This window comes from Streptomyces sp. NPDC090032 (assembly GCF_044748025.1).
Lineage (GTDB): Bacteria > Actinomycetota > Actinomycetes > Streptomycetales > Streptomycetaceae > Streptomyces.
Genome location: NZ_JBIVFF010000001.1, coordinates 375,092 through 488,545, shown reverse-complemented (window position 1 = coordinate 488,545; position 113,454 = coordinate 375,092). Strand labels below are relative to the sequence as shown.

Sequence of the window (113,454 nt, the reverse complement as noted above, 5' to 3'; positions counted from 1 at the left end):
GAAGAGCGCGCGCCGGAATCCGTACACGGTATGCGATGCGCGGGCCCTTGTCGGCCCATCTTCCATACTGTAGACAATATTCCATCGACAGTCCGACGGTCCTCCGCACTCTCCTCCCGTGAGAGCAGGAGCCCTCGACCGAACGGAGCTCGCCATCGTGAAAGTCGCAGTCCTCGGCGCCGGTGCGATCGGCGCCTACGTCGGAGCCGCGCTGCACCGCGCCGGCGCCGACGTGCATCTCGTAGCCCGTGGACCGCACCTCGCGGCCATGAGGCAGCACGGCGTCCAAGTACGCAGCCCCCGCGGTGACTTCACCGCCCGTGCCCACGCGACCGACGACCCCTCGGGGGTCGGCCCGGTCGACTATGTCTTCCTCGGCCTCAAGGCCAACTCGTACGCGGCGTGCGGGCCGCTCATCGAGCCACTGCTGCACAGCTCGACGGCCGTGATCGCGGCCCAGAACGGTATCCCCTGGTGGTACTTCCACCGGCACGGCGGCCCGCACGACGGGCAGCGCGTGGAGAGCGTGGACCCCGGCGGCGCGGTCAGTGCGGTGCTCGCGCCCGAGCGGGCCATCGGCTGTGTCGTCTACGCGGCGACGGAGCTCGAAGGGCCCGGCGTCGTACGCCATCTCGAAGGGACCAGGTTCTCCGTCGGGGAGCCCGACCGCTCGGTGTCGGACCGCTGCCTCGCGTTCAGTCGGGCGATGCAGGCCGGGGGCCTCAAGTGCCCCGTCGAGCCCGAGCTGCGCAGCGACATCTGGATCAAGCTGCTCGGCAACATCTCGTTCAACCCGATCAGCGCGCTGTCCCGCGCGACCATGCGGCAGATGTGCCTGCACGGCGGCACGCGCCGGGTCATCGAGATCATGATGACCGAGACGCTCGCCGTCGCCGGGGCGCTGGGCTGCCGTCCGGACATCTCCGTCGAGCGGCGTCTGGCCGGCGCCGAGCGCGTCGGCGACCACCGCACCTCCACACTCCAGGACCTGGAGCGCGGCAAACCGCTCGAACTCGACGTGCTGCTCGCGGCCGTCGTGGAACTGGCGGAGATCACCGGAGTCCCGGTCCCGACGCTCCGCACCGTCCACGCCATCTCGGATCTGCTCGCCGACCGCATGAGGAGCGCGGCATGAAGAAGCGGGACCGCACCCCGAAGACGTACACCCGCCTCACCCATCCTCTCGTCCGGGACTCCCGGGACGAGCCCTTCCGCCGCGCCACCTGGGACGAGGCGCTCGCCAGGGCCGCGGACGGGTTCCGGCGCACCAAGGAGGCGCACGGCCCGGACGCGTTCGCGATGCTCTCCTGCGCCCGCGCCACGAACGAGATGAACTACGTCGCGCAGAAGTTCACGCGCGTCGTGATGGGCACCAACAACGTCGACTCGTGCAACCGCACCTGCCACGCCCCGAGCGTCGCGGGCCTGTCCGCGGCCTTCGGCTCGGGCGGCGGCACCTCCTCGTACGAGGAGGTCGAGCACACCGACCTCATCGTGATGTGGGGCTCCAACGCCCGCTTCGCGCACCCGATCTTCTTCCAGCACGTCCTGAAGGGGATCAGGAACGGGGCACGGATGTACGCGGTCGATCCGCGCCGCACCTCGACCGCGGAGTGGGCGGAGAGCTGGCTCGGCATCAACGTCGGCACGGACATCCCGCTCGCCCACGCCGTCGGCCGCGAGATCATCCACGCGGGCCTGCACAACAAGGCGTTCATCGAGCGGGCCACGACCGGCTTCGACGCGTACGCCGAACTGGTCGAGCCGTGGACCCTCTCCCTCGCCGAGAAGGTCACGGGCGTCCCCGCCGCCGCCATCCGCGACCTCGCGTACGCCTACGCCACCGCCGAGCGCGCCCAGCTGTGCTGGACCCTCGGCATCACGGAACACCACAACGGCACCGACAACGTACGGGCGTTGATCAACCTGTCGCTGCTCACCGGGCACGTCGGCCGCTACGGCTCCGGCGTCCAGCCCCTGCGCGGGCAGAACAACGTCCAGGGCGGCGGCGACATGGGCGCCATCCCCAACCGCCTGCCCGGCTTCCAGGACATCCTCGACAGCGCGCACCGCGTCAAGTTCGAGCGCGCGTGGGGCGCGACCATCCAGCCGCGGTACGGGATGACGCTCACCGACATGTTCGAGGCGATGGAGCACGGCGAACTGCACGCCGTGTACTGCATCGGCGAGAACCCCGCCCAGTCCGAGGCCGACAGCGAGCAGGCCGTACGCCGACTCGCGGCCCTCGACCATCTGGTCGTGCAGGACATCTTCCTGACGAAGACCGCCGAGATGGCCGACGTGGTCCTGCCCGCGACCGCCGCCTGGGCGGAGACCGACGGCACAACGACCAACAGCGAGAGGCGAGTTCAGCGTGTACGCGCCGCTCTCACCCCGCCCGGCGAGGCCCGCGAGGACATCGACATCATCTGCGACGTCGCCGCGCGGCTCGGCCACGACTGGAAGTTCGCCGACTCCGAGGCCGTGTGGAACGAGCTGCGCGACCTGTCGCCGGACCACTTCGGCATGACGTACGACCGCCTTGAAGAGCACCAGGGCCTGCAGTGGCCGTGCCCGGACCTGGAGGTCCTGCCGTCGAGCTTCCTGCACGGCAGGCTGTGGGAGCAGGATCCGGCGCTGCGCGGCCGTGCGGCGCCCTTCGGGATCGTCGCGCACGACCCGCCGGTGGACCTGACGGACGAGGCGTTCCCCATCCGCCTGACGACGGGCCGGCGCCTCGACTCGTACAACACCGGTGTGCAGAGCGGGAGTTTCGCCTCTCCGCTGCGGCGCGGCGAGTACGTCGAGCTGTGCCCGGAGGACGCGGAGCGGTACGGCGTCGTGGTGGGCGAGGAGGTGCGGGTGTCGTCGCGGCGCGGCGTGGTGGTGGCTCCCGTGTGGGTCGACCCGGCGCTGCGGCCCGGCCTCGCGTTCATGACCATGCACTTTCCCGACGAGGTGGACACCAACCAGCTGACGATCGAGGCGAACTGCCCGATCGCGGGGACGGCGGAGTTCAAGGCGTCGGCGATCCGTATCGAGAAGCTGCCCGTCGCGGCCGTGAGGAGCTGAGACACGACATGGATCTGCACTTCGGCGACAGCAAGCCCACCGACGAGGAACGCGAGGCGGTCGACGCGCTGCTCGGGCCGCCGGGCTCGGCGTGGGAAGCGCCGTTCGGTGACTCGGCGGTCCGCTCCGACGCGGATCTGCGCTGGGCGCGCGGCGGCCGTGCCGCGCGGGAGCGGCGGGACCTGCTGTTGCCGGGGCTGCACGCGGTCAACGACCGGGTCGGCTGGATCAGCGAGGGCGCCCTCGACTATCTGTGCCGGCGGCTGACGGTGCCGCCGGCGGAGGCGTACGGGGTGGCGACGTTCTACTCGATGTTCTCCGTGAAGCCGCGCCCGGCGACCGTACTGCACGTGTGCACGGACGTGGCGTGCACGGCGGCCGGCTCCGCCGAGCTCTGCGCGGGGGTGGAGGGGCGGCTCGGACTCGGGAGCGGGGTTTCGGTCGAGCGCGGTCCTTGTCTGGGGCTGTGTGAGCGGGCGCCTGCCGCGCTGGTGGTGCGGGCGGGTGCGGGGGCGGGTTCGGCTGCGGAGGCCGGTTCGGGCGCGCCTCATGCACCCGGCGCCGAGAAGCCCTACGCAACAGCCGTCATAGCCCCCGCCACCCCCGAGTCCACCGTCCTGGCCGCCTCCGCCCCCGAGGCCGCCGAACCCGAACCGCCCGCCTCCCTCGCCGTCCCGCAGGCCGGGCAGCCCGGGCTCACCCTGCTGCGCCGCATCGGCGTCGTGGACCCGGCCTCGCTCGACGACTACCGGTCCCACGGCGGATATACCGCCCTGCGCCGGGCGTTCGCGCTCGGGCCCGCCGGGGTGATCCGGGAGGTGACCGACGCGGGCCTCGTCGGGCGCGGCGGGGCCGCCTTCCCCACCGGCGTGAAGTGGAAGGCCACCGCCTCGCAGCCGGACCGTCCGCACTACCTGGTGTGCAACGCCGACGAGTCCGAGCCCGGCACCTTCAAGGACCGGGTCCTGATGGAAGGGGACCCGTACTCCCTCATCGAGGCCATGACGATCGCCGGGTACGCGGTCGGCGCTCACCAGGGGTACCTGTATCTGCGCGGTGAATACCCGCGCGCGCTCAGGCTGTTGAGCAACGCGATCGAGCAGGCGCGCGCCCGCGGGCTCCTCGGGGACGACGTGCTCGGTCAGGGCTACGCCTTCGACATCGAGATCCGGCGGGGCGCGGGCGCGTACATCTGCGGCGAGGAGACCGCGCTCTTCAACTCCATCGAGGGCTACCGCGGCGAGCCGCGCTCCAAGCCGCCCTTCCCCGTGGAGAAGGGCCTGTTCGGGAAGCCGACGGCCGAGAACAACGTCGAGACCCTCGTGAACGTGCTGCCGATCCTGACCATGGGCGCCGAGGCGTACGCGGCGATCGGCACGGAGAAGTCGACCGGGCCGAAGCTGTTCTGCGTGTCCGGGAGCGTCGGGCGGCCCGGGATCTACGAGCTGCCGTTCGGCGCGACGCTCGGCGAACTGCTCGACCTGGCGGGCAAGCCGGACAACCTGCGGGCCGTGCTGCTCGGCGGCGCCGCGGGCGGCTTCGTGCGCGCCGACGAGATGGACATCCCGCTCACGTTCGAGGGGACGCGCGCGGCCGGCACGACACTCGGCTCGGGCGTCGTCCTCGCCGTCGACGACACCGTGCCGCTGCCGCGCGTCCTGCTGCGGATCGCCGAGTTCTTCCGCGACGAGTCGTGCGGGCAGTGCGTGCCGTGCCGGGTGGGCACGGTCCGGCAGGAGGAGGCGCTGCACCGGATCGCCGAGCGGACGGGCGCGGCGGCCGCCGGTGACATCGCGCTGCTCAGGGAGGTGGGGCGGGCCATGCGGGACGCCTCGATCTGCGGTCTGGGGCAGACCGCGTGGAACGCCGTGGAATCCGCCATCGACCGCCTGGGGGCGTACGAATGACCGCCATACCGCTGGGAGTGCCGCGCCGCCTCGTCGAGTTCACGCTGGACGGGCAGGAGGCGCGGGTGCCGGAGGGGTCGACGATCCTGGACGCCTGCCGGGCCGCGGGCAAGGACATCCCGACGCTGTGCCAGGGCGACACTCTCACCCCGAAGAACGCGTGCCGGGTGTGTGTCGTCGAGGTCGAGGGCGCCCGCACCCTCGCCCCGGCGTGCTCACGCAGGGCCGAGGCGGGGATGGAGGTGCGCACGGACACGGAGCGCGCCCGGCACAGCCGCAAGGTCGTCCTCGAACTGCTCGCCTCGTCCGTGAACCTGTCGACGACGCCGCGCGCCGCCGAATGGATCAAGGAGTACGAGGCGGAGCCCGACCGGTTCGGTCCGGACGCGGCACGCGTGGACGAGGAGCCGCGCGTCGACAACGACCTGTACGTCCGGGACTACGACAAGTGCATCCTCTGCTACAAGTGCGTCGACGCGTGCGGTGACCAGTGGCAGAACACGTTCGCCATCTCGGTCGTGGGGCGCGGCTTCGACGCCAGGATCGCCGTCGAGCACGACGCGCCGCTGACGGATTCGGCGTGCGTGTACTGCGGCAACTGCATCGAGGTGTGCCCGACGGGCGCGCTGTCCTTCAAGTCGGAGTTCGACATGCGGGCGGCGGGCACCTGGAACGAGGCGGAGCAGACGGAGACTACGACCGTATGCGCGTACTGCGGCGTGGGCTGCAACCTCACGCTCCATGTGCAGGACAATGAGATCGTCAAGGTCACCTCGCCCCACGACAACCCGGTGACCCACGGCAACCTCTGCATCAAGGGCCGCTTCGGCTATCAGCACGTACAGAACCGGGACTGATCGACACATGGGACGAGTCACGGAACGACGCAAGGTGCTCCGCATCCGCGACGGGCAGGTCTCCAGCAGGCCCGACACGCTCGTGGCGGAGGAGCCTTTGGAGATCCGGCTCAATGGCAAGCCCCTCGCCATCACGATGCGCACTCCGGGCGACGACTTCGCGCTCGCGGCGGGGTTCCTGGTCAGCGAGGGCGTCCTCGGCGCGAGCGACGAGCTGCAGAGCATCGTGTACTGCGCGGGGGCGCTGGAGGACGGGTCGAACACGTACAACGTCGTCGACGTGCGCACCGCTCCCGGTCTGGTGCTGCCCGACATCACGCTCGAACGCAATGTGTACACGACGTCGTCCTGCGGCCTGTGCGGGAAGGCGAGCCTGGACGCGGTCCGTACGACGACCCGGTTCGCGATCGACGACACTCCCCCGGTCCGGATCGAGCCCTCGCTCCTGGCGAGCCTCCCCGACCGGCTGCGCGAGGCCCAGCGGGTCTTCGACCGGACCGGGGGTCTGCACGCCGCGGCGCTGTTCTCGGAAGCCGGGGAACTGCTCGACATCCGCGAGGACGTGGGCCGGCACAACGCGGTGGACAAGATCGTCGGACGCGCCCTCCAGAACGGCACGCTTCCGCTGTCCCGCGCGATCCTGCTCGTCTCGGGCCGCGCCTCCTTCGAGCTCGCGCAGAAGGCGGTGATGGCGGGCATCCCGGTCCTCGCGGCCGTGTCCGCGCCGTCGTCGCTCGCGGTCGACCTGGCCACGGAGAGCGGCCTCACCCTGGTCGGTTTCCTGCGCGGGCCCAACATGAACGTGTACGCGGGCGAACACCGCATAGCCCTGCGGGCCGCCGCGGCCGCCCAGGGCTGAGCGGTTTCCCCGCGGCACGGCGACGGGGCCCGGATCCGGCGGGGAGCGCCCCCTGCGCCGGCCGGGCCCCACGCGCCGGAGTAATCCCGGCCAGGTCTTCCTGATCACCTGATCCCCTGATGCACGGTGCTTGTGGCGTGCCGCGCGTCCCAAGTAGCGTCTGTGGCCCGGACATTGGACGTGGGATGTCTGGATGTCCAGACGCATGAGCCGTGACATCAGCCTTGACATGAGCCGTTGAAGGGTGGCAGCACCATGCCGTCAAGTCTCCGCGTACGTCTGAGATCCCTGGGCACATCCGTCGTCGCGCTGCTCGCCGTGGCCGCGGGAGCCGCGCTGCCCGCGCAGGCCGCCGAACCGGCCGGCGCGACACAAGCGGCCCGAGCAGCCTCGGCGGTACCGCCGTTCGAGCAGCAGGTCCTCTTCAAGGCTTCCCAGGATCCCGGGTACGCCTGCTACCGAATTCCGGCCGTCGTGAAGACGAAGCAGGGGACGCTGCTCGCCTTCGCCGAGGGGCGCACGAACGACTGTTCCGACGCGGGCGACATAGACATCGTCGTCAAGCGGTCCGAGGACGGGGGCCGCACCTGGAGCCCGCTCCAGGTCGTCAACGAGGGCGCCGGTGACACGCACGGCAACCCCGCCCCGGTGGTCGACCTCAGGACGGGCCGCATCCTGCTCGCGGAGACGTACAACACCGGCCGCACGGACGGAAAGAACTGTGACGTGCCGTGCGACCGCACCCCGCACCTCCAGTACAGCGACGACGACGGCCGCACCTGGTCGGCGCCGCGCGACCTGAGCGACGAGATCCTGCCGAAGGACTGGAACTCCTGGTACGCGACCGGGCCCGTGCACGGCCTGCAGCTCACCCAGGGGCGCCACCGCGGCCGGCTCGTCTTCACCGTCAACGCCGAGTCCTGGGACGGCACTCGCGTCACCGCGAACCACGCCGCGCTCATGGTCAGCGACGACGGCGGCGAGCACTGGCGGGTCGGCGCGAAGGACTCGTGGCCGATCGCGGACGACGGCACCTTCCGGCAGAAGCCGTCCGAGATGACGCTGGCCGAACTGCCCGGCGGATACCTGTACGTGTCGGGGCGCGAGCAGGACGGCACCGACCTCGGTCACCGCACGCACACATGGAGTCGGGACGGCGGCGACTCGTTCACGCGGCGCTTCTCGGCGATCCCCGACCTCTACACCCCGCAGGTGCAGGGTTCGGTCCTGCGCACCGGGAACCGGCTGCTCCTTGCCTGCCCCGGCGACCCCGACCGGCGCCGGACGATGACCATCCGTTCCTCGTACGACGGCGGGCGGACCTGGGACAGCTTCGACCGCTCGACCGTGGTGACGACCGACTGGTCCGGCTACTCGGACCTCGTGCAGGCGACCCGCGACCAGGTGGGCCTCATGTACGAGGGCGGCGCGGTCGACGCGCGCGACGAGATCCGCTTCGCGCGCTTCACCCAGGACTGGCTGACGCCGCGCCGGGGCGCCGATCCGACGACACAGGACCGGGCCCGCGACGCGCGGGACGCGGCCGTGCTGGGCGGCGCCTCCCCGACCACCGGCCGCTTCGGCGGGGCGCTCTCCTTCGACGGGACGGACGACGCCGTACGGCTCCCGTACAGCGCCCGGCTGCCGCTCGGGGCGAAGGACTTCACCGCGTCGCTGTGGTTCCGCTACTCCGCCACGACCGGTGAGCAGCCCCTGCTGTGGATGGGCGGGATCGGCACCACGCAGCCGCAGGTGTGGCTGCGCGCCGAGCCCGCGAGCAACCGCATCACGGGCCTGATCACCACGCGGGACGGCGCCGCGGTCCCGCGGTCCGCGTCGGTGCGCACCACGAGCGCCTACAACGACGGCCAGTGGCACCACGCCGTACTGCGACGCGGTGGCGGACAGCTGACGCTCGTCGTCGACGGGACGTCGGTCAGTACGCCCGACGTGCCGGGCTCCGTCAGCCGTAACTCGCCGTTCGGCGTGCACGTGGGCGAACGGATGGACAGCCGGGCGCACTTCACCGGCGCGATCGATGAAGTCCGGGTCCAGGACCGGGCGTTGAACGACACAGGGCTCAACACCCCGGTCACCACTGTGACCCCGGACACCGTCCTGTGGCTGCCCATGGACCGGGTGCGCGGCGGTCGCTAACGTCCGAGCGTGCCTGCGGACAAGGAGGCGGTGCGCCGCGGGAGCCTGGGAGCGGGTCTCGGCCTGCTGCTCGCCCTGGTGTGCGCCGCCGCCCTGCTGACCGCCCTTCCGGACGACGACCGGGAGGGCGGTCGCCCGTGCGCGGCGCGCGGCGTCGCCTCGTGGTCCGCCGACCCCGGTCTCACGGGGGCGTTCGCCCGCTACGGCGACGACGCGTCGCGGGGCGACGACTGGACGGGCGGCGACGGCACGCACTCGGTGCGGCTCCCGGACGGGCGGGTCCTGTGGCTGTTCTCCGACACCTATCTCGGGCAGGTGCACGCACCGCCCAACCCGGCGGGCCAGCCCCACGCCTGGCGCGACCTCTCGGCGCCGTTCGTGCGCAACTCGGCCGTGGTGATGGGCCGTTCGGGCGCGCTGGAGCGCACGCTCCCCGCGCCCCTGTTCCCCGACCCGGCGCCGCAGCAGTGGCGCTGGCCCGTCGCGGCCCGCGTCGAGCCCCGCTCCCCCGGCTCCGCCGAGCGGGTCGTCCGCGTCCTGCTGTGGACCCGTACGACGGGGACGGGCCCCTGGATCTACGGCATGCCCGCCGCCACCGAGGTCGCCACTCTCTCCCTGCCCGGCCTGCGCGTCGAGAGCGTCACCACGGTCCTGGACCAGCGCGGCGTGCCTGACCCGGCGCGGCGCGTCCTGTTCGGCACGACGGCCGTCGACCGGGGCGGGTGGACGTACGTGTTCGGCGGCGACGACGGGCAGGGGGCCACGCGCCGCGCCCATGTCGCCCGCGTGCCGCGCGGCCGGCTCGCCGAGCCGGGGGCGTGGCGGTACTGGGACGGCTCGCGCTGGACGCGCACCGCCCGCCCACGTGCGATCCTCGGCGACGGTGAACGACGCGGGGTCGGCAGCGCGTTCACCGTGGTGCGCGACGGCGGTACGTACGTCCTGTTCACGATGGCCGCCGGGACCGCGGGCCTGACCCGCGTCACCTCTTACTGGGCGTGTGCGCCGACCGGGCCCTGGCACGGTCCCGCGAAGGGTTTCGAGGCGCCGCTGCCTCGGGACGGGGCGCTCGGGCAGGGCACGGCCGCGTACAACCCGCAGGCGCACCCCGCGCTCGGCGGCGGTGACGGGCACCTGCTGCTCAGCTACGACGTCAACTGGCTGGACGCCGCGCCCGCGACCGCGCAGGCGCAGGTCAGCCGGAACGTGTCGTTGTACCGGCCGCGGTTCGTGGCACTGCGGCTCGCTCGTCCGCGCTGACCTGCTCCAGGGGGTCACGCGCCCGGCGCTTGGCGATCACCGCGCACACCATGAGCTGCATCTGGTGGAACAGCATCAGCGGCAGCACGGCGAGGGACGCGTGCGCCCCGAACAGGACGCTCGCCATGGGCAGTCCGGCCGCCAGGGACTTCTTCGATCCGGCGAACTGGATCGCGATGCTGTCCGCGCGCCCGAAGCCGAGCGCCTTGCCGCCGTACCAGGTGGCCGCCAGCATCACGGCGAGCAGCACCGCCTCGACGGCGAGGAGCCCGCCCAGGCGCACGGCGCTGACCTGGTGCCAGATGCCCTGGACCATGCCCTCGCTGAACGCGGTGTAGACGACGAGGAGGATCGAGCCGCGGTCGACGTAGCCCAGGACCTTCTTGTGCCGCGTGATGAAGGAGCCGACCCAGCGGCGCAGGAACTGCCCGGCCAGGAACGGCACGAGCAGCTGGAGCACGATCTTGACAAGGGAGTCGGCGGAGAACCCGCCGCCGCTGTTGCCGAGCAGCCCGGCCGCGAGGAGCGGCGTGATGACGATGCCGGCCAGCGAGGAGAAGGAGCCCGCGCAGATCGCCGCGGGCACGTTGCCCCGGGCCATGGAGGTGAAGGCGATCGACGACTGGATCGTGGAGGGCACGAGGGTGAGGAAGAGCAGGCCGTCGTAGAGGGACGGTGTGAGGACCACGGGGACGAGACCGCGGGCCGCTAGGCCGAGGAGCGGGAAGACGACGAACGTGGCGGCGAGGACGGTCACGTGGAGCCGCCAGTGCCTGAGCCCGTCGAGCGCCTCGCGGGTCGACAGGCGCGCTCCGTAGAGGAAGAAGAGGAACGCGACGGCGGTGGTCGAGGCGCCGGACGCGACGTCGGCCGCACCGCCGCGCGCGGGCAGGAGCGCCGCGAGGCCCACCGTCCCTATGAGCGCCAGGATGTAGGGGTCGACCGGCATCCAGGACGGCCAAGTCAGGCGTTTCACGGGTTCCATGTTCCTTGCTGTCGGTTCAGGTCGTGCCCTCTCCATCGTCCTCTTGATCACCGCGATCGGGAATCCTGCATACCGCACTGACTGTCATCACGTTCGGCGATGAGCGCGGGTAGGGTCGAGGGCATGTACGACCCCTCGCAGCTGCGTACGTTCCTCGCGGTGGCCCAGACGCTGAGCTTCACGCAGGCCGCCCGCCGCCTCGGCCTGCGCCAGTCCACGGTGAGTCAGCACGTGCGGCGCCTGGAGGACGCCACGGGGCGGACACTGTTCACGCGGGACACGCACTCCGTGGAGCTCACGGAGGACGGCGAGGCGATGCTCGGCTTCGCGCACCGGATCCTGGAGGTGCACGAGCAGGCGTCGGCGTTCTTCACGGGCACGCGGCTGCGCGGACGGCTGCGGTTCGGGGCGTCGGAGGACTTCGTCCTGACCCGGCTGACCGAGATCCTGGAGGCGTTCCGGCACGACCACCCCGAGGTGGACCTGGAGCTGACGGTCGAGCTGTCCGGCACGCTGCACGAGCAGCTCGACGCGGGCAAGCTCGACCTGGTCCTCGCCAAGCGGCGGCCCGAGGACCCGCGCGGCGAGTCCGTGTGGCACGACCGGCTGGTGTGGATCGGCGCGGAGCGGCTGCGCCTGGACCTGGACCGTCCGGTGCCGCTCATCGTGTACCCGCCGCCGGGCATCTCGCGCGCCCTGGCCCTCGAAGCCCTGGAGCGGCACGGCCGCGCCTGGCGCGTGGCCTGCACCAGCGGCAGCCTCAACGGCCTGATCGCGGCGGCCAGGGCGGGCCTCGGCGTGATGGCGCACTCGCGCGGCCTGATCCCGCCCGGCCTGGTCCGCGTACCGGAGCGGGCGGGGCTGCCGGAGCTGGGCGAGGTGGACTTCGTGCTGCTGCACGGACCGCGGCACGGCAGCGGGCAGGGCGAGGCGGCGCAGGCGCTGGCCCAGGCGATCCTCGAAGGCGGCGACCGGCTGCACCGCAGCCGTTAGCAGGGGGACGCGCTGCAGAGGCGCTAGCGGATGGGCGGCTGGTACGTCAGCCGCTTGACCCGCCGGATGTACGGCGACGTCTCGACGTGCTGTACCCCTTCGAGCCGGCCGAGCTTGCCGCTGATGTACGCGTACAGGTCGGCGGTGTCCCGGGTCGCGACGGTGGCGACCAGGTTCGAGGGGCCGGCGGTCGCGGCGGCGTAGGTGATCTCCTCGTGCCCGGCGAGGGCGCGGCCGACGGTGTCCAGGGAGGCGGGGGCCGCGGTGATCCAGAGGACGGCGGCATGGGTGAAGCCGAGGCGCATGGTGTCGTACTCGATGTCGATGTAGAGGGAGCCCGCGGCGAGGAGCTGGTCGAGGCGGCGCTTCACGGCCGACTCCGAACGGCCCGTGGCGTGCTGGAGTTCGGGGTATCCGGCGCGGCCGTCGCGTTTGAGTACGGCGGTCAGCGCCGCGTCGTCGGGGGTGATGCGGACGGGGGCCCCGGGGTGGTGCGCGAGGGGGCCGAGCGCCGCGACCTGGTCCGCGGTGAGCGGCCCGTGCTTGACGAGCCAGCCGTCCGGGCCGCCGAAGAAGCGGTGCAGCATCTGCAGGGCGCGGATCTCGACGATGTGCGGGGTGCGCGGCAACTTGCCGAGCAGCAGGTCGTCGTGGTCGCCCTGGGTACGCGGGACGATCATGCACACGACTTCCGTGCCGCCCGAGGTGAGGCTGATCCAGGCGGTGTCGGGCCGGCGGGCCAGGGCGGCGGCGATGGCCTCGGCGCCTTCGGGGGCGCAGCGCAGGCGCAGCATCCAGTGGTCGTGGCCGAGCCGCAGGCTGTCCTGGAGTCCGACGACCCGCAGGCCGCCCTCGGCGACGAGCTTGCGGTAGCGGCGGGCGACGGTCTGGTCGGAGACGCCGAGGACGGCCGCGATCCGGCTGAAGGGGGCGCGGCCGTCGACGTCGAGGGCCTGGAGCAGTTTCAGATCCAGCTCGTCGAAAGGAGGGGATTCCATCGGACTGCGCGCTCCTGATGTCGGATTCCTTCGGTCCCTGGCCTCTGAGCACCGGGATCCGCCGTGCGCGGCCCATCGTACGAGCCTGACATCGGTAAGGCATCGGGCGAGGAGCTGTTGAGGATGCGTACATGGGGACCGCTGACCGCGGTCTGTCTGGGAACGTTCATGCTGCTGCTGGACGTGACGATCGTGGTCGTGGCGCTGCCCGACATGGCGCGCAGCCTGCACGCGTCACTGAGCGATCTGCAGTGGGTGATGGACGGCTATGCGCTGGCGCTCGCCGCGCTGCTGCTCGGCATGGGGGCCGCCGCCGACATACTCGGGCGGCGCCGGGTGCATGTGGCGGGCGTGGCGCTGTTCGCGGTGGCGTCGCTGGGCTGCGGTCTCGCGAGCGGGCCGGGGATGCTCGTGGCGGCGCGGATGGTGCAGGGGGTGGGCGCCGCGGCGATGTTCGCGACGACGCTTCCGCTGCTCGGCTCCGTCTACCAGGGCAAGCGGCGCTCGGCTGCGCTCGGGGTGTGGGGCGCGGTGAGCGGCGGCGCGGCCGCGATCGGCCCCGTGCTCGGCGGCGTGATGACCGAGGGGCCCGGCTGGCGGTGGATCTTCTGGATCAATCTGCCGGTGAGCGTGGTGTCGGTGTGGCTGACGCTGCGGGTGGTGCCCGAGTCGCGAGGGCCGCGCGGGCGGCGGGTCGACTGGGCGGGCACGGCGGCGTTCGCGAGCTTCGCGGGGGCGGCGACGTACGGGGTCGTACGGGCCGGATCGCAGGGGTGGGCGTCGGCCGGGACCACCGCCGCGTTCCTGGTGGCGGCGCTCGCGCTGGTCGCGTTCGTCGTGGTCGAGCGGCGCAGCGCGCATCCGCTGCTCGACCTGACCCTGCTGCGCAAGCCGGCGTTCGTCGGGGTGATGGCGGCGGCACTCGCGTTCAACGGCGCCGCGTTCGGCGTCGTCCCCTACACCTCGATCTGGCTGCAGACCCTGCTCGGCATGAGCCCCGTCCACGGCGGCCTGGTCTTCCTGACGATGTCGGGCGCCTCGGTCGCGGTGGCGGTCACCGGCGGGCGGCTGCTGCACGGGGTGCCGGCCCGGTTCACCATCGGTGGCGGCCTCGTCCTGATCGCGGCCGGCCTGTTCTGCCAGGCGGTCCTCGACCCGGGCTCGACGTGGACGGCGCTCGTGCCCGGCCTCGTACTGGTCGGCGTCGGGACCGGGTTCGTCTCGCCGGGGATCGCGGGCGCCGCGCTCGCGGCGGTGGAGCCGGAGCGTGCGGGCATGGCGGGCGGCGCGGTGAACACGTTCCGCCAGCTCGGCTACGCGCTCGCGGTGGCGGTCCTCGGCACCGTACTGACATCGACGATGCAGCACTCCCTGTCGCACGGCGCCGCGCACACGCTCGCGGGCGGCGGGGCGCGGGCCCTGGACGGGGTGGTTCCGGAACACGCGCTGCGGGTGGCCTTCGCGTCGGGGCTGAACGCGGCGTCCGTGGTCTCGGGCTGTGCGGCGCTCGTCGCCGGCGTGCTGGTCCTTGTGCTGGTGAGGGCGCCGCGGGCGTCCGGCCGTCCGCTCGAACCGGCCACCGCCGGAGCCACCGATGACGGTCGTGGACCCTCCGTGGAGAAATCGGAAGCGACCAGTCCGCCCAAAAAGCCCGCAGCAGACCCCCGGTAAGCGCTCCGTACAGATTCCGTGGAGATTACGCCACCGAAACTTACTGAACCGTAAGAATTCTGTCCCGCCCTTCCCCTTGTGGCCGTATTTCACCGGCTGACCAGTGCATATTCCGCGCGCTCCGGCGCATATGGGCCCCTCCCGCCGGGGCGCGCGGTGGGGTACCGTCACCGGCGCTGTGCGGAGCGCCACAAGGAGCAACATTGCGCGAGTTCACCAATCCCCCTCTGGCGTCGGCGCCGCCGGTGGGCGGCCTGGCCGACGCCGTGTTCGACCATGCCCTCGAAGATCCGCTGCGCGTCGCGCTCGGCCGCAAGGACGACGCGGGCCGCTGGTTCGACGTGAGCGCCGCCGAGTTCCGTGACGAGGTCCTCGGGCTCGCCAAGGGGCTGCTGGCCCAGGGCGTCCGCTTCGGCGACCGCGTCGCGATCATGTCGAGGACCCGCTACGAGTGGACCCTCTTCGACTTCGCGCTGTGGACGATCGGCGCCCAGGTCGTGCCGATCTACCCCACCGCCTCCGCCGAGCAGGTCTTCTGGACCCTGCACGACTCGCAGGTGTCGGCCGCGATGGTGGAGCACGAGGACCACGCGATGACGATCGCCACCGTCATCGACCGCCTTCCCACGCTCAACCGGATGTGGCAGCTGGACTCCGATCCCGTGCCCTACCTCATCGAGGCCGGCGCCCACATCGACGACGAGGTGGTGCACCGCCACCGGCGCGCCGTCACCCCCGACTCCATCGCCACCATCATCTACACCTCGGGCACCACCGGCCGCCCCAAGGGCTGCGTCATCAGCCACGCGAACTTCATGTTCGAGGCGGACACGATGGTCAGCCGCTGGGAGCCCGTCTTCCACTCCAAGCGCGGCGACGAGGCCTCGACCCTGCTGTTCCTGCCGCTCGCGCACGTCTTCGGGCGCATGGTGCAGATCGCCGCGGTCCGCGGCGGTGTGAAGCTCGGCCACCAGCCGCAGCTCAACGCGGCGGCGCTGCTGCCCGATCTGCAGGCGTTCAGACCGACCTTCATCCTCGCCGTGCCGTACATCTTCGAGAAGGTCTTCAACGCGGCCCGCCGCAAGGCCGAGAAGGACGGCAAGTCGGGGCCGTTCGACAAGGCCGTGGAGTGCGCCGTCAAGTACGCGGACGCACAGGAGGCCAAGGCGTTCGGCACCGGCCCCGGGCCGTCCGCGTCGCTGCGCATGCAGCACTCGATCTTCGACAAGCTCGTCTACTCCAAGGTCCGCGAGGCGATGGGCGGCCGCGTGCGGCACGCGATGTCGGGCGGCTCGGGGATGGACCGCCGCCTGGGTCTGTTCTTCGCGGGCGCCGGTGTCACGATCTACGAGGGCTACGGGCTCACCGAGTCCACGGCCGCGGCGACCGCGAACCCGCCGGAGCAGACCCGCTACGGCACGGTCGGCCAGGCCATCCCCGGCACGACGGTCCACATCGCCGACGACGGCGAGGTCTGGCTGTACGGCGGCAACGTGTTCCAGGGGTATCTCAACGACCCGAAGGCCACCGACGCCACCCTGCACGACGGCTGGCTGGCCACCGGCGACCTCGGCGCGCTCGACGACGACGGCTATCTGACGATCACCGGCCGCAAGAAGGAGATCCTGGTGACCTCCGGCGGCAAGAGCGTCTCGCCGCAGCAGCTGGAGGAGCGGGTGCGCGACCATCCGCTGGTCGCGCAGTGCATCGTCGTCGGCAACGACCGGCCGTACATCGCCGCGCTCGTCACGCTGGAGGCCGAGGCCGTCGAGCACTGGCTGAACATGCGGGGCAAGCCGCCGCTGAAGCCCGCCCAGCTCGTCCACGACCCGGACCTGGAGACCGAGGTGCGCAGGGCCGTCGTGGCGGCCAACACCCTGGTCTCGCAGGCCGAGTCGATCCGTACGTTCCGGATACTGGCCTACCAGTTCACCGAGGAGCACGGGCTGCTCACGCCGTCCCTGAAGCTGAAGCGGAAGGCGATCGAGACGGCGTACTCGGAGGAGGTCGAGGCGCTGTACCGGGGCTGATGCCGCGCCGGTACGTTCCCGACGGTAACCCCGCCACCAGGCCCTGACCCGGCCGCGAGCCGTTTCTGACGGTTCATCAATTACCGATGCGTCAGTTATTGACGGTTCATCAGGTCGCACACAGAATCACCCTCACCCGACGGAGGGGGCCCATCGTGTCGCGAACTGTCCGCACCATCACCGCCACTGTGGCGGCACTGCTGCTCGCCACCGCCTGCAACTCCGCGGCCACCAGCAACTCCCCCGACAGCAAGGGGAGTTCGGTGCGCGGAGTGAGTGACGACGCCATCAAGGTCGGTGGCATCGTCTCCATGACGACCGCCAGCGGCTACAGCAAGAAGGACACCGACCTCGGCGCGAAGGCCCGTTTCGCGCGCGCCAACGCGGAGGGCGGGATCAACGGCAGGAAGATCGACTACCTGGGCGCGGAGGACGACGGCCAGGACCCGGCCAAGAACCTCGCCGCGGCCCGCAAACTCGTCCAGCAGGACAAGGTGTTCGCGATCTCCCCGATGAGCTCGGTCACCTTCTCCGGCGCCGACTTCCTCCAGAAGCAGAAGGTCCCCACCTTCGGCTGGGGCACGCTCCCCTCGTTCTGCGGACCCACCTACGTCTACGGCTTCGGCGGCTGCATGGTCCCGATGCCGGGCGGCACCATCTCGCAGACCTGGCCCGAGGGCCTCAAGCAGGTCACGCACGGCGCGAAGGGCAAGACGGTCGCCATCCTCGCCAACGACAACGACGCGGGCACCTTCGCCATCCGCACCTACAAGCAGAGCTTCACGTCCGCCGGATACAAGGTCACCTACGCCAAGTCGTCCGTGCCCGCGACCTCGGTACCGAGCGACTGGTCCGCGTACACCAAGGAGATCCTGCGCAGTGACGGCGGCAAGGCGCCCGACATCGTCGTCTCCGTCATGCAGACCCCGTACAACATCGGCCTGTTCACCGCCGTCAAGCGCGGCGGGTACCACGGCGTCCTCACCGACCCGACCGACTACGACCCGGGCCTGCTCGCCAAGAGCGCGACGAAGGAGGCGCTCGACGGGGTGCACATCCTGCTGACCTTCGAGCCGTTCGAGTCGCGCACGGCGGCGATGAAGCAGTTCAAGGCCGACATCAGGAAAGCGTCGGGCGGGAAGGACGTGCCGCTCAACATGCACATGATGACCGGCTACATGTCCGCCGATCTGTTCCTCTCCATCGCGCAGAAGGCCGGCCGGGACCTGACCGTCGCCTCCTTCCAGAAGGCCGCGGACGGGTTCTCCGACACCGGCACCATGGTCGGCGACCGCGCCCTGCCCAAGGGACAGAAGGAGTCCTTCGGCTGCGGCGCCCTCGTCCAGCTCGAGAACGGCGCGTACCACGTCTCGTCACCCTTCAAGTGCTACGAGCCCATCCCGTTCAAGTAGGGGGCGCCCCGCATGTCCGACCTGCTGGCCTTCGTGCTGAGCGGGCTCGTGTCGGGTGCGCTGTACGCGCTCCTCGCCACCGGCCTCGTCCTGTCCTACTCGGCCTCCGGCCTCTTCAACTTCGCCCACGGCGCCACCGCCTATCTGTGCGCGCTCACCTTCTACGAACTCCACTCCGGCCTCGGCTGGCCCGCCGTACCGACCGCGCTCCTCCTCGTCTGCGTCGTATCTCCCCTGCTGGGATGGGGACTTGACCGGCTGATGTTCCGCAAGCTGGCGCGCGTCGGCGAGACCGCGCAGATCGTCGCGACCATCGGCCTGCTCGTCGCGCTGCCCGCGCTCGGCCTGTGGGTGGTGGAGCTGCTCGACGACGCGGGGGTGTCCGTGAAGCCCGCCGAGAACCAGTTCGGGCTGCCGGGCGTCGGCCCGAGCCCCGCGAAGAACTGGCAGCTGATGGACGGCGTCGGCATCGACTCCGACCAGCTGATCACGTGGGTGGCGACCGCCGCCGTCGCGCTCGGCCTGTGGATCCTGATGCGTCACACCACCCTCGGCCTGCGCCTGCGGGCCGCGGTCGACAACCGCTCGCTCGTCGAACTGCGCGGCATGAGCGCCGACCGGCTGTCCACCGTGGCCTGGATGCTGTCGTCCGGCCTCGCGGGCCTCGCCGGCGTCCTCGCGACACCCCTGCTCGGCCTGTCCGCCCACGACTTCACGCTGTTCCTGTTCGTGTCGGCGACCGCCGCGGTCCTCGGGCGCTTCGCCTCCGTACCCATCGCGTTCGCGGGCGGACTCGGCCTCGGCGTCCTGCAGAATCTCGTCGCCGGGTACGCCTCCTTCGCCGAACGCATCACGGGCTTTCGCACCGCGGTCCCGTTCCTGATCCTCTTCGCCGGACTCCTGCTGCTCACCCGGCGAGCGCGCACAGCGGGCACGGCCGCCGTCGACGCACCGCCCGTCGACTACCTCGCGGGCCGCCCTTGGGCGCGCACATGGGGGCCGTGGGCGGTGGCCGCCGTGCTGCTCGCGGCCTCCTTCTACACGGTGACGACCCCGTTCTGGAGCGGCATCCTCGCCCAGGGTCTCGCCCTCTCCCTCGTCTTCGTCTCCTTCACCGTCGTGACGGGCCTCGGCGCGATGGTGTCGCTCGCGCAGGCCACCTTCGTCACCGGCGCGGCACTCGTGGCCGGGCTCCTGATGAGCCACGGCTGGCCGTTCATCGCGGCGGCGCTCGTCGGCACCTGCGTCGCAGCCGTCCTGGGGGCACTCGTGGCACTGCCCGCGCTGCGCCTCGGCGGCCGCACCCTCGCCCTCGCCACGCTCGCCCTCGCCTTCCTCGCCGACCAAGTCCTCTTCCAGATCGGCTGGTTGAGGAACGGCGACACCGGCTGGGAGATCCCGCGCCCCGTCTTCGGACCCGTCGACCTGAGCGACGACCGGGCGATGGGGGTCGCGATGGTCGTCCTGTGCGCCGCCGCCGTGGCCGCCCTGGCCGCGCTGCGCAACTCCCCCTCGGGCCGCGCGATGCTCGCCGTACGCTCGGCACCCGCCGCCGCGATGGCCTCCGGCGTCTCCGTCATCCGCACCAAACTCCTCCTCTTCACCCTCTCGGCCGGGCTGGCGGGCTTCGGGGGCGTGATGTACGCGTCGTACAACACCCGTGTCACCGCCACCGACTTCACCGCGATGACGGGACTGATCTGGCTCGCGGTGGTCGTCGCGGCAGGGGTGCGGCGCCCGCAGTTCGCGGTCGTCGCCGGTCTCGTCTACGCGATCGTGCCGCACCTCGTCGCGGACTACGTCACGGACTCCGTCCACCTGCCGGTCGTCCTGTTCGGCCTGGCAGGCCTCGCACTCGCCAACGACCCGGACGGGTACTGCGCGGCGATCTCCGTACGACGGCACAGGCGCAGGAGTACGAAGCCGGGGGCGGCGGGCGTCGAAGTGTCCGAGTCGACGGGTCCGGCACCCACTCCCCCTCAGGAAGGCGGCACCCCGCCGGTCCTCGAACTGCGGGGCCTGCACGCCGGATACGACGGCGCTCCCGTCCTGCACGGCGTCGGCATCGCCGTCCACCCCGGCGAGATCGTCGCCCTCCTCGGCCCCAACGGCGCCGGGAAATCCACGACTTGCCGCACCGCGGCCGGACTCCTCACACCCCTTCGGGGTCAGGTCTACGTCTGCGGGCGGGACGTCACGCGCGAGGGCCCCGTCCGAAGGGCGCGGGCCGGCGTGCTCCTCGCCCCCGAAGGGCGCGGCATCTTCCCCGCCCTCACCATCGAGGAGAACCTCACCCTGCACCTCCCCGACCAGCACGCGCGCGACGCCGTGTACGAGCGCTTCGCCGGACTCGCCGCCCGCCGGGGCGTCGCCGCGGGCGCGCTCTCCGGCGGCGAACAGCAGCTGCTCGCCCTCGCCCCGCTCCTTCAGGAGCCGCCCCGCGTCCTCATCGCCGACGAACCGTCCCTCGGCCTCGCGCCGCGCATCGTCGAGGACGTGTTCCGGCTGCTGACCGAACTCCGCGACGCGGGAACGGGGTTGCTCCTCGTGGAGGAGAAGGCCACCGAGATCCTCGGCGTCGCGGACACCGTCGCCTATCTGGACCGGGGCCGCGTCTCGTGGTGCGGCCCGCGCTCCGAGGTGCGCGCCGACCGGCTCACCGAGGCCTACCTGGGCCTCGCCGCGAGCGGACCCGGCACGGCCCAGAACACGGAGGCGGAAGAGGAAGGGGCGGTGCGGCCATGAGCGGGACCACCGAGGGACCCGTACTCGAAGCGACCGGGGTCGGTGTCCGGTTCGGCGGCGTCCGCGCGCTCGACGGGGTCGGCCTGACGCTGCGCCCCGGCGAGGTGTGCGGACTCATCGGCCCGAACGGCGCGGGCAAGACCACGTTCTTCGACGTCGTCTCCGGGATCCGGCGCCCCGACGAGGGCCGTGTCCTCCTCGACGGAGAGGACATCACGCGCCGCTCCCCCGTATGGCGGGCCCGCCACGGGATGCGCCGCACGTTCCAGCGCCAGCAGCTCTTCGGCCAGCTCACGGTCGCGGACAACCTGCTGGTGGCGCAGGAGTGGCGGGGCGGCGGGGGCGGGCTCGCCGCCGACCTGGTGGCGGCGCCGACCAGACGGGCGTACGAGCGCCGGCGCCGCGAGCAGGCGGCGTCGATGCTGCGCGCGTGCGGCCTCGACGCGCTGGCCGGGGAGTACGCGGGCGCGCTCCCCGTGGGCCAGGCACGCATGGTGGAACTGGCCAGGGCGGGGGTGGAGGGGGCGCGGGTCGTGCTGCTCGACGAGCCCGCGTCAGGAATGACGGATGAGGAAATCCGTCAGCTGAAATCTGTCATCCGCCATCTGGCCGACGAACGCGGCTGCGCCGTGCTCCTCGTCGAGCACGACGTCACCTTCGTCATGGACCTCTGCTCCCGCATTGTCGTCCTCGACCTCGGCACCGTGCTGGCCGAGGGAACCCCGGCGGCCGTCCGCGCCGACCCGGCCGTGCGGGACGCCTATCTCGGTTCGGCCGGTTGAGCGTGCGCCGGGGCGGCGCTGTGAACACGCCGTGAACGGGAATGCGTCCTGGGCCGTGATCGTTGACGATGGGAGTACCAACCGACAACGCGAAGGATCGAGAGCTCGTGAGCAAGGTCCCCCCGATCATCCTGAACAACGGCGTCGAGATGCCCCAGCTCGGTTTCGGCGTCTGGCAGGTGCCGGACGCCGAGGCCGAGACGGCCGTCGCGACGGCCCTGGAGGCCGGGTACCGCAGCATCGACACCGCCGCGATCTACGGCAACGAGGAGGGCACCGGCAAGGCCATCGCCGCCTCCGGCATCGCCCGCGACCAGCTCTTCGTCACGACGAAGCTGTGGAACGCCGACCAGGGCTACGACGCGACGCTGCGCGCCTTCGACGCCTCCCTCGACAAGCTGGGCCTCGACTACCTCGATCTGTATCTGATCCACTGGCCGCTGCCCTCGAAGGACAGCTACGTCGACACGTACAAGGCCTTCGAGAAGATCTACGCCGACGGCCGGGCCAAGGCCATCGGTGTCTCCAACTTCCTTCCGGAGCACCTGGAGCGCCTCCTCGGCGAGACGTCGATCATCCCGGCGGTCAACCAGATCGAGCTGCACCCGCACCTCCAGCAGCGCGCCGCGCGTGAGTTCCACGCGGAGCAGGGCATCGCCACCGAGGCCTGGTCGCCGCTGGGCCAGGGCAAGGGCCTTCTGGAGGTCCCCGCGATCGTCGCCATCGCCCAGAAGCACGGGCGTACACCGGCTCAGGTCGTGCTGCGCTGGCACGTCCAGCTCGGCAATGTCGTGATCCCCAAGTCCGTGACGCCGTCGCGGATCGTGGAGAACATCGACGTGTTCGGCTTCGAGCTGGACGTCGAGGACATCGCCGCGATCAGCGCGCTGAACGAGGACCGTCGCCTGGGTCCCGACCCGGCGACCTTCGACATGGCCTGATAGCTCCACGCGTACGGCTTCGTGTGCCCCGCCTCCGTCCGGACGCGGGGCACACGTGTGTGAGGCCGGGGTTCACCGATAGAGGAGGGCGAGGCTTCGACCGTGGCCTGGACGCGGCGCCGCAGTTCGGCGGGTTCCAGTACCTGGATCGGCGCCGAGGCGCAGGGACTCGTCGTGGGCATGGTCGACGGACTCGATGGGGACGACCGCTCTGGCCCAGCCGTCGGGTTCCGGGCGGGCGTGGCGCGGGCCGCTTCGCGCTGGGCGGGGCCCGGCAGCGGGGTCAGCGGGCTCGTCTCGACGCGGCGCACCGATCTCGCGTCAGGCGTGTCGCGTGAAGGCGTGCACGGTGAACTCCGGCTCTGAGCGGGGGAGTTCGGGGTCGGGGAGCGCCGCGAGCCGGTCGGCGAGCGCGGCGCCGCCGCCCGCGTGGATCCTGCCGCGCCGCACGTCGTCGGCGAGGCGCCTCGGGGTGCGGCCCTGGCCGTGTCCGGGGAAGCGGGCCTCGCCGCTCGGCCGCAGTCCGTGGGCGGCGGCGTGGGCGGCGACGCCTGCGGCCGCGCCGGAGCGGAGGCGGCCGCGGCAGGGGGCCACGAGGGTGTCGATGTCGCTGCCCACGTCGTGGGCAGCGGCCTTGTCGACGGTGGTCACGAGGACGCCGCCGGGCCGCAGGACGCGGGCGGCCTCGGCTACGACGGGGCGCGCGTCGGGCAGCAGATGCAGCAGCCAGATCACGGTCACGACGTCCACGGAGGCGCTGCGGAACGGAAGTTGGCGGCCGTCGCCGCGGACGGCGGCACCGTCGAGGCGGGGGGCCGCGGCACGCAGCATGCCGGGCGCGATGTCGATGCCGACGGGGCGCAGGCCCGGCCGGGTGGGGCCCCAAGGCCGGTGCCGCAGGCCAGGTCGAGGAGGGTACGGGCGGTGGGCGGCACGAGGCCGAGCACGGCCTCGGCTGCCGACCGGGCGCGGGGTATGCCGCCGCGGGTCGCGTCGTAGACCACGGCTTCCCTGTCGTAGTCCAGCACCGGCGGTCAGCTCGCGCCGTGGGTGGGGGCGATCTCCTGGACGCGCTGGGCGAGGCCGAAGTCGAGGTGGGTGAGGGCGCCGCCCACGCTGTGGGTGTTCACGGACAGGTCGACCGTGTTGTAGCCGAGGGTGAGGTCGGAGTGGTGGTCGAGCTCGTCCTGGATCTGCGCGATGTGCACGACGAGGGCCGTGGCCGCGAAGTGGTTGGCCAGGCGGTAGGTGCGGGTGAGTCTGTCATCGGCCACGCTCCATCCGGGCAGCTCGGCGAGACGGTCCTCGATCTCCTTCTGGGACAGCGGCTCCAAGGGCATGACCAGGTCCTTTCCCTGTGATGTGCGAGGAGTTCCAGCGTCCCACAGGGGTGGCGCCGCGCGCCCCTCCGCTACGGTCGTGGCATGTCGACTGCCACGCGTTCTCGCCAGTCCGGAATCGGTCCTCTGCTGCGGGAGTGGCGGGAACGGCGGCGGGTGAGCCAGCTGGAGCTCGCCCTGCGCGCCGATTCGTCCGCCCGGCATCTCAGCTTCGTGGAGACGGGCAGGTCGCGGCCGAGCGAGGAGCTCGTCCTGCGGCTCGCGGAGCATCTTGAGGTACCGGTGCGGGAGCGCAACGCGCTGCTGCTGGCGGCGGGTTACGCGCCTCGGTTCGCGGAGACCCCGCTCGACGACCCGTCGATGGGCGCGCTGCGGGAGGGCCTGGACCGGCTGCTGCACGGCTACGAGCCGTATCCGGCCCTGGTGGTGGACGCGACGTACACGGTGGTCGCCGCCAATCGGGGCATCGCGATGCTGATGGAGGGGATTCCCGAGGCGCTGCTGGCTCCGCCGCTCAACGCGATGCGGCTCACCCTGCACCCGGAGGGCCTCGCGCCCAGGATCCGGAACCTGCGCGAGTGGCGCGGGCATCTCCTCGCGCAGATGGAGCGGCAGATCGCCCTGGACCGGTCGGAGGCGCTGCGCGCGGTGTACGACGAGGTCAAGGCGTATCCGGTGACAGACAGGGATGCCGGGGGCCACGAAAAGGACGGCGGGGAGGATGCCGGGGCGGTGCCGTACTTCGCGCTGCCGATGGTGATCGAGCACGACGGGCAGGTCCTGTCGTTCGTGTCGTCGATCTCGACGTTCAACACCCCGATGGACGTGACGGTGGCCGAGCTGGCGATCGAGACGTTCCTGCCGGCGGACCCGGCGACGGTGAAGTATCTGCGGTCGCTGGAGCCGTAGTCGGGGCCTCGTGGCCGGATCGCCGCGGTAGTGGGCAGGTCACTCATCACACTGGTACCGTTCACGCGGCTCGCGCACATGTTCAGTGCGCGCAGTGCCGCGGCCGGGAGCCAATCGGCTCCCGAATCCGCTCGCCGCCCGGCACGTGGGGAGACGTGACGTGAGTGAACGGCGGCCCGCGCCGACCGTGGGTCAGGTGGTCCTGGGCAGACGCCTTCGCGAGCTGCGGGAGTCGGCCGGACTCAACCGCGACGAGGCCGCCCGCGCGCTGCGCGTCACCGGCGCGACGATACGCCGCATGGAGACCGCGGAGGTCGCCCTCAAGATCCCGTACGTACAGATGCTCCTGGAACTGTACGGGGTGCCGGAGCAGGAGGCGGAGGCGTTCGTCGGGCTCGCCGAGGAAGCCAATCTTCCGGGCTGGTGGCAGCGGTTCCACGACATCCTGCCCGACTGGTTCAGCCTGTACGTGAGCCTGGAGAGCGCGGCCGGGATCATCAGGTCGTACGAGCCGCACTTCGTGCCGGGACTGCTGCAGACGGAGGAGTACGCGCGGGCCGTCCTGGACGCGGGCACCGTCGGTCGCACGCACCCCGACGACCTCGAACGCCATGTGACGCTCCGGATGGCCCGGCAGGCGCTGCTGACCCGGGAGGACGCGCCGCATCTGTGGGTCGTGATGGACGAGACGGTGCTGCGAAGGCCGCCGGGCGGTCCGAAGGTGCTGCGCAATCAGCTCGACCGGCTCATAGAGGCGACCGAACTGCCTCAAGTCACGCTCCAGATAGCCGAGTTCGCGGCGGGCCCGCACCCGGGGACGTTCGGCCCGTTCACGCTGTTCCGGTTCCCGGTGCGGGAGCTGCCGGACATGGTCTTCAGCGAGTACGTCACGGGCGCGCTCTATCTGGACGGCCGGGAAGAGGTGGGCACCCATCTGGAGGTGCTCGACCACATCGCGGCGCAGGCGGCGTCCGCGGAGCGCACGGTGGAACTGCTGCGGAAGACGCGCGCCTCGCTCTGACACGCGGCGCGTGGTGACAGCAGTGCCGCGTGGTGACAGCAGTGCCGCGGCCCCGTCGTCGCGGGACCGCGGCACGTGAAGGCTGGGCGTGCGCCGTCAGGCGAGCTTCGACGTGAGGGTGATCGTGGTGCCGGTGAGCGCCTGGCTCACCGGGCAGTTCTTCTTGGCGTCCTCGGCCGCCGCGGTGAATCCGGCCTCGTCGAGTCCGGGCACCGTGCCCTCGACCGTGAGGTGGATGCCGGTGATGCCCTCGCCCGGCTGGAACGTGACGTCCGCCGACGTGACGAGCTTGGTGGGCGGGTTGCCGCCGGTCGTCAGGCCGTTGGACAGGGCCATCGAGAAGCAGCTGGAGTGCGCGGCGGCGATCAGCTCCTCCGGGCTGGTCTTGCCGTTGGCCTGCTCGGCGCGGGAGGCCCAGGACACGGCCTGCTCGCCGATGCCGGAGGAGTCGAAGGTGACGACGCCGCTCCCCTTGAGCAGATCGCCTTCCCACACGGTGTGCGCGGAGCGCGTGGTAGCCACGGTGATTCCCTTCAGTCGGGTGCCCGTCGGGGCGTTGGGCACCATCCGACCACACCCGGACCGCTTATGGCCGCAATGCACACGGGGCACCGATCAGTCGGTGGCGTCCGCGGCGGTGCGCTTCTTGCGGGCCGCGATCCAGGCGTAGACGAGGACTCCGACGAAGAGGAACAGGACGCCCTGGTAGACGGCCGCGTATCCGGCGCCGCCGACCAGCCACAGGGAGAAGCCGAACGCGGCGAGGGCGAGCACCATGTCGCGGGCCAGGCGCGGGCCGCTGACACGGTGGCCCTGCCCGGACAGCAGGAAGTAGATCTGGGCGGCGGTCGCCAGGAGGTAGGGGACGGTCGCCGTGAACGTGGTGACGAGGACGAGCGTCTCGAAGACCCCGGCCGAGCCCGCCGTGTAGTTGTAGACGGTCAGGAGCGAGGCGAGGGTGACGGCGACGAGGACGCCGGCGGTCGGGGTGCCGCGCTTCTTCCTGGTGAACACCGCGGGGAACAGGCCGTCCTTGGCGGCGGCGTACGGCGTCTGGGCGCTCAGGAGTGTCCAGCCGTTCAGGGCGCCGAGCATGGAGACGAGGGCGGCGATGGCTACGGCGGTGCCACCCCAGGTGCCGCCGAACATGGCGTTGACGGCGTCGGAGAAGGGCGCGCTGGAGTCGACGAGCCGGTTGTGGGAGACCGTCCCGAAGACGGCGAGCGTGCACAGCAGGTAGAGGAGGGCGGCGAGGCCCGTGCCGAGGACGGTGGCGCGGCCCACGTTGCGCTCGGGGTCGCGGACCTCGCCGGCGCTGACCGAGGCGGACTCGACGCCGAGGTAGCTGAAGAGCAGGATCGCGGCGGACGCGGAGACGGCGCCGAGCGAGGAGTCGCCGCTCGCCCGGAACGGTCCGAGGTTGTCGGCGTCGAAGAAGAACAGGCCGCCGACGGCGACGAGGAGCAGCGGCGCGAACTTCAGGACGGTCGACACGAGCTGCACCGCGCCGACGTAGCGGGTGCCCGCGAGGTTGGCGAGGGCGGGCAGCCACTGGACGGTGAGCGCGGCGACGATGGTCCAGAACGTGGAGCCGTGGATGGGCAGGAGCACGTCGAGGTAGCCGACGGCGGCCACGGCGAGCGCCGCGTTCGACACCCAGGTGGTGATCCAGTACGACCAGGAGGCCAGGAACCCGGCGAAGTCGCCGAAGGCCTCGCGGGCGTAGACGTACGGTCCACCGGTTTGCGGATGGCGGCGGGCGAGGCGGCCGAAGACGAGTGCGAGGGTGATGGCCCCGACGGTCAGGACACCGAACGCGACGAGGCTGATGGTGCCGAAGGGGGCGACGGAGGCCGGGAGCAGGAAGATGCCGCCGCCGATGATGTTGCCCATCACGAGGGCGGTGGCGACGGGGAGGCCGAAGCGGCGGGCGTGCTTGCTGGGGAGCTCTTCGTGCTGCGGGGCCGGAGCCGGCTTCGTCACGGTTCCGGTGTGGGGCATGGGGTGGTGCGCCTCTCTCGTGCGGGCGCCGACCGGGATCGCCGGGCGACGTCCCATGGTCGGCCCCCGGCACACACCGTTCAAAATCAGGCGGATTCGTCCTGCGGAGTGACCGTCGCGGCCGTAAATGATGCGTCTGGGGCGGGTTCGTGCCGGAATTTGTCCAGCGGGACCTGGGGGCCGCAGCCCTCGCGCAGCCAGCGGCGGAGCACGTGGTGGACCTGCTGCGCGCCCACCAGCTCGGCGCCCTGTGCGACCGGCGGCGAGAACACCGCCGGGGCGAGCAGGAACGGGTGTCCCTGTGCGCCGCCGAGGCCTCCGTGGGAGCCGATCTGCTCCTCGAAGGCGAGCACTTCACCCTCGGCCGGGTCGTACCAGGAGTTCACCATGATGTCGGCGGTGTGCGGGAAGGAGTCGGTGCGGCGGACGGCGTCGGCGGCGTGCGTGCCGAAGTCGGCCAGGGGCCCGGGGCTCTCGTCGAGGTCGGCCAGGGGGATCTCGGCGCCCCGCGCGCCGAGGACGACGGCACCGTGCTCCTCGCTGCGCACCAGCAGGAAGCCGACGCCGGGATGGTTGGCGAGGGTGGTCAGGAGCGCCGGGTGGCGGGCGTCGATCTCCTCCTTGCTCATGCGGTGCGGCACGTCGGGGAAGGAGACCAGACCGAGGTTGCCGGAGGCGAGCACGATCGGCTCGGAGCGGCGCGACGCCAGGCGGTGCTTCTCGCCGCCCTCCTCGACCGGTCTGCGCAGCGCGGCCCTGACGGCGGCGCGGGCCTCGGCGCCGCTGTGCGTGCGCCGGGCCTTGCGCGGCACGGGCAGTCCGCAGCCCGCCCGGACGAGGTCCTGGAGACCGAGCCCGTAGCGGGCGCGGAACGTCTCGCCGGGGCTCTGCCCGTGATCGGACAGGACGACGATCCGGTACCGGCGCGGGGCGTGCTCGGCGACCTTCGCGATCAGCGCGAGCGAGCGGTCGAGACGTGCGAGGACCTTCTCGGCGTCGCGGCTGACGGGTCCGGAGTGGTGGGCGACCTCGTCGTACGCGACCAGGTCCGCGTAGACCGCGCTGCGGCCCGCGAGCATGTCGCCGACGACCGCGGCGACGACGACGTCCCGCTCCACGACGGTCGCGAAGGCGCGGATGAGCGGGTACAGCCCGCCGCGGCCGACGCGGGGGCGCTGCCGGGTCAGGCGGGCCCGGGTGGACTGGCCGATCTCGCGGGTGACCTCGGCGACGAAGGACAGGGCGGTGCGGACGGCGTTCGCCGGGTCGCTGAAGTACGCGAAGTAGCCCGCCCGCGAGCGGTTCTCCTTGCCGCGGCGGGCCGCGACGGACAGCACGAGGGCGACCTGTTCGGCGCCTCCGCTGAAGAGGTTGCCGCGGCTGGCGCCGTCCAGGGTGAGCAGGCCGCCGTCGCCGGTGTGCTCGATGGCGCGGCGCTGGAGTTCGGCGGCGCTGCTGGGCCGGTTGGAGACCTGGATCTCGCGGGTGTCCTTCTCGTACCAGCGGAACGCGGGCACGTCGTAGTTGCTGCCGTGCAGGATGCCGAGCTGGCTGGCGCCCGTCTGGCTGGACCAGTCGGTGCGCCAGGCGGTGAGGCGGTGGGTTCCGGCAGCGAGCCAGGCGCCGACGGTGGGCATCACGTCCTGGTTCACGGCGTCGCGCAGGACGTCGTGGCCGACGCCGTCGAGCTGGAGGAAGACCGTGCCGGGGGTGGACGGTCCCGCTCCGGTGCTCCCTCTGCGGCGGCGCCGGTCGGCGAGGCGGTACAGGCGGCGGCGGTAGGCGTCGTCGTCGCGTACGGCGAGGGCTCCCCCGGTGGCCGACGCGACCGCGGACATCACCGCGGCGACGACGACGGCGGTCTCGGGGGCGACCTCGCCCCGGCCGTCGGGAACGAGGGCCAGGGCGAAGAGCAGCAGGCCGCCGTTGAGGAAGAACACGACGAGGCCGAGGACGAGCGCGGGCACCAGGAGCAGGGCGCGTACGAGGAGGGGCCACACCAGCGCGGACAGGATGCCGAAGGCGCCCGCGCCGAGCGCGGCGGTGACGGCGATGCGGGTGGCGCTGTCGCCGTTGTCGGACTGGAGCTGGAAGTCCGGCAGGATCCCGGCGAGCACGAGCATCGTGACGGTGCTGACCGCCCACACGGCGATCGGCCGCCACCACATGCCGGCGAACCTCCGCCAACGCCCCTCGCCCACGCCTCGCTCACCCTCTCGTCGCCCGGTCGCCTCGCCGTCTCGTCGCCTCGTCGAGCCCGCACCAAGCGTGTCATATGAGCGTGATACGTCCGGGTTTTCCCCTGACCGCGAACGCAAGTGCCCGGAGCGGGGCGGGGCGGGACGACCGGGGTGCCGGCTCAGCAGCCGTCGTAACCGGCCGTCGGCATCGACATGCGGCGGTGGACGCGCTTCTTCATCTCCGCGTCGTACGAGGGCTCCGCGAGACCCGCGGTCTCCAGACGGACGCCGCGGCGCTCGCACTCGGCCGTGAACTCGTCGACGGAGCGCAGCGCGGCCCGCAGGACCCGGTCGCTCGGGGCGACGAACAGGTCGACGAGGCCCGCGTCGACGTCCGCCCACAGCACGTCGTGGTCGGAGCGCAGTGAGTGGACGAGGAGTTCTCTGGTCACCACGTAGCCCCGGTCGGCGGCCCAGCGGGCGCACATCGCGTGCTGGCTGCGCGAGTCCACGAGGAAGGGGTCGGCGTCCAGCTCCTCGAGCGGCGTCAGGCTGGCGATCGCCATGACGCGGACCGCGCCGGCCGCGCTCTCTTCCGCCGGTTCACCCATGGTGTCCCCCTCACCTCCGGTTTCCCCGACGACCATACTCCTGCCCGTAGGCTCGGGGGGAGTCGCACGGAGGAGGTCCTGGAGGTGCCGGTGGAGATCACCTGGTGGGGTCACGCCACCTGCACGGTCGAGGACTCGGGGATCCGCGTGCTGACCGACCCGCTCTTCACGCGCCGCCTCGCCCATCTGCGCCGGCGCCGCGGGGCTCCCCCGCCGCCCGAGGCCGCCATCGCCGACCTCGTCCTCGTCTCGCATCTGCACGCCGACCATCTGCACGTCCCGTCCCTGGCCCGGCTCGCCCCCGGCACCCGGGTCCTGCTCCCGCGAGGGGCCCGGCGAGCGGTGCCCGGCCTGCGCAAGCTCGCGCATCTGCGGCTCACCGAGGTCGAGCCGGGCACCAGCATGAAGGTGGGCGGCCTCGTCGTACGCGCCGTGCCCGCGTCGCACGACGGGCGGCGCATCCCGGTGGGACCGCACCGCTCCCCCGCGCTCGGGTTCGTGGTGAGCGGCGAGGCCCGTACGTATTTCGCCGGTGACACCGGGCTCTTCGACTCGATGGCGGAGGAGGTGGGCGACGTGGATGTGGCGCTGCTGCCCGTCGGGGGGTGGGGGCCCTATTTGGGGCCGCACCATCTGGACGCGGGCCGGGCCGCCGAGGCGCTCGCCCGGATCGCGCCGCGCAGCGCCGTGCCCGTGCACTTCGGGACGTACTGGCCGATCGGCATGGACGCGGTGCGACCGCATGAATTCCACACGCCGGGCGAGGAGTTCGTGCGGCGCTCCGCCCAGCTGGCGCCCGAGGTGGCGGTGCATCTGCTCGGTCACGGCGAGTGCGTGCGGCCTGAGGTCGCCAGGTGAATCCGGTCAGTGGCGCGGGCCACGAACTGCTCGCCGCCGCGGTGACGCACGCGCCGCCGGAGTCCACCCAGCAGGCCGTCGGATACCCGTCGCTGTTCCTGCTGATCGTGATCGGCGCGCTCGTGCCGGTCGTGCCCACGGGGGCGCTCGTCAGCTCGGCGGCCGTGGTCGCCTTCCATCAGACGGCGCCGTTCTCGCTGCTCCTCGTGTTCGGTGTCTCCGCGTTCGCGGCGTTCCTCGGCGATGTGGCGCTGTACTGGCTGGGGCAGCGCGGGATGGGGTCCAAGTTGGGGTCTCCCCTGCTCGAGCGCAGTCGAGGGCTTGGGGAAGGTTCCAAGTGGCTGGCCGCGATCCGTGAGCGGGCGCCCGAGGAGCGGCTCGCGCACGCGCAGGACAAGCTCGCCGATCACGGGGTGATGGTGCTCGTCCTGTCCCGGCTGGTGCCCGCCGGGCGCATCCCCGTGATGCTGGCGTGCCTGATGGCGAAGATGCCGCTGCGTCAGTTCGCGCGCGGCGACGTGCCGGCGTGCCTGGCCTGGGCCGCGACGTATCAGCTCATCGGCATCCTCGGCGGCTCCCTGTTCAGCGAGCCGTGGGAGGGCGTCGTGGCGGCGGTCGGCCTGACGCTGGTGATCAGCGCGGCGCCCGCCGCCTGGCGGCGGCTGCGCGGGGACAGGGCGGACGGCTCAGACGGTCAGCACGCGTGAGGCGCCCACCGGCAGGTCCCACAGGTCCTTGCGCGCAAGGCCCGCCTTCTGCCAGGCGGCCCGTACGCGCGTGAGAGGTTCGAGGACGGGCTCGGCCGAGAGCAGGAACGTGGCCCAGTGCATGGGCGCCATGCGGCGCGCGCCCACGTCCTGCGCGGCCTGCACCGCTTCCTCCGGGTCGCAGTGGACGTCCTTGAGCCACCAGCGCGGCTCGTAGGCGCCGATGGGCAGGAGCGCCAGGTCGATGCCGGGGTAGCGGCGGCCGATCTCCGAGAACCAGTGGCCGTATCCGGTGTCCCCCGCGAAGTAGACCCGCTGCCCTTCCAGGTCGGTGAGGACCCAGCCGCCCCACAGGGTGCGGCAGGTGTCGACGAGGCTGCGCTTGGACCAGTGGTGCGCCGGGACGAAGTCGAAGCGCACGCCGTCCAGTTCGGCCGCCTCCCACCAGTCGAGCTCCGTGACGCGGGTGAAGCGGCGGCGGGTGAACCAGCGGCCGAGTCCGGCGGGGACGAAGACGGGTGTGTCCCTCGGGAGCCTTTTGAGGGTGGGGGCGTCCAGGTGGTCGTAGTGGTTGTGGCTGATGACGACGGCGTCGACGCGCGGCAGGGCGCTCCAGGCGACGCCGGCCGGGGTGACGCGGGCCGGGGTGCCGAGGATCTTGCGGGACCAGACCGGGTCGGTGAGCACGGTGAGGCCGCCTATGCGCAGCACCCAACTGGCGTGCCCCGCCCAGCTGACGGCGACGGTGCGGGCGTCCACGGACGGCAGCGGACCCGGCTCGAACGGCAGGGCGGCGATCTCGGTCAGGACCTCGGGCGGCGGACGCAGCGCGCCCTCCCTGGCGAACCGGGCGAAGGCGCGCAGTCCGGGCAGCGGCGCCGTCAGGCGGTCGGCGAACGACTTGGGCCAGGTGCGTCCCCCGCCGAGCGGCCTCGGCTCGACGAGGGGCACGAAGGACGCGGGGGCATCAGCTCGCTGTGCCGTCGACTCGGACTGCTGCGTCATCGAGGACTCTCCCATCCCTTGACGTCGGCCCTGAGATCGTCGAGTGCCGACTCCAACATGCTCAACGCCCGCTGCACGTGCGGCAATTCCAGAGGTTCCGGTGTGGTGAGAGACGTCATGCGCTCCTGCGGGGTTGAGCCGAGGAAAGGGCCGGTGGACAGGCGTACCCGCAGCGCGGCGAGGCCGTCGCCGAAGCGGTGGCCGCCGGGGGTGGGCATGCCGAGCCGCTCGGAGAGGCGGTCCTCCAGGTCCTGGGCGTCGCCGACGCCGCGGGCCGCGAGCGCGGGGCGCAGGCGGCCCAGGTCCGCGTACAGCTGACGGCCGGCTTCGGGCGGCCGGGCGAGTCCGCCGGAGAGGAGCACCGCGCGGTGCACGGCGGCGGCCACGCGCGCGTGGAGGGCGGTCGTGGCGCGCAGGCGGGCGGTGATCCCGGCGGGCTCGCCGAGCGCGTACGTCGCGGCGGCCGCGGCGGGGGCCGAAAGGACGGCGCCGAGCGCGGTGAGGATGTCCAGGACGCGGGCGCGCAGCGCGGCTCCGCGCGCGGTGGCGGGGAGGCGGGCGACGGCCGCGGGCAGGCCGGGCGGCAGGTAGGCGCCGGTGAGGTCGGTGACGACGGTGACGTGCTCGGGCAGCATCTCGGCGGGGCCGATGAGGACGGTGGCGCGGGCCGGGTCGTGGTGCAGGGTGTCGCGCCAGGTCTCGTCGCTGACGATGTGCAGCCCCTCCTGCGCGGCGGCCTCGACCGCCTCGTGCAGGATCTCGGGCGGCGGCACGGTCCCCGTCGGGTCGTCGGCGACGGACAGGACGAGGAGCCGCGGGTCGCCGCCCTCGGCGCGGACCCGGCGCACGGTTTCGAGGAGGGCGTACGGATCGGGGACGCCGCCGCACTCGGCGGGCGTCGCCACGTGGAAGACGGACCGGCCGAGCAGCCGCGCCTGGGGCTCCCACCAGGCCGGGCAGGGCCGGGGCAGCAGGACGTCGCCGCCGATCGCGGCGGTCAGGGCGAGGAGCAGGGGGGCACCGCCCGGCGCGGCGGCGGTGTTGTCCGGCTCGGTGGGAAGACCGCGGCGCAGCCAGTATCCGCAGGCGGCGTCGAGGAGGGAGGGGGAGCCGCCGGGTGGTTCCGGGGCCGCCGGATCCGCGGCGGCGGCCGCGGCTGCCAGCTCGGGGAGCACGGGGAGGCCGTCGTCCGGCAGCGGCGGCCCGTACCGGAGGGGCCCGTGCCCCTCCAGGATCCCGTGGTCGTTCCGCCGCATGTGCCACCTCCACGCGCTGCCGGTCCGCACTCCCGGGACCTCACGGGCACCTCATACCCTCCACAGCCTCTCCCGAGCCGCACACTCCCGCGCGGCCTGTACGGGAGGGACGGCGCCCACTGCCCGGGAGCGGGCGCACGTGGGAATGCGGTGCGGGGAGGATGTCGCCGGGCTGCGCCGAGCGGGTGACGGGGCGGCAGCGGGGCGGCGCCGGGCCGTCCCGCGCGCGTCCGTCACCCCCGCGCCCGCTCCACCCTGCGTTCGTCCCAGACGGGTTCGTCGGACTCGCGCAGGCGGCCGTCGCTGCCGAAGACGAGGTAGCGGTCGAAGGAGCGGGCGAACCAGCGGTCGTGCGTGACGGCGAGGACCGTGCCGTCGAACGCCTCGAGGCCCTCCTGGAGCGCCTCGGCGGACTCCAGGTCGAGGTTGTCCGTCGGCTCGTCGAGGAGGAGCGCCGTCACTCCGGCCAGTTCGAGCAGCAGGATCTGGAAGCGGGCCTGCTGGCCACCCGACAGCCGCTCGAACTTCTGCTCGGCCTGGGCCGTCAGCTCGTAGCGCCGCAGCCGTCCCATCGCCGCGCCGCGGTCCTTGGCGTGGTCGAGCCAGAGGATGTCGAGCAGGGTGCGGCCCTGGAGCTCGGGGTGGGCGTGGGTCTGGGCGAAGTGGCCGGGCACGACGCGCGCGCCGAGCCTCCACTCCCCCGTGTGCGCGACCGTGTCGTCGGGGTTCCCGGCGAGCAGGCGCAGGAAGTGCGACTTGCCCGAGCCGTTCGAACCGAGGACCGCGACCCGCTCGCCGTAGAAGACCTCCAGGTCGAAGGGCTGCATCAGGCCGGTCAGCTCCAGGCCCTTGCAGGTGATGGCCCGCACCCCGGTGCGGCCGCCGTGCAGGCGCATGGTGATGTCCTGCTCGCGCGGCGGCTCGGGCGGGGGTCCCGCCTCCTCGAACTTGCGCAGGCGGGTCTGCGCCGCCGCGTAGCGGGACGCCATCTCGTGGCTGACCGCGGCCGCCTGCCGCAGGTTGAGGACGAGCTTCTTCAGCTGGGCGTGCTTCTCGTCCCAGCGCCTGCGCAGCTCCTCGAAGCGCGCGAACCGCTCGCGCCTGGCCTCGTGGTACGTCGCGAAGCCGGCGCCGTGCACCCACGCGTCGGCGCCGGCGGGACCCGGCTCGACGCTGACGATCTTCTCGGCGGAGCGGGCGAGCAGCTCCCGGTCGTGGGAGACGAACAGGACCGTCTTGCGGGTCTCGCGCAGCTTCTCCTCCAGCCAGCGCTTGCCGGGCACGTCGAGATAGTTGTCCGGCTCGTCGAGGAGGAGGACCTCGTCGGTGCCGCGCAGCAGCGCTTCGAGGACGAGTCGTTTCTGCTCGCCGCCGGACAGCGTGCGCACCTCGCGGAACTGGGCCGTGTCGTACGGGATGCCGAGGGCGGCCGTGGTGCACATGTCCCAGACCGTCTCGGCCTCGTAGCCGCGCGCCTCGGCCCAGTCGGACAGGGCCTGCGCGTATGCGAGCTGCGCCGCCTCGTCGTCGACGGTCATGATCAGGTGCTCGGCCTTGTCGACGGCCTTCGCCACTTCCCTGATCCTCGGGGTCGCGACGGATACGAGCAGGTCGCGCACGGTCGTCTCGTCGCGCACCGAGCCGACGAACTGCGACATCACGCCGAGTCCGCCGCCGACGGTGACGGTCCCGCCGTGCGGCTTCAGCTCGCCGGAGATCAGCTTGAGGAGGGTCGTCTTTCCCGCGCCGTTCGGCCCGACGAGGGCGACCACGGAGCCCTCCCCGACCCGGAAGGAGACATCACCGAGCAGCGCCCGCCCGTCCGGCAAGTAGTACTCGAGGTGCGCGGCTTCCAGATGTCCCATGGTCCGCATTGTGGGCGCCCGGCCGGGTGAGGAGCAAAACGATTTCGGCACGCCCTGTGGGTGCGGGCTCCCACGACGGGTACACGTGCGCAATGTGCGCTGATTTGGACCATCTGACGACCTGGCGGACCGCGCCCCCTGCCGGGCCCGGCCTGCGCGGCCGGCTCGCCGCCCTTGACCTGCGCGTTTTCGAGTACGCGGCGCGCCGGCACTGGCCGGGCGGCGATCGTGTCCTGCCCCGGCTGAGCCGCAGCGCGAACCATGGGGTGCTGTGGTTCGCGGTGGCGGGGGCGCTGGCGGTGGGCGGTTCGCCGAAGGCCCGCCGCGCGGCTGTGCGCGGGGTCGCCTCGCTCGCCGTGGCGTCCGCGACGATCAACACGCTCGGCAAGCGTTCGGTCCGCAGGCCCCGGCCCGCGCTCGACCCGGTGCCGCTGGTGCGGCGCCTGAAGCGGCAGCCGGTCACGACGTCGTTCCCGTCCGGGCACGCGGCTTCGGCGGCCGCGTTCGCCGCCGGAGTAGCGCTGGAGTCCCGCCCGCTGGGCGCGCTGGTGGCGCCCCTCGCGTTCTCCGTCGCCGCGTCCCGCGTCTATACGGGCGCGCACTTCCCCGGCGACGTCCTCGCGGGCGCCGCGCTCGGGGCGGGCGCCGCCTTCGCGGTACGGGGCCTCGTGCCGACCCGCGACCAGATGCCCTCGCCGGGCCGCCCCCTGGTGGACGACGTGCCGGCGCTGCCCGGCGGGGCGGGCCTGGTGATGGTGGTCAACAGCGGCGCGGGCAGTCCGGACCAGGCGCGGGCGCTGCGCGGTCTGCTGCCGCACGCCGAGATCGTCGAGGCCTCGGGGTCCGATCTGCCGGCCGCGCTGGAGAAGGCGGCGACCGGGGCCCGGGCGCTCGGGGTGTGCGGCGGGGACGGCACGGTGAACACCGCGGCGGGCGTCGCCCTGCGCCACGGTCTGCCGCTGGCCGTGCTCCCCGGCGGCACCCTGAACCACTTCGCGTACGACCTGGGGATCGAGGAGCCGGGCGATCTGTCGCGGGCCGTCGAGGCGGGCGAAGCCGTGGCCGTCGACGTCGGCCGCTTCCGGTCGTCCGCCACCTCCGGGATCTTCCTCAACACCTTCAGCCTGGGTGTGTACCCGGAGCTGGTGAAGGAACGCGAGCGCTGGTCGCGGCGGGTCGGCGGGCGGCTCGCCGACGTGGTGGCCGCCACACACGTGCTGCGCCGCGACCACCCCTTGCAGGCCGAACTGGACGGCAGGCAGCGGCCGTTGTGGATGGTCTTCGCCGGGAACTGCATGTACCGCCGCATGGGTTTCGCGGCGGGCCGGCGGGGGGATCTCGCGGACGGCCTGCTCGACGTACGCGTGGTGCACGGAGGCCGGCTGCCGGGCGTACGCCTCTTGGCCGCGGCGTTCGCGGGGCCGCTGTCCCGCTCCCCCTTCCATGCCGCGGTCCGGCGCACGCGGCTGCGCATGGACCGCATCAGCCCCGGCACCCAGCTGGCCTACGACGGTGAAGTGGGCCCTTGTGGACGGGAGTTGACCATCGACAAGCAGCACGAGGCGCTGCGCGTGTACCGGCCGCTGACCATGATGTGACGGCACGAGCCAGTCCACATCGCGAGATGGCCATCTCAATATTCGGCATGGCGGCGTACGGTGATCTCGCTGGGGTCGACCGTTCACGGTTCACCGTTCACCGTTTTCCTGCGAAGGGGTCCACCATGCCGAAGGAGACCGCTGTCTACACGCACGGCCATCACGAGTCCGTGCTGCGCTCCCACACCTGGCGCACCGCCGCCAACTCGGCGGCGTATCTGCTCGGTTCGCTGAAGCCGCACATGAAGATCCTGGACATCGGGTGCGGCCCGGGGACCATCACCGCCGACCTGGCGGCGCTGGTCCCCGAGGGGCATGTCACCGGCGTGGACCAGGCCGCGGGGATCCTCGACCAGGCCAGGGCGACGGCGGCCGAACGCGGCCTGACCAACGTCGACTTCGCGACGGCGGACGTCCACGCGCTGGACTACCCGGACGACACGTTCTGCGTCGTGCACGCCCACCAGGTGCTCCAGCACGTCGGCGACCCGGTGCAGGCCCTGCGCGAGATGCGCCGGGTCACCAAGCCCACCGGGTTCATCGCCGTCCGCGATTCGGACTACGCGGCCATGACCTGGTACCCGCCGTCGCCGGGCATGGACGACTGGCTGGACCTGTACCGGCGGGTCGCCCGCGCCAACGGCGGCGAGCCGGACGCGGGCCGGCGTCTCAAGTCCTGGGCGCTGGAGGCCGGTTTCGACGCGGCCGACATCAACTCGTCCTCCTCCACCTGGTGTTACTCCACACCCGAGGAGATCGGCTGGTGGAGCGGCCTGTGGGCCGACCGCACCCGCGCCTCCGCGTACGCCGAGCGCGCGACGGGGAGCGGCCACGCGAGGCCCGGACAGCTGGAGGAGATCTCCGAGGCGTGGCGGGGGTGGGGGAAGCAGCCGGACGCCTGGTTCTCGGTGCTGCACGGCGAAATCCTGTGCCGCAAGACGGATCGCGAGGACACCGCGAGCTGAGCGATGGGGGGCCTGCGCCCCGGCGCCCGCCGATCACTCGGTGACCCCGCCGGCCGGCCCGCCGGTGGCGCGGGCCCCGCCACCCGTTCCTGCCCGATCCCCGGAAACGATCACGCGTACGCGCGGGTCCAACTACCCTTCCCGCTATGGAGATCCTGGGAACCACGCTGCGTATCTGCGTCGAGGACCTGGAGTCCTCGGTCGCGTTCTACGAACGGCTCGCGGGCAGCCGGGCCCTGCGTTTCGAGCGCGGCGGGGTCTCCGTCGCGGCGGTCGGCTGCTTCCTCCTGATGAGCGGGCCGAAGGAGGAGATCGACGTCCTGCGCAAGGTCTCGGCGACGATCGCCGTCCCGGACGTCGACGAGGCCCACGCCGTCCTCAGCGCGTCCGGCGCCCACGTCCTCGCGGGGCCGGTCCCGACGCCCGCGGGCCGCAACCTGATCGCGATGCACCCGGACGGCTCGGTCTTCGAGTACGCCGACCGGCAGGGCCAGGCCCAGGCCTAGCGCGAGGCCGCGGGCCCGCCCCGTATCCTCGCCGGGGCACGCGGGAGCGAGGACGGTGGACATGGCGGGCAGCGACGGCGGCGCCGGGGAGACCCGGGAGGCCGGGGAATCCGCGAAGCGCGGCGGGGCCCGGCCACCGCTCGGCTCGCGCGCGCGGGACGCGATCCGCGAGCGCATCGTCGACCGGCGCTACCCGCAGGGCTCCCGGCTCGTGGAACGCGAGATCGCCGCGGAGCTCCAGATGTCACGCGTCCCCGTGCGGGAGGCGTTGCGCTCGCTCGTCACCGAGGGCCTGCTCGAACTCCTGCCGCACAGCGGGGTGCGCGTGCGGCGGCTGGAGCGGGCGGACGTGGAGCATCTCTACGAGGTGTGGGAACCGCTGGCCGTGCAGGCGTCCCGGCTCGCGGCCCGGCGGGTGGCGCGGGCGGCGCCGCGGGAGCCGGAGGGGCTCGGCGCGCTGCGCGGGACGCTGGACGTGGCGGAACGCGCGGCCGCGGCGGACGAGGGAGCCAGTGAAGTGGCCGCGCACACCGCGTTCCACGAGGGCATCGTGGCCCTGTCAGGGAACCCGCTTCTCGCGCGCACCATGGAGCAGCTCGGCTGGCAGCTCCAGCTCCTGTTCGGCCTGCGCGAGGAGCCCGCCCATATGCGGGCGCAGCACGCGGTGATCTTCCGGCACATCGTCGCGGGCGACGAGGAGACCGCCGCGGCGAGCACGCTGCTGCACGTGCGCGACAGCCGGTCGGTGGCACTGCGCTCGCTCTTCGGCGACGAGAGCGATCACGGTGGCGGTGGCGGTGGCGCCAACTTGTATACCAGCCTCGCGTAGGCCCCGCTCGACCGGCAATGGCCGACCGGACGCCCGTCGGATCTCCCGACAAATGCCCAGGTCATACGCGACCGGAACCATCCCCTCCTTGCCCGCTCCTCCTTCTTGGTATACAAAATGTCGGACCAACCGATCCCTCCCGCCGTCCGCCGAGGAGCCCCCGTATGTGCGTCGAGAACTGCCCCCCGCCGTCGAACCGGCTGACCCGCCGAGGCGTGCTCGCGGGTGCCGCCGCGCTGGCGGGCACCACGGCCGCCCTCGCCGCCGCGCCCGCCGCGTCCGCCGCCCCGATGACCCGCACGTCCGCCGCCCACTCCGGCAGCGCCCCCCGCGGCGGTGACCTCGTCATCGACGGCGGCACGCTCCTCGACCCCGCGACGGGCGAGGTCACCGAGGACGCGGTCGTCGTCATCCGCGACGGCGTCGTCCGCGCGGCCGGCCGCCGGTCCCGCGTCGACGTCCCCAAGGGCGCCGCCGTCCTCGACGCGCGCGGCCAGTGGGTCCTGCCCGGACTCGTCGACTCGCACATCCACCTGAACACCGCCGCCGAGGCGAAGACGGCCGTCCGGCTCGGCGCCACCAGCGCGCGCAGCGGCTCGACGAACTTCTACCAGGACATCGCCGTACGGGAGTTGGCCCGCCAGGCGCCGAACCTCGCCCCGCGGCTGCGGGCGGCCGGCATCTTCGTCACGCCCGACCTCGGCGACACGGTGCTCGGCGACCCGGACCTCACCCCGCTCGCCCGCCTCAGTGAGGGCGTGCGCTCGCCCGAGGCGCTGCGCCGGGTCGTCCAGGTCAACCTGGCCCGCGGCGCCGACGTCATCAAGACGCGCGTGAACGAGCGCGCCGGCCTGCCCGAGCAGGACCCGCTCGCCCAGGTCTACAGCCACGAGCAGCTGTCCGAGGTGGTCGCGGCCGCCAAGCGCGGCGGCAAGGGCGTGCTGTGCCACAGCTACAGCGAGAAGGGCTGCCACGACGCGGTGACGGCCGGCATCATGTCGCTGGAGCACGGCGCGTTCGTCGGTGAGCGCACCCTGCACGAAATGCGCCGCAGGGGCACGTACTTCACGCCGACGATGATCGCCATCGCGGGGATGATCGGGTCCAGCAACCCGGTGCTCGACGAGCGCGGCCGCACCTACCTGCCCAAGCTCAAGGCCGCCGCGCTCGCCGCGCACGAGCTGGGCGTGCCCCTCGTGTCCGGCACGGACTCGTCGGGCGGCGAGGTCGAGCCGATCGGCAGCGAGATCGAACTGATGCACTCGGCGGGCCTGTCCGCGCTCGACGCGATCCGCACGGCCACCGTCAACGCGGCCCGCCTCCTCGGCCTGGACGGCACGGTGGGGCGTCTCGCGCGCGGCTTCGCGGGCGACGCGATCCTCGTGTCCGGCGACCCGCTGGCCGACATCTCCGTGCTGAAGAAGCCGGTGCGCGTGGTGCGCGCGGGGGTCGCCGTATGAGCGCCGTCGTCTTCGGGAACGTACGCCCGCTCGGAGCGGCGGAAGCCGTGGACCTCACGGTCGTCGACGGGGTGATCGTCGACGGTCCGGCGCCCGAGGATGCCGAGGTCGTCGACTGCGGCGGCCGGATCGCGCTGCCCACCCTCGTGGACGCGCACATCCACCCGGACAAGACCGCGTGGGGCGAGCCCTGGGTGTCACGCAAGCCCGCGTCGGGGATCGCCGAATTCGCGGCCGCGGACGCCGAGTTGTACCGCTCGCAGACCACGCCGCTCAAGGACCGCGCGCAGCGTCTGATGGCGCACGCGGTCACCCGGGGCACGCGGGCGATGCGGGCCCACGTCGATGTCGCGCCCGCTTTCGGCCTCGCCGGGGTCGAGGGTGTCGGCGCCGCGCGGGAGGCGCTGCGGGACGCTCTGGACGTGCAGATCGTCGCGTTCCCGCAGCACGGGGTCCTGCGGGCGCCCGGCACCGCGGAGCTCCTCGAGGAGGCGGCCCGCACCGGTGGCATCGACATCGTGGGCGGCATCGACCCGATCGGCTTCGACGAGGCGCTCGACGCGCAGCTCGACCTGGTCTTCGGCATCGCCGACCGGCACGGCGTGGGTGTCGACATCCACCTCCACGACCAGGACGGGCCCGGCCTGACGGCGGTCCGCGCGATCGTCGACCGGACCAGGGCACTGTCCCTCCAGGGCAAGGTCAGCATCAGTCACGCGTTCTGCGTGCCGGGCCTCGAAGGGGCCGAACTCGACCGGATGGGCGCCGAGCTGGCGGACGCGGGGATCTCCCTGACGACCGTCGCGCCGTCCCGCCCGCTGGTCCTGCCGACGCGCCGGCTGCGCGAGCTCGGGGTGCGGGTCGGGCTCGGCTCGGACGGGGTGCGCGACTCGTGGAGCCCGTTCGGCAACGCGGACATGCTGCACCGGGCGCACCTGCTCGCGCAGGCCCAAGGGGCGCGCCTGGACGAGGAGTTGGCCGACGCCTTCCGTGTGGCCGCCGACGACGGCGCCCGCGTCGTCGGCCTCCCCCACCTGGATCTGTCCCCCGGCTCACCGGCCGACTTCTTCCTGGTGCGCGGCGAATGCCTGCCCCAGGTCGTGGTGGACCTGCCCGCGCGTGACCTGGTGGTCAGGGCGGGCCGGGTGGTGGCCAGGGACGGCGAGCTGCTGCCCTGACCGGCCGCTCCGTCGCGCCCCGGTCAGGATTCCCGGGGCCGCATGCTGAAGTCGTACTGGGCAGGCAGCCGTTCGCCCGGTGCGGCGAGGTGCGCCCACAGTTCGGCGATGGTCTCTGAGCCCTCGCGCAGGTCGGCGACCTCGAAGCCCTCGTCGAACACGGCCCGTGCCGCCTCCTTGTCGCCCTCGGCGATCAGGAGCCGGGCCTCGACGAGCCGGAAGCGGCCTCGGGCGCGGGTCGCGGCGTGCAGCCGGTCCCAGACGGCGCGGGCCGGTCCCGGGCGGCGGGCCGCGAGCAGCGCGTCGATGGCCTCGCGGCCCAGCGCCGCGGTGGCCGCCGTCCAGGCCTCGCCGTCGTCACGCCGCTCCTGGCACAGGTCGTCGAAGGCTTCGGCGTAGCGGTCGGCGGCGCGTTCACGATGGCCGGCCTCCTGGTCGGCGACGGCGAGGCAGCGCAGCAACGGCCAGAGGGACGGGGCGAGTTCGAGGCCCCGCTCCCAGCTGCGTACAGCCTGGGCCAGGTCGCCCGCGTGCCATTGGGCGACGCCGAGGTGGTACTCGGTGAGCGGCTGTGCGGGCGCCGTCTCCAGCATGTCCCGCCAGTGCGGCGCGACGAGCGTGGGGCCGGGCGGTCCGACACGGCGCGGCTCGGGGATGGAGCCGGTGCGCAGGAGGTCGAGCCACGGTGCCTGCGCGGGGCCGAGGGTCGACTCGGCGAAGGGGGTGCCCGGCAGCTTGAAGTCGCCGCGCAGCACTTCGAGGGCGCCCCAGCCGGAGCCCTCCGCGAGCGACTCCTCCGGTTCCGCGTCGGCGTGCCGTCGCCAGGCCTCGTACGCGGCGTCGACGTCCGCCCTCGGCAGCGCCGCTTCGAGGCACTCCTCGACCTCGCCGCGCGCGGCCGCCCAGTCCTCGGCGGAGTGCACGGCGTCGGGCGCCGCGGAAAGCGGTCCGTACGACTCCAGCCACGCGAACTCGCCCTCGGCGTCGAGGCGTACGTGCTCCAGCTGGGTGCGGGCGAGGCCCGCCTGGATCTCGGCGTAGCCGCCCGTGTCCGGCTCGGTCAGCCACTCCTGCCAGCGCCGTCCGCCCGCGCCGTGGCCCCACAGGAACAGCTTGCGGCCGCGCAACAGGTCGGTCGAGGTCTGTACGAGCCCGTGGCCGTCGTCGTCGAGGGCGGCGATCCAGCGGCGCTGCCCGTCGGGGACCTCGTAGAAGTAGTCGGCCGGGTATTCGCCGCTCAGGGGGTAGGTGCGGTCCACGCCGTCGGACTCCGGGACGGGGACGCGGCGCAGGGTGCGCTCGTAGCCGAAGTGCCAGGCCTCGTCGGCGGGGGCGAGGACGCGGTGTTCCTCGGGGACAGCGATGTTCGACCACCAGTAGACGGGCGCGGGCCGTTCGTGGGGGTTGCGTATCCGCACCCCTACGTGGAGGAAGTCGGATCCGGCGGGCAGCCACAGGTCCACCTGGAACGGCAGGTCGCGCAGCCGCTCCCACTCCCAAAGGCGCAGCATGTCGCCGCCGTCGGGCGCGGTGACGCGGGCGGCGTGCAGGGGTGCGCAGGACAGGGTGGTGTGCCCGGTCGCGCCGATGTTCCACTCGATGCCGCCGGAGAACCAGGCGCCGTTGAGCGCGAAGTCGGCGGGCTGGAACACCGGGTTGCGGTAGAGGAGTTCGCGCCCGGTGGGCTTGTGGAACATCGAGTGGATACGGCCGCCGAGCCCCGGCAGGACCGTGACGCGCAGCCGGTCGTTCTCGATCACGAGCGTGTCGAGGGTGACGGGGGCGCGCTCGCGCCCGTAGCCGTTCTTGAGCCGCTCCGGCAGGACGCTGCGCAGCTTCTCGTAGCCGATCTGGCGGGCCATGTCGCGCGGCATGCCCTGCTTGGAGCGGTCGTCGAGTTCGTGCAGTTCGTCGAGGGGCCGCAAGGGTGGCAACGGATCGGGGGATCCCACCACCACGCCGGGCAGGGTCAGTGCGTCGCGTCGAAGGGTCGTCCGCTCGGCCTGCGAGTCCGTCAAGTCCGCCTCCTGGTTCGCGGGGCCCGCCGTCCGCACGCGGTGTGCCCCGACGACCATGGAACAGGCTCGCCCATGAGCTGACCAGGGGTTCTCCAGGTCAGAATTAAGCAAAGGCGCGTTTCGGCCCGCCGGGATACTCTCCGCGGATGGGAACGCAGCACACCTATCGGGTCATCGTCCGCGGCACGTGGGACGGTCTGGCGGACGGAGCGCGCGAGCGGCTGCTCGCCGAGGTCGACGAGCACGGGCTCGCGTCGATGAAGTTCACGCCGGAGGGATCGCTCACGTACGACCGGGTGCTCAAGCACTTCTCGTACCGGTTCGTCGTGGAGTCGGACGCCGAGGACGGCGAGGAGATGGCTGAGGCGCTCGCCGAGGAGCGGGCCGAGGCGTCACTCAGGGCTCTGGGTGAGGGGTACGGCTTCGGTGCGCTGAAGTCGTCCGCGACGGACATGGACACGATGAAGGTCAATCGGAAGCACCGGGCATCTCGGGCGTGAGCGCCCAGCGCTCGTGGTCGCGCCAGGCGCCGTCAACGAAGATGAAGTCGGGCGAGTAGCCCTCCAGGCGGAACCCGGCGCGGCGGGCGAGCGCGATGGACGCCTCGTTGCCCGGCTGCGCGTTGATCTCCAGGCGGTGCAGTCCGAGGGGCCCGAAGGCGTACCGGACGACGAGGCCGAGGCCCTCGCTCATGAGGCCGCGGCCCGCCGCGTGCGCGAACGCGCCGTAGCCGAGGGCGCCGCAGCGGAAGCCGCCACGGACGACGTTGTTGATGTTGATGAAGCCGGCGATACCGCCACCGCCCTCGTCGCCCGTCCGCTCGCACACCAGGAATCCGAAACGGGTCGGGTCGTCGATGAGGGCGCCCGCGTAGGCGGCGTAGGTGTCGGCGGCGGTGGGCGGGAAGAGCCAGGGGTGGTGCAGGCGCGTGCTCTCCCGCGCCCTGGCCGTGAACTCTTCGCCGTCCTCGAGCGCGAAGGGTCGTATGCCCACGCGGGGACCTTCGACGAGGTGGCGGCCGGTGGTGGCAGACATCCGGCCGGCCTACGCGGCGGCCGTGGGGCGGCTGTGGGTCGATGTCACGTGCGCCTGCCGGTCATGTGCGCCTCCCGGTCGTGTGCGCCTGCCGCCGTCGGGGCTCATCGGTGGACCCTTCCGTCGGAGCGACGCGTGCCTTCCCCGCCCAGCATGTGCAGCCGGGCGGGGTTCGCGCACGGCGGCATGTCCCTGTGGGGTGGAGTCTGCGGGCCGTACGGGTGACGGCCCGCAGACCCCGGGCGGCCCTACTGTCCGACGACCGGCAGCTCCAGGACGCCGGTGTCCTCGGGCGAGCTGGTGACGGTGACGGGCTTGATCCCCTTGTTTCCGCCGTACGCGTCGTCGCTGGCCGCGATGACGAACTGGAGGCGGTGCCCCGCTTCGTAGCGGTGGACGATGCCGGGCAGTGACACCGTGAAGGAGCGGGTCACGTCGGGCACGCGGACCGGTGCGACCAGGCGGTGGACGAGCGTCTTGCTGCCGTCCGGCGCGATGTCGTACAGCTTCGCGAAGAGGACGAGTTTGTCGGCGGCGTCGTCCGAGTTCTGGACCCGTTCGGTCTTCGGTGAGACGACCTTGAGGGTGGCCTTCGGGGAGCCCACGACGTCGGTCGTGCGGGTCAGCGGCTCGCTGGTCCAGCCCAGGTAGGTGCCCGCGGTGTCGCGCGGGGCGGGGTCGGGGAGGCCGATCAGGCCGGCGAGGGAGGATTCGGAGTGGCTGGTGGGGATCAGCCAGTTCCGGTACTCGCGGCTGCCGCGCGCGACCTTCGACCGGTTGTCGACGAGCTTGCCGTCGCCGGACAGATACAGCTTCCGGCTCAGCGCCGGGACGCTCTGCGCGGTGGCGTAGGTCTGGTTCGGGTCCGTGATCCAGTCGCGGTAGTAGGCGAACGTGGGCCCGGTGTCGACGTCCTTCTTGTGCTGGAGGTAGCGGTCGAACCAGGCGAGGATCCGCTTGCCGACGTAGGAGGTCTCCAGGTTGCCCTGCGCGAGGTTGAGTTCGCCGCTGGCCGGATCGGTGAGGCCGCCACTGTGGCCCCAGGACTGCCAGATCATCTTGGTGGTCGTGCCCTGCGCCTTGAGGGTCCCGTACGTGGCCTGCGCCTCGTTCAGGTTGAAGAGGCTGTCGGACTGGCCCTGCACGAGCAGCGTCGGCGCCTTGACCTGCTTCAGGTACGAGACCGGGGAGACGCTGCGCGCGTAGTCCAGCATCGGTCCCGCCTTGCCGGACGGGTAGCGGCCGGAGTTCAGGGTGCTGATCGTCTCGCAGGCGTCGGTGACGAAGTGCAGGCAGGTCAGCTTGTTGATCCGGGACGGGTCGAGGGACGGTTCGAGGAGGGGCTGACCCTCACCGATCAGGTAGAAGCCGTTGGTCCACTGCCACTTGAAGGCGCCGGGGACGGAACGGTCGGCGGCGTTGTTCGGGTCGAGCGAGTACGCCAGGTCGTTCCACGTGATCATCGGGACGAGGGCGTCGACCCGGTGGTCCACGGCCGCGGTGGCCAGCTGGATCGCGCCGCCGTACGAGCCGCCGATCATGCCGACGCGGGGGTCGCCCTTGCCGTCCTTGGTGACGTAGTCGGCCTTCGTTCCGTCGTCGGCCGCGCGGGTCCCGGCGAGGAAGTCGACGAGTCCGGAGGCCGCCGCGCCGTCGATGCGGGGGTCGTCGAGGGAGACGAGGCACCCCGACTTGCCGAAGCCGAGCCCGGAGTAGACGAGCCCGACGTAGCCGCGCGCGGCGAAGGCCTTGCCGATGGCGTCGGTCGAGCCGTCCGACTTGCTGCCGCCGAAGCCGTTGGTGGCGAGGACGGCGGGTGCGGTGTGGGTGGCGTCGACGGCGGCGGGCCGGTAGAGGTCGGCGTCGACGACGCAGCTGCGGCCGCCGGCCTGGACCGTGAACTTCAGTGCGGTGACGGTGTATTCGCCCGTCTGCTGCGTCTGCGGTGCGGCGTTCGCGGGGGCGGCGAGGGTGAGAGGCGCGGCGGTCATGGCGCCGAGAGCGAGGGCCAGCGGCAGTGGTGATCGCGGTCGGGATCGGGGCACGGCACGGGACACGGCTACCTCCACGCTGAGGAAGACCCACCGGCTACCGACCGGTAAGTCTGGGCGTGGTCATGTTGTGACACGTGTCATACGCGGGTCAATCACCGTGACGCGTGTTTCTTGACGAAGATTCAGCAAGCGAACGATTCAGGCCAGCGCGGGCACATCCAGGGTCAACGTCCCCGCATCCGCGTCGAGTTCACCGGGAATACCGAACGGGATCGTCAGCGCCCCCTCGCAGTGCCCGAACCCGAACTCCTCGGCGATCGGCACACCGAGCCCGCCGAGCCGGTCGGCCAGCAGCACCCGCAACCCGTCGTACGCGTCGCACTCCTCCCAGGACCCGAGCAGGATCCCCGAGACCCCGTCCAGCCATCCGGCGCGCAGGAGTTGGGTGAGATAACGGTCGATGCGGTACGTCTCCTCGCCGGTGTCCTCCAGGCACAACAGCCCGCCCGCGGCCGACGGACGGGCGTGCGGGGCGCCCAGGTCGGCGGCGAGCAGACAGAGGCAGCCGCCGAGCGTGACGCCGCGCGCGGTGCCGCCCACGAGCGGCCGTCCGCCGCCCACCGACGTGATGGTCTGTACGGTCTCCGGTGCGAAGAGCGTGGCCTTCAAGTGGTCCTGCGCGCGGGCGCTCTTGAGGAAGTCGGCCGCCGCGACCATCGGCCCGTGCAGGGTCGCGAGACCGAGCCGGGCGGCGAACGCCTCGTGCAGCGCCGTGATGTCGCTGTACCCGACGAACACCTTGGGCCCGGCGGCCCGCATCGCGTCCCAGTCGAGCAGGTCGGCCATGCGCTGTGCGCCGTAGCCGCCCCGGGCGCACAGGACAGCGTCGACGGACGGGTCGCACCAGGCCCGCTGAAGGCCGTCGGCCCGCTCGGCGTCACTGCCGGCGAGGTAGTCGAACTGCGCGTGCACAGAGCGGACTTGGGGCTCGACGACGGGCTCAAGACCCCAGCCGAGCAGGATGTCGAGACCTGCCTCGAGCCGGTCCTCGGGCACGGGTCCACTGGGCGCGACGACGGCGACGCGTGCTCCGGGGGCGAGGCGTGCGGGGCGGGTCAGCGGGGCGGGCGACGTCACTTGGACAGCTCCAGTATGGGGATGCCGGTCGGATGCAGGCCGAACACCTGGGCGTACAGGGAGAGTTCCGACTCCAGGACGCGGATCATGGTGTCTGCGCGCCGGAACCCGTGGCCCTCGCCCTCGAAGGCGATGTAGGCGTGCGGGACGCGCCGGCCCTCCAGGCGGGCGAGGAACCGCTCGCACTGCGCGGGCGGGCAGATCACGTCGTCGAGGCCCTGGAGCAGCAGGAACGGTGCGGTGAGCCGCTCCGCGTGCTCGGCCGGCGAGCGCTCTGCGTACCGCGCGGGCACCTCGGCGAGCGGCCCGACGAGCGACTCCAGGTACTGGGACTCGAAGTCGTGGGTCTCACCGGAGCCCCAGGCCGTGAGGTCGAGGATGGGGTAGAGGATCGTGCCGCAGGCGTAGACGTCGGTGCCGGTCAGGGACGCGGCCGTGGTCCAGCCTCCGGCGCTGCCGCCGCGGATCGCGAGCCGGTCGCGGTCGGCGGTGCCCTCGGCGGCGAGCGCGAGCGCCACGGCGGCGCAGTCCTCGACGTCGACGACGCCCCACTGTTCGCGCAGCCGGTTGCGGTAGGCGCGGCCGTAGCCGGTCGAGCCGCCGTAGTTGACCTCGGCGACGCCGATGCCGCGCGAGGTGAAGTAGGCGATCTCCAGGTCGAGTACGAGGGGCGAGTGTCCCGTCGGGCCGCCGTGGGCCCACACGACGTAGGGCGGCAGTTCGTCGTCGGGCGCGGCGTGGGTGGGGCTGTGCGGCGGATAGATGTGGGCATGGACGTCCCGGCCGTCGGGGCCCGCGAAGGTGCGGATCTGCGGCTCCGGGTAGTACGCGGGGTCGACGGCGTCGGTGTGCGCGGTACCGACGACGCGCGCCCGGCCCGTACGGGTGTCGAGCTCCACGACCTCGTGGCCGGTGCGCGGGCTGGCCGCGATGCCCACGACGCGGGTGCCGTGCACGGCGAGGGAGGGGCTCCACTCGGTCCAGGGTCCTGCCGTGTCCACGACCTCGCCGGTCGCCGGGTCGAGCACGCCGAGCGCGGTGGCGCCCGCGCCGTGGACGACGGCGATCAGGCCGCTCTCCAGCGGGGCGAACCAACCGTGGCCGATCTTCCAGAGCGGTCCGCCGAACTCCTCCTCACGCGGGCACAGGGGTCGCGCTTCGCCGTCCGGAGCGACGCGGTAGAGGTTCCACCAGCCGCTGCGGTCGCTGGAGTAGACGAGGGCGCCGTCCGGCGCCCACTCCACCTGCGCGACGGACTCGTCGGGCCCGCCGAACGCCGTCCTCGCCCCGCTGAACGTGCCGTCCCCGGCCACGTCGGCGACGACCAGCTCCGTGCCGTCCCACGGCATGCGCGGATGGTCCCAGCCGAGCCAGGCGGCACGCCGGCCGTCGGGTGACAGGCGCGGCCCGGTGACGAACCGGTGGCGCCCGTCGGAGAGTTCACGCAACGCGGCGCGGTCCTCGGCCGCGCCTCCGTCGAGCGGCACGGCGGCGATGACGCGGCGCACGTCGGTCGGCCCGTCCCCGGTGAACTCCTCCAGGACGCACCACACCTCGCCGCGGTCGAGGTGGATCCGCGGATCGGCCCAGCGCAGCCCGCCGCCGACCGGCGACACGGGCGTCAGGGGGCGGGGTGCGGCGCCGGGGGCGTCGGGCTCGTAGGCGTAGAGGCGCTGGTCGGCGAAGTCGACGAAGACCACAACCGGGCCGAGCGGATCCCCGGGGCGCGCGGCGCCCGCCCACGGCAGGCCGCCGTACTCGATGACGCGGCTGCGCACGTTCCACGGCGCGGGCAGCACGGCGTGCTCCGTGCCGTCGGCGCGCCGCCTGACCAGGGCCCGGCGGCCGGCCTCGGCGGGGCGGGGCTCGGTCCACCACGTCTCGTCGCCGACGAAGCCGACGTACTCCGGCTTCCCGTCGTGCGCGGCGGCGAGCGCGGCCGTGATCGGCGACGGCCACGAGCCGTACTCCTGGATCAGCACCAACTTGTCCACGTCCCCCATGACTTCAGAGGCCCCCATGTTCTCCACCTGCGTCGCCATTTCCTAGACCGTCTCCCGAACCGCTTGCCGAAACCTGCCCGGCGGCGTCTACGCGGACCGCAGGAAGCGGTCGAGGACGCGGACACCGAAGTGCAGCGCCTCGACCGGGACCCGCTCGTCCACGCCGTGGAACAGCGCCTGGTAGTCGAAGCCCTCGGGCAGCTTCAGCGGCGCGAAACCGTAGCCCGTGATGCCGAGCCGCGAGAACTGCTTGGCGTCGGTACCGCCCGACATGCAGTACGGCACGACGTGCCCCTCGGGCGCGAACTCCTCGACGGCCGCGCGCATCCCTGCGAACGTCGGCGAGTCGACCGGCGCCTGGAGCGCGACCTCGCGATGCTCGAACTCCCAGTCCACGCCGGGTCCGGTGAGCCGGTCGAGGGTCTCGCGGAACTCGTCCTCGCCACCCGGCAGATACCGGCCGTCGATGTACGCGGTCGCTTCGCCGGGGATCACGTTGATCTTGTATCCGGCGGACAGCATCGTCGGGTTGGCGCTGTTGCGGACGGTCGGCGCGACGAGAGACGCGGCCGGGCCGAGCTTGGCGAGGAGTTCGTCGGCCGAGAAGTCCGGGGACCCCACGCCCGCGTCGATCCCGTACAGGGCGGCGAGTTCGGTGAGCGCGGCGGCCACGGTCGGGGTGAGCCGAACCGGCCACGTGTGCGCGCCGATCCGGGCGACGGCGGCGGCGAGTTCGGTGACGGCGTTGGCGTGGTTCACCTTCGAGCCGTGGCCCGCCTTGCCGTGCGCGGTGAGCCGGAGCCAGCCCGTGCCGCGCTCGCCCGCCGCGATCGGGTAGATCTGCTTGCCGTAACCGTCGTGGAAGGTGAAGGCGCCCGATTCGCTGATGCCCTCGGTGCAGCCGTCGAAGAGGCCGGCGTGCTGGTCCGCGAGGAAGCCGGAGCCGTCCTCGGCGCTCGCCTCCTCGTCGGCGGTGAAGGCGACGACGATGTCCCGGCGCGGGCGCACACCGGCGCGGGCCCACTGCCGCACGACCGCGAGGATCATCGCGTCCATGTTCTTCATGTCGACCGCGCCCCGGCCCCACACGACCCCGTCGCGGACCTCGCCGGAGAACGGGTGCACGCTCCAGTCGGCGGCCTCCGCGGGGACGACGTCGAGGTGGCCGTGGACGAGCATCGCGTCGGCGGACGGATCCGTGCCGGCGATACGCGCGACGACGTTCGTGCGCCCCTTGGTGCGCTCCAGGAGGGTCGGCTCCAGGCCCGCCTCGGCGAGCTTCCAGGCCGCGTACTCGGCGGCCGGGCGCTCCTGGCAGTCACCGCCGCCCCGGTTCGTGGTGTCGATGCGGATGAGTTCGGACGTGAAGGTCACGACCTCGTCGAGCGCCTGGTCGTCTACCTGAAATGCCTGGTCAGCCATACTGTTCCTCTACCGCGGCCGAGACGATCGTGGTGACCGCCTTGAAGGTGCGGATGCCGTCGTACATGGTTTCGTTCGTGTAGGAGATCCTGCGCTCGCCGGTGCGCCGGACGCCGGGCACCACCGTCGCGGCCATCGACAGATGCTCGGCGTCGAATTCGAGCTCGATGGTGAACGGGCCGCCCTGGACGGGCTCGTGGCGCACGGCGAGTGCCGCCGCCTCCCGCGCCGCGTCCCTGATGTCGGCGGCGGTCCTCTTCGGCGTACGGCAGACCGCCGCATACCGGGACACATGATCCTTGACCGCGACCTTGCGGGCCTCGGGCGCATAGCCGAGCGCGTCGTCGCAGGCGAGGTCGTCGCCGGTGACGAGGACGACGGGGACGCCGTACTCGGCGACGACGTGCGCGTTGAGGAGGCCCTCGCTCGCCCGTACGCCGTTGATCCAGACGCCGGTGATGGAGTTGGCCAGATACGTGTGGGCGAGAACGCCCTCCATGCCGGCGCCCGCGTGGTAGCCGATGAAGGCGATGCCGTCGACGTCGCCGTGCTGGACGCCTTCGACCATGGAGAGCGACTTGTGGCGGCCCGTGAGCATCTCGGCGCGCTCGTCGAGCTGCTCCAGGAGCAGATTGCGCATCGACCAGTGCGCCTCGTTGATGAGCACCTCGTCGGCGCCCCCGTCGAAGAAGCCGAGCACCGCGGCGTTGACGTCCGAGGTGAACATGGACCGGCACCGCTCCCACTGCGCGGTCCCGGGCAGCACGTCGCCCGGCCAGGTCACGCCGGTGGCGCCCTCCATGTCGGCGCTGATGAGGATCTTCATGGCGCATCACCGTACGCGTCGAAGAACGCGCAGGCCAGAGCCGCTCGGAGAGCCAGAGGTCCAGTCCACCGAAAGGCGGCGGTCAATCCTTCGACCAGGGGGATTTCTTCCGTCAGGACGCGGCCGGGTCCCGGCGTTCCTCGGCCTCGTCCGACTTGATGGCCCGCGTCTCGCTCTTGAGGATCCGGAGCGACTTTCCGAGCGCACGCGCCGTGTCCGGCAGTTTCTTCGAACCGAACAGGACGATGACCACGATCGCCACGATGAGCAGGTGCCAGGGTTCCAGACCGTTGCGGAACATTTTCGCCCCACCCTTCGTCTCTTCGGATGAGGTGTGCGCCACGGAAGGCACCCACCAGGAAGATTGCTACATTGCGCAACTGTACAACCCCGGACCCGAGTGAGGGCGCACCCCATGGCAGGCACCCGTGAGCAGTCGGCACCCGCGCGCCGGGGCGGCAGCGCCAGGTCCGCGTCCGCCGCACGCGCGGCGCGACCGAGGCGCGGCCGCCTGCGGTTCACGCTCGCGATAGCCCTGTCCCTCCTCGTCCTGCTGACCGGGGGCGTGGGCTGGGTGTACCTGAAACTCGGCGGCGACATCAACACGTTCAGCGCGGACGGCATTTCCGGCGACCGCCCGGACGGCGACTCGCAGGGCGAGAACGTCCTCGTCATCGGCTCCGACGCCCGCACCGGCGGCAATGAGGCGCTCGGCGGTGGCGACAAGGGCGACATCGGCCGCTCGGACACCGCGTTCCTGCTGCACGTCTACGCCGACCATCGCAACGCCGTCGCGGTGTCCGTCCCGCGCGACACCCTGGTCACGATCCCGCCCTGCAAACTGCCCGACGGCAGCTGGACCAGGACGCGGCCCGACACGATGTTCAACGCCGCGTACTCGACCGGCGAGACCGCCCGCGGCAACCCCGCCTGCACGCAGAACACCGTGGAGAAGCTGACGGGCCTGCGCGTCGACCACACCGTCGTCGTGGACTTCAAGGGCTTCGCCGCCCTGACCGACGTCGTCGGCGGGGTGAAGGTGTGCCTTCCGCAGGCCATCTACCAGCGCGACCTCAACCCCCATCGCACGACCCCCGGCAAGCTCCTGTTCCCACGCGGCGAGCAGAGCGTCTCCGGGCAGAAGGCCCTCGACTACGTCCGCCTGCGGCACGGCATCGGCGACGGCTCCGACATCGGCCGCATCAAGCGCCAGCAGGCCTTCGTCGGCAGCCTGATCAAGGAGATCAGGAGCAACGGCCTGACGCCCACGAAGCTCCTGCCGCTCGCGAACGCGGCCACGCGGTCGATGACCGTCGACCCCGGCCTCGGCTCCGCCGACAAGCTCCTCTCCTTCGCGATGTCCCTCAAGAACGTCGACCTCCACAACACCAAGTTCGTCACCATCCCCTGGCGCTACGAGGGAAGCCGCGTCGCGGTCGTCGAACCGGACGCCGACGCCCTGTGGGCGTCACTCAGGCAGGACCGGACCCTCGACGGGAAGGACGCCAGCGGCAAGAAGGGCGCCGGCCCGGCCGCCTCCCCCAAGGCCTCCGCCGCGCCGAATCCGGGGGACGGCATCCGCGTCACCGTCTACAACGGAACGACCGTCATGGGGCTGGCCGCCCAGGCCGCGCGCGCCCTCACGGACGACGGGTTCACTGTCACGGGCACGGCGACCGCGAACACCCAGAACCAGGCGACCACACTCATCCAGTACGGCCCCGGCGAGAAGGCGCGAGCGGGCACGCTCGCCCAGCGGTTCCCGGGCGCGCGCGTCGAAGAGACGTCGACGGCGGGCATCAGGGCGATCCTCGGACAGGACTACGCGGCCCATCCGTCGGCCGCCGCCACGGCGTCACCGGAGCCCACCGCCGTACCGTCCGACGTCTCCGACCAGGCCCGTTCCGCCGACGACAGCCTGTGCTCGAACCTCTCCTACGGATGACGCGCCACGGCCGGATGCAACCGACCGGTCCCGTACGACGTCTTCACCTCTGTCTGTACAGTTGCGCAAATTCGCAACGCACAAGCACAAGCACCACTCATCACCGAGGGGAACGACGCACACGTGGGCATCATCAGCTGGATCATCCTCGGCCTCGTCGCCGGAGTCATCGCCAAGGTCCTGCTCCCCGGCCGCGACCCGGGCGGCCTGATAGGCACCACCCTCATCGGGGTCGCCGGCGCGTTCGTCGGCGGCTGGATCTCGTCACACTTCCTCGACCGCCCGATCGAGAACCAGTTCTTCGACGGCACCACCTGGATCGCGGCCATCGGCGGCTCGCTCGTGCTGCTCATCGGCTACCGCCTGCTCTTCGGCAACTCGCGCGACTGACGGGCCGGTCGATCCCCCATGGGCCCCGGCCCGCCGGCGTCCCCGTCCGGGCCGGTGTGCGTCACGAGCATCGCTCCCCGTACGGCGCGCGGCGCCGGTGAGGTGCTGCTCCACGACGAGCGCGGCACGCTCGTCGGCCAGGTCCGCTTCCGCCTGTGCGCACCGTGCCGCACGGGCCGGCTCCTCGGCATCTGGATCCTGGAGTCCCGCCGGCAGGAGGGGCTGGGGCGGCGCGCGGTGCGGGTCGCGCTGGCCCAGGGCCACGGCTACCGCTGGAACACCACCCTCCAGACCCGCCCAGGGCGCGGCTTCTTCCTCGCGGTGACCGCGCACGACGGCGTCCCGCTCCCGCGCGGCCGGCCGCTCTGCCCGCACCTGATGGGCCCGCTCGGCAAGGCCCTGCGCCGCCTGGGTCTGCGGCGGCCAGGGTCTTGCGCCGAAGCGCCGGACGAGAGGCCCTAGTGCGCCCGCCCCACGACGAGCCATCGTGACGGAAGCTCGATGCGAGTGCCGTCGGACGCGTACTCGGTGGTGGTGAGCGGGAGTTCGCCGCTCGCGAGCACATCGAGCCCCGCCGAGCGTACGTAGTCGAGGACCGCCGCGTCGGACACCTCACCGGGTGCGATGCCGTGTGCGAAGACCGGTGCCAGCTTCGCCGGCGGGCCCGTGGGGCTCTGCGCGAGAGACATCAGGACGGGCCGGGCGGCCTCGGCGAGCTCCACGACAAAGGCCCGGCCGCGCTCGCCGACGAGCGCCGCGATGCCGTCGATCACCGGCTGGCGGTCGTCGGGCTCGCACTGGTGCAGCACACCGCGCATGTACACGTTCGCGTCGCCGAGTTCGGCGTGCAGCTGCCCGGCCTCGGTCCGCTCGGTGGCGTCGAGCTGCCGGAAGTCGGCCTGGCCCGCTGGGTCGGCGCGGCGGGCATGGTCAAGGGCAGCGGCGGAGAGGTCGGCGCCGACCACGCGCGGGTAATGGCCGGCGAGGAAGCGGGTCTGCGTGCCGTTCCCGCAGCCGAGGTCCACGACGGGCAGCCCGGCCGCCAAGTGCGGCTCGAACAGGGCGAGATGGACACCCGCGACGAGGGCGGGCTCGGCGTCCCAGAAGACTCCGCCGGGTTCGCCGGGGGCCTCGCGCCAGAAGCTCTCCCAGGCGTCCTTGTACCGACTCGTCACGCTCATCTGCAACTCCCGGGGTGCGGTGGCACGGCAAGATCGGTCTACCGCGCCCCGGACCCGCCCACAAGCACCCGGCGCATCCCTTCACGCCGCATTCGATACGTGTACGGCCGCCGCGCCCGTACGCCCGACTACGGCTTCGGCAGGGCCAGTTCGAACCACACGGTCTTCCCGGAGCCGGTGCCGCTCGTGCCCCACTCCCTGGCGAGCGCGCTCACCACGTGCAGGCCGCGCCCGAACTCGTCGCCCGGACCCGCGTTGAGCAGCGTCGGCAGCCGCCGGTCGTCGTCCTCGACCTCGCACACGAGGGTCCCCGAGCGCACCAGACGTACCTCGACGCTGCGGGTACGGGCGTGCCGCACGGCGTTGGCGACCAGCTCCCCCGTCATCAGTTCCGCGGCCGTCGTGAGCGCGCCGAGGCCCCAGGCCGTCAGCTGGTCGCGGACGAGGGCGCGTGCGCGGGGCACTTCGGCGGGGTCGGGGGTGACGCTCCAGTGGGCGACGTCCTCGGGCGCGATGCCGTTGAGCCGGGCCATCAGGAGGGCGACGTCGTCCTTGCGTCCGCCGCGAGTGTTCAGGGATCTGATGATGGTGTCGCAGGCGGCGTCCATGGAGGCCGCGGGGTGGGCGGCGGACTCGCAGAGCGTGGCGAGGCCGACGCCGATGTCCTCGCCGCGCACCTCGACGAGGCCGTCGGTGCACATGACGAGCCGGTCGCCGGGCGCCATCGGGACGCGGACCGACTCGAAGGGGACTCCGCCGACGCCGATGGGGGCGCCGGTGGGCAGTTCGAGGAGTTCGCTGCGGCCGTCCTCGGCGCGGACGAGGACCGGCGGGATGTGCCCGGCGTTGGCCAGCTCCAGCTCGTTCCCGATCGGGTCGTAGACCGCGTAGAGGCAGGTCGCGAGGTAGTGCTCGCCGAGGCGCTGGGCGAGGTCGTCGAGGTTGCGCAGGAGCTGGGCGGGCGGCAGGTCGAGGGCGGCCATGGTCTGCACGGCGGTGCGCAACTGGCCCATCATCGCCGCCGAGTTGAGCCCGTGCCCCATGACGTCGCCGACGACGAGGGCGGTCCGCGAGCCCGGGAGCTTGATCGAGTCGAACCAGTCGCCGCCGACGCGGCCGAGGAGGGTGCCGGGCAGATAGCGGGTGGCGATGTCGCAGCCGGGCATGCGGGGCTCGATGCGCGGCAGCATGCTGTCCTGGAGGGTCTCGGCGACGCTCTCCTGGTACGTGTACATGCGGGCGTTGTCCAGGACGAGGCCCGCGCGGGCGGCGAGTTCGGCGCCGGTGACGCGGTCCATGTCGTTGAAGACCGGGCGTTCGCGGTGGCGCAGCAGGATCATGAACCCGAGGACGACGTTGCGCGCCTTCAGGGGCACCACCAGCATCGAGCGGTGGGTGATGAGCGGCCTGATGTCGCGCTTTTCGAACTGCGACGCGATCGCGTTGCCCATCTCCTCGGTGATGCGCGGGACGAGGACGGGCTGCCCGGAGGTCATGCACTGGAAGAACGGCGTGTGCGCGGGGAACGGCATGGACTCGCCGACGGGGACGACGTCGTCCCAGCGGCCGGGCTCGTCCGTGTGCTCCAGGGCGACGCGGTGCCACATCGTGGTCGCGTCGGGCGGGCCTTCGGGGAACCCCTCGCCCGCGACGACCTGTTCGCGCAGATAGGTGCCCGCGACATCCGTGAAGCGCGGTACGACGGCCCGGCTGACCTCGATGATCGTGCGGGACAGGTCGAGGGACGAACCGATGCGCCCGCTCACCTCGTTGAGGAACTCCAGGTGTTCGCGGACGGCCGCGTACTCCAGGTCCCCCGCGATGTCCGCCTCGTCGTCGGGTGCGCGGCGCGGCGCGGGCAGTCCGGCGGCGGCCGCGCGGGCCGCCTCCTCCCTGCGGGCCTTGCGCTCGGCGCGCCGGGGAACGCCCCAGTCGGCGGTGACCGGGACGCGGTCGTGCAGGCTGAACTCCAGGACGGGATAGCCCAGTTCGAGCACCTGGGAGACGATGCGGGCGCTCTCGCCGACGCTCATGCTGGGCAGGATGGCGGGGAGTCCACGGGCCAGCTGGTCGGCTCCGGGGAAGTCGGTGTGCAGGGCGAAGCCGGGCGCGATGCGCTCCATCGGGTGCCCGTCGGGCACGTCGTCGGCGTGCAGCCGGCCGACGTCGGCGGCGAGCACGAGCAGCCTCTCGGGGCCTGGGCCGACGAGCGGGTAGGCCCACCACAGGACGTCGATGCGCTCGCGGCGCGGGGCCTCGAGGCGGGCGCGGCCCGCGGCGGGGTAGGACGCCCGCCCGTCGAGCGAGGACTCCAGGTCGGGGCCGGTCCCCTCGTACGCGCCTTCGGGGTCCGGCCGCCCGTCGGGCAACGCGCCGGAGACGGGCAGCAGGTCGGTGGCGGGGCGGCCGACGGCTTCCTCGCGCGCGGGGCCGAAGAGGCGGCGCGCGCCGGTGCTCCAGTGCGAGACGAGTCCGTCGCCGTCGACCACGACGACCGCCAGGGGTACGCGGCCCGGCACGGGGCTCTGCGAGGCCGTCCCGGTGCCACTGTGCATGGCCTGCGCTCCCTTCCCCGCGCGGCGACCGAGCGTCATTGGTTCGGCCCTTTCCCGTTCCACCGTACGCGGTACAGGGGTACAGGGGGCTGCAACCACCGAATTGAACGGGCACGGCGCGCCGTTGGGGCCGGGCGCTCCGCCCGGCCCCAACGCTCAGTCCTCGTGCCCCAGTTGCAGGTCGCGTTCCGTGCGGCCGCCGCCCGCCATGTGCAGCACGGTGGCGACCGGCGGGTAGCCGGCGGCGATCACGGTGTACTCGCCCGACGACAGGTCGACGAAGCGGAAGGTGCCGTCGATACCGGTGGTCAGGGTGTCGACGACGTTGCCCGCCGCGTCGAGGAGGGTGACGCGCGCGTCCTCGACGGGGCGTCCGCCGCCGGCTCTGACCGTGCCGCGCAGCACGGCGCCGCCCGCGAGTTCGACGTCCTGGCGGGTCTCGCGCGCGGCCATCACGGTGACGGGGAGCGCGGCGGGACGGAATGCGGGCGCGCTCCCGGCGAGCGTGTACTCGCCGGCCACCAACTCCGTGATGACGTAAGTGCCTTCGCGCCCGCTGCGGGTCGTCGCGACGACCTCGCCGTGCACGTTGGTCAGGGTGACGGTGGCGTCGCGCACGGGCGCGCCGTCGGCGGTCAGCACGCTCCCGGCGAGCCGTCCGGCGCCGCCGAGGACGACGTCGAGGTCGACGGGCCGCTCCCCGACGGTGACGGTCACGGCCTGGGGCTGGTGTCCGCCGGCCGCCGCGATCAGGACGTAACTGCCGGAGCCGGGCGTCGACAGCGCGTACCGGCCGTCGTCGCCGCTCGCGCCGCGCCCGATCTGCTGGCCGCCGACGTCGATGAGGGTGAGCGCGGCGCGCGGCACCGCGGTTCCGTCGGCGTGCTGGACCATGCCGCAGACCGGCACTCCGGCGCCGTACGCGGTCCGGGCCTGGGTCGGGACGGAGGCGGTGTCTCCGCTCGGGGCGCTGTGGGGGGCGGCACTGGACAACAGGGGTGTCTCCTTGAGGAAGAAGGCGATCACGAGGCCGAGGACGAGCACCGGGACGAGGTAGAGGAAGATCCGGGGCATCGCGTCGGCGTACGCCTGGATGTAGCCGTCGCGCAGCGCGGGCGGCAGGGCGTGGACGAGCTGCGGGGTGATGGACTCCGGGTCGGGCAGGCCGGCCCCCTTGGGCAGCCGGTCCGCGAGGGCGTCGGCGAGCCGGTCGGCGAAGAGCGTGCCGAAGATCGCGGCGCCGACGCTGCCGCCGATCTGCCGGAAGTAGTTGTTGGCGCTGGTCGCGGTGCCGAGGTCGGCGGGGCGTACGGCGTTCTGCACGGCGAGGATCAGGACCGGCATGATCAGGCCGATGCCCGCGCCGAGTACAGCCATGTAGAGGCTGTAGTGGAGCCGCGGGGTGTCCACTTCGAGACGGGACAGGAACCACATGCCGACCGCCGCCAGGGCCCCGCCGAGGATCGGGTAGATCTTGTAGTGCCCGGTGCGGCTGATGAGTTGGCCGGAGACGATCGAGGCGATGACGATGCCGCCCATCATCGGGAGCATCAGCAGCCCGGACTCGGTGGCGCTCGCGCCGTCGACCATCTGGAGGAAGGTCGGCAGGTAACTGGCCGCTCCGAAGAGGGCGATGCCGATGACCATGCCGACGAGGCCGGTGATGTTGAAGACGGGGTCGCGGAACAGCCGCAGCGGGATGATGGGTTCGGCGGCGAAGTGCTCGGCGACGAGGAAGAGCACGGCCGTCACGGCCGCTCCGGCGGCGAGCCCGAGGATGACGCGGGAACCCCACGCGTATTCCGTGCCGCCCCAACTGGTCAGCAGGACGAGGCAGGTGGAGGCGGCCGCGAGCAGCAGGGCGCCGAGGACGTCGAGCTTGGCCTTGGCCTCGGGCCGGGGCAGTTTGAGTACGACGGTGACGACGGCGAGCGTGACCAGGCCGAAGGGCACGTTGATGTAGAAGCACCAACGCCAGGTGAGGTGGTCGGTGAAGTAGCCGCCGAGCAGCGGGCCTGCGACGGACGCGAGGCCGAAAGCGGCGCCGATGAGGCCCATGTAGCGGCCGCGTTCGCGCGGCGGCACGATGTCCGCGATGATCGCCTGTACGCCGATCATGAGTCCGCCCGCGCCGATGCCCTGGACGGCGCGGAACGCGATGAGTTCGTCCATGTTGCGCGACCAGCCGGCCAGTGCGGAGCCGACGACGAAGACGGCGATCGCGAACTGGAAGACGCCCTTGCGGCCGAAGAGGTCGCCGAGCTTTCCGTAGATCGGCAGGCCGATGGTGGCGGTCAGGAGATAGGCGGTGATCGCCCAGGACATCTTGTCGAGGCCGTGCAGCTCGCCGACGACCTTCGGGAGCGCGGTGGCGACGATCATCTGGTCGAGCGCGGCGAGCAGCAGCGCCAGCATGAGCCCGACGAAGACCATCCGCACCCGGCGGGGGCTCAGGCCGTGGTCGGGGAACTGCTGCTGCTCCGTGGCCGGTTGGGGCTCGGGGAGCGGGGGCGGTTCCGTCGCCGGCACCGCCCCCGGCTCGTTCGTCACCAGCGTCGTCGTGCCCACCTGTCGCTCCCCTCGTCGCGCCTGCGCCGCATATTTCTCGCATTACGCGACAACTGCGGGCAAGCGCGACGAGCGGCGGCTCCGGCGGGCTCCAGGCGCGAATGCGCCGGTGGGAGCCCTACGGCGTACAACCGCGCGCGAACGGAAAACCACTCGAAACGGTGAGCACTACATCGGGGTGCAACATCGTGATGCAGCACATCGGGTGCAGCATCGGGGCACTACATCGGGGTCACTTCTCCAGCTCGGCGGCGAGCTTCGCGAGGACTGCGTCGTAGATGCGGCCGAGACCCTTGGGGGCGAAGGTCTTCTCGAAGAAGCCGCCGATACCGCCCGCGCCGTTCCACACGGTGCTGACGACGACGCGGGAGGCGCCCTCGCCGGCGGGGGTCACACGCCAGGTGGTGACCATCGAGGAGTTGCGGTCCTTCTCGACGAGCTCGCCGTCGGTGGGCTCGCTGACCTCGAGGAGGCAGTCGCGGATCCGCTTGCTCGTGGCCTGGAGCTTCCAGTGGACGAGCGTGCCCTCGCCGTCGCCGCCTTCGCGGACCTCGTACTCGCTGAAGTGCTCGGACAGCAGCTTCGCGCGCGTGCCGCTGTAGTCGGCGAGCGCGTCGAATACGTCGTCCGGCTTGGCGGCGATGACCCGCTCCGTGATGGCCTCGACCTGCGCCATGGCACTTCCTCCAGCAGTCGGTGTTCGAGAGAGGGCCCAAGCCAACCACCCTCCGCATCGGCCGCCAAAATCGGGGTCGCACGATCAAGGGAACATGTGTTCTATTCTGTGCCCAGTGCTAGCTAGGAGGCGTCATGCGCTGGGAGAACCTCGCGGAGAATCCCGCCGAAATCCCGACAGGGAGGGTCAAGGACGCCGCGCTGTTCGGCGCGGACACCGTGACCACCCGCACCTTCGACACGCCTGAATTCGCCGGCGTGACCTTCCACGAGATCCGGGCCAGGTCGATCGTGAACCGCGTGCCCGGCGCCTCCCGCATGCCGTTCGAGTGGACGGTCAACCCCTACCGGGGCTGCACACACGCGTGTGTCTACTGCTTCGCCCGCAAGACGCACAGCTATCTGGACCTCGACACGGGCCTCGGCTTCGACAGCCAGATCGTCGTGAAGGTGAACGCGCCGGATCTGCTCCGCCGCCACCTGGCCTCGCGCCGCTGGCACGGCGAACACATCGCCATGGGCACGAACGTGGACTGCTACCAGCGTGCGGAAGGGCGCTACCGGCTGATGCCGGGAATCATCGAGGCGCTCAGGGACTACGCGAACCCGTTCTCGATCCTCACGAAGGGCACGCTGATCCTGCGCGACCTCGATCTGCTGCGGCAGGCCGCCGAGGTCACCGAGGTCGGCATCTCCGTGTCCGTCGGCTTCGTCGACCACGAGCTGTGGCGGACCGTCGAGCCGGGCACGCCCGCGCCACAGCGTCGCCTGGACGTCGTACGCGCACTCGGCGAGGCCGGCATCGGCTGCGGGGTCCTGATGGCGCCCGTCATCCCGTTCCTGGGTGACCATCCCGGGCAACTGCGGGAGACCGTGCGGGCCGTCGCGGCGGCCGGAGCGACCTCCGTGACCCCGCTCGTGCTGCATCTGCGGCCCGGGGCGCGCGAGTGGTTCATGTCCTGGCTCGGGCACCACCATCCGCACCTCGTGCGGCGCTACGAGCGGCTGTACGCGGAGGGCGCGTACGCCCCGAAGTGGTACCAGCGCCGGATCACCCGTCAGGTGCACGAGCTGGCGCAGGAGTTCGGCATCGGCCCCTCTCGGGGACAGGCCCCGCGCCGGCTGCGCGCACACCAGGAGCCGGAGCCCGCCCCCGCCGCCACCCAGCTCACGCTCCTCTGACCCAGCTCCCCCGGACACGTACACGCCAATCGGGTCAACTCTCCGCAGAACAGGACGTTTCCGGCATGGATTCGGGGACCATGCCGCGGGGGCCGCGCGCTCGCGGCCCCGAACCCTCCGTCCTGGGAGGCCCGATGAAGAAACACACAGTCGCCATGTGCGGTGCCGCCACCGCGGTGGCCGGCCTGCTCGCCGCGGCCCCGGCCGCCGCGGCCCCGACCCTTTCCGCCCACCGCGCAGCCCTCGCCTGGAGGGACTGCGCCACCGAGAAATACCCGAAGCTCCAGTGCTCCACGGTGCGGGTGCCCCTCGACCACGACCACCCCGGCGGCGAACAGATCACGCTCGCCCTGTCCCGCGTCCGGCACACCGCGAAGACGTCGCAGGGCCCGCTCCTGGTGAACCCCGGAGGACCCGGCGGCAGCGGCCTGACGCTGGCGGGCTTCGTGGCCCGCGAGCTGCCGAAGAGCGTCGCCGCCCAGTACGACGTCGTCGGCTTCGACCCGCGCGGCGTCGGCAAGAGCAAACCGGCCCTGAACTGCCGGCCCAAGCACTTCGCCGCCGTGCGCCCGCCCAGCGTGCCGTCCACCCCCGCGATCGAGCGCGCCAACCTCGCCCGCGCGCAGGCGTTCGCGAAGGCGTGCACCACGAAGTACGCGAACGTGCTCCCGTACTTCGACACGGGGAGCACCGTCAGGGACATGGACGCGATCCGCGCGGCGCTCGGTGCACCGAAGCTCAGCTACTTCGGCTACTCGTACGGCACCTACCTCGGCGCCGTCTACGCCAAGCTCTACCCGCAGCGCGTGCGGCGCCTGGTGCTCGACTCGATCGTCGACCCGGGCGGTGTCTGGTACGACGACAACATGGCGCAGGACCACGCGTTCAACGCCCGTCACCAGGCGTTCCTCGCCTGGGTCGCGCGGCACGACGCGACGTACAAGCTCGGCAAGGACCCGGCGAAGGTCGAGGCCGAGTGGTACGCGATGCGCGACGCGGTGCGGAAGAAGCCTGCGGGCAAGAAGGTCGGGGCCGCCGAGCTGGAGGACACCTTCCTGCCGGGGGGCTACTTCAACGGCTACTGGCCTTATCTGGCCAAGGCGTTCGCGGCGTACGTGAAGGACAAGGACCCGAAACCGCTCGTCAAGACGTACAAGGAGTTCGGCGCCGTCGACGCCTCGGGCGACAACGGCTACAGCGTCTACACGGCCGTACAGTGCCGCGACGCCGGATGGCCGCGCGGCTGGAACCAGTGGCGTGACGACAACTGGGGGGCGTTCGAGAAGGCGCCCTTCTCCACCTGGAACAACGCCTGGTACAACGCGCCGTGCGCGTTCTGGCCGACGAGCCGGCTGGCCCCGACGGACGTGTCCAACGACAAGCTGCCAGCGACGCTGCTCTTCCAGGCCACCGACGACGGCGCCACGCCCTACGAGGGCGGGGTCGCCGTCCACCGCGAGCTGCGCGGCTCCAGCCTGGTGGTCGAGCAAGGCGGCGAGAACCACGGCGTCAGCCTGAGCGGGAACGCCTGCCTGGACCGATACCTGGCCGACTACCTGCGGTCCGGGAAGGTACCGCGCGGCAACGGCGAGGCCGACGCGACGTGCAAGAAGCAGCCTGAGCCGAAGCCGCTCGCGAAGAAGGCCGCCGGTCCGCCCCCGTCGCGGGGCGTGCGTCTGCACGGGCTGCTGGGCTTCCGCGGCTGAGCGGTTCCTGTCTGCAACACCCTGGCAGGGGCGGTGTCCGCCGGGTCACGATGGGCGCATGAGCAACCTTCGGACCCACGGCACCGCCCCTGCTCCCGTCCCGGCACAGGAGATCCGCGTCCGGGACATGGCCGACGCCGACTGCGAGGCGGTGGCCGCGATCCGGATCCGCGGCTGGCGGACGGCGTACGCGGGTCTGATGCCGGCGTCCTACCTGGCCGCGCTGAGCATCGAGGAAGACGCGGCGCGCCGCCGCGAGCGTCTCGCGCAGGCCGGTTCGTCCGTGGTGAACGTGGTCGCCGAACGCGCCGGCGACATCGTCGGCTGGGCCTGCCACGGCCCGTCCCGCGACGACGATCTCCCGCCCGGGGAAGCCGAGTTGTACGCGATCTACGTGCACGACGGCCAGCTGTCCACGGGCGTGGGCCGCACCCTCCTGCACACCTGCCTGGACCGCTGCGCCGACGCCGGGTACGAGCGGATAAGCCTGTGGGTGCTCAAGGGCAACGCCCGCGCCCGCAGGTTCTACGAGCGCGCCGGGTTCACCCCGGACGGCGCCGAGGAACCGTACGAGGTGGACGGGGAACCCGTACCGGAAGTGCGCTACGTGCGCGCTGTCCGCCGCTGACGCCCGGACTTCGATGCTCGGACTTCGCTGCTCGGACTTCGCTGCTCGGACTTCAATGCCCGGACTTCAGCTCTCACGCTGCACGGGCAGTCGCGCGAGCGCGCGTACCGCGGCCTGCGCGAGGGCCGGGTGCGCGAGGGCCGCGGTCAGGGCCGGCCGGGCGCGGGCGTCCCCGAGGCCGCCGAGCCCCTCCACGCACGCGAGCGCGACCGCGCGGTACGGGTCGCGGGGGCCGAGGCGCCGCTCCAGGGTGGTGATGAGTGCGGGCGCGGACTCGGGAGCCCGCAGCGCGGCCAGGAGCCGCACCGGGTGCAGCGCATAGGCGACCCGCAACTCGTTCGTGGCGAGCGCCGCGGCCGCGCGCGCGGTGCGGGGGTCGCCGAGCGCGGCCAGGGCCTGCGCGGCGGTGGCACAGCGTGCCGGGTCGCGGTGGTTGAGGAGCAGGACGAGCGCCTCGAAGGCCCGGCGGTCCCCCGCCACTCCGAGGCGGTACGCGGCCAGCTCCCGCGCCCACAGCTGCTGCCCGGGCTCGGTCAGCACGGCCGCGAGCTCGTCGACGTCGCCGGTCGCCGCGAGGCGGTCGAGCAGCGGGGAGGCGCCCGACTCGGTTCGTAAGCGCTCCGTGACCGATCGCAACTCTTCGTCCATGCCGTCCAGCGTAGACAGGCGGCGGGCCCCGGCGACGTAGATCACAGAGACTGATGAACGCCGAGGGCTGGCGCGCTCATTACTCGCGGGTTAACCTCAAGTGAGCGGGGCACACTCCCCGCACCCCACTCCTGGCGGCCTGGTGACGCAGCCGCCGAGAGTGTCAGTCGGTTCGGTGCCTCAGGTACCGCAGTACGGCGCGGCTCCGGGACAGAGCCCCGCCGGATCTCCATCTCACCGATTCACCGGACGCCTGTGTGCGTCGCGTCCGGACTCGAACTCCCGCACTGCGTACGCCCGTCGGCGTATCCACGTGCGCCCCTCAGTCGTCACTCCTCCCTCCTGGAGTCCTCAGATGGACGCTCCTCTGTCCCCCGCATCCCCGGCCACCCTCCCGACCGTCGCGGTCGTCGGTCTCGGCACGATGGGCACCGGCATCGCCGAGGTCCTCGCCCGCGCCGGCCGTGAAGTCATCGGTATCGACGTCAGTGAGGCCGCCGCCGCACAGGCCGTCGCCGCACTCGAGGCCTCGACGGCGCGTGCGGTGCGCCGCGAGCGCCTCACCGAGGACGAGCGCCAGGGCATCCTCGCCCGGTTCCGCACCTTCACCGACCTCCAGGCCGCGGCCGACGCCGATCTCGTCATCGAGGTGGCCCCCGAGTCGTACGACATCAAGCAGCAGATCTTCCGGGATCTCGACGCCGTCGTGCGGCCCGAGACGATCCTCGCGACCGGCACGAACGCCCTGTCCGTGACGCGCCTCGCCGCCGACTCGGCCCGCCCGGAGCGCGTCCTCGGGCTGCACTTCTTCAATCCGGCGCCCGCGATGAAGCTCGTCGAGGTGGTCTCGTCGGTGCTCACCGCGCCCACGGCCGTCGCGGCGGTCACGGATCTCGCCATCGAACTGGGCAAGGAGCCCGTCGCGGTGGGCGACCGGCCCGGCTTCGTCGCCGACGGCCTGCTGTTCGGCTACCTCAACCAGGCCGCCGCGATGTACGAGGCGAAGTACGCCTCGCGCGAGGACATCGACGCCGCGATGAAGCTCGGCTGCGGCCTGCCGATGGGCCCTCTCGCGCTGCTCGACCTCATCGGGGTCGACACCGCGCGCAGGGTCCTCGACGCCATGTACGCCGAGTCCCACGACCGCCTCCACGCGCCGGCGCCCGTCCTCAAGCAGCTCAGCGAGGCGGGACTGACCGGCCGCAAGTCGGGGCGCGGCTTCTACACGTACGCGGAGCCGGGCAGCTCAGAGGTGGTGCGGGACGCGCTCACCCCGCTCGCGGGTGAGGTCGTGGACGGCGCGCGCACGATCCGCTCGGTCGGTGTCGCGGGCTCCGGGACCATGGCGTCCGGCATCGCGGAGGTCTTCGCGAAGGCGGGCTACGACGTGGTGCTCGCCGCCCGCAGCGAGGAGAAGGCCGAGAAGGCCAAGTCCCGTATCGGCAAGTCTCTTTCGCGCTCTGTCGACAAGGGCCGCATGACCGCGGAGGCGGCGGCGCAGGCCCTGGACCGGATCACTCCGGCTGGTACGTACGACGCCTTCTCGGATGTCGACCTGGCCCTCGAAGCCGTCGCCGAGGACCTGGAGATCAAGCGGGAGCTCTTCTCGACGTTCGACAAGGTGTGCAAGCCGGGCGCCGTCCTGGCCACCACGACCTCGTCACTGCCCGTCGTGGCCTGCGCCCGCGCGACCTCGCGCCCGCAGGACGTGATCGGCATGCACTTCTTCAACCCGGCCCCCGCGATGAAGCTCGTCGAGGTCGTGCGGACGGTGCTGACCGGCGACGACGTGCACGCCACCGTCCGCGAGGTGTGCACGAAGATCCGCAAGCACCCGGTGGACTGCGGCGACCGCGCCGGCTTCATCGTGAACGCGCTGCTGTTCCCGTACCTGAACAACGCGATCAAGATGGTGCAGGAGCACTACGCGACGCTCGACGACATCGACGCCGCGATGAGGCTCGGCGGCGGCTACCCGATGGGGCCCTTCGAGCTCCTCGACGTGGTCGGCCTCGATGTCTCGCTGGCCATCGAGAAGGTCCTGCACCGCGAGTTCCGCGACCCGGGCCTGGCCCCCGCGCCGCTGCTCGAGCACCTGGTGGCCGCGGGCTGCCTCGGCCGCAAGACCGGCCGCGGCTTCCGCGAATATGCCCGGCGCTGACCGGCCCACGGGCGGCGGCACCGGACGGCCCACGGACTGGGGCGGGCTGCTCCGGCCGCCCGCCCTCACTCCCCCCGCCCGGGACCCGGGCGGGGGGAACCCCGCTCGGGCGCACGCCACCGCCCGTATGCAGTACGTTCATGGCATGTCCAAGGCCGCCAAGTCCTCCCGTACGACGCCCACGCCCGACGCTCCGGAGAGCGCCGCGGGCTCCCGCGCCGCCGCCCAGCGGCTCAAGATGCGCCGGGAACTGGCGGCCGCGGCGATGGAGCTCTTCGCGACGAAGGGCTACGAGGCCACGACGGTCGACGAGATCGCGGCCGCGGCGGGCGTAGCCCGCCGGACCTTCTTCCGCCACTTCCGCTCCAAGGAAGAGGCGATCTTCCCGGACCACGACGACACCCTGATCCGGGTGGAGGCGGTCCTCAACGCGGCACCCGCGCACGAGCATCCCCTCGACACGGTGTGCCGCGGCATCAAGGAAGTCATGAAGATGTACGCGGCCTCGCCCGCCGTCGCCGTGGAGCGCTACCGCCTCACGCGCGAGGTCCCCACGCTGCGCGAGCGCGAGATCGCCTCGGTGGCCCGCTACGAGCGGCTGTTCACGCGATATCTCCTGGGCCACTTCGACGAGCACGCCCACCACCACGGCAATGACGACCCGCTGCTCGCCGAGGTCGCCGCGTCCGCCGTCGTCACCGCCCACAACCACGTGCTGCGGCGCTGGCTGCGGGCCGGCGGCCGGGGAGACGTGGAGAACCAGCTCGACCACGCCTTCGCGATCGTCCGCAAGACGTTCGGTACGGGCATCGGGGCGGGCCGGGACATCACCACCACCGCCGCCACCACGCCGGCGGCCTCGGTGAGCACCGGGGGTGACGTACTGGTCACCGTGGCGCGTACGGACGCGCCGCTGGACGAGATCATGGAAACGATCGAGAAGGCGCTCCGGGACCGCGGCTAGACCCTGGGGCGTTCCCGGCAGGGATTCCATGAACTGCGCCCCACTCAGAGGCTATTGACGCCTCATCAGGAAACCCGCACGTGCGGCGCTCCCCGGCAGCCCGACTGCCCGGCCACCCGGCTACCCGGACCCCCGCTCGGCGAGCACCGCCGCCCCAGCGAGCTGTCCGGCCGCGAGGCGCGCGATCCGCGCGTCACCCGCCCTCACCCCCTCCGAATCGCCCGCGCCGTGGGACCTCCCGGAGGCTCCGCGACCCCGCGTCGCGGCACCTCCCGGAGGCCGCCGTGGACCCCTCGTAGGTCTCAGCAGGTCTCCTGCAGGGCTCCTGAAGGGCCTCCACAGGGCCCCTGCGACGCATTCCCGAGCCGCCGATGGCCTCCGGTGCCACGAGCCGCACCACCCCTGACCTGCACTGATCGATCATCGCTCAAAAATTAGTGGCACCCAGTGTCTTGCCGACTGGCACGCGGTGCCATACGTTGAATGTGTCCGGGCGGCCGGCGTGCAGAGAACTTCCGTACGCCGGCTGTCCCCGCAAGCCACCACACGCCGTGGCGAGCGCGCCCGGGCGCCTGCGTCACAGGCAAACCTCTCGCGCCGACCAAGCGCTGCCGTAGCAAGCCCCCGCCGAACCGACGGCACTTCTTCACCCACACAGCAGCTCTCCAACCGACGTAACCCTCAACGTCCCCTCAGGGACGGATCGCCGGAGGCAACACCGTGAAGGAAATCCTGGACGCGATTCAGTCGTCGGAGTCGACCTCCGCCGACTTCGCCGCTCTGCCGCTCCCCGAGTCGTACCGCGCCATCACCGTGCACAAGGAAGACACGGAGATGTTCGCCGGCCTCGAAACCCGGGACAAGGACCCCCGCAAGTCCATCCACCTGGACGACGTGCCGGTCCCCGAACTCGGCCCGGGCGAGGCGCTCGTGGCCGTCATGGCCAGCTCCGTGAACTACAACTCAGTCTGGACCTCGATCTTCGAGCCGGTGTCCACCTTCAGCTTCCTGGAGCGCTACGGACGCCTGTCGGAGCTCAGCAAGCGCCACGACCTGCCGTACCACATCATCGGTTCCGACCTCGCGGGCGTCGTGCTGCGCACCGGCCCCGGCGTCAACGCCTGGAACCCCGGCGACGAGGTCGTCGCGCACTGCCTCTCCGTCGAGCTGGAGTCCTCGGACGGCCACAACGACACCATGCTCGACCCCGAGCAGCGCATCTGGGGCTTCGAGACGAACTTCGGCGGTCTCGCCGAGATCGCGCTCGTCAAGTCCAACCAGCTGATGCCGAAGCCGGACCACCTGAGCTGGGAGGAGGCGGCCGCCCCCGGGCTCGTCAACTCCACGGCGTACCGCCAGCTCGTCTCGCGCAACGGCGCCGGCATGAAGCAGGGCGACAACGTCCTGATCTGGGGCGCCAGCGGCGGACTCGGCTCGTACGCCACGCAGTTCGCGCTAGCCGGCGGCGCCAACCCGATCTGTGTCGTCTCCAGCCCGGAGAAGGCCGCCATCTGCGCGGCCATGGGCGCCGAGGCGGTCATCGACCGCAACGCCGAGGGCTACAAGTTCTGGAAGGACGAGCACACCCAGGACCCGAAGGAGTGGAAGCGCTTCGGCAAGCGCATCCGCGAGCTCACCGGCGGCGAGGACGTCGACATCGTCTTCGAGCACCCGGGCCGCGAGACCTTCGGCGCCTCCGTGTACGTCACCCGCAAGGGCGGCACGATCGTCACCTGCGCCTCGACCTCCGGGTACAACCACGAGTACGACAACCGCTACCTGTGGATGTCCCTCAAGAAGATCGTGGGCTCGCACTTCGCCAACTACCGCGAGGCGTGGGAGGCGAACCGCCTGGTCGCCAAGGGCAAGATCCACCCCACGCTCTCGAAGGTGTACTCCCTCGAGGACACCGGCCAGGCCGCCTACGACGTGCACCGCAACCTCCACCAGGGCAAGGTCGGCGTCCTCGCGCTGGCCCCGAAGGAGGGCCTGGGCGTCCGCGACCAGGAACTGCGCGCCAAGCACCTCGACGCCATCAACCGCTTCCGCAACATCTGAACCCCTGAGGAGCAGCGGGATATGACTGAGCGTCAGACAGCCCCTCCGGCACAGGGGCAAAGGGTCAAGGACCGGCCGTGGCTCATGCGTACCTACGCCGGTCACTCCACGGCCGAGGCGTCCAACGAGTTGTACCGGCGCAATCTCGCCAAGGGCCAGACGGGTCTGTCGGTCGCGTTCGACCTGCCGACGCAGACCGGCTACGACCCGGACCACATCCTCGCCCGCGGTGAGGTCGGCCGGGTCGGGGTGCCGGTCTCGCACCTCGGTGACATGCGCCGGCTGTTCCAGGACATCCCCCTGGAGCAGATGAACACCTCGATGACCATCAACGCCACCGCCATGTGGCTCCTGGCGCTCTACCAGGTCGTCGCCGAGGAGCAGGGCGCGGACATCACCCAGCTCCAGGGCACGACGCAGAACGACATCGTCAAGGAGTACCTGTCGCGGGGCACCCATGTGTTCCCGCCGGGTCCCTCCCTGCGGCTGACGACCGACATGATCGCGTACACGGTCCGGCACATGCCGAAGTGGAATCCGATCAACATCTGCAGCTACCACCTCCAGGAGGCCGGGGCCACCCCGGTCCAGGAGATCGCGTACGCGATGTCGACCGCGATCGCCGTCCTGGACGCCGTGCGCGACTCGGGACAGGTGCCGCCGGAGAAGTTCGGCGACGTGGTCGCGCGCATCTCCTTCTTCGTGAACGCGGGCGTCCGCTTCGTCGAGGAGATGTGCAAGATGCGGGCGTTCGGCCGCATCTGGGACCAGGTGACGCGCGAGCGGTACGGCATCGAGAACGACAAGCAGCGCCGCTTCCGCTACGGCGTCCAGGTCAACTCCCTGGGCCTGACCGAGGCGCAGCCGGAGAACAACGTCCAGCGCATCGTCCTGGAGATGCTGGCCGTGACGCTGTCCAAGGACGCCCGCGCCCGCGCCGTCCAGCTCCCGGCCTGGAACGAGGCGTTGGGCCTGCCCCGCCCCTGGGACCAGCAGTGGTCGCTGCGCATCCAGCAGGTCCTCGCGCACGAGAGCGACCTGCTGGAGTACGAGGACATCTTCGCGGGCTCGCACGTCATCGAGAAGAAGGTCGACGAGCTCGTCGCCGAATCCGTCGCCGAGATCGAGCGGATCCAGGAGATGGGCGGCGCGATGGCCGCCGTCGAGTCCGGTTACCTCAAGTCGCAGCTCGTCTCCTCGCACGCCGAACGGCGCGCCCGGATCGAGGGCGGCGAGGAGAAGATCGTAGGCGTCAACATCTACGAGTCGACCGAACCGAACCCGCTCACCGCCGACCTGGACACCGCGATCATGACGGTGGACCACGCCGTCGAGGAGAACGTCGTCCGGGCCATCGGCGAGTGGCGCACGACGCGTCAGGAGTCCTCGGACCGGCAGGGCATGGGCGACCCGTTCCACTACCCGACCACCCAGCAGGCCCTGGAGCGCCTCAAGGAGGCCGCGGCCGGCACGGGCAACCTCATGGAGGCCACCCTGGAGTGCGCCCGAGCGGGTGTCACCACCGGCGAGTGGTCGGGGGCGCTGCGCGAGGTGTTCGGCGAGTTCCGCGCCCCCACGGGCGTCTCGTCGGCGCCCGTCGCCGTCACCGCCGAGGAGGGCACGCCGCTCGCCCTCGTCCGCGAGAAGGTCCGGCGCACCGGCGACGAGCTCGGCGGCAAGCTGCGCCTCCTGGTCGGCAAGCCGGGCCTCGACGGGCACTCCAACGGCGCCGAGCAGATCGCCGTACGCGCCCGTGACGCGGGCTTCGAGGTGGTCTACCAGGGCATCAGGCTCACGCCCGAACAGATCGTGTCCGCCGCGCTCGCCGAGGACGTGCACTGCGTCGGCCTGTCGATCCTCTCCGGGTCGCACGCCGCGCTGGTGCCGGATGTCCTCGACCGGCTGCGCGAGGCGGGCGCCGCCGAGATCCCGGTGATCGTCGGCGGCATCATTCCCAACGGCGATGCCGAGGACCTGAAGCGCGCGGGCGTGGCCGCCGTTTTCACCCCCAAGGACTTCGGCATCACGGAGATCATCGGACGTATCGTCGACGAGATCCGGCAAGCGAACCAGCTCGACCCTCTGGAGGTCCCCGCATGACCGCGCCCATCAACCGTCTCCGTCCCCGTCGCTCGTGTCTGGCGGTCCCGGGGTCGAACCCGCGCTTCCTGGAGAAGGCCCAGGGCCTGCCCGCCGACCAGGTGTTCCTGGACCTGGAGGACGCCTGCGCGCCGCTCGCCAAGCCGGAGGCGCGGCACACCATCGTCAAGTTCCTCAACGAGGGTGACTGGACGGGCAAGACGCGTGTGGTGCGCGTGAACGACTGGACGACCGAGTGGACGTACCGCGACGTCGTCACGGTCGTCGAGGGCGCGGGCCAGAACCTCGACTGCATCATGCTGCCGAAGGTGCAGACCGCCCAGCAGGTCGTGGCCCTGGACCTGCTGCTGACCCAGATCGAGAAGACGATGGGCTTCGAGGTCGGCAAGATCGGCATCGAGGCGCAGATCGAGAACGCCCAGGGACTCAACAACGTCAACGAGATCGCCACGGCGTCCCAGCGCGTCGAGACGATCATCTTCGGCCCGGCCGACTTCATGGCCTCCATCAACATGAAGTCCCTGGTCGTCGGCGAGCAGCCGCCCGGCTACGACGCCGACGCCTACCACTACATCCTGATGAAGATCCTGATGGCCGCCCGCGCCAACAACCTCCAGGCGATCGACGGCCCCTACCTCCAGATCCGCAACCAGGAGGGCTACCAGGCGGTCGCGAAGCGCGCCGCGGCCCTCGGATTCGACGGCAAGTGGGTGCTGCACCCGGACCAGGTCGCCGCGGCGAACGAGATCTTCTCGCCCTCGCAGGAGGACTACGACCACGCCGAGCTGATCCTGGACGCGTACGACTTCTACACGTCCGAGGCCGGCGGCAAGAAGGGCTCGGCGATGCTGGGCGACGAGATGATCGACGAGGCCAGCCGCAAGATGGCCCTGGTCATCTCCGGCAAGGGACGCGCCGCGGGCATGCAGCGCACCTCCAAGTTCGAAGCCCCGGAGGCCTGAGCACCATGCAGTTCGGACGCACCTACGAAGAGTTCGAGGTCGGCGCGGTCTACAAGCACTGGCCCGGAAAGACCGTCACGGAGTACGACGACCACCTCTTCTGTCTCCTGACGATGAACCACCACCCCCTCCACATGGACACGAACTATGCGGAGAACACGACGGACTTCGGCAAGAACGTCGTCGTCGGGAACTACATCTACTCGCTGCTGCTGGGCATGTCCGTCCCGGACGTGTCGGGCAAGGCGATCGCGAACCTCGAGATCGAGTCGCTGCGCCATGTCGCGCCGACCTTCCACGGCGACACGATCTACGGCGAGACGACGGTCCTCGACAAGACGCCCTCCAAGTCGAAGAACGACCGCGGGATCGTCTACGTGGAGACCAAGGGCTACAAGCAGGACGGCACGCTGGTCTGCGTCTTCCGCCGCAAGGTCATGGTCCCCACCGAGACGTACATCAAGGAGCGCGGCGGCGAACAGCCCGGCCGCCCGCCCGTCTCCCACCACCACCCTCAGACGACGCCCCCGCGGGGCGACACCCCTGGTTCACAGCTCAAGGAGCAGGAGAAGTAGCCATGGCGCGACTCGCCCAGACCGCCGGTCTCACCGACGTCCAGCAGGAGATCCTCTCCACCGTCCGCGACTTCGTGGACAAGGAGATCATCCCGGTCGCGACCGAGCTGGAGCACCGCGACGAGTACCCCCAGCAGATCGTCGACGGCCTCAAGGAGTTGGGCCTGTTCGGCCTGATGATCCCGGAGGAGTACGGGGGTCTGGGCGAGTCCCTCCTCACGTACGCCCTGTGTGTCGAGGAGATCGCCCGCGGCTGGATGTCGGTCTCCGGCATCATCAACACGCACTTCATCGTGGCGTACATGCTCAAGCAGCACGGCACGCAGGAGCAGAAGGACCACTTCCTGCCGCGCATGGCGCTGGGCGAGACGCGGGGCGCGTTCTCGATGTCGGAGCCGGCGCTCGGCTCGGACGTGTCGGCGATCTCGTCGAAGGCGGTGAAGGACGGCGAGGAGTACGTCCTGAACGGCCAGAAGATGTGGCTGACGAACGGCGGCTCGTCGAATCTGGTGGCTGTTCTCGTCAAGAGTGACGAAGGACACCCGGAGGGAACGGCTCCCCACAAGTCGATGACGACCTTCCTCGTCGAGAAGGAGCCCGGCTTCGGAGAGGTCCGTCCGGGCCTCACCATTCCGGGGAAGATCGACAAGATGGGTTACAAGGGCGTCGACACGACCGAACTCATCATGGACGGACTGCGCATTCCGGCCAATCGGGTACTCGGCGGCGAGACCGGCCGAGGGTTTTACCAAATGATGGACGGAGTGGAAGTCGGCCGCGTGAATGTCGCGGCACGTGGCTGCGGTGTCGCGCAGCGTGCGTTTGAACTGGGGGTTTCCTATGCCCAGCAGCGCCATACGTTCGGCAAGCCCATCGCCCAGCACCAGGCCATCCAGTTCAAGCTCGCGGAGATGGCTACCAAGGTCGAGGCCGCCCATGCGATGATGGTCAATGCAGCACGCAAAAAGGACTCTGGGGAACGAAACGACCTGGAAGCGGGAATGGCGAAGTACCTCGCCTCCGAATACTGCAAGGAAGTGGTCGAGGACGCCTTCCGGATCCACGGCGGCTACGGCTTCTCCAAGGAGTACGAGATCGAGCGCCTCTACCGCGAGGCACCGATGCTTCTGATCGGTGAAGGCACCGCCGAGATCCAGAAAATGATCATTGGCCGCCGCCTGCTCGAGGAGTATCGATTCCAGGGCTGAATGTCCGCTACAGGATGTTTTGTTCGAGAAGAAGATCACACCCTGTCAGCACTCTTCAGCCGCCGACTCAGCTTCCTGGCTTGCCCAGTTGTGGCCCGCAACCGATAGCATCCCGGAAAAGCCGCCGTCCCCCCGTACAAAGCGCGGCATCATCCGCTACGAAGGTCATCCATGCCCCACAGCCAAACCTCTGCACCACGCGACGGCGTCCTCGGCGGACGCATTGCGCGCGGAGCATCGCCGTGGCTCCTGCCGACCGTCGCCACAGCCGCCCTGAGCCTGGCCCGTTCACGCCGCTCCAAGAAGGCCGCCGCAGTAGCCGTACCCGCCACCGCTCTGGCGGCCGGCATGCTGTGGTTCTTCCGCGACCCCGAGCGTGAGATCGCCCGCGGCCGGGTCATCTCCCCGGCCGACGGCGTGGTGCAGAGCATCATGCCGTGGAAGGACGGGCGGACCCGGGTCGCGATCTTCATGAGCCCGCTGAACGTCCACGTCAACCGCGCGCCGCTGGCGGGCACGGTGACGTCCGTGGAGCACATCCCCGGCGGGTTCGTCCCGGCGTTCAACAAGGAGAGCGAGAACAACGAGCGCGTTGTCTGGCACTTCGACACCGAGCTCGGCGACATCGAGATGATCCAGATCGCCGGCGCCGTGGCCCGGCGCATCGTCCCCTACATCCCGCAGGGCACGAAGGTCGAGCAGGGCGAGCGCATCGGTCTGATCCGCTTCGGGTCGCGCGTCGACATCTACCTCCCCGAGGGTGTCGAGGTCGCGGTCGAGGTCGGTCAGAAGACCGTGGCTGGGGTGACTCGCATTGACCGTGACTGATCCAGAGACGCAGGCCGGGTGGGTGCCCGAGGCCGAGGAGGCGGACGAAGCGGAGGAAATGCCGCTTTCACTGCGCCTGTCGATAGCGGACACCCTCACGCTCGGTAACGCCACGTGCGGCTTCATGGCGGTGTACTTCACCACCACCGGCATCCTGATCCCGCACCTCCAGGGCAGCCAGGAGTCGGGCATGGCCCGGCACAGCGCGGCCACGGCCGTGATCCTGATGCTGGCCGCGGCGATCTTCGACCTGTTCGACGGTCTGGTGGCGCGCAAGCTCCGCTCGTCGCCGATGGGCGCCGAGCTGGACAACCTCTCGGACCTCATCAGCTTCGGCCTGGCACCCGCGTACTTCGTCCTCGTGTACGGCATGGTCGCGGACGACGCACATCAGCGGGTGGCGGCGGTGGGCGCCATCGTGGTGCTCCTGGCCGTCGTGCTCAGACTCGCGCGATTCTCGTGCGTGACCGTGAAGGACGGCACCTTCCAGGGCATGCCGAGCCCCTTCGGGGCGCTCACGGTCGTGTCGATCGTGCTCCTCGAGCTGCCGTTCGTGGCCACGGTCCTCGCGATCATCGGGACGGCCTGGCTGATGGTGAGCCGCGTCGAGTACCCGAAGCCGCGCGGTCCGCTCGCGGTCGCGATGCTGGGGTGGATCGTGGCGGCGATGGGGCTCCTGGCGGCCTGGGCGTTCGACGCCCCCGGCGGCCAGCTGCTGCTCCAGACCGGCTGTGCACTGCAGCTGGTTCTCGGCGCCGTGATCCCGCTGTTCGCGACGGCCCGGAGGGTGAACAACTTCCGGGACAACCGCCGCGAGGCACGCGCCGCACAGCTGCCGTAACCCAGTACGCGTACATCCGAAGGGCCCCGAACCGCTTGGTTCGGGGCCCTTCGGCTTGTCTCACGGAGCAGGGTGCAGGCCGGCGCCGGACAGGCCTGGGCATACCAGGACCTTCACGTGGTCGTCCGGCTGCCGCGGCGTGTCCAGGGCCGCGGACACCCCGCCGAGACCCACCTGGCCCGTCACGAGGGCCGCCGCGTCGATCGTGCCGTCCGCGATGCGCTCCAGGGTCCAGCCGAACTCCTCCGGCGGGTAAGCCATGCACATGTCACGGTGATGTCCTTTTAGAGGCCGCGACGGGCTTGAAGACGTCCTCCGTCATGCAGGCCCCGATCCTGGCGCGGCCTCACCGGGGATCAGGCCGCGGACGGCGGGTAGCCCTCGGCGACCTCCCGCGGCGCGGTCACCCGCGGGCGGCCCTCGCCGGGGTGAGGGCATCCCCTCCCCCGGCGCGCTCACACGTCACATGTCACGTCACAAGTGACTTCACATGTCACGCCACACGTCACGTCACACCAGGAAATCCCGGGCGATCCGCTCCGCGACCGTCTCCAGGATCGGGCCCGCCTCGGCGATGCAGCGGGCCACGTCCGGCTCCACGTCCGTGAGGGCGTAGGCGCGGCGGATGCCCGCGCGGCCCAGCGCCTCCGGGGGAAGAGTGAGCCGGCCGCAGACCGCCACGACCTCGACGCCCGCCGCACGGGCCGCCGCGGCGACGCCCGCAGGGGCCTTGCCGTGGAGCGTCTGCTCGTCGAGGGAGCCCTCGCCGGTGATGACGAGGGTGGCGCGGGCGAGCGCCGGCGCGAAGCCGAGGACGTCGAGCATGACCTCGATGCCGGCCCGGAAGCCCGCTCCGAGGCCCACGAGGGCGCCGTAGCCGATGCCGCCGGCCGCTCCGGCGCCGGGCGAGTCGGCGTATTCGAGTGCCTTCGGGCCGATCGACTTGGCGAGGACCCGCGCGAAGTGGGCCAGCGCCGCGTCCAGGGTGGCGACGTCGTCCGTCGTCGCGCCCTTCTGCGGGCCGTACACCGCGGGTGCGCCCTTCGGGCCGGTCAGCGGGTTGTCGACATCGCTGGCGAGGACGATCTCCACCTCGGCCAGGCGCGTGTCGAGCCCCGAGAGGTCGGCCGTGGCCAGGTCCGCGAGGGGCCCGCCGCCGGGGCCGACGGGCTTGCCGTCCGCGTCCAGGAAGCGCGCGCCGAGCGCGGCCAGCATCCCGGCGCCGCCGTCCGTCGTGGCGCTGCCGCCGACGCCGAAGACGATGGAACGGGCGCCCGCGTCGAGCGCCGCGGCGAGCAGTTCGCCGGACCCGTACGTGGTCGAGGTCAGCGGCGCGAAGACGCCCTCGGGCAGCAGCTGGAGCCCGGACGCCTCGGCCATCTCGACGACGGCCGTGCCGTCCCGCAGGGCGTACGCCGCCGTGACCTCGTCACCGAGCGGCCCCGTGACCCGTACCTCGCGGCGCTCGAAACCGGCCGCCACGGCGGCGGCCACCGTGCCGTCGCCGCCGTCCGCGACGGGCACGGACTCGACCGTCACCCCCGGCGCGATCCGCCGCAGACCGGCCGTGACCCGCTCCGCGACCTGCACGGCCGTGAGCGAGCCCTTGAACTTGTCCGCGGCGATGAGCACGTGCTCCGCCGTCACTCCAGCGTCCGCCACCTTGCATTCCCCTTGCTTTCGCGCCTTGCTCACACAAGGCAGTCGCGCCGCTGCGACCTTAACCGGAGGTGGGGGCCGCTGCCCATGGCCGTCCGGTCCGCGAAACGGCCCGCCTGGACGATAAGTCCTGCTATACCCGTTCAAACCCGGGCGTCACGAGCACGGAAATGATCGATCAGCCGGGCGCGGTGCGGACGGTCCGGCACGATCCGGCAGTGGGTACACCGCGGTGCGGCAGTGGGTACACCAAAGGCATGACTCCAGTGGGCGGCGACCTCCAGGACCGCGTGCTCGGCGGCTGGCTCGGCCGGATCGCGGGCAACATGCTCGGCAAGCCGGTCGAAGCGGGCGAGCTCTGGACCCGGGCGCGCATCGACGGCTATCTGCGGCGGGCCGCCGCCCTGCCGCTCACCGACTATCTGCCCGAGCCCGCCGACGAGTCCGACGGCCTCGCGCTGCGCCCCGAGTGGCGCCGGTGCGTGCGCGGGCGGATCCACGGCAGTTGCCGGGACGACGACGTGGACTACGCGATCCTCGGCCTGCACCTCCTGGAGACGCACGGCTTCACCTTCTCCACGGAGCAGGTGGGCGATCTGTGGCTCCTGAGGCTCCCGTATCTCCAGACGTTCACCGCCGAGCGGGCGGCGTACCGCAACCTCGCGAACGGGCTGAAGCCGCCGCTCACGGCGACGTACGACAACCCGTACCAGGAGTGGATCGGCGCGCTGATCCGTGCCGACATCTTCGGGTGGACGTGTCCGGGCGACCCCCGCCGCGCCGCCTCCCTGGCGCGCCGCGACGCGGTCCTGTCCCATACGGGCAACGGCGTGTACGGGGCGATGTGGGCGGCGGCGCTCGTCGCGGCGGCGTTCACGGCGCCCGGCCCGCGCGCCGCGCTCGACACGGCGCTCACCGTGATCCCGGCGAGCAGCCGCCTGGCCCGCACGGTGCGCCGCACGGCGTCCCTCCACGAGTCGCGGCTCAGCTGGGAGGAGACGCTGGCCGCGCTGGAGGAGGAGACGGCCGGGCTCGGCTGGATCCACACGGTCCCGAACGCGGCCGTCATCACGGCCGGGCTCCTGTACGGCGACGGGGACTTCACCCGCACCCTCGCCCTCACGGTGCGCGGCGGCCTGGACACGGACTCGAACGGCGCGACGGCGGGGTCCGTGGCCGGTGTGCTGTGCGGGGCGGCGGCCGTCCCTGCGCAGTGGAAGGAGCCGCTGGAGGACCGGGTGCGCAGCGCGGTGTTCGGGTTCGACGGCGCGCGGATCAGTGAACTCGCCGCGCGTACGGTCGAGTTGGCCGGAGGATAGTCCGGCGGACGCGGTCCCCGGCGCACCCTCGTTACGCTTCCCCCCATGACCACCACTCCCGAGTTCGCCGCGTACATCGCGGGTCTCCCCCGTGTCCTGTGCGGCGCCGCCGCGCTCTTCCGTGACGCCGAGGGGCGTGTGCTGCTCGTCGAGCCGAACTACCGCGACGGGTGGGCGCTGCCCGGCGGCACCGTCGAGTCCGACACCGGGGAGACTCCGCGTCAGGGCGCCCGGCGCGAGACCCTGGAGGAGATCGGCCTCGATGTGGAACCCGGCCGGCTGCTCGCGGTCGACTGGGTGCCGGGCACGGCCGCGCAGCCGCCGCTCGTGGCCTATCTGTACGACGGCGGGGTCCTGGACGAGGACCGCTTCAAGGCGATCAGGCTCCAGGAGGAGGAACTGCTCTCCTGGCGTCTGGTGGAGCCGGCGGACCTGCCGGAGCATCTGCCGGCCTCGCTCGGCCGGCGCGTCCTGACGGCGCTCGACGTGCTCACACAGGGCGAGGGAACGGCCGAACTGGAGGACGGCAACCGCGTGACCTGACCCGGCCGCGTACCGCGGGCGCCCATATCGCCTCGCGGTTCCCCCGGCCGGGCGCCTACCCTCGGCGGCATGAGCAGCCAGCCTCTCGTCGCGATTCTCAGTGGTGCAGGCATCTCCACGGACTCCGGGATCCCGGACTACCGCGGGCCCAACGGCCTGTGGCGGCGTGATCCGGAGGCGGAGAAGCTCGTCACGTACGAGCACTACATGGGTGATCCGGAGATCCGGCGCCGGTCGTGGCAGATGCGGCGGAAGAACCGGACCCTCGCCGCCGAGCCGAACGACGCGCACCGGGCCGTCGCCGATCTGGAGCAGGCCGGTGTCCCGGTGCGGGTGATCACGCAGAACGTGGACGGGCTGCACCAGCTCGCCGGGATGCCCGCCCGCAAGGTCCTCGAACTGCACGGATCCGCACGGAGTTTCGTGTGTACGGACTGTCAGGCGCGTGGGCCCATGGAGGACGCCCTCGCCCGGGTCGAGGCCGGGGAGGACGATCCGCCGTGCCTGGTGTGCGGGGGGATCCTCAAGTCGGCGACCGTGATGTTCGGGGAGCGGCTCGACCCGGTGGTGCTGGGTGAGGCCGTCGCGATCACCAAGGCGTGTCAGGTGTTCGTCGCCGTGGGGAGCAGCCTTCAGGTGCAGCCCGCCGCCGGGCTCGCCGGTGTTGCCGCGGAGCATGGGGCGCGGCTCGTCATCGTCAACGCCGAGGCGACGCCGTACGACGCATTGGCCGACGAACTCATCCGCGAACCCATCGGCACCGCGCTGCCGAAGCTACTGCGACAACTCGGCAGGGCGCACCCCTAGGGGCAGGTCCTGAGGCCAGGCCCCATGGGCAAGCCCTAAGGGCGGATCCCGTCGCAGGAGATGTTCAGATGCCGCGGCCCGCGCAGCACCGCGTTCTGCCGGTACGGCGGCGGGTCCTCCAGCAGCCGTGGGTTTTCCAGCCTCCGGGCCAGTTCCGACAGGGCGAACTGGGCCTCCAGCCGGGCGAGAGGCGCGCCGAAACAGCTGTGGATGCCGCTGCCCAGGCCGAGATGCTGGTTGTCCCTTCGGTCCGGGTCGAAGCGGTCCGGGTCCTCGAAGCGCTGAGGGTCGCGGTTGCCGGACGCCAGGACCAGCCAGAGGGAGGCGCCCTTGGGGATGGTGACGCCCCGGACCTCGACGTCGGCGAGGGTGGTGCGCTGCGGCACCAGTTGTACGGGCGGCTCGAAGCGCAACAGTTCCTCGACGATGGGCACGGCCAGCCCTGGATCCGTACGCAGCCGCTCGAGGACATCGGGGTTGCGCAGCAGGGTCAGCATTCCGTTGGTGACCAGGTTGACGGTCGTCTCGTGGCCCGCGATCAGCAACAGCGCCGCGGTGCTGAGGAGTTCCATCGTGGTCATCGAGCCGTCTTCGCCCTTGGCCGTCGCCAGCTCGGAGAGCAAGTCGTTCCCGGGCTTCTTGCGGCGCTCCTCGATCAGGCCGGCCAAGTACATGCCCAGTTGCGTCCGGGCGTCGTTCGACTTCTTGCCCCGCTCGGTGGCATCCGCGTCCGGGTCGGGATCCAGGCTCGCGGCGATCGCGTCCGCCCAGACGTGGAAGCGCGCCTCGTCCTCGCGCGGGATCCCGAGCAGCCGGCAGATCACTGTCACGGGGAACGGGTAGGAGACCTGGTCCACCAGGTCGATCCGGCTCGGATCGCCGATGTTGTCGATGAGGCCGGAGACGATGCCGTGGAGTTCTCCGCGCATCCCGTCGATCATGAGGGGGGAGTGCGGCGGGCCGAAGGGCCGGTTCGTCATGCGACGCAGCCGGTCGTGTTCCGGAGGGTCGAGCCGCAGGAAGCTGGGCGGCAGGGCGCTGCCCTCCTCCTGGGCCGACTCGCTCAGCGGGTCGAGGGCGGTCGAGGCCAGATTGCGGGCGTCGGAACTGATCCGAGGATCGTGCAGGAGGCTGCGGATCTCGTAGTAGGTGCTGACGACGTACGGCCCGTCCTCTTCGTGGTGGACCGGCGTCTTGCGCAGCTCTTCGTAGATCGGGTACGGATTGGCGCGGTTGGCGTAGTCCAGGATCTGGTGCAGGGGGGATTGCGTCATGGCGAGTCCTCGTGGCCGTTCGGGTCAGTGCGCAGGGATGAACGTGATCCGGCGGTCGGCCGGGGAGTATCCGCTGAGGGTCACGGTGGGCCCGTGCGTGGGAACCGAGGGGTCGGGGTAGTCCGCGTCCATCGGCTGCTGCCCCTCCGAGCGCCGGTCGACCGTGGGGAACGGCGGCGGGAACGGTGCGGTGGTCTCGATCAACTGCTGGTAGAACGGCATCCACTTGGCCTGGTCGAAGCCGACCGCGCCGATGACGCGCCCCTGGTACCCGTAGACGCCGACGAACCGGCGCTCCTCGAGCGAACCCTGCGCGATGAGGATCTCCGTCCCCAGTGACGGCACCCCGACCGACTTGATGTTGACTCCGAACTGCGAGGACCAGAAGGCCGGCATCCACATGTGAGGGACACGGTCGGTGCTTTTGCTCAGCATGTTGTGCGCCGCGATCTCGGCCTGGGCGACGGCATTGCCCCAGTGCTCCAGGGACAGGAACTGGTAGCCGAACAAGGCGTGCGGGGAGCGGGCGACGTCGCCCGCCACATAGATGTCGTCGGTCACGATTCCCCGGATGTCGAACGCGCGGCAGCCGGCATCGCACGCGATCCCGCGTGGGCCCGCCCCGAGTCCGGATCCGGCGAGCCAATCGGTGTTGCGGGTGGCGCCGAGCGAAACAACCACCACGTCGGTCTCCACGGTGGAGCCGTCGGACAGATGCGCGGCGCGCACACGTCCCGTGGCGTCGCCCTCCAGAGCGGTCACCATGACTCCGCACCGCAGGTCCACGCCGTGCCGGTGTTGGAGTTCGGCGGCGACCGCGCCGACCACCCCGCCTAGTGCGCCGACCAGGGGCGCCGCGCCGCGCTCGGCGACGGTGACCGGCAGGCCGCGTTCGCGGCAGGCGGAGGCGATCTCCGAGCCGGTGAACCCGGCGCCGATGACGAAGACCCGCTTGGGTCCCTCGTCGAGCCGCCGTGCGAGCGCGGCCGCGTCGTCGCGGGTCCGCAGTACGAAGACGCCGTCGAGTTCCGCCTCGGCCTCGCGAGGCCACGGTCGCGCCCGCACCCCGGTGGCGATCAGCAGCCGGTCGTACGGCACTTCGTCGCCGTCGGCCAGCCGCACCCGCTTGGCGGCCATGTCCAGGCCGGTGGCCGGGACCCCCAGCCGCCAGGTCGCGTCGACGGACCGGCGCCTGGGCAGCGAGGTGCCGTCGGCGGTCGCCCTGCCCAGCAGCACCTGCTTGGACAGCGGGGGGCGGTCGTACGGCGCGTGGGGCTCGTCACCGATGATGGTCAGGGAGCCCTCGAAGCCCTCGTCACGCAGGGTTTCCGCGGCCCGCAGGCCCGCCAGCGAGGCGCCGACGACGACGATGCGGCCTTCGTGCTTGAGCTGTTCCAGGCATCCGTCACCGTTCACCGGACACCGCCTCGGCCGGGACGTCCACCGCATCGACCAGGATGGCCTGAACGGGGCATGCGGCGGCGGCCTGAGCCAGCTTCTCGCGCAGTGCCTCGTCGGCCTCCGGGGTGTACAGCAGGGCCTCCTCGCCGTGCATGGCGAAGATCTCGGGCGCGAGGAACGCGCACTGCGCATACCCCTGACAGCGGTTCAGGTCGACGACAACGCTCACCACGGGATCGGTCCTCTCCAACGGCCCGCTCAGCCCCCTGCGACCACCCTCGGTGTCCGGACGTGGTGCGGCGACGGGAAGGCAGCCGTTCGAGTGAGCGGTGTGGTCGGGCTCAGGCCGGTGTGACCGGCTGTGACCGGGCGGAACGGCGGCCCCGCAGGATGTTCAGGCTGAGGATCAACGCCCAGGCGGGGAAGACCAGTTCGGACCAGGGCACGTTGGCTCCCGCCGCGAGCAGCACGAGGCCCGCCAGGTAGCCGAGGACGATGAGCGGGCGCGGGAGGGCGCCTGCTCGGCGGCCGATGGTCGAGGTCGTGATGATGAACACGGCCGCCATCCGCATGGCGTACGTGGTCAGCAGCGCGTAGGCGAACTGCCGGCCGAAAGGAGGGTGCTGCTGACTCTCGGCGAGCACGGTTCCGGCCGCCGCGGCGGCGCCGAACAGGGTGGCGACGAAGATCAGGCCGCTGCCCAGGAACACGGTGGAGAAGAACTGGTCCTCGCCCTCTCCTGCCTGCTCGCGCAAGGCGCCCATGAACCACAGGAAGGCGATCCCGGCGAACGGGATCAGAGCCAGTGCCGTCCGCACGGCGCTGCGCTGCGCGGCATCGGCGGTGACGTCGTCCCCGCCGTTGCCGCCGGGCAGAGCGATGCGCATCAGGACGATCGCCGCGGCCATCAGGATCGCGAACACCACCCCGGCCACCCCGGCGGCCCAGGGTGTCGCGAGGCGCTCGTGCTGTCGCTCCATGGTCTCCCGCTTTCTGCCTGGTCCTCCTTCGTACAGACACCAGCGATCCAGCCGCTCGCGCCACCGGAGTCACTCGGGAGAAAGACCGCGGTGCGCCATACGGGCTATGGGTGCTGGTCGGATTCGCCCCGTAAGGACCGCGCGGGCATGACCTAGAACAGCGCCGCGCCCTGTTCGAAGTCGAGGAGGCGCTGCTTGCGTTCCAGGCCGCCGCCGTAGCCGGTCAGGCTGCCGCTCGCGCCGATGACGCGGTGGCAGGGGACGATGACACCGACGGGGTTCTTGCCGTTGGCGAGGCCCACGGCACGGGACGCGTTCGCGTTGCCGAGGGCCTCGGCTAGCTCCCCGTAAGTGCGGGTCTCCCCGTACGGGATGCGCCGGAGCTGCTCCCAGACGCTGCGCTGGAACGGGGTGCCTTCGAGGCGCAGCGGCAGGTCGAACTCTTTCAACTCGCCCTGGAAGTAAGCCTCCAGTTGGTCGATGACGACCCCGAAGGGCCGGCCGTCGCGCTCCCCGAAGGTCTCCTCGGCGGGGCGGTGGCGCTGGTCGGTCATGTAGAGGCCGCTGAGTGTGCCGTCGGTGGCGACGAGCGTGAGCGGCCCGTAGGGGCTGTCGATGACATGGTGCTGCTTGCCGGTCATGGTGGTACGTCCCTTACGCGGGAAGGAAGTTGATCGGGTGGTCGTCCGTGGCCCACAGGTACTGGACGGCGTACGCGCGCCAGGGGCGCCAGGACGCGGCGCGCGCGGTGAGCGCGGCCGGGGTGTGGGGCAGCCCCAACTCCTGTGCGGCGCGCCGCATTCCGAGGTCGGAGGGCAGGAAGGCGTCCGGGTCGCCGAGGGCGCGCATCGCGATGACCTCGACCGTCCAGGGCCCGAACCCGGGCAGCGCCATGAGCCGGGCGCGGGCCTCGTCCCAGTCGCTCTCGGGGCCGAGGACGAGGGTGCCCTCCGCGAGCTCGCGCACCAGCGTGGTCAGGGTGGTGCGGCGGCTGCGCGGCAGGGCGAGCGCCTCGGGGTCGAGGGCCGCCAGGGACGCCGGTGACGGGAAGAGATGGGTGAGGCCGCCCTCAGGGTCGTCCACGGGCTCGCCGTGCGCGGTGACGAGCCGCGCCGCGTGGGTGCGGGCTGCGGCCGTGGACACCTGCTGGCCGAGCACGGCGCGTACCGCGAACTCGGACTCGTCGACGGTGCGCGGCACCCGGCGGCCGGGCGCCTTGTCGACGAGCGGCGCCAGCAGCGGGTCCGCGCGCAGCTGCTCGTCGACGGCGACGGGGTCGGCGTCCAGGTCGAGCATGCGGCGGCAGCGGCTGATCGCGACGGTCAGATCGCGCTGGTCGGTGAGGAGGAGGCGGCAGCCGATGTGGTCGGGGGCGGGGGTGAGGGTGACCATGCCGTGCCCGTAGGGGAGGCGCAGCGTGCGCCGGTACGCGCCGTCGCGCCACTCCTCGACGCCCGGTACGGCGGTCGCGGCGAGGTGGCCGAAGAGGTTGTCGGGGTTGAGCGGGGCGCGGAACGGGAGGCGCAGAGTGATCGCGCCGGGCGCCGTCGCGCCGTTCCTGGGCGCGCGGGTGCGCAGCTCGCTCGGGGAGAGCGCGAAGACCTCGCGGACCGTGTCGTTGAAGGTGCGGATCGACGAGAAGCCCGCGGCGAACGCGATGTCGGCCATCGGCAGCCCGGTCGTCTCGACGAGGATCCGCGCGGTCTGGGCGCGCTGGGCGCGGGCCAGGGCGAGGGGGCCCGCGCCCAGCTCGGCGAGGAGCTGGCGCTCGACCTGGCGGGCGCTGTAGCCGAGGCGTCCGGCGAGGCCGGGGACGCCCTCGCGGTCGACGACGCCGTCGCCGATGAGGCGCATGGCGCGGGCGACCAGGTCGGTTCGCTGGTTCCACTGCGGGGAACCGGGGCTCGTGTCGGGGCGGCAGCGCTTACAGGCCCGGAATCCGGCCTGCTGGCAGGCGGCGGCGCTGGGCAGGAAGGTCATGTTCTCGGGCTTCGGAGGCACGACCGGGCAGCTGGGCCTGCAGTAGATCCGGGTCGTCAGGACGGCGGTGAAGAACCAGCCGTCGAAGCGGGCGTCCTTGGACTGGACGGCCCTGACGCATCGGTCGGTGTCGGTGTGCATGCAGCAAGCATGGCCGATGGCCGCCTTGCTCGGCTGGCGAGAATCCGACATCAAGGTGCGGGGTGCGCGGCCTCTCGGCGGAGAGCCGTCAGTCGGCGAGGGCGTCGGCGAAGGCCGCGTACGCCCGGTCGTCGAAGAGGACGAACCGCACCTCTTCGACCGGCGGCCCGGCGGTCTCCCGCACCGTGCGGACCGCGATGCGCGCCCCGTCGTCCAGCGGCCAGCCGTAGATCCCGGTCGAGATCGCGGGGAAGGCCACGGTCCGCGCGCCGAGGCCGGCCGCCACGCGCAGCGACTCGCGGTAGCAGGAGGCGAGCTGCTCGGACCGGTCGAGGGACGCGGACCAGACGGGGCCGACGGTGTGGATCACATGGCCGGCGTCCAGGTTCCCGGCCGTCGTGGCGACCGCCTGTCCCGTGGCCAGACCTTTGCCGTAGTGCGAGGCGCGGAGTCTGCGGCACTCGGCGAGGATCTCGGGGCCGCCGCGCCGGTGGATCGCGCCGTCGACCCCGCCGCCGCCGAGCAGCGAGGAGTTCGCCGCGTTCACGATCGCGTCGGCGGTCTCGGCGGTGATGTCGCCCTTGACCAGCGTGATTCGGGTCATGTGGCGCGGATCCTCCTCCACACGGCCTTGGCCGCGTTGTGCCCGGACATGCCGTGGACGCCCGGCCCCGGCGGGCTCGCGGACGAGCAGATGAAGACGGCGGGGTGCGGGGTCGTGTACGGCGACAGGGACAGCTTCGGCCTCAGCAGCAGCTGGAGCCCGCTCACCGCGCCGCAGGCGATGTCACCGCCCACATAGTTCGCGTTGCGCGCGGCCAGCTCGGGCGGTCCCGCCGTGGCCCGGGCCAGGATCCGGTCGCGGAACCCGGGCGCGAAGCGCTCCAGCTGCCGCTCGACGGCGTCGGTGAGGTCGCCGTCCCAGCCGCTCGGGACGTGTCCGTACGCCCAGAAGACGTGCCGGCCCGCGGGGGCCCTGGTGGGGTCCACGACGCTGGGCTGGACGGTGATGAGGAAGGGCTTGTCCGGGGCGCGGCCCTCGCGGGACGCGGCGTGCAGGGCCGCCGCGATGTCGCGGCTGCCGGGCCCGACCTGGACCGTGCCCGCGCTTCTGGCCTCCTCGGCGGTCCACGGCACGGGCCCGTCGAGGGCGTAGTCGAGCTTGAAGACGCTCGGGCCGTACCGGAAGCGCTCGTAGTAGCTGCCGAGCCCGGCGATGCGGGCGAGGGCCGTGGGCGAGGTGTCGAAGATGTAGGCGCGGGCGGGCGGCAGGTCGTCGAGGCGCTTGACCTCGTAGCTGGTGTGGACGGCTCCGCCGAGGTCCTTCAGGTACGCGGTCAGCGCGTCGGAGATCGACTGCGAGCCGCCACGCGCGACGGGCCAGCCGCGCGCGTGGCCGGCGAGTGCGAAGACGAGGCCGACGGCTGTGGTGGCGAGGCCGCCGAGCGGCGCGATGGCGTGGGCGACGAGCCCGGAGAACAGGGCGCGCGCCCGGTCGTCGCGGAAGCGGCGCATCAGCCACGTCGACGGCGGGAGGCCCACGAGCCCGAAGCGGGCCAGGGTGACCGGGTCGCGTGGCAGGGCCGTCAGCGGCAGCGCCATGAAGTCCCGTACGAGCGCGTCCCACTTGGGCAGGAGGGGCTCGACGAGCCGGCGGTACGTACCCGCGTCGTGCGGCCCGAACGAGGCGGCCGTCTCGGCGACGGAGCGTGACAGGACGGCCGCGCTGCCGTCCGGGAAGGGATGGGCCATGGGGAGGTCGGCGTGCAGCCACTCCAGGCCGTACCGGTCGAGCGGCATGTCCCTGAACGCGGGCGAGTTGATCCCCAGGGGGTGGGCGGCCGAGCAGGGGTCGTGACGGAATCCGGGGAGGGTGAGCTCCTCGGTGCGCGCGCCGCCGCCGACGGTGTCCTTGGCCTCGAAGACGGCCACGGAGAGCCCTCGGCGGGCCAGCTCCACGGCAGCGGTCAGGCCGTTCGGTCCCGCACCCACGACGACGGCATCGAGCATCGACGGCACCTTCGGACTCCTTTGTCAGCCGAGGCCTCTGGCGGACAGGATATGCCGCAGGACTGACAGACCCGGGGCGCGGGGCGGACCGGGACGGAGGGGCACGCAGGGGTACGGGCGTGCGCCGGCGGTCGTCGCTGGTCAGCCCTGGTGGGCGCGGGCGGGAGGGCTCGACGGACCGTGGCCCGCACCGGCGGGAACGCCGGCCGGACCGTGGCCGGCGCCGGTCATGCGCGCCGGCACCGGCGCGGGGTGCCCGGTCGTCGTCGCCCTACTCGCCGCCGACCAGGTCCATCACGCGCCGGGCCGTGGCCGCGTCCCTGGCCGCCGTGAACGGCAGTGCGTTCCCCCCGGTGATCCGGAAGGGCTCGCCCGCCTTCGTCAGGTGCGTGCCGCCCGCCTCCTCGACGAGCAGCAGGCCCGCGGCGTGGTCCCAGGCCGCCTCCCAGGAGAAGGCCGTGGCGTCCAACTCGCCGCGTGCGACGGCCAGATACTCCAGACCGGCCGACCCGCACGGGCGCGGGCGCACCCCGTCGGTCCACAGGCCAAGGAGGGCGCGCTTCTGCGCGTCCGTCGTGTAGTCGGGGTGCGAGGTCGCCACGTCGATGACCTCGTCCTGACCGGGTGAACCGGCGTGCAGCGCCTCGCCGTCGAGCCAGGCGCCCTTGCCGCGGACCGCGACGGCGAACTCGCCGAGCGCGGGTGCGAACGTCCAGGAGGCGAAGACCGTGCCGTGCTGGGCGAGCGCCACGAGCATGCAGAACCCGGGGTCCCCGTGGACGAACTGGCGGGTGCCGTCGACCGGGTCGACGATCCACACCGGGGCGTCCTCGCCTATCGCGTCGTAGACCGCGTAGTCGGCGTGCACCGCCTCCTCGCCGACCACGACGGAGCCGGGCAGCAGGGCGCCCAGCTCACGGGTCAGATACTCCTCGGCCAGCCGGTCGGCGGTGGTCACGAGGTCGTGCGGGCCGCTCTTCTGGGCGACGTCACCCTCGGCGAGCTGCCGGAAGCGGGGCATCACCTCTGCGGCGGCAGCGGCGCGCACGGCGCGCTCCACCTCGGTGACCCCGTGTACGAGAAAGTCGTCGATGCTTTCCGTCGTTTCCTGTGCTTCGATCATGCGTCCATCAGAGCACGCTCCACTGACAATCCGTACCCGCCCGGTGTACGAGGGGTGGAATCGCCATGAATTCGGCCCTCCGCCCGGTCCGGGTGATCACTTCGGCCCGACGGCTCCCGAGGCGCCGACGTGGACGCCGAGGAGCCGGACGCCCCGGGCGACGCCGCATACGAATTCCGCTGCGCACACGGCGAGCCCATGGCCGGCCCGGCCCCCGACGACGACCGGTGGTTCCGGAAATAGCTCCGGTGGTAGTGCCGGCTCAGCGGCCGACGGCGTACCCCTGCATTCCGCGCGGGTTCGCCGCGGCCGACAGGACGCCGCTCTCCGGGTCGCGGGCCACTGCGCACAGGCGGCCCTCCGACCAGGGCTCGCCGACCGTCACGTCGTGGCCGCGGCGGCGCAGCTCCTCGATGACGTCCTCGCCGATGCGGGACTCGACGGTGACGCTGCCGGGCCGCATGCCGCGCGGGAAGAAGGAGCCGGGGAAGGAGTCGTTGTGCCAGTTCGGGGCGTCGACGGCGCCCTGGAGGTCGAGCCCGCCGCGCACGGCCGCGCGCAGGGCGACGGCGAGGAAGAAGTGGACCTGCCACTGGTCCTGCTGGTCGCCTCCGGGCGTGCCGAACGCGAGGACCGGCACACCGTCCTTCAGGGCGAGCGACGGCGTCAGCGTCGTACGGGGACGGCGTCCCGGCGCGAGTGAGTTCGCCAGGCCCTCGTCCAGCCAGGCCATCTGGAGGCGGGTGCCGAGCGGGAAGCCGAGCTCGGGCACGACGGGGTTCGACTGGAGCCAGCCGCCGGAGGGCGTCGCGGCGACCATGTTGCCCCAGCGGTCGACGATGTCGAGGTGGCAGGTGTCGCCGCGGGTCGCGCCGTCCGCCGCGACCTCCTGATCACCGCTCTTGGCGACGGTGGGCTCACCGGCTCCGGCGCCCGCGATCCCCATGGCGTCGAACCCGTCCTCCCCGGCCGCCACGGCGTGCGCGTGCGCGGAGATGCGGGGCTCGGTGCCGAGGGGCCTGCCCGGCCGCAGCTCGTGCGACGCCTTGTCACCGATGAGGGCGCGGCGCGCGGCGTTGTACTCGTCGGACAGGAGCGCGGCGACGGGCACGTCCTCGGGACCGGCGTCCCCGTACCAGGCCTCGCGGTCGGCCATGGCGAGCTTGCAGCCCTCGATGAGCAGGTGGACGTACTCGGCGGAGCCGTAGGCGGGCAGCTCGTCGGGGAGCAGGGCGAGCTGCTGGAGGAAGACGGGGCCCTGGCTCCAGCCGCCGGCCTTGCACAGGGTCCAGCCGTTCCAGTCGTACGTGGCGGGCGCCTCGTAGGTCGCGGACCAGCCGGCCAGGTCGGCGGCCGTGAGCGTGCCGGTGTGGCGGGTGCCGCTGGTGTCCATGGTGGGCCGGTTGGCCTGCCGGACGAGGGCCTCGGCGATGAAGCCCTCGCGCCAGATCGCGCGGGCGGCCTCGATCTGCGCGACGCGATCGTCGCCCGCGCTCTCCTCGGCCTCCTCGATGACGCGCCGCCACGTGGCGGCGAGCTGCGGGTTGCGGAAGAGCTCGCCGGGCTTCGGGGACGCGCCGTCCTTGAGGTAGACCTCGGCCGAGGAGGGCCACTCGGTCTCGAAGAGGGCGCGCACGGTCTCGACGGTCTCGCCGACGCGCTCCACCGGCGCGTGCCCGTCCTCGGCGTATCCGATCGCGTAACTCAGCACCTCCGCGAGGGACTTGGTGCCGCGGTCCTTCAGGAGGAGCATCCAGGCGTCGAAGGCGCCGGGCACGGCGGCGGCCAGGGGGCCGGTGCCGGGGACGAGGTCCAGGCCGAGGGAGCGGTAGTGGGCGACGGTGGCCCCGGCGGGCGCGACGCCCTGCCCGCACAGGACGCTGACGTCCCCGCCGGCGGGCGCGAGGATGATCGGGACCTCGCCGGCGGGGCCGTTCAGGTGCGGTTCGACGACGTGCAGGACGAAGCCCGCGGCGACGGCGGCGTCATAGGCGTTGCCGCCGCTCTCCAGGACGGCCATGGCCGACTGGGAGGCGAGCCAGTGGGTGGACGAGACCATGCCGAAGGTGCCTTGCAAGGTCGGCCGGGTGGTGAACAAGGGTGGTGCTCCTCGGGCGTCAGGCGGATGCGGGGCGGCTGTGAGGGATCGTACGAAGTGACTCGTCGGCGTCCGCGGTTCGGGGTGCCGCGGCGTCGGGGGCGGTGCCGTCGTCGGCCACGAGGTGGCAGGACACCTCGCGGGCGCCGGCCGTGCCTTCGAGGGCGCGCAGGGCCGGGATCTCGGTGCGGCAGCGGTCGACGGCGAGCGGGCAGCGCGTGTGGAAGCGGCAGCCGGACGGTGGCGCCAGCGGGCTCGGCAGTTCGCCGCTGAGGACGATGCGTTCGCGGGTGCGCTGGGTGACCGGGTCGGGGACGGGCGCCGCGGACAGGAGGGCTTGGGTGTAAGGGTGCTTGGGGTCGGCGAACAGCTCGGCGGTGGGGGCCTGTTCGACGATCTGGCCGAGGTACATGACCGCGATCCGGTCGGCGAGGTACTCGACGGCGGCGAGGTCGTGGGTGATGAACAGACAGCCGAAACCGCGGTCGCGCTGGAGGTCGGCGAGCAGGTTGAGGACGGAGGCCTGGACGGACACGTCGAGGGCGGAGGTCGGCTCGTCGGCGACGAGGAGCGCGGGGTCGACGGAGAGGGCGCGGGCGATGGAGATGCGCTGGCGCTGGCCGCCGGACAGCTCGTGCGGGTGCCGGTCGGCGTGCTCGGGGCGCAAGCCCACCTGGGCGAGGAGTTCCGCCACGCGCGCGCGTGCCGCCTCGCCCTTCGCGATGCCGTGCAGCCGCAGCGGCTCGCCGACGATCTGCCCGACGGTCATGCGCGGGTCGAGGGACGAGGAAGGGTCCTGGAAGACGAGGTGGAAGTCCTTGCGCAGGGGGCGCAGGGCGCGCCGGGACATGGTCGTCACGTCGGTGCCGTTGATGCGTACGGTGCCGCCGGTGGGGTCGTCGAGGCGTACGGCGCAGCGGCCGACGGTGGACTTGCCGCTGCCCGACTCGCCTACGAGGCCGACGACTTCGCCGCGGCCGACGGTGAGGGTGACGCCGTCGGCGGCGCGTACGGTGCCGCCGGAGGCGGTGAAGTGCCGTTCCAGGGCGTCGAGTTGCAGGACCGGGGTGCTCACTGTGCGGCCTCCTGGAGGGTGTGCGGGTGCCAGCAGGCGGTCAGGTGGGGGGCGTCGGTTCCGGCGTCGGCGGTGACGGATTCGAGGCCGGGCCTCGCGGTGCTGCACCGCTCGTCGGCGCGGGCGCAGCGCGGGGCGAAGGTGCAGGCGTCGGGCTGGGAGTCGAGGCTCGGCACGAGGCCGGGGATCTCGGGCAGGCGCCGCTTGCCGCCACCGTCCGCGGCGGCCGAGGCGCCGGGCCGCAGGACCGCCGAGAGGAGCCCGCGGGTGTACGGGTGGCTGGGCGCCGCGAACAGCTCGTCCACCGGGGCCTGTTCGACGGGCCGGCCCGCGTACATGACGAGGACGCGGTCGGCGATGTCGGCGACGACGCCGAGGTCGTGCGTGATGAGCACGATGGCCGTGCCGAGGCGCTCGCGCAGCGACTGGAGGACCTCAAGGATGCCCGCCTGCACGGTGACGTCGAGGGCGGTGGTCGGTTCGTCGGCGATGAGGACGGCCGGGTCGCAGGCGACCGCGATGGCGATCATCACGCGCTGGCGCATACCGCCGGAGAGCTGGTGCGGGTACTCGTCGACGCGCTGGGCCGGGGCGGGGATGCCGACCAGGTCGAGGAGTTCGACGGCACGCGCGCGTGCCTCCTTCTTGTTCAGCCCCTGGTGGCGGCGGAGCACTTCACCGATCTGCCGGCCGATGGTGAGGACCGGGTTCAGGGAGGTCATCGGCTCCTGGAAGATCATCGCGATGTCCTTGCCGCGGATCTTCCCGTACGTCTTGTCGTCGCCGCCCGCGAGTTCGCGTGTCCCGAGCCTGATCGACCCGGTGATGTGCGCGGTCGGCGGGAGCAGGCCCATGACGGCCATCGAGGTGACGGACTTGCCACAGCCCGACTCGCCCACGACGGCGAGGACTTCACCCGCCGCCAGGTCGTACGAGACGTGGTCGACGGCGTGGACGGTGCGGGTGTCCGAGCGGAAGGACACCGAGAGGTCGCGGACGCTCAGCACGGGGTCGGGGCTCATCGGGTCGCTCCACGGGGGTCGAGTACGTCGCGCAGGCCGTCGCCGAGCAGGTTGAACGCCAGGGTCGCGGCGACGACGGCGAGGCCGGGGAAGACCGCCATCCAGGGCGCGGGGGCGAGGAAGGACTGGGCGGAGGACAGCATCACGCCGAGGGACGGCTCGGGCGGCTGGACGCCGAGGCCGAGGAAGCTGAGCAGAGCCTCGCCGATGATGGCGGCGGGGATGCCGACGGTGGCCTGGACGACGAGCGCCGAGCTCGCGTTGGGGAGGATGTGGCGGAACAGGACGGTGGCGTCCCCTCCCCCGTTGGCGACGGCGGCGACGACGTAGTCGACGTGCTTGAGCCGCAGGGTCTCGGCGCGGGTGATGCGGATGACGGCCGGGATCTGCGAGATGCCGATCGCGATGGTCGCGTTGGTGAGGGACGGGCCGAGCACCGCGGCGAGCCCGACGGCGAGGACCAGGAACGGGAACGCCAGCATGGTGTCGGTCACGCGGGACACGACGCTGTCGGCGACCTTGCCGAAGTATCCGGCGAGCAGTCCGAGGGGGACGCCGACGACGAACGCGAGGATCACGGCGAGGACGCCGACCTGCATGGACGCGCGGGCGCCGAAGACGACGCGGGACAGCTGGTCGCGTCCGAGGTCGTCGGTGCCGAGCCAGTGCGACCAGTCGGGCGCGGCCAGCACGTTGCCGAAGTCGGGCTGCGCGGGGTCGTACGGGGCGACCAGCGGCGCGAAGAGCGCGGCCAGGACGAAGACTCCGGCGATGACACCGCCGGTCATCGCGAGCCGGTTCCTGCGCAGGGCGCGCAGCTTGGCGCTGCCCGCGGCGCGCGAACGTACAGCTGTCAGGGAAAGGGCCGTGGTCACTTGGCGCCTCCGAGCCGGATGCGCGGGTCGATGACCGAGTACGCGACGTCGACCAGCAGGTTGATGAGGATGTAGGCGGCGGAGGTGCACAGCACCACGCCCTGGAGGGTCGCGTAGTCGCGGGTGAAGACGGCGTCGATGGTGAGCTTGCCGAAGCCGGGCAGGACGAAGATCTGCTCGGTGACGACGGCGCCGGAGATGAGGTGGCCGAGCTGGAGTCCGAGCACGGTCACCACGGTGACCAGGGAGTTCCGCAGCGCGTGGCCGCCGATGACCTCGCGGCGCGTCAGGCCCTTGGCGCGGGCGGTGCGCACGTAGTCGGCGGAGAGGGAGTCGAGCATCGCGGCCCTGGTCTGCCGCATGACGACGGCGGCGAGCCCGGACCCGAGGACGATCGCGGGCAGCACCATGCGGCGCAGGTTGTCGAGCGGGTCGGTGCCGAAGGGGACGTACCCGGAGGCGGCGAAGACCGGGACGGCGATGGCGAACGCGAGGACCAGGACCATGCCGAGCCAGAAGGTGGGGACCGAGAGGCCGAGCAGGGCGAGGCCGTTGGCGATCCACTCGGCGGGCCTGCCGCGGCGGACGGCGGCGACGATGCCGGCGCCGATCCCGAGGACGACGGCCAACAGGAGGGAGAGCGCGGCGAGTTCGAGGGTGACGGGCAGGGCCTGGCCGATGGCGTCGGAGACCGGCAGGCCGGTGCGCGACGAGGTGCCGAGGTCGCCGGTGAGGGCGTGCCCGATGAACCGGCCGTACTGGATCACGATGTTGTCGTCGAGCCCGTACTCGGCGCGGATCGCGGCGAGCGCGGCGGGGCTGCGCTCCTCGCCCGCGAGCGCGAGGGCCGGGTCGCCCGGCAGGGCGCGGATGCCCGCGAAGACGACGATCGAGACGAGGAAGAGGGTGATGACGGACTGGCGTACGCGGGTCAGCACGTACGCGGCCATGGGGTGCCCTGCGAGGAGTCCGGGCCGCGCCTTCGGCAGGGCTATTTCACTGGTCGTCACTTGGTGTACCCCGCATCCTTCACGCGGACCAGGCCGTCGCCGTAGACGCGGATGCCCGCGACGTCCTTCCCTGCGACGACGTAGTTCTTCTGGCGGTAGAGGTAGACGAGCGCGTGGGCGTCGTTCGCGCGGCGGGTCAACTCCCCGTATATCTTGGCGCGTTCGGCGGGGTCGGCCTCGGTGCGGCCGCGCTCGATCAGAGCGTCGGTCTCGTCGTCCGAGAACCCGTAGGCGTTCATGGCACCCTTCGTCTGCAGGAAGCTGGCGATGTTGCCGTCCGGGTCGAGGCGGCCGGACCAGCCGCTGGTGAAGGCGTCGTAGTGGCCGGAGTCGGTCTCTTCGAGCATCGTCGCGTACTCGGTGGGGCGCAGGGAGACGGCGAAGCCGGCCTCCTTGGCCATGGCCTGGACGACCTGGCCGAGGCGGCTGTTCTCGGGTGTGGTGGACGTCTTGAGTTCGATCCTGAGCGGTGTCTTCACGCCCGCCGCCTTGAGCAGCCGCTTCGCCTTGGCGACGTCGCGCTTGGGGCAGGCGGAGGCCGCGACGCCGGGCGCGATGGCGGATTCGGGCGAGACGGGCCCGCAGGCGGGCTCGTACATGCCCTGGAAGACGACCTTGTTGATCAGGTCGCGGTCGATGGACAGCTCGAAGGCCTCCCGGACGCGCACGTCGCGGGCGAGGGGGGTGTCGATCTTGCCGGGCTTCTCGCCGAGGCCCTTGACGTTGCCGACGTTGAGCCCGATGCCCTGGTAGCCGAGCGAGGGCGAATTGAACAGCTGGAGCTTGGGTTCGGTGAGCGCGCTCTTCACGTCGACGGGGGCCATCTGGTCGCCGACCTGGATGTCTCCGGAGCGGAGGTTGGCGAGGCGGACGCTGCCGTCGGGGATCGGCTTGTAGATCACCTTGTCGAGGTGGACGTCGCGGGCGTCGTAGTAGTTCGGGTCCTTGGCGAGCACGATGCGGTCGCCGCCGACGCGCTCGACGAACTTGAACGGGCCGACACAGGACGGGTGATTCGTGAAGTTCTTGCCGTACTTCTTGAGCGCGGCCGGGGACATCACCATGCCGGAGCGGTCGGCGAGCACGGCGGTGAGCGGGACGTAGGCCTGCTTGAGGGTGAGCTTCACGGTGTACGCGCCGGTGGCCTCGGCCCCCTTGAGCGGGGCGAGCTCGGTGGCGCGGGCCGATCCCGGCAGGTCGCGGTGGCGCAGCAGCGAGGTGACGACGGCGGCCGCGTCGAGGGAGGTGCCGTCGCTGAACTTCAGGCCCTTGCGGACGGTGAAGGTGACGGTGCGGCCGTCCGCCGAGGTCTTCGGCAGCGACGTGGCGAGCTGCGGGACGACCTTGCCCGCCTCGTCGACGTCGTAGAGCTTCTCGCACATCCCGGCGAAGACCGTGCGGCCGACGAGGGTCTGGGCGAGCGAGGGGTCGAGTTTGTCCGGGTCCGCATTGAGGGCGACGGTGAGGGTGCCGCCGTCCCGTACGGGCCGGTCGTCGGTCATGCGCTCCCCGCCGACCTCGGTGGCCGAGGACTGGAGGGAGCCGCAGCCCGCCGTTGTGGACAACACCAGGGCAACTGCCGTGCAGGCAACCGCTGTTCGGCGCACGAGGAGATACCTCCGCCAGGGGACGAGTGTGCGGGACATCCTGTGGGTGATCCGTGTGTGATCAAGGAATACCGCAGAACGTATTTCGCATACAGTCCACAGGCAAGGGGGTTGTCCGCATGGCGGAACACATTTGATGAAGATTGAATAACCGGCCCCGACAAAGAAGGTCACAAGTCCCCAACCGGCCGGAACGGGCACGTCCGGTCGGAACGGGCACGTCCGACCGCAACGGCCACGTCCGACCGCAACGGGCACAGGATGTCGGGTCCGCGACCATGGGTCGTCCCTAGCGTGAGTGAGGTCAACAGGAAGGAGCCCGGGGTGCTTGACCGGCTCAACGAGGCCATGGACCACATCGAGCGCCACCTCGACCGGCGGATCGACATCGCCGACCTGGCCCGGATCGCGGCGACATCGGAGTACCACTTCCGGCGGATGTTCTCCGCGCTCGCGGGACTGCCGCTCTCCGAGTACATCCGGCGCAGGCGGCTGACCGTCGCGGGCGCGGAGGTGCTCGCCGGGGAGCCGACGCTCCTCGAGATCGCGGTGCGCTACGGCTACGGCTCGGGCGAGGCGTTCGCGCGGGCCTTCCGGGGCCTGCACGGCGTGGGCCCCGGCGAGGCCAGGCGGACCGGTGCGGCCCTGCGGTCCCAGCCCCGGATGTCCTTCCGGCTCATCGTCGAAGGGAGCAGCACCATGCGATACCGAGTGATGGAGAAGCCCGAGTTCCACGTGGTCGGCAGGAAGGCGCGGGTCCCCCTCGTCCACGAGGGCATGAATCCGGCGATCGCCGACTTCATCCGGGGCATCGACAAGGAGACGGTGCAGCGGATCCACGCGCTGTCCGACCAGGAGCCCGAGGGGATCGTCTCGGTGAGCGACGACCTCGACCCGAGCCGTGCGGAGGGCACCGAACTCGACTACTACCACGCGGTGGTGGCGTCCACCGCCGGGCCCGACGACCTGGACACGCTCACCGTCCCGGCGGGCACGTGGGCCGTCTTCGACAGCTCGGGCCCGTTCCCGCAGACGCTCCAGCACCTGTGGCGGGACGTGTTCACGCAGTGGTTCCCGTCCAATCCGTACCGGAGCCGGCCGGGCCCCGAAATCCTCAGCACGCGCCTGTCACCCGACGCGGCGCAGGCGGACGCGCAGCTGTGGATCCCGGTCGAGCGGGAGTGACGCGAGGGCCCGTCCGCCCTCATGGAGAGGCCCGTCCGCCCTTATCGAGAGTCCCTGACCGCGCTCATCCGGAGGCCTCTTTGGGGTGAAAGCCAGGCGGTGCGGCCGTGCTGAACTGCGCCTGTGACGCATGAGGGAGGAGGGGGCGGTGTTGTCCCGGGGTAACTCGTGTGAGACTGGCGTCCCCTCCCCCTCGCACAAGGGGCGTACGCCGTGCGTTCTCTCCCTTTCCCCCTCGCGCTGACCGTGCGCGTCCTGCCGGTCGCGGTGCTCGCGTGCGCCGGCTGGGCCTGGACCTCGGGCCCGATGGCGGACCCGTCCGGGCAGCCCGCCGCTGCCCCGCAGCCCTCGTCGAAGCGCTCCGCGCAGCCGGCGGGGTCCGCGGCGAGCCGCGCGTACGAGAAGCCACCCGAGCCGTGCTCCGCCGTCACGGCGCGGACGGTCGCGGACCTGGTGCCGAAGGCCGACCCGGCGGGCAAGGAACTCGCCGCCGCCGACCGTTCGTTGCGCCGCGGTTGCTCGTGGAGCGCGCTCAAGGACTTCGACTACCGCTGGCTCGACGTCTCCTTCGAGATCAAGGAGTCGGCCGCCGCGGCGCACACCGCCTTCGCCGCGCGTGGCAAGGGCGAGAGCGCGCCCGGCCTCGGTGACGAGGCCAGGATCGCCGTCGCCCTCACCACGCACGACAAGCAGAACACCCGGGAGGCGGTGGTGACGGTCAGGTCCGGCAACGCCCTGGTGACCGTCACCTACAACGGCAGCGACTTCGAGTCCCACGGCGCGCCCGCCGCGGACAGCATCTCCGGGGGCGCCCTGAAGGCGTCCGGAGACGCAGTGGCGAAGCTGACCGGCAAAACGGGCAGCCCGACCGGTTAGATCCGCACCCCACGCGCCTTGGTCAGGGCGACGTACAGGATCAGTGAGGATCCGAGCCCGACCGCCCAGCCGTAGTCCGCGAGCGGCTTGAGGAACGGGATCAGGCCGTCCACCGGGAACGGGCCCGCCTTCACGCCTTTGGCGTCGACCGTCGAGTACGAGCCGCCCACCGCGAGAATCCCGCCCACGGCGAAGGCGATCACCGCGTTCCAGTTCCAGCCGCCCGAGTACCAGTAGCGGCCGCTGGGGAGGTACAGGTCGGCGAGGTGGAGCACGGTGCGGCGGATGATCCAGTAGTCGGCGATGAGGATGCCGGCCACGGTGCCGAGCAGTCCGCCGACGACGCCGAGCCAGGTGAAGATGTACAGCTCGGGCGTCGAGGTCAGCTTCCACGGCATGACGAGGACGCCGATGACACCGGTGATCAGCGCGCCGGTGCGGAAGTTGATGAGCTTGGGCGCGAGGTTCGCGAGGTCGTAGGCGGGCGACACGACGTTCGCCGCGATATTGACCGAGATCGTCGCGACGAAGACCGTGATGAGCGCGAACAGCAGGCCGAAGACGTTGTCGGTCTTGCCGGCGAGCGCGACCGGGTCCCAGATCGCGGCGCCGTAGACCTTCTCGGACCCGGACGTCACCAGGACGGACATCAGGGCGAACAGCGTCATGGTCGTGGGCAGGCCGAGAGTCTGACCCCATACCTGGGCGCGCTGTCCTTTGCCGAAGCGGGTGAAGTCCGGGATGTTGAGGCTGAGCGTGCTCCAGAAACCGATCATGCCCATCAGGCCAGGGAAGAAGATCTTCCAGAAGTCGGACCCCCAGCCGACCTTGGACGGCTCGTCGAGGAGCGGGCCGAAGCCGCCGGCCTTGTTCGCGATCCACACGAGCAGGACGACCGCGCCGACGAGGACGAACGGCGCCGCCCAGTTCTCGAAGCGGCGCAGGGTGTCCATGCCCCGGTAGATGATGGCGAGTTCGAGGACCCAGAAGAGGACGAAACAGAGCCACAGGGTCCACGGGTAGCCGCCGACCTGCGGCACGTCGGCCCAGCCGCCGAAGACCTTCCCGAGCAGGACGAACACGCCCTGCCCGCCGATCCAGGTCTGGATGCCGAACCAGCAGCATGCCACCGCCGCCCGGATCAGCGCCGGCAGATTGGCGCCGCGCAGGCCGAACGAGGCGCGGGCGAGGACGGGGAAGGGTATGCCGTACTTGGGTCCCGCGTGCCCGGTGAGCAGCATCGGCAGGAGCACGATGACATTGGCGAGGGCGATGGTGAGGACGGCCTGCTTCCAGTCCATGCCGAGTGCGACGAGGCCCGAGGCGAGGGTCCAGGACGGGATGCAGTGGGCCATGCCGATCCACAGGGCCACGAAGTTGTAGGTGGTCCAGCGGCGTTCGGCGAGGGGGACGGGGCGCAGGTCGTCGTTGGCGTAGCGGCTGTCGGAGGGGTAGGCGTCGGCGCTGAGGTCGATGCCGCCACCCGCGGGCAGCGTGGGTGGCGCGGTGTCGGTCATGAGCAGGCCATTCGTTCGGGAGCCGGAGGAGCCGCGGCTCAGTCAGCGGGGAGGTGCGAACGGGCCGTGCGGGTGCGGGCGGTGGGGACCCTGGCTGAGGGGTACGGAGGGGCGGTCAGGCGTTGACCATGGGGATGATCCGCTCCCCGTACGCGTCGATCACCTCCTCCTTCGCGTCGTGCATGGCGTAGAGGGCGAACTGGTCGACGCCGAGGTCCCGCAGGGCGCGCAGCTTCTCGACGTGGTCCTGTGCGGTGCCGATGACGCAGAACCGGTCGACGATCTCGTCCGGTACGAATGCCGTGTCGGGGTTCCCGGTCCTGCCGTGGTGGGCGTAGTCGTAGCCCTGGCGGGACTTGATGTAGTCGGTGAGTTCCTCGGGGACCATCGACGAGTGCTCGCCGTACTTGGTGACGAGGTCGGCGACGTGGTTGCCGACCATGCCGCCGAACCAGCGGCACTCCTCGCGCGCGTGGGCGAGGGCCTCGGGCGAGTCGTCCGCGGTGACGTATGCGGGCGCCGCCACACAGATCTTCACCTCGGACGGGTCGCGGCCCACGGCGGCGGCCGCGTCCCGCACGGCCTTGATCATGTACTGGGTGAGATACGGGTCGGCGAGCTGGAGGATGAACCCGTCGGCCTCCTCACCCGCCATCTTCAGGGCCTTGGGCCCGTACGCGGCCATCCAGACCGGCAGTTGGGCGCCGTCGCGCACCCACGGGAAGCGGATCACCGTCCCGCCGAGGTCGGCCTCCTCGCCCCGGGCGAGCGCCCTGATGACCTTCATCGCATCGCTGATGCGCGCGAGGGTGTTGGGCTTGCGTCCGGCGACGCGCATCGCGGAGTCGCCGCGGCCGATGCCGCAGATGGTGCGGTTGCCGTACATGTCGTTGAGGGTGGCGAAGGTCGAGGCGGTGACCTCCCAGGTGCGGGTGCCCGGGTTGGTGACCATCGGGCCGACGGTCAGGTGCGACGTCTCGGCCAGGATCCGGCTGTAGATGACGAAGGGTTCCTGCCACAGCACGGCCGAGTCGAAGGTCCACCCGTGGGTGAAGCCCTCGCGTTCGGCGCGCTGCATGAGGGAGACGACGCCGGAGGCCGGGGGGTCGGTCTGGAGGACGAGTCCGAAGTCCATGTGATCCGCCAATTTTTCTAGTTCAGGTACTGGCAGGTGGAGCGCGGGGGGTACCCGCCGTGCCCGGCGCGCCTCGTGAACTCCCGCTCGACGACGGCGAGTTCACCTCCGGAGCGCGGTCTCGGGGGCGTCGGCGCACGTGCGGAATGCTTCTCTGCTCGCCAAGTGCGCATACCGCGTGCCCCCAAGCCTCGATCCGAGGGGGCCCAATCCTGGACGCTCTCCCCGGGCTTGGCAAGAGCGACTCTACGCGCGCCCACCACTGTTTCCTGGGGAAGCGGAGGGCTCTGACGATCGGTGTCACGGAGACGCACCTCGAAGGGGCAGACCTTGCCCGCGGGCGGGCGCGCGGCCGGGCCCTTCCGGCTCAAGTCAGCTTCGAGTCGCGGACTCTACTGTCACCCACATGCGGATCTTTGTTACCGGCGGTGCGGGATTCATCGGGTCACAGTACGTAAGGGCGCTGCTGTCCGGCGAGCTTCCGGGGGCGGACCTGAATGACGCCCGGGTGACCGTCATCGACACGCTCGGCCACGGCAGCGACCTGCGGAACCTCGCGCCGGTAGCGGAGAATCCTCGTTTCCGGTTCGTCCGCGGCGACATCTGCGACGCGGAACTGGTCGACGAGGTCGTGCGCGGGCACGACGCCATCGTTCACTTCGCCGCCGAGTCGCATGTCGACCGGTCCATCGAAGACGCCCGTGCCTTCGTGACGACGAACGTGCTCGGCACGCAGGTCCTGCTGGACGCGGCCCGGCGGCACGGGGTCGGGCGTTTCATGCACGTGTCGACGGACGAGGTCTACGGTTCCATTTCGGCCGGGTCATGGACCGAGTCCCAGCCACTGGCGCCGAATTCACCCTATGCGGCGTCCAAGGCAAGCTCCGATCTGCTGGTGCTGTCCGCGCACCGGACCCACGGCCTCGACGTCGTGATCACCCGTTGCTCGAACAATTACGGCCCCTACCAGAACCCGGAGAAGGTCATTCCGCGGTTCGTGACGAACCTTCTGCGGGGACGGCGGGTTCCGCTGTACGGGGAAGGCGACAACGTGCGTGAATGGCTGCATGTCGCGGACCACTGCCTGGCCATTCAACTGGTTCTGCGCGGGGGCAGGCCCGGCCATGTCTACAACGTGGGCGGCGGCACGGAGTTGACCAACAAGGAACTGACCTCGCGCCTGCTGGAAAGCTGCGGAACGGGATGGGACATGGTCGAACGGGTCGCCGACCGGCTCGGCCACGACCAGCGGTACTCGCTGGACATGACCAAGATCCGAAATGAGCTGGGTTTCACCCCGCGGCAATCATTCGAAACGGGCCTCAAGGACACCGTCGAGTGGTACAGGGAAAACACTTCCTGGTGGAACCAGTAGAAAGCCCGCCGACGTTCGAGCACCGTTCAGGCGATTTTCGACTGCCGCGATGTAGACACTGAATCGCTCGGACCTCGGTCATATCGAAATGAACCAAAGGGGATAACCAATGACTGCCCAGACTCTCCCGTCCACCGGCAAGGAAGTACGGCTGGCGCGCTATGTCGTGAACCAGCCCGCGAAGGACGACTTCGAGGTCGTGGAGGTGGATGTCACCGCGCCCACGTCCGGCAACGTGCTGGTGCGCAACCTGTACCTCCAGGTGACCGCCGTCATGCGCGACCTGATGACCGAGGACCCCGGGCTGCCCATGATGCCGGCCTACAAGGTCGGCGAGCGGCCGTGGGGCGGCGCGGTCGGTGTCGTCGTGGCCTCGGAGAGCCCCGACCTCGCCGTGGGCGACACCGTCCAGCACATGGACGGCTGGACCGAGTACTCCACCGGTCCCGCCGCCTCGTACTTCAAGGTCGACCCCTCGTGGTACCCCGGTCCGGAGTACTTCCTGAACCAGGGCATCACGGCCTACCACGGCATGGCCGACGTCGCCGAAGTCGGCGAGGACGACGTCGTGTTCGTGTCGAACGCGGCCGGCGGTGTCGGCTCGCTCGCCGGCCAGATCGCCAAGGCCCGCGGCGCCAAGCGCGTCATCGGCTCGGCCGGCAGCGCCGAGAAGGTGGAGTACCTCACCAAGGAACTGGGCTACGACGCCGCGTTCAACTACAAGGACGGGCCCGTCGTCGACCAGCTCCGGGAGCTCGCCCCCGACGGGATCAACGTGTTCTTCGACCTGGTCGGCGGGGAGCAGTTCGAGGCCGCCGTGCAGGCCTCCGCGCAGGGAGCCCGGCTCGTGCTGGGCGGGGCCGTGTCCGCGCAGACCGGCAACGCCGAGGGCGCCTTCCCCAAGCTGGACATCATGGCCGGCATCATCCGGCAGATCGTCATCAAGCCGTTCTCGACGTACCACACGCCGGAGCAGATCCAGGCGTGGAACCAGCACTTCGCCCAGTGGCTGCAGGAAGGAAAGATCGTCCTGCCCTACACCGTGGTGGAAGGCGGCGTCGACGCCGCGCCCGAGGCGCTCACCGAACTGCTCGGCGGCGCCTACAAGGGCAACGTGCTCGTCAAGATCTCGTGATGGCTGACGCAGGACGGGTGCGGCCCGCGCGCCGGGACCCGGGTGCGGCGCAGTCATCCGTCCGAACGAGGAGTCCCCTCCGATGATCGATCAGGTTGCACTGGACGCCCCGGCCCAGCCGCGCCGGGCCGGATTCGTCCTCGCGGTGTGCTGCCTCGCGCAGCTGACCGTGATCCTCGACGCGTCGATCGTGAACGTCGCCATCCCGTCCATCCAGAGCGCGCTGCACTTCACACCGGGCAGCCTGACCTGGGTGTACGACGGGTACCTGATTCCGTTCGCCGGCTTCCTGCTGCTGGCGGGGCGGATGGTGGACCTGTTCGGCGGGCGGCGTCTGCTGCTCATAGGCCTCGCCGTGTTCACGGCGTTCAGCCTCGTCGGCGGCATCGCGGCCAACTCGGCGACGCTGGTACTCGGTCGCGCCGGGCAGGGCTTCGGCGGCGCGATCATGGCGTCTGCCTCGCTGGCCGTGCTGACCTCCACGTTCACCGAGCCGATGGCGCGGGCCAAGGCGCTCGCCCTGTGGGGCGCGGCGTCGGGCAGCGGCGGAGCGATCGGCGTACTCAGCGGCGGAGCGATCGTCGAGTGGATGTCGTGGCGCTGGGTCTTCCTCATCAACGTGCCGCTGTGCCTGTTGATCGTGGGAATGGCCGTCTCGTCGGTCGCCACCACCCCCCGTGGTGACACCCGCAAGGGCGTGAAGCTCGATGTGCTGGGCTCCGTGTCGGTCACTCTGGGGATCGCCGCGCTCGTCTACGGGCTCGCCGAGGGACAGCGTTACGGGTGGGGGTCGGCGCGCATCGTCGGGTCGCTGACCGTCGGTGTGGTGCTGCTCGCGGTGTTCGTGCTCGACCAGGCCAAGCTGGCCAAGCAGCCGTTGATGGAGCTGAGCCTGTTCCGTAACCGCTCGGTGTGGGCGGCCAATGTCACGATGCTGGCGTTCGGGGCGGCGCTGCCCACGACGTTCTACTTCCTGACGTTGCTGTACCAGTCGGTGCTCCATTACAGCGCCATGCGTACGGGGCTGGTGTTCCTGCCCCTGACGGTCTTCGCGTTCATCGGTGCCGCCGCCTCCTCGGTGGTCGGACCGCGGACCGGTCCCCGGCCGATGATGCTGATCGGTCTCCTGCCGATGATCGGCGGACTGCTGTGGCAGTCGGCGGCGAACGAGCACGCCACCTACGTCGCCGACCTCATGGGCCCGAGCCTGCTGTTCGGCCTGGGCCTCGGCATCGTGGTGACCTCGGTGGCGGGCGCGGCGACCGCGGGTGTGCCGGAGGACAAGCAGGGCCTGGCCTCCGGGGTGCTGAACACCTCGCAGTCGCTGGGCGGTGCGGCCGGCCTCGCGGTCATGGTCGCGCTGGCTCAGGTCCGTACCGCGGACCTCGCCGGTGACGGTCCTCCCGACGCCCACGCGTTCGCGTCCGGGTACGGGGTCGCGTTCCTGGCGACCGCTGTGCTGCTCGCCCTCAGCCTCGCGGCCGCGGCCGCGGTGCCGCGCGGGGCGCAGCAGTAGGCCTCACGGCAGACAGGCACACAGGCACACGCCACAAGCCCGCCCGGTTCTCACCGGGTGGGCTTGTGGCGCGCGCCGCCGCCGCGAGGCGCGCCGGTACCGGCCGCTCACGGTGCCTGGCCGCTCACGGCGCCCGGCTGCCGGGCCAACCCGGCCTCGATCGTCCCTATAGCCGCCGTCATTAGCTTCCGGGACATGCGAGGAATAATTCTGGCCGGCGGTACCGGCTCCCGCCTGTGGCCGATCACTCAAGCCATGTCGAAGCAACTCATGCCGGTGTTCGACAAGCCGATGATCTACTACCCGCTGTCCACTCTGGTGCTGGCGGGCGTGCGGGACATCCTCGTCATCACCACGCCATCCGACCGGGACTCCTTCGAGCGGCTGCTGGGCGACGGCTCGCACCTGGGGCTGCAGATCCAGTACGCGACGCAGCCCAGGCCCGGGGGCATCGCCCAGGCGTTCCTGATCGGCGCGGACTTCATCGGGGACGAGCCGGTGGCGCTCATCCTCGGCGACAACATCTTCCACGGAGCCGGCCTCGGGGATCAGCTGAAGGCGCACGCCGACCCGGAAGGCGGCCACATCTTCGCCTACCCGGTGGCGAACCCGGGCGACTTCGGCGTCCTGGACTTCGACCTCGAAGGGCGCGTCGTCTCCATCGAGGAGAAGCCGGCACACCCGAAATCGCGATACGTGGTTCCCGGCCTGTACTTCTACGACAACCGCGTGGTCGACATCGCCAGGTCCCTGCGGCCCAGCGCGCGCGGCGAGCTGGAGGTCACCGAGGTGAACCAGACGTATCTGCGCCGCGGTGAGCTCGGCGTCACCGTGCTCGACCGCGGCACGGCGTGGCTCGACACCGGGACCTTCGCCTCGCTGGTGCAGGCGTCGGAGTTCGTCCGGGTGATCGAGGAGCGTCAGGGACAGAAGATCGGCTGCGTCGAGGAGGCGGCCTGGCGCAACGGGCTCATCGACAGCGACCGGCTCAGGGAGCTCGCGCAGCCGCTCCTGTCCAGCGGCTACGGCGAGTACCTCATGGGGCTGCCCGACGCCGCCGGCCAGGACATCCAGCGACTGGTCCCGGTCGGCGCCGGCGCCACCGTGTGACGAGGAGGCCTGATGAACTTCGAAGAACTCGGCATCGAGGGCGTCCACCTCGTCGAGCCGCAGGTGTTCGGCGACTCGCGCGGTGCGTTCCTGGAACTGTTCGTCGGCCACCGGCTGTCCGCGGCGACCGGCCGTGCGATGGACGTGGCGCAGGTCAACTGCTCGGTCTCGCGGCGCGGGACGATCCGCGGCATCCACCTCACGGCCGCCCCGCCGGGTGAGGCGAAGTACGTGACGTGCGTGAGCGGTTCGATCGTCGACGTCGTCGTCGACGTCCGTCTCGGCTCGCCCACGTACGGCGCGTCCATCGCGATCCCGCTCGACGACGAGCGGCGCCGCGCCGTGTACATCCCCGAGGGGCTCGGCCACGGGTTCGCGGCCGTCAGTGACACCGCCGTGGTCACGTACCTGTGCGACAACGTCTACACCCCCGGCAAGGCGATCTCGATCAACCCGCTGGACCCGCAACTCGCCCTGCCGTGGCCCGACCTGGGCGGCGTCGGCGCGGTCCTGTCGGACAAGGACAGGACCGCGCCGACGCTGGCGGAGACGGAGGCCCTGGGCGTCCTCCCGAAGTACGCGGACCTTCGCGTCAAGACACCGATCCGGCCGCTGGGATGACGCGGCCGGCGTCCCCGAGCGAGTCGACGACACCAGGAACAGGACTACTCATGAAGAAGCACATCGCCTTCCTGAACATCCCCGCGGCGGGTCACGTCACACCGACGCTGGCCGTGGTCGAGGAGTTGGTCAGGCGCGGTCACAAGGTCAGCTACCTGGCCGCCGACGGCTTCGCCGAGAAGATCGCCTCGACGGGCGCCGACATCATTCCCTACGCCACGACGCTCGACCCGCGCACGATCGCCCCGACCGGCGCGGACGACTGGCTGGCCCGTGTCCTGCTGGGCGCGGTCCGGGAGGCGGCCGCCACGGCGCCGACGCTGGAGGCCCACTTCGGTGACGACCTGCCGGACTGCCTCGTCTACGACATCTCGATGCAGTTCCTCGGCCGGGTGATGTCGCGCAAGCTCGGCGTGCCGGGGATCCAGCTCTACCCGGTCCTCGCGTCCCACCAGTACTTCTCCGAGGCGGAGGGCGCCGCCGAAGGGATGTTCGGCCAACTGACGCGCGAACTGCGGGCGTTCGCCGACGCGCACGGGCTGCAGGACGTCACGCTGGACGAGCTGATGTCGGACGCGCCCCGCAACATCTCCTTCATGCCGCGCGAGTTCCAGTCCGACGCCGACTCCTTCCCCGAGGACCAGTACACGTTCGTCGGGATCCCGCTGCGGGAGAGCGACCTGCAGGGCACGTGGCGGCCGTCCAGCGACAAGCCCGTGGTGCTGATCTCCCTGGGCACGACGTTCAACACCCAGCCCGAGTTCTTCGCGATGTGCGCGAAGGCCTTCGAGGGGCTGCCGTGGCACGTGGTGATCGCGGCGGGCCCCGGCGTGGACCTGGAGGCGGTGGGCGAACTGCCCCCCAACGCCGAGATCCACACGTGGCTGACGCTGCAGGCGGTCCTCGAGCACGCCGGCGCGTTCGTGTGCCACGGCGGCGCCGGCAACACCATGAACGCCCTGTACGCGGGGGTGCCCCTCGTCTCCGTACCGCACAACGGCGACTCGGAGATGATCGCCGCGCGGACGGGCGAACTGCGCCTCGGCAGGGTCCTGCCCCCCGAGGAGGTCACCGCCGAGACCCTCCGGGAGGCCGTCCTGGAGGTCGCCGCCGACGAGACCGTGCAGGCGAACCTGCGTGACATGCGCAAGTACATGAAGGACGCGGGCGGCGCACCGCGCGCGGCCGACGCGATCCTCGGCCACCTCCACACCGTGGCGAAGCAGCCGTCCGAGTAGCCACCCGAGCAACCACCGACGTAGCCACCGAATCAACCGCAGAAGCAGCCACCGAATCAGCTACCGAAGTCGACTGGAGAAACTGATGAATTCGCATGATTTCAGCACCAAGCTCGTCCCGAACGACCTGTACCTGGAGATCCAGCAGTTCTACGCGCTGCAGCTCAAGGTTCTCGACCGTGGTGACGGCGAACAGTGGGCGCAGACCTTCACGCCGGACGGCGTGTTCCAGGCCGCCGACATGCCCGAGCCCCTGGTCGGCCGCGACATCCTCGTCAAGGCGATCGAGATGCAGACCGCCAAGCACGAGGGGCTCGTCCTGCGCCACTGGGTCGGGCAGCTGACCGTCGAGCAGATCGACGACGACACCGTCCGCGCGCAGAGCTACGTCATGGTCTACGTGACCCCCGACCGCACGCTCCTGAGCGGGGAGGTGCACTTCCGCCACCACACCCTCTGCGACGACGAGCTCGTCCGTTCGAACGGGTCGTGGCTCGTGCGGAACCGCTTCGTCGAGACCGACGGCGAGTACAAGTGAGCACCGCGCGAGCCGGAAGGTCGTCCGACATGAAGAAGATCCTCGCCACCGTGGTGTCCGCCGGTGTCCTGTCCGCCCTGGCCGCAGGCACCGCGCACCCGGCGCCCTACGCGGGCGCCGGCTCCACCGATTCCTCCCGCCGGCTCGTGGGCAAGTGGGCCGGTACGGTCAGCCATGGGGGCGACACCGGTGACATCCAGCTCATATTCACCACGAGCGGCAAGGCGTGCCTCATCACGTCCGCCGGCGTCAGCAAGGGCAGCTGGAAGTCCACCGGCGGTGCCGGCGACTTCAACTACAAGATCGCTGAAGCGATGACCGACGGGTCCGGCACACAGCAGGGCTGGATCTACATAGACCAGACCACCCATGCGGTGAGCAACTCCTTCACCAGCACCGGCGTCTCACACGTCTACGACATGGCCGGGAACCCCCAGTTCACCCAGGTCGCCGACGTCAGCGTCCACCGCATCGCCGGCAACCCCAGCTGCTGAGGACACGACACATGATCCCTCTCTTCAAGGTGGCGATGTCCGAGAAGGCGTCGGCGCTGGTCGGTGAGGTGCTGGACAGCGGCTACATCGGTCAGGGCGCGAAGGTCGACGAGTTCGAACGCGCCCTGGCCGAGCGGCTGGACAACCCCCGGATCCTGACCGTCAACAGCGCCACGTCCGGGCTGCACCTGGCCCTGCACCTGGTCGCGACGGAGTCCGGGCGGGACGGCGAGGTCCTGGCGACCGCGCTGACCTGCACGGCGACGAACTGGCCGATCCTGGCGAACGGGATGCGGATCCGCTGGGTGGACACCGACCCGGCGACCCTGAACGTGGACCTCGACGACCTGGCCCGGAAGATCACGCCCGCGACCCGGGCGATCGTCCTCGTGCACTGGGGCGGCTACCCCGTCGATCTCGACCGCCTGAACCGCCTTCTCGACCAGGCCGAACGCGTCCATGGGGTCCGGCCCCGGGTCATCGAGGACTGCGCCGACGCGTGGGGCGCCACGTACCAGGGCGTCCCGCTCGGCGGGCACGGCAACATCAGCGTCTACAGCTTCCAGGCGATCAAGCACCTCACGACCGGTGACGGCGGCCTGATCGTGCTGCCCGACGACGAACTGCTGCACCGCGCCAGGATGCTTCGCTGGTACGGCATCGACCGCGACGGCGGCGGGGCCCGGTTCAAGAACGACATCCCCGAGTACGGCTTCAAGTTCAACATGAACGACATCAACGCGGCCATCGGTCTCGCGAACCTGGAGACCGTGGACGGCATCGTCGCCCGGCACCGCGAGAACGCCGCGTTCTACGACGGCGAGCTGGCCGGGGTGGGCGGGATCGAGCTGACGGAGCGGGCCACCGACCGGAATCCATCGTTTTGGTACTACTCCCTCAAGGTGGACGACCGCGACGCGTTCGTCCGGCGCATGAAGGAGGCCGGAATCGCCACGAGCGAGGTCCACGAGCGCAACGACGTCTACGGCGCCACCAAGGGCTGCAAAGCGGTCCTGCCGGGCCTCGACAGCGTTGCCGGGCGGCACATCGCCATACCGGTCGGCTGGTGGGTGTCGGACGACGACCGGACCCACATCGCGCAGACCATCAAGGGCGGTTGGTGACTGTCGCCGGACAGGGCGGGGTCGAGGAGGCGGGTCGAAAACTCCGCATGCGACCCATGAGAACCGATGCGAACCGAAACCGCCGTATGTCGGACGGT

At 71.6% G+C, this 113,454-nt stretch carries 96 protein-coding genes and 2 pseudogenes; 55 read left to right on the top strand and 43 right to left on the bottom strand.

The annotated features are described in order from the left end of the window. Positions 1–157: 157 nt before the first annotated feature. The 7 genes from ACIPWY_RS02140 (at position 158) to ACIPWY_RS02110 (ending at position 10,112) form a co-directional block, all read left to right on the top strand. The gene (locus ACIPWY_RS02140) at positions 158–1,135 is read left to right on the top strand and encodes a 2-dehydropantoate 2-reductase (RefSeq protein WP_393699825.1); all 978 of its coding nucleotides are present in this window, start codon (positions 158–160) and stop codon (positions 1,133–1,135) included. Further along, entirely contained in the window at positions 1,132–3,072 is a 1,941-nt protein-coding gene (locus ACIPWY_RS02135; RefSeq protein ID WP_393699827.1) for a molybdopterin oxidoreductase family protein, read from the top strand. Before ACIPWY_RS02140 ends, ACIPWY_RS02135 begins: the two co-directional genes overlap by 4 nt. Before the next feature lie 8 nt (positions 3,073–3,080). Further along, a complete protein-coding gene (locus ACIPWY_RS02130; RefSeq protein ID WP_393699829.1) occupies positions 3,081–4,979 on the top strand; it encodes an NAD(P)H-dependent oxidoreductase subunit E in 1,899 nt (632 codons plus the stop codon). Further along, complete coding sequence (locus tag ACIPWY_RS02125) at positions 4,976–5,836, top strand: 2Fe-2S iron-sulfur cluster-binding protein (protein ID WP_389482981.1); 861 nt, start codon at positions 4,976–4,978, stop codon at positions 5,834–5,836. The genes ACIPWY_RS02130 and ACIPWY_RS02125 overlap by 4 nt, the downstream gene beginning before the upstream one ends. A gap of 7 nt (positions 5,837–5,843) precedes the next feature. Beyond that, a complete protein-coding gene (gene fdhD, locus ACIPWY_RS02120; RefSeq protein WP_362901654.1) occupies positions 5,844–6,695 on the top strand; it encodes a formate dehydrogenase accessory sulfurtransferase FdhD in 852 nt (283 codons plus the stop codon). A 255-nt stretch (positions 6,696–6,950) separates the two neighbouring features. Continuing rightward, positions 6,951–8,852: an exo-alpha-sialidase gene (locus ACIPWY_RS02115; RefSeq protein ID WP_393699832.1), complete on the top strand. Its 1,902-nt coding sequence runs from the start codon at positions 6,951–6,953 to the stop codon at positions 8,850–8,852. A 9-nt stretch (positions 8,853–8,861) separates the two neighbouring features. After that, complete coding sequence (locus tag ACIPWY_RS02110) at positions 8,862–10,112, top strand: hypothetical protein (RefSeq protein WP_393699834.1); 1,251 nt, start codon at positions 8,862–8,864, stop codon at positions 10,110–10,112. Here ACIPWY_RS02110 and ACIPWY_RS02105 read toward each other — a convergent pair. After that, positions 10,048–11,061 carry a bile acid:sodium symporter family protein gene (locus ACIPWY_RS02105; protein WP_393700425.1) on the bottom strand — a complete coding sequence of 338 codons (1,014 nt, stop codon included), beginning with the start codon at positions 11,059–11,061 and terminating at the stop codon, positions 10,048–10,050. The genes ACIPWY_RS02110 and ACIPWY_RS02105 overlap by 65 nt on opposite strands. A gap of 159 nt (positions 11,062–11,220) precedes the next feature. Here ACIPWY_RS02105 and ACIPWY_RS02100 point away from each other — a divergent pair, with 159 nt between their 5' ends. Further along, positions 11,221–12,090, top strand: coding sequence for a LysR substrate-binding domain-containing protein (locus tag ACIPWY_RS02100; protein WP_393700427.1), 870 nt, complete (start codon positions 11,221–11,223; stop codon positions 12,088–12,090). A gap of 23 nt (positions 12,091–12,113) precedes the next feature. Here the strand turns inward: ACIPWY_RS02100 and ACIPWY_RS02095 are convergent, their stop codons facing one another. Then, positions 12,114–13,088, bottom strand: coding sequence for an Lrp/AsnC family transcriptional regulator (locus ACIPWY_RS02095; protein WP_393699836.1), 975 nt, complete (start codon positions 13,086–13,088; stop codon positions 12,114–12,116). Between the two features lie 123 nt (positions 13,089–13,211). Between ACIPWY_RS02095 and ACIPWY_RS02090 the strand changes: the two genes are divergently transcribed. The 7 genes from ACIPWY_RS02090 to ACIPWY_RS02060 all read left to right on the top strand — a co-directional run bounded on the left by ACIPWY_RS02090 (position 13,212) and on the right by ACIPWY_RS02060 (position 23,035). Next, entirely contained in the window at positions 13,212–14,759 is a 1,548-nt protein-coding gene (locus ACIPWY_RS02090) for an MFS transporter (RefSeq protein WP_401532045.1), read from the top strand. 203 nt (positions 14,760–14,962) lie between these two features. Continuing rightward, the gene (locus ACIPWY_RS02085) at positions 14,963–16,789 is read left to right on the top strand and encodes an AMP-dependent synthetase/ligase (protein WP_362901644.1); all 1,827 of its coding nucleotides are present in this window, start codon (positions 14,963–14,965) and stop codon (positions 16,787–16,789) included. A gap of 155 nt (positions 16,790–16,944) precedes the next feature. Then, on the top strand, positions 16,945–18,201 hold the full coding sequence (locus ACIPWY_RS02080) for an ABC transporter substrate-binding protein (RefSeq protein WP_401532044.1): 1,257 nt from the start codon (positions 16,945–16,947) through the stop codon (positions 18,199–18,201). Positions 18,202–18,213: 12 nt separating this feature from the next. After that, positions 18,214–20,946 (top strand): ATP-binding cassette domain-containing protein, encoded by a 2,733-nt coding sequence (locus tag ACIPWY_RS02075; RefSeq protein WP_401532043.1) that lies wholly within the window; start codon positions 18,214–18,216, stop codon positions 20,944–20,946. Next, the gene (locus ACIPWY_RS02070; protein ID WP_401532042.1) at positions 20,943–21,728 is read left to right on the top strand and encodes an ABC transporter ATP-binding protein; all 786 of its coding nucleotides are present in this window, start codon (positions 20,943–20,945) and stop codon (positions 21,726–21,728) included. The genes ACIPWY_RS02075 and ACIPWY_RS02070 overlap by 4 nt, the downstream gene beginning before the upstream one ends. 149 nt (positions 21,729–21,877) lie before the next feature. Beyond that, positions 21,878–22,669, top strand: coding sequence for an aldo/keto reductase (locus ACIPWY_RS02065; RefSeq protein ID WP_401532161.1), 792 nt, complete (start codon positions 21,878–21,880; stop codon positions 22,667–22,669). A gap of 102 nt (positions 22,670–22,771) precedes the next feature. Next, positions 22,772–23,035 (top strand): hypothetical protein, encoded by a 264-nt coding sequence (locus ACIPWY_RS02060; RefSeq protein WP_393699845.1) that lies wholly within the window; start codon positions 22,772–22,774, stop codon positions 23,033–23,035. Here ACIPWY_RS02060 and ACIPWY_RS02055 read toward each other — a convergent pair. Then, a pseudogene (locus ACIPWY_RS02055) lies at positions 22,991–23,697 on the bottom strand (class I SAM-dependent methyltransferase). The gene ACIPWY_RS02060 and the pseudogene ACIPWY_RS02055 sit on opposite strands and share 45 nt — an antisense overlap. Positions 23,698–23,703: 6 nt before the next feature. After that, a complete protein-coding gene (locus tag ACIPWY_RS02050) occupies positions 23,704–24,009 on the bottom strand; it encodes a 4a-hydroxytetrahydrobiopterin dehydratase (protein ID WP_362901634.1) in 306 nt (101 codons plus the stop codon). Positions 24,010–24,093: 84 nt separating this feature from the next. Between ACIPWY_RS02050 and ACIPWY_RS02045 the strand changes: the two genes are divergently transcribed. Next, positions 24,094–24,918 (top strand): helix-turn-helix transcriptional regulator, encoded by an 825-nt coding sequence (locus tag ACIPWY_RS02045; protein ID WP_362901632.1) that lies wholly within the window; start codon positions 24,094–24,096, stop codon positions 24,916–24,918. Positions 24,919–25,078: 160 nt separating this feature from the next. Further along, on the top strand, positions 25,079–25,939 hold the full coding sequence (locus ACIPWY_RS02040) for a helix-turn-helix transcriptional regulator (RefSeq protein ID WP_362901630.1): 861 nt from the start codon (positions 25,079–25,081) through the stop codon (positions 25,937–25,939). Between the two features lie 96 nt (positions 25,940–26,035). On the opposite strand, the gene ACIPWY_RS02035 is transcribed toward ACIPWY_RS02040, so the two are convergent. The 4 genes from ACIPWY_RS02035 to ACIPWY_RS02020 all read right to left on the bottom strand — a co-directional run bounded on the left by ACIPWY_RS02035 (position 26,036) and on the right by ACIPWY_RS02020 (position 30,731). Next, a complete protein-coding gene (locus ACIPWY_RS02035) occupies positions 26,036–26,461 on the bottom strand; it encodes an OsmC family protein (protein WP_393699848.1) in 426 nt (141 codons plus the stop codon). Between the two features lie 93 nt (positions 26,462–26,554). Next, complete coding sequence (locus ACIPWY_RS02030) at positions 26,555–27,940, bottom strand: amino acid permease (protein ID WP_393699850.1); 1,386 nt, start codon at positions 27,938–27,940, stop codon at positions 26,555–26,557. Between the two features lie 86 nt (positions 27,941–28,026). Then, a complete protein-coding gene (locus tag ACIPWY_RS02025) occupies positions 28,027–30,108 on the bottom strand; it encodes a phage holin family protein (RefSeq protein WP_362902058.1) in 2,082 nt (693 codons plus the stop codon). 191 nt (positions 30,109–30,299) lie between these two features. Further along, positions 30,300–30,731, bottom strand: coding sequence for a hypothetical protein (locus tag ACIPWY_RS02020; protein ID WP_362901624.1), 432 nt, complete (start codon positions 30,729–30,731; stop codon positions 30,300–30,302). 84 nt (positions 30,732–30,815) lie between these two features. Here ACIPWY_RS02020 and ACIPWY_RS02015 point away from each other — a divergent pair, with 84 nt between their 5' ends. Beyond that, on the top strand, positions 30,816–31,589 hold the full coding sequence (locus ACIPWY_RS02015; protein ID WP_401532041.1) for an MBL fold metallo-hydrolase: 774 nt from the start codon (positions 30,816–30,818) through the stop codon (positions 31,587–31,589). Next, the gene (locus ACIPWY_RS02010; protein ID WP_401532040.1) at positions 31,586–32,296 is read left to right on the top strand and encodes a DedA family protein; all 711 of its coding nucleotides are present in this window, start codon (positions 31,586–31,588) and stop codon (positions 32,294–32,296) included. Before ACIPWY_RS02015 ends, ACIPWY_RS02010 begins: the two co-directional genes overlap by 4 nt. Here the strand turns inward: ACIPWY_RS02010 and ACIPWY_RS02005 are convergent. From ACIPWY_RS02005 to ACIPWY_RS01995, 3 genes are all read right to left on the bottom strand, one after another. Next, positions 32,276–33,301, bottom strand: coding sequence for an MBL fold metallo-hydrolase (locus ACIPWY_RS02005; RefSeq protein WP_362901620.1), 1,026 nt, complete (start codon positions 33,299–33,301; stop codon positions 32,276–32,278). The two genes, ACIPWY_RS02010 and ACIPWY_RS02005, sit on opposite strands and share 21 nt — an antisense overlap. Continuing rightward, entirely contained in the window at positions 33,298–34,557 is a 1,260-nt protein-coding gene (locus tag ACIPWY_RS02000) for an aminotransferase class I/II-fold pyridoxal phosphate-dependent enzyme (protein ID WP_393699858.1), read from the bottom strand. Before ACIPWY_RS02000 ends, ACIPWY_RS02005 begins: the two co-directional genes overlap by 4 nt. A gap of 233 nt (positions 34,558–34,790) precedes the next feature. Beyond that, positions 34,791–36,422 (bottom strand): ATP-binding cassette domain-containing protein, encoded by a 1,632-nt coding sequence (locus tag ACIPWY_RS01995; RefSeq protein WP_362901616.1) that lies wholly within the window; start codon positions 36,420–36,422, stop codon positions 34,791–34,793. 92 nt (positions 36,423–36,514) lie between these two features. Here ACIPWY_RS01995 and ACIPWY_RS01990 point away from each other — a divergent pair, with 92 nt between their 5' ends. The 6 genes and pseudogenes from ACIPWY_RS01990 to ACIPWY_RS01965 form a co-directional block, all read left to right on the top strand. Next, entirely contained in the window at positions 36,515–38,020 is a 1,506-nt protein-coding gene (locus ACIPWY_RS01990; RefSeq protein WP_362901614.1) for a phosphatase PAP2 family protein, read from the top strand. Between the two features lie 125 nt (positions 38,021–38,145). Next, positions 38,146–38,985, top strand: coding sequence for a class I SAM-dependent methyltransferase (locus ACIPWY_RS01985; protein WP_393699861.1), 840 nt, complete (start codon positions 38,146–38,148; stop codon positions 38,983–38,985). A 146-nt stretch (positions 38,986–39,131) separates the two neighbouring features. After that, positions 39,132–39,491, top strand: a complete 360-nt coding sequence (locus ACIPWY_RS01980; protein WP_362901610.1) for a VOC family protein — start codon at positions 39,132–39,134, stop codon at positions 39,489–39,491. Between the two features lie 61 nt (positions 39,492–39,552). Continuing rightward, the gene (locus tag ACIPWY_RS01975) at positions 39,553–40,320 is read left to right on the top strand and encodes a GntR family transcriptional regulator (protein WP_401532039.1); all 768 of its coding nucleotides are present in this window, start codon (positions 39,553–39,555) and stop codon (positions 40,318–40,320) included. A 164-nt stretch (positions 40,321–40,484) separates the two neighbouring features. Continuing rightward, entirely contained in the window at positions 40,485–41,780 is a 1,296-nt protein-coding gene (locus ACIPWY_RS01970; RefSeq protein ID WP_362901606.1) for an amidohydrolase family protein, read from the top strand. After that, positions 41,744–42,958, top strand: a pseudogene (locus ACIPWY_RS01965) (amidohydrolase); the annotation flags it as partial. The gene ACIPWY_RS01970 and the pseudogene ACIPWY_RS01965, both read left to right, overlap by 37 nt. A 23-nt stretch (positions 42,959–42,981) precedes the next feature. Here the strand turns inward: ACIPWY_RS01965 and ACIPWY_RS01960 are convergent. After that, positions 42,982–44,976 carry a DUF5107 domain-containing protein gene (locus tag ACIPWY_RS01960; protein WP_393699868.1) on the bottom strand — a complete coding sequence of 665 codons (1,995 nt, stop codon included), beginning with the start codon at positions 44,974–44,976 and terminating at the stop codon, positions 42,982–42,984. A gap of 146 nt (positions 44,977–45,122) precedes the next feature. Between ACIPWY_RS01960 and ACIPWY_RS01955 the strand changes: the two genes are divergently transcribed. Continuing rightward, positions 45,123–45,476, top strand: coding sequence for a DUF6204 family protein (locus tag ACIPWY_RS01955; protein ID WP_401532038.1), 354 nt, complete (start codon positions 45,123–45,125; stop codon positions 45,474–45,476). Here the strand turns inward: ACIPWY_RS01955 and ACIPWY_RS01950 are convergent. The 7 genes from ACIPWY_RS01950 to tatA all read right to left on the bottom strand — a co-directional run bounded on the left by ACIPWY_RS01950 (position 45,445) and on the right by tatA (position 53,694). Continuing rightward, a complete protein-coding gene (locus ACIPWY_RS01950) occupies positions 45,445–46,011 on the bottom strand; it encodes a GNAT family N-acetyltransferase (protein ID WP_401532037.1) in 567 nt (188 codons plus the stop codon). The genes ACIPWY_RS01955 and ACIPWY_RS01950 overlap by 32 nt on opposite strands. Before the next feature lie 248 nt (positions 46,012–46,259). Further along, on the bottom strand, positions 46,260–48,002 hold the full coding sequence (locus tag ACIPWY_RS01945; RefSeq protein ID WP_362901596.1) for a CocE/NonD family hydrolase: 1,743 nt from the start codon (positions 48,000–48,002) through the stop codon (positions 46,260–46,262). A 201-nt stretch (positions 48,003–48,203) separates the two neighbouring features. Next, the gene (locus ACIPWY_RS01940) at positions 48,204–49,142 is read right to left on the bottom strand and encodes an LD-carboxypeptidase (RefSeq protein ID WP_393699874.1); all 939 of its coding nucleotides are present in this window, start codon (positions 49,140–49,142) and stop codon (positions 48,204–48,206) included. Further along, the gene (locus ACIPWY_RS01935) at positions 49,139–51,145 is read right to left on the bottom strand and encodes a prolyl oligopeptidase family serine peptidase (RefSeq protein WP_393700430.1); all 2,007 of its coding nucleotides are present in this window, start codon (positions 51,143–51,145) and stop codon (positions 49,139–49,141) included. The genes ACIPWY_RS01940 and ACIPWY_RS01935 overlap by 4 nt, the downstream gene beginning before the upstream one ends. Before the next feature lie 87 nt (positions 51,146–51,232). Further along, positions 51,233–52,567, bottom strand: a complete 1,335-nt coding sequence (locus ACIPWY_RS01930) for a M20/M25/M40 family metallo-hydrolase (RefSeq protein ID WP_393699876.1) — start codon at positions 52,565–52,567, stop codon at positions 51,233–51,235. After that, positions 52,560–53,393 carry a M55 family metallopeptidase gene (locus tag ACIPWY_RS01925; RefSeq protein WP_383894434.1) on the bottom strand — a complete coding sequence of 278 codons (834 nt, stop codon included), beginning with the start codon at positions 53,391–53,393 and terminating at the stop codon, positions 52,560–52,562. Before ACIPWY_RS01925 ends, ACIPWY_RS01930 begins: the two co-directional genes overlap by 8 nt. A gap of 112 nt (positions 53,394–53,505) precedes the next feature. Next, positions 53,506–53,694, bottom strand: a complete 189-nt coding sequence (gene tatA / locus ACIPWY_RS01920) for a Sec-independent protein translocase subunit TatA (RefSeq protein ID WP_393699878.1) — start codon at positions 53,692–53,694, stop codon at positions 53,506–53,508. Between the two features lie 114 nt (positions 53,695–53,808). Between tatA and ACIPWY_RS01915 the strand changes: the two genes are divergently transcribed. The 3 genes from ACIPWY_RS01915 to ACIPWY_RS01905 all read left to right on the top strand — a co-directional run bounded on the left by ACIPWY_RS01915 (position 53,809) and on the right by ACIPWY_RS01905 (position 56,190). Continuing rightward, positions 53,809–55,338 (top strand): LCP family protein, encoded by a 1,530-nt coding sequence (locus ACIPWY_RS01915; RefSeq protein ID WP_393699880.1) that lies wholly within the window; start codon positions 53,809–53,811, stop codon positions 55,336–55,338. Between the two features lie 123 nt (positions 55,339–55,461). Then, positions 55,462–55,728 carry a GlsB/YeaQ/YmgE family stress response membrane protein gene (locus ACIPWY_RS01910; RefSeq protein WP_362901585.1) on the top strand — a complete coding sequence of 89 codons (267 nt, stop codon included), beginning with the start codon at positions 55,462–55,464 and terminating at the stop codon, positions 55,726–55,728. A 54-nt stretch (positions 55,729–55,782) separates the two neighbouring features. Beyond that, positions 55,783–56,190: a GNAT family N-acetyltransferase gene (locus ACIPWY_RS01905; protein ID WP_383894442.1), complete on the top strand. Its 408-nt coding sequence runs from the start codon at positions 55,783–55,785 to the stop codon at positions 56,188–56,190. Here ACIPWY_RS01905 and ACIPWY_RS01900 read toward each other — a convergent pair. The 4 genes from ACIPWY_RS01900 to ACIPWY_RS01885 form a co-directional block, all read right to left on the bottom strand. Next, positions 56,187–56,909 (bottom strand): class I SAM-dependent methyltransferase, encoded by a 723-nt coding sequence (locus tag ACIPWY_RS01900; RefSeq protein ID WP_393699883.1) that lies wholly within the window; start codon positions 56,907–56,909, stop codon positions 56,187–56,189. The two genes, ACIPWY_RS01905 and ACIPWY_RS01900, sit on opposite strands and share 4 nt — an antisense overlap. A 128-nt stretch (positions 56,910–57,037) precedes the next feature. Continuing rightward, on the bottom strand, positions 57,038–59,464 hold the full coding sequence (locus ACIPWY_RS01895) for a SpoIIE family protein phosphatase (RefSeq protein ID WP_393699885.1): 2,427 nt from the start codon (positions 59,462–59,464) through the stop codon (positions 57,038–57,040). Between the two features lie 156 nt (positions 59,465–59,620). Then, positions 59,621–62,032 (bottom strand): MFS transporter, encoded by a 2,412-nt coding sequence (locus ACIPWY_RS01890; RefSeq protein ID WP_362901577.1) that lies wholly within the window; start codon positions 62,030–62,032, stop codon positions 59,621–59,623. A gap of 232 nt (positions 62,033–62,264) precedes the next feature. After that, complete coding sequence (locus ACIPWY_RS01885) at positions 62,265–62,708, bottom strand: SRPBCC family protein (protein ID WP_362901575.1); 444 nt, start codon at positions 62,706–62,708, stop codon at positions 62,265–62,267. 134 nt (positions 62,709–62,842) lie between these two features. Between ACIPWY_RS01885 and ACIPWY_RS01880 the strand changes: the two genes are divergently transcribed. From ACIPWY_RS01880 to ACIPWY_RS01870, 3 genes are all read left to right on the top strand, one after another. Further along, positions 62,843–63,889, top strand: coding sequence for an Rv2578c family radical SAM protein (locus ACIPWY_RS01880; protein WP_362901573.1), 1,047 nt, complete (start codon positions 62,843–62,845; stop codon positions 63,887–63,889). A gap of 134 nt (positions 63,890–64,023) precedes the next feature. Next, positions 64,024–65,595 carry an alpha/beta hydrolase gene (locus ACIPWY_RS01875; protein WP_393699888.1) on the top strand — a complete coding sequence of 524 codons (1,572 nt, stop codon included), beginning with the start codon at positions 64,024–64,026 and terminating at the stop codon, positions 65,593–65,595. A gap of 58 nt (positions 65,596–65,653) precedes the next feature. Next, on the top strand, positions 65,654–66,223 hold the full coding sequence (locus ACIPWY_RS01870) for a GNAT family N-acetyltransferase (RefSeq protein ID WP_393699890.1): 570 nt from the start codon (positions 65,654–65,656) through the stop codon (positions 66,221–66,223). 66 nt (positions 66,224–66,289) lie between these two features. Here ACIPWY_RS01870 and ACIPWY_RS01865 read toward each other — a convergent pair whose 3' ends face one another. Further along, entirely contained in the window at positions 66,290–66,871 is a 582-nt protein-coding gene (locus ACIPWY_RS01865; protein WP_362901568.1) for an adenylosuccinate lyase, read from the bottom strand. Positions 66,872–67,226: 355 nt separating this feature from the next. Here ACIPWY_RS01865 and ACIPWY_RS01860 point away from each other — a divergent pair, with 355 nt between their 5' ends. The 9 genes from ACIPWY_RS01860 (at position 67,227) to pssA (ending at position 78,568) form a co-directional block, all read left to right on the top strand. Continuing rightward, positions 67,227–69,032: a 3-hydroxyacyl-CoA dehydrogenase family protein gene (locus tag ACIPWY_RS01860; RefSeq protein ID WP_393699893.1), complete on the top strand. Its 1,806-nt coding sequence runs from the start codon at positions 67,227–67,229 to the stop codon at positions 69,030–69,032. A 127-nt stretch (positions 69,033–69,159) separates the two neighbouring features. Continuing rightward, positions 69,160–69,996: a TetR family transcriptional regulator gene (locus ACIPWY_RS01855; RefSeq protein ID WP_362901564.1), complete on the top strand. Its 837-nt coding sequence runs from the start codon at positions 69,160–69,162 to the stop codon at positions 69,994–69,996. A 720-nt stretch (positions 69,997–70,716) separates the two neighbouring features. Next, the gene (gene ccrA / locus ACIPWY_RS01850; protein WP_393699895.1) at positions 70,717–72,054 is read left to right on the top strand and encodes a crotonyl-CoA carboxylase/reductase; all 1,338 of its coding nucleotides are present in this window, start codon (positions 70,717–70,719) and stop codon (positions 72,052–72,054) included. A 21-nt stretch (positions 72,055–72,075) separates the two neighbouring features. Next, a complete protein-coding gene (locus ACIPWY_RS01845; protein WP_362901560.1) occupies positions 72,076–74,154 on the top strand; it encodes a protein meaA in 2,079 nt (692 codons plus the stop codon). Further along, positions 74,151–75,116, top strand: a complete 966-nt coding sequence (locus tag ACIPWY_RS01840) for a CoA ester lyase (RefSeq protein ID WP_362901558.1) — start codon at positions 74,151–74,153, stop codon at positions 75,114–75,116. The genes ACIPWY_RS01845 and ACIPWY_RS01840 overlap by 4 nt, the downstream gene beginning before the upstream one ends. Before the next feature lie 5 nt (positions 75,117–75,121). Further along, the gene (locus tag ACIPWY_RS01835) at positions 75,122–75,691 is read left to right on the top strand and encodes a MaoC family dehydratase (RefSeq protein ID WP_362901556.1); all 570 of its coding nucleotides are present in this window, start codon (positions 75,122–75,124) and stop codon (positions 75,689–75,691) included. 2 nt (positions 75,692–75,693) lie between these two features. Further along, the gene (locus ACIPWY_RS01830) at positions 75,694–76,899 is read left to right on the top strand and encodes an acyl-CoA dehydrogenase family protein (RefSeq protein ID WP_362901554.1); all 1,206 of its coding nucleotides are present in this window, start codon (positions 75,694–75,696) and stop codon (positions 76,897–76,899) included. Positions 76,900–77,070: 171 nt separating this feature from the next. Further along, on the top strand, positions 77,071–77,727 hold the full coding sequence (locus tag ACIPWY_RS01825; protein WP_362901552.1) for a phosphatidylserine decarboxylase: 657 nt from the start codon (positions 77,071–77,073) through the stop codon (positions 77,725–77,727). Beyond that, the gene (gene pssA / locus ACIPWY_RS01820; protein ID WP_100591520.1) at positions 77,714–78,568 is read left to right on the top strand and encodes a CDP-diacylglycerol--serine O-phosphatidyltransferase; all 855 of its coding nucleotides are present in this window, start codon (positions 77,714–77,716) and stop codon (positions 78,566–78,568) included. The genes ACIPWY_RS01825 and pssA overlap by 14 nt, the downstream gene beginning before the upstream one ends. Positions 78,569–78,628: 60 nt before the next feature. Here the strand turns inward: pssA and ACIPWY_RS01815 are convergent, their stop codons facing one another. Together ACIPWY_RS01815 and ACIPWY_RS01810 are read right to left on the bottom strand one after the other, a co-directional pair. Further along, on the bottom strand, positions 78,629–78,829 hold the full coding sequence (locus ACIPWY_RS01815) for a hypothetical protein (protein WP_401532036.1): 201 nt from the start codon (positions 78,827–78,829) through the stop codon (positions 78,629–78,631). 249 nt (positions 78,830–79,078) lie between these two features. Continuing rightward, positions 79,079–80,230: a glycerate kinase gene (locus tag ACIPWY_RS01810; protein ID WP_401532035.1), complete on the bottom strand. Its 1,152-nt coding sequence runs from the start codon at positions 80,228–80,230 to the stop codon at positions 79,079–79,081. A 254-nt stretch (positions 80,231–80,484) separates the two neighbouring features. Here ACIPWY_RS01810 and ACIPWY_RS01805 point away from each other — a divergent pair, with 254 nt between their 5' ends. The 3 genes from ACIPWY_RS01805 to ACIPWY_RS01795 all read left to right on the top strand — a co-directional run bounded on the left by ACIPWY_RS01805 (position 80,485) and on the right by ACIPWY_RS01795 (position 82,896). Further along, positions 80,485–81,546 carry an ADP-ribosylglycohydrolase family protein gene (locus tag ACIPWY_RS01805; protein WP_362901546.1) on the top strand — a complete coding sequence of 354 codons (1,062 nt, stop codon included), beginning with the start codon at positions 80,485–80,487 and terminating at the stop codon, positions 81,544–81,546. Positions 81,547–81,591: 45 nt separating this feature from the next. After that, positions 81,592–82,089, top strand: a complete 498-nt coding sequence (locus ACIPWY_RS01800) for an NUDIX hydrolase (protein WP_362901544.1) — start codon at positions 81,592–81,594, stop codon at positions 82,087–82,089. Between the two features lie 69 nt (positions 82,090–82,158). Continuing rightward, a complete protein-coding gene (locus tag ACIPWY_RS01795; RefSeq protein WP_362901543.1) occupies positions 82,159–82,896 on the top strand; it encodes a Sir2 family NAD-dependent protein deacetylase in 738 nt (245 codons plus the stop codon). A gap of 35 nt (positions 82,897–82,931) precedes the next feature. On the opposite strand, the gene ACIPWY_RS01790 is transcribed toward ACIPWY_RS01795, so the two are convergent. The 15 genes from ACIPWY_RS01790 to ACIPWY_RS01720 form a co-directional block, all read right to left on the bottom strand. Further along, on the bottom strand, positions 82,932–84,170 hold the full coding sequence (locus ACIPWY_RS01790) for a cytochrome P450 (protein ID WP_401532034.1): 1,239 nt from the start codon (positions 84,168–84,170) through the stop codon (positions 82,932–82,934). 24 nt (positions 84,171–84,194) lie between these two features. Then, positions 84,195–85,619, bottom strand: a complete 1,425-nt coding sequence (locus ACIPWY_RS01785; protein WP_362901540.1) for an FAD-dependent oxidoreductase — start codon at positions 85,617–85,619, stop codon at positions 84,195–84,197. Next, the gene (locus ACIPWY_RS01780) at positions 85,576–85,800 is read right to left on the bottom strand and encodes a ferredoxin (RefSeq protein WP_362901538.1); all 225 of its coding nucleotides are present in this window, start codon (positions 85,798–85,800) and stop codon (positions 85,576–85,578) included. The genes ACIPWY_RS01785 and ACIPWY_RS01780 overlap by 44 nt, the downstream gene beginning before the upstream one ends. A gap of 112 nt (positions 85,801–85,912) precedes the next feature. Then, a complete protein-coding gene (locus ACIPWY_RS01775; RefSeq protein ID WP_362901536.1) occupies positions 85,913–86,551 on the bottom strand; it encodes a hypothetical protein in 639 nt (212 codons plus the stop codon). Between the two features lie 152 nt (positions 86,552–86,703). Continuing rightward, complete coding sequence (locus ACIPWY_RS01770) at positions 86,704–87,192, bottom strand: methylated-DNA--[protein]-cysteine S-methyltransferase (protein ID WP_401532033.1); 489 nt, start codon at positions 87,190–87,192, stop codon at positions 86,704–86,706. A gap of 13 nt (positions 87,193–87,205) precedes the next feature. Next, complete coding sequence (locus tag ACIPWY_RS01765; protein WP_401532032.1) at positions 87,206–88,672, bottom strand: AlkA N-terminal domain-containing protein; 1,467 nt, start codon at positions 88,670–88,672, stop codon at positions 87,206–87,208. A gap of 88 nt (positions 88,673–88,760) precedes the next feature. Continuing rightward, on the bottom strand, positions 88,761–89,276 hold the full coding sequence (locus tag ACIPWY_RS01760) for an O-acetyl-ADP-ribose deacetylase (RefSeq protein ID WP_362901530.1): 516 nt from the start codon (positions 89,274–89,276) through the stop codon (positions 88,761–88,763). Beyond that, positions 89,273–90,682: an NAD(P)/FAD-dependent oxidoreductase gene (locus tag ACIPWY_RS01755; RefSeq protein ID WP_362902052.1), complete on the bottom strand. Its 1,410-nt coding sequence runs from the start codon at positions 90,680–90,682 to the stop codon at positions 89,273–89,275. Before ACIPWY_RS01755 ends, ACIPWY_RS01760 begins: the two co-directional genes overlap by 4 nt. 271 nt (positions 90,683–90,953) lie before the next feature. Beyond that, positions 90,954–91,805 carry an inositol monophosphatase family protein gene (locus ACIPWY_RS01750; RefSeq protein WP_401532031.1) on the bottom strand — a complete coding sequence of 284 codons (852 nt, stop codon included), beginning with the start codon at positions 91,803–91,805 and terminating at the stop codon, positions 90,954–90,956. A 262-nt stretch (positions 91,806–92,067) separates the two neighbouring features. Next, the gene (locus ACIPWY_RS01745) at positions 92,068–93,903 is read right to left on the bottom strand and encodes a gamma-glutamyltransferase family protein (RefSeq protein WP_401532030.1); all 1,836 of its coding nucleotides are present in this window, start codon (positions 93,901–93,903) and stop codon (positions 92,068–92,070) included. A gap of 19 nt (positions 93,904–93,922) precedes the next feature. Further along, on the bottom strand, positions 93,923–94,978 hold the full coding sequence (locus ACIPWY_RS01740; protein ID WP_401532029.1) for an ABC transporter ATP-binding protein: 1,056 nt from the start codon (positions 94,976–94,978) through the stop codon (positions 93,923–93,925). After that, positions 94,975–96,000 carry an ABC transporter ATP-binding protein gene (locus ACIPWY_RS01735; protein WP_362901525.1) on the bottom strand — a complete coding sequence of 342 codons (1,026 nt, stop codon included), beginning with the start codon at positions 95,998–96,000 and terminating at the stop codon, positions 94,975–94,977. The genes ACIPWY_RS01740 and ACIPWY_RS01735 overlap by 4 nt, the downstream gene beginning before the upstream one ends. Next, positions 95,997–96,857, bottom strand: coding sequence for an ABC transporter permease (locus ACIPWY_RS01730; protein WP_390014857.1), 861 nt, complete (start codon positions 96,855–96,857; stop codon positions 95,997–95,999). The genes ACIPWY_RS01735 and ACIPWY_RS01730 overlap by 4 nt, the downstream gene beginning before the upstream one ends. A 14-nt stretch (positions 96,858–96,871) precedes the next feature. Further along, the gene (locus ACIPWY_RS01725) at positions 96,872–97,825 is read right to left on the bottom strand and encodes an ABC transporter permease (protein ID WP_323136394.1); all 954 of its coding nucleotides are present in this window, start codon (positions 97,823–97,825) and stop codon (positions 96,872–96,874) included. Positions 97,826–97,881: 56 nt separating this feature from the next. Continuing rightward, positions 97,882–99,453 (bottom strand): ABC transporter substrate-binding protein, encoded by a 1,572-nt coding sequence (locus ACIPWY_RS01720; RefSeq protein ID WP_393699919.1) that lies wholly within the window; start codon positions 99,451–99,453, stop codon positions 97,882–97,884. 363 nt (positions 99,454–99,816) lie between these two features. Between ACIPWY_RS01720 and ACIPWY_RS01715 the strand changes: the two genes are divergently transcribed. Both ACIPWY_RS01715 and ACIPWY_RS01710 read left to right on the top strand, forming a co-directional pair. Then, positions 99,817–100,677, top strand: coding sequence for an AraC family transcriptional regulator (locus ACIPWY_RS01715; protein ID WP_362901521.1), 861 nt, complete (start codon positions 99,817–99,819; stop codon positions 100,675–100,677). A gap of 213 nt (positions 100,678–100,890) precedes the next feature. Then, positions 100,891–101,553 carry a hypothetical protein gene (locus ACIPWY_RS01710; RefSeq protein ID WP_393699922.1) on the top strand — a complete coding sequence of 221 codons (663 nt, stop codon included), beginning with the start codon at positions 100,891–100,893 and terminating at the stop codon, positions 101,551–101,553. Here the strand turns inward: ACIPWY_RS01710 and ACIPWY_RS01705 are convergent. Both ACIPWY_RS01705 and ACIPWY_RS01700 read right to left on the bottom strand, forming a co-directional pair. Continuing rightward, complete coding sequence (locus ACIPWY_RS01705; RefSeq protein ID WP_362901517.1) at positions 101,550–103,070, bottom strand: NCS1 family nucleobase:cation symporter-1; 1,521 nt, start codon at positions 103,068–103,070, stop codon at positions 101,550–101,552. The two genes, ACIPWY_RS01710 and ACIPWY_RS01705, sit on opposite strands and share 4 nt — an antisense overlap. A gap of 115 nt (positions 103,071–103,185) precedes the next feature. Continuing rightward, entirely contained in the window at positions 103,186–104,205 is a 1,020-nt protein-coding gene (locus tag ACIPWY_RS01700) for a TIGR03842 family LLM class F420-dependent oxidoreductase (RefSeq protein ID WP_393699924.1), read from the bottom strand. A gap of 406 nt (positions 104,206–104,611) precedes the next feature. Between ACIPWY_RS01700 and rfbB the strand changes: the two genes are divergently transcribed. The 9 genes from rfbB to ACIPWY_RS01655 all read left to right on the top strand — a co-directional run bounded on the left by rfbB (position 104,612) and on the right by ACIPWY_RS01655 (position 113,356). Next, positions 104,612–105,580 carry a dTDP-glucose 4,6-dehydratase gene (rfbB, locus tag ACIPWY_RS01695; RefSeq protein WP_393699926.1) on the top strand — a complete coding sequence of 323 codons (969 nt, stop codon included), beginning with the start codon at positions 104,612–104,614 and terminating at the stop codon, positions 105,578–105,580. Between the two features lie 109 nt (positions 105,581–105,689). After that, complete coding sequence (locus tag ACIPWY_RS01690; protein ID WP_362901511.1) at positions 105,690–106,715, top strand: NADP-dependent oxidoreductase; 1,026 nt, start codon at positions 105,690–105,692, stop codon at positions 106,713–106,715. A gap of 82 nt (positions 106,716–106,797) precedes the next feature. Further along, the gene (locus ACIPWY_RS01685; protein WP_362901509.1) at positions 106,798–108,231 is read left to right on the top strand and encodes a DHA2 family efflux MFS transporter permease subunit; all 1,434 of its coding nucleotides are present in this window, start codon (positions 106,798–106,800) and stop codon (positions 108,229–108,231) included. A gap of 195 nt (positions 108,232–108,426) precedes the next feature. Next, positions 108,427–109,341: a glucose-1-phosphate thymidylyltransferase RfbA gene (gene rfbA, locus ACIPWY_RS01680; RefSeq protein ID WP_362901507.1), complete on the top strand. Its 915-nt coding sequence runs from the start codon at positions 108,427–108,429 to the stop codon at positions 109,339–109,341. Positions 109,342–109,353: 12 nt separating this feature from the next. Continuing rightward, positions 109,354–109,962 carry a dTDP-4-dehydrorhamnose 3,5-epimerase gene (locus tag ACIPWY_RS01675; RefSeq protein WP_362901505.1) on the top strand — a complete coding sequence of 203 codons (609 nt, stop codon included), beginning with the start codon at positions 109,354–109,356 and terminating at the stop codon, positions 109,960–109,962. 50 nt (positions 109,963–110,012) lie between these two features. Next, positions 110,013–111,200: a macrolide family glycosyltransferase gene (locus tag ACIPWY_RS01670; RefSeq protein ID WP_393699932.1), complete on the top strand. Its 1,188-nt coding sequence runs from the start codon at positions 110,013–110,015 to the stop codon at positions 111,198–111,200. A gap of 85 nt (positions 111,201–111,285) precedes the next feature. Continuing rightward, positions 111,286–111,738 (top strand): nuclear transport factor 2 family protein, encoded by a 453-nt coding sequence (locus tag ACIPWY_RS01665; RefSeq protein ID WP_362901501.1) that lies wholly within the window; start codon positions 111,286–111,288, stop codon positions 111,736–111,738. A gap of 29 nt (positions 111,739–111,767) precedes the next feature. Continuing rightward, positions 111,768–112,232, top strand: coding sequence for a hypothetical protein (locus ACIPWY_RS01660; protein ID WP_362901499.1), 465 nt, complete (start codon positions 111,768–111,770; stop codon positions 112,230–112,232). 11 nt (positions 112,233–112,243) lie between these two features. Continuing rightward, complete coding sequence (locus ACIPWY_RS01655; RefSeq protein WP_362901497.1) at positions 112,244–113,356, top strand: DegT/DnrJ/EryC1/StrS family aminotransferase; 1,113 nt, start codon at positions 112,244–112,246, stop codon at positions 113,354–113,356. Positions 113,357–113,454 lie beyond the last annotated feature (98 nt).

What these genes read in the sequence shown, in the direction of transcription:
- ACIPWY_RS02135 (WP_393699827.1), top strand. Translation starts at nt 1,132, where the DNA reads ATGAAGAAGCGGGACCGCACCCCGAAGACGTACACCCGCCTCACCCAT.
- ACIPWY_RS02130 (WP_393699829.1), top strand. Translation starts at nt 3,081, where the DNA reads ATGGATCTGCACTTCGGCGACAGCAAGCCCACCGACGAGGAACGCGAG.
- ACIPWY_RS02125 (WP_389482981.1), top strand. Translation starts at nt 4,976, where the DNA reads ATGACCGCCATACCGCTGGGAGTGCCGCGCCGCCTCGTCGAGTTCACG.
- fdhD (WP_362901654.1), top strand. Translation starts at nt 5,844, where the DNA reads ATGGGACGAGTCACGGAACGACGCAAGGTGCTCCGCATCCGCGACGGG.
- ACIPWY_RS02115 (WP_393699832.1), top strand. Translation starts at nt 6,951, where the DNA reads ATGCCGTCAAGTCTCCGCGTACGTCTGAGATCCCTGGGCACATCCGTC.
- ACIPWY_RS02105 (WP_393700425.1), bottom strand. Translation starts at nt 11,061, where the DNA reads ATGCCGGTCGACCCCTACATCCTGGCGCTCATAGGGACGGTGGGCCTC.
- ACIPWY_RS02100 (WP_393700427.1), top strand. Translation starts at nt 11,221, where the DNA reads ATGTACGACCCCTCGCAGCTGCGTACGTTCCTCGCGGTGGCCCAGACG.
- ACIPWY_RS02095 (WP_393699836.1), bottom strand. Translation starts at nt 13,088, where the DNA reads ATGGAATCCCCTCCTTTCGACGAGCTGGATCTGAAACTGCTCCAGGCC.
- ACIPWY_RS02090 (WP_401532045.1), top strand. Translation starts at nt 13,212, where the DNA reads ATGCGTACATGGGGACCGCTGACCGCGGTCTGTCTGGGAACGTTCATG.
- ACIPWY_RS02075 (WP_401532043.1), top strand. Translation starts at nt 18,214, where the DNA reads ATGTCCGACCTGCTGGCCTTCGTGCTGAGCGGGCTCGTGTCGGGTGCG.
- ACIPWY_RS02070 (WP_401532042.1), top strand. Translation starts at nt 20,943, where the DNA reads ATGAGCGGGACCACCGAGGGACCCGTACTCGAAGCGACCGGGGTCGGT.
- ACIPWY_RS02065 (WP_401532161.1), top strand. Translation starts at nt 21,878, where the DNA reads ATGCCCCAGCTCGGTTTCGGCGTCTGGCAGGTGCCGGACGCCGAGGCC.
- ACIPWY_RS02050 (WP_362901634.1), bottom strand. Translation starts at nt 24,009, where the DNA reads ATGCCCTTGGAGCCGCTGTCCCAGAAGGAGATCGAGGACCGTCTCGCC.
- ACIPWY_RS02045 (WP_362901632.1), top strand. Translation starts at nt 24,094, where the DNA reads ATGTCGACTGCCACGCGTTCTCGCCAGTCCGGAATCGGTCCTCTGCTG.
- ACIPWY_RS02030 (WP_393699850.1), bottom strand. Translation starts at nt 27,940, where the DNA reads ATGCCCCACACCGGAACCGTGACGAAGCCGGCTCCGGCCCCGCAGCAC.
- ACIPWY_RS02025 (WP_362902058.1), bottom strand. Translation starts at nt 30,108, where the DNA reads ATGTGGTGGCGGCCGATCGCCGTGTGGGCGGTCAGCACCGTCACGATG.
- ACIPWY_RS02020 (WP_362901624.1), bottom strand. Translation starts at nt 30,731, where the DNA reads ATGGGTGAACCGGCGGAAGAGAGCGCGGCCGGCGCGGTCCGCGTCATG.
- ACIPWY_RS02005 (WP_362901620.1), bottom strand. Translation starts at nt 33,301, where the DNA reads ATGACGCAGCAGTCCGAGTCGACGGCACAGCGAGCTGATGCCCCCGCG.
- ACIPWY_RS02000 (WP_393699858.1), bottom strand. Translation starts at nt 34,557, where the DNA reads ATGCGGCGGAACGACCACGGGATCCTGGAGGGGCACGGGCCCCTCCGG.
- ACIPWY_RS01995 (WP_362901616.1), bottom strand. Translation starts at nt 36,422, where the DNA reads ATGGGACATCTGGAAGCCGCGCACCTCGAGTACTACTTGCCGGACGGG.
- ACIPWY_RS01990 (WP_362901614.1), top strand. Translation starts at nt 36,515, where the DNA reads ATGTGCGCTGATTTGGACCATCTGACGACCTGGCGGACCGCGCCCCCT.
- ACIPWY_RS01985 (WP_393699861.1), top strand. Translation starts at nt 38,146, where the DNA reads ATGCCGAAGGAGACCGCTGTCTACACGCACGGCCATCACGAGTCCGTG.
- ACIPWY_RS01980 (WP_362901610.1), top strand. Translation starts at nt 39,132, where the DNA reads ATGGAGATCCTGGGAACCACGCTGCGTATCTGCGTCGAGGACCTGGAG.
- ACIPWY_RS01975 (WP_401532039.1), top strand. Translation starts at nt 39,553, where the DNA reads ATGGCGGGCAGCGACGGCGGCGCCGGGGAGACCCGGGAGGCCGGGGAA.
- ACIPWY_RS01970 (WP_362901606.1), top strand. Translation starts at nt 40,485, where the DNA reads ATGTGCGTCGAGAACTGCCCCCCGCCGTCGAACCGGCTGACCCGCCGA.
- ACIPWY_RS01955 (WP_401532038.1), top strand. Translation starts at nt 45,123, where the DNA reads ATGGGAACGCAGCACACCTATCGGGTCATCGTCCGCGGCACGTGGGAC.
- ACIPWY_RS01950 (WP_401532037.1), bottom strand. Translation starts at nt 46,011, where the DNA reads ATGTCTGCCACCACCGGCCGCCACCTCGTCGAAGGTCCCCGCGTGGGC.
- ACIPWY_RS01945 (WP_362901596.1), bottom strand. Translation starts at nt 48,002, where the DNA reads ATGACCGCCGCGCCTCTCACCCTCGCCGCCCCCGCGAACGCCGCACCG.
- ACIPWY_RS01935 (WP_393700430.1), bottom strand. Translation starts at nt 51,145, where the DNA reads ATGGGGGACGTGGACAAGTTGGTGCTGATCCAGGAGTACGGCTCGTGG.
- ACIPWY_RS01930 (WP_393699876.1), bottom strand. Translation starts at nt 52,567, where the DNA reads ATGGCTGACCAGGCATTTCAGGTAGACGACCAGGCGCTCGACGAGGTC.
- ACIPWY_RS01925 (WP_383894434.1), bottom strand. Translation starts at nt 53,393, where the DNA reads ATGAAGATCCTCATCAGCGCCGACATGGAGGGCGCCACCGGCGTGACC.
- tatA (WP_393699878.1), bottom strand. Translation starts at nt 53,694, where the DNA reads ATGTTCCGCAACGGTCTGGAACCCTGGCACCTGCTCATCGTGGCGATC.
- ACIPWY_RS01915 (WP_393699880.1), top strand. Translation starts at nt 53,809, where the DNA reads ATGGCAGGCACCCGTGAGCAGTCGGCACCCGCGCGCCGGGGCGGCAGC.
- ACIPWY_RS01900 (WP_393699883.1), bottom strand. Translation starts at nt 56,909, where the DNA reads ATGAGCGTGACGAGTCGGTACAAGGACGCCTGGGAGAGCTTCTGGCGC.
- ACIPWY_RS01895 (WP_393699885.1), bottom strand. Translation starts at nt 59,464, where the DNA reads ATGCACAGTGGCACCGGGACGGCCTCGCAGAGCCCCGTGCCGGGCCGC.
- ACIPWY_RS01885 (WP_362901575.1), bottom strand. Translation starts at nt 62,708, where the DNA reads ATGGCGCAGGTCGAGGCCATCACGGAGCGGGTCATCGCCGCCAAGCCG.
- ACIPWY_RS01880 (WP_362901573.1), top strand. Translation starts at nt 62,843, where the DNA reads ATGCGCTGGGAGAACCTCGCGGAGAATCCCGCCGAAATCCCGACAGGG.
- ACIPWY_RS01875 (WP_393699888.1), top strand. Translation starts at nt 64,024, where the DNA reads ATGAAGAAACACACAGTCGCCATGTGCGGTGCCGCCACCGCGGTGGCC.
- ACIPWY_RS01870 (WP_393699890.1), top strand. Translation starts at nt 65,654, where the DNA reads ATGAGCAACCTTCGGACCCACGGCACCGCCCCTGCTCCCGTCCCGGCA.
- ACIPWY_RS01865 (WP_362901568.1), bottom strand. Translation starts at nt 66,871, where the DNA reads ATGGACGAAGAGTTGCGATCGGTCACGGAGCGCTTACGAACCGAGTCG.
- ACIPWY_RS01860 (WP_393699893.1), top strand. Translation starts at nt 67,227, where the DNA reads ATGGACGCTCCTCTGTCCCCCGCATCCCCGGCCACCCTCCCGACCGTC.
- ACIPWY_RS01855 (WP_362901564.1), top strand. Translation starts at nt 69,160, where the DNA reads ATGCAGTACGTTCATGGCATGTCCAAGGCCGCCAAGTCCTCCCGTACG.
- ACIPWY_RS01845 (WP_362901560.1), top strand. Translation starts at nt 72,076, where the DNA reads ATGACTGAGCGTCAGACAGCCCCTCCGGCACAGGGGCAAAGGGTCAAG.
- ACIPWY_RS01840 (WP_362901558.1), top strand. Translation starts at nt 74,151, where the DNA reads ATGACCGCGCCCATCAACCGTCTCCGTCCCCGTCGCTCGTGTCTGGCG.
- ACIPWY_RS01835 (WP_362901556.1), top strand. Translation starts at nt 75,122, where the DNA reads ATGCAGTTCGGACGCACCTACGAAGAGTTCGAGGTCGGCGCGGTCTAC.
- ACIPWY_RS01830 (WP_362901554.1), top strand. Translation starts at nt 75,694, where the DNA reads ATGGCGCGACTCGCCCAGACCGCCGGTCTCACCGACGTCCAGCAGGAG.
- ACIPWY_RS01825 (WP_362901552.1), top strand. Translation starts at nt 77,071, where the DNA reads ATGCCCCACAGCCAAACCTCTGCACCACGCGACGGCGTCCTCGGCGGA.
- ACIPWY_RS01815 (WP_401532036.1), bottom strand. Translation starts at nt 78,829, where the DNA reads ATGGCTTACCCGCCGGAGGAGTTCGGCTGGACCCTGGAGCGCATCGCG.
- ACIPWY_RS01805 (WP_362901546.1), top strand. Translation starts at nt 80,485, where the DNA reads ATGACTCCAGTGGGCGGCGACCTCCAGGACCGCGTGCTCGGCGGCTGG.
- ACIPWY_RS01800 (WP_362901544.1), top strand. Translation starts at nt 81,592, where the DNA reads ATGACCACCACTCCCGAGTTCGCCGCGTACATCGCGGGTCTCCCCCGT.
- ACIPWY_RS01795 (WP_362901543.1), top strand. Translation starts at nt 82,159, where the DNA reads ATGAGCAGCCAGCCTCTCGTCGCGATTCTCAGTGGTGCAGGCATCTCC.
- ACIPWY_RS01790 (WP_401532034.1), bottom strand. Translation starts at nt 84,170, where the DNA reads ATGACGCAATCCCCCCTGCACCAGATCCTGGACTACGCCAACCGCGCC.
- ACIPWY_RS01785 (WP_362901540.1), bottom strand. Translation starts at nt 85,619, where the DNA reads ATGCGGTGGACGTCCCGGCCGAGGCGGTGTCCGGTGAACGGTGACGGA.
- ACIPWY_RS01775 (WP_362901536.1), bottom strand. Translation starts at nt 86,551, where the DNA reads ATGGAGCGACAGCACGAGCGCCTCGCGACACCCTGGGCCGCCGGGGTG.
- ACIPWY_RS01770 (WP_401532033.1), bottom strand. Translation starts at nt 87,192, where the DNA reads ATGACCGGCAAGCAGCACCATGTCATCGACAGCCCCTACGGGCCGCTC.
- ACIPWY_RS01765 (WP_401532032.1), bottom strand. Translation starts at nt 88,672, where the DNA reads ATGCACACCGACACCGACCGATGCGTCAGGGCCGTCCAGTCCAAGGAC.
- ACIPWY_RS01760 (WP_362901530.1), bottom strand. Translation starts at nt 89,276, where the DNA reads ATGACCCGAATCACGCTGGTCAAGGGCGACATCACCGCCGAGACCGCC.
- ACIPWY_RS01755 (WP_362902052.1), bottom strand. Translation starts at nt 90,682, where the DNA reads ATGCTCGATGCCGTCGTCGTGGGTGCGGGACCGAACGGCCTGACCGCT.
- ACIPWY_RS01750 (WP_401532031.1), bottom strand. Translation starts at nt 91,805, where the DNA reads ATGATCGAAGCACAGGAAACGACGGAAAGCATCGACGACTTTCTCGTA.
- ACIPWY_RS01735 (WP_362901525.1), bottom strand. Translation starts at nt 96,000, where the DNA reads ATGAGCCCCGACCCCGTGCTGAGCGTCCGCGACCTCTCGGTGTCCTTC.
- ACIPWY_RS01725 (WP_323136394.1), bottom strand. Translation starts at nt 97,825, where the DNA reads ATGGCCGCGTACGTGCTGACCCGCGTACGCCAGTCCGTCATCACCCTC.
- ACIPWY_RS01705 (WP_362901517.1), bottom strand. Translation starts at nt 103,070, where the DNA reads ATGACCGACACCGCGCCACCCACGCTGCCCGCGGGTGGCGGCATCGAC.
- ACIPWY_RS01700 (WP_393699924.1), bottom strand. Translation starts at nt 104,205, where the DNA reads ATGGACTTCGGACTCGTCCTCCAGACCGACCCCCCGGCCTCCGGCGTC.
- rfbB (WP_393699926.1), top strand. Translation starts at nt 104,612, where the DNA reads ATGCGGATCTTTGTTACCGGCGGTGCGGGATTCATCGGGTCACAGTAC.
- ACIPWY_RS01690 (WP_362901511.1), top strand. Translation starts at nt 105,690, where the DNA reads ATGACTGCCCAGACTCTCCCGTCCACCGGCAAGGAAGTACGGCTGGCG.
- ACIPWY_RS01685 (WP_362901509.1), top strand. Translation starts at nt 106,798, where the DNA reads ATGATCGATCAGGTTGCACTGGACGCCCCGGCCCAGCCGCGCCGGGCC.
- rfbA (WP_362901507.1), top strand. Translation starts at nt 108,427, where the DNA reads ATGCGAGGAATAATTCTGGCCGGCGGTACCGGCTCCCGCCTGTGGCCG.
- ACIPWY_RS01675 (WP_362901505.1), top strand. Translation starts at nt 109,354, where the DNA reads ATGAACTTCGAAGAACTCGGCATCGAGGGCGTCCACCTCGTCGAGCCG.
- ACIPWY_RS01670 (WP_393699932.1), top strand. Translation starts at nt 110,013, where the DNA reads ATGAAGAAGCACATCGCCTTCCTGAACATCCCCGCGGCGGGTCACGTC.
- ACIPWY_RS01665 (WP_362901501.1), top strand. Translation starts at nt 111,286, where the DNA reads ATGAATTCGCATGATTTCAGCACCAAGCTCGTCCCGAACGACCTGTAC.
- ACIPWY_RS01660 (WP_362901499.1), top strand. Translation starts at nt 111,768, where the DNA reads ATGAAGAAGATCCTCGCCACCGTGGTGTCCGCCGGTGTCCTGTCCGCC.
- ACIPWY_RS01655 (WP_362901497.1), top strand. Translation starts at nt 112,244, where the DNA reads ATGATCCCTCTCTTCAAGGTGGCGATGTCCGAGAAGGCGTCGGCGCTG.